The following is a 90,474-nucleotide window of genomic DNA, read 5'->3' as shown; positions in this document are numbered from 1 at the left end:
TTGATTCATACAGTGTTGGGTGAGCATGGATAGTTAATGCTAAGTCTTCAGCATCACAACCCATTTCAATTGCTAGGCCGATTTCACCCAGTAATTCACCACCGTTCACACCGACAACAGCCCCACCGATAACACGGTTAGATTGTTTATCGAAAATCAGTTTAGTCATACCTTCAGCACAGTCAGATGCAATTGCACGGCCTGATGCAGCCCATGGGAAAGTCGCAACTTCATAGCTGATATTTTGTTCTTTCGCTTCTTTCTCAGTTAAACCAACCCATGCAACTTCTGGCTCAGTATAAGCGATGGATGGAATAACTTTCGGGTCAAAGTAATGTTTCAGACCAGAGATAACCTCTGCGGCAACGTGACCTTCGTGAACACCTTTGTGAGCCAACATTGGTTGACCAACGATATCACCGATTGCAAAGATGTGCGGAACATTAGTGCGCATTTGCTTATCGACATGGATAAAGCCACGGTCATCAACTTCAACGCCAGCTTTGCCTGCATCCAAGTTTTTACCATTAGGAACACGGCCGATTGCCACTAATACAGCATCGTAACGTTGTGGTTCTGCGGAAGCTTTTTTACCTTCCATAGAAACGTAGATACCGTCTTCTTTCGCTTCAACAGCTGTGACTTTAGTTTCTAACAGTAGGTTGAATTTTTTACTGATTTGTTTGGTGAATACTTTAACCACATCTTTGTCAGCCGCTGGGATGACTTGGTCAAACATTTCAACTACATCGATTTGAGAACCCAGTGCATGATACACAGTTCCCATTTCTAAACCGATGATCCCCCCACCCATAACCAGCAGACGCTCAGGAACTTCAGTCAGTTCTAATGCATCGGTTGAGTCCCAAATACGTGGGTCTTCATGTGGAATGAATGGTAATTGAATTGGACGGGAACCCGCAGCAATGATTGCGTTATCGAAATTGATAGTTGTGCTACCGTTTTCACCTTCAACAACCAGCGTGTTGGCACCTGTGAATTTACCGAAGCCGTTAACTACGTTAACTTTACGGCCTTTAGCCATACCAGCTAGACCACCCGTCAGCTGATTAATCACTTTTTCTTTCCATAAGCGAACTTTGGAAATGTCAGTTTTTGGCTCACCAAAAACGATACCGTGTTCTGATAAAGCTTTTGCTTCTTCGATCACTTTTGCAACATGGAGTAAAGCTTTAGAAGGTATACAACCAACGTTTAAACAAACACCACCAAGGGTTGAATAACGTTCTACTAAAACAGTTTCTAAACCTAAGTCAGCGCAACGGAAAGCCGCAGAATAGCCTGCAGGGCCTGCACCAAGCACAACGACTTGGGCTTTAATTTCAGTACTCATCATGACCTCTTTTTGTTTTGTCCAGCGGTACTGCTGAATAAACGATCTTCCACTGGAAAAGTACACACCGAGAGCAGTTTACAGAATTGTTAACACCCTGAAAAGGCTCATTTCGTGATGTAACTCCCAACCTTTCGTAGCAGCAGCAAAAAATTCTGCCTCAGCCTAAATAAAACAGACCGGCTCATTCGCCGGTCTTATTATTTACATCACTAAACGGCGAATATCGCTCATTAATTGCCCTACTAGAGTGATGAAGCGAGCTCCATCAGCACCATCGATAACACGATGGTCAAAGGACAGTGACATTGGCAGGATCAGGCGAGGAACAAATTCGCTACCATTCCAAACAGGTTTCATTGAAGAACGTGACAGCCCCATAATTGCAACTTCTGGTGCATTCACGATAGGTGCAAAACCGGTAGTTCCGATACCACCCAAGCTGGAAATCGTGAAGCAGCCACCTTGCATATCAGACGCAGTCAGTTTACCTGCACGCGCTTTCTTAGAAACTTCCATCAGCTCGCGAGATAACTCTAAAATGCCTTTTTTGTTAACGTCTTTGAAGACTGGAACAACTAAGCCATTTGGCGTATCTACCGCAATACCGATGTTGATATATTTTTTCAGGAACAGACGCTGTGCATCTTCAGAAATAGAGCTATTAAAGCGTGGCATTTCTTCCAGAGCACGTGCAACCGCTTTCATGACAAAAACTAAAGGTGTGATTTTCACATCCAGTTTTTTCTTTTCAGCTTCTTTATTTTGTTGCTTACGGAATTCTTCAACTTCAGTGGTATCCACTTCTTCCATCAGCGTAACGTGCGGGATCATTACCCAGTTACGGCTCAGGTTAGCACCAGAGATTTTTTGGATACGACCCAGTTCAACTTCTTCAACTTCACCGAATTTGCTGTAATCCACTTTCGGCCATGGCAGCATACCTGGCAAACCGCCACCCGCAGCCGCTGGAGCTTCCGCACGTTTTACGGCATCTTTCACGTAAGCTTGAACGTCTTCACGCAGGATACGGCCTTTACGACCTGTACCTTTAACTTTCGCTAAGTTAACACCAAATTCACGTGCTAAGCGGCGAATAACCGGTGTTGCGTGAATATATGCATCATTTTCAACAAATTCAGTTTTGCTGTCAGTTGCTTTCGCTGGCGCTGCAGGAGCAGGAGCTGGAGCTGGAGCTGGGGTAGACGGTTGAGCTGCTGGAGCCGCTGCTGGAGCTGCACCTGCCACTTCAAAGGTCATGATCAGCGAGCCAGTTTTCACTTTATCGCCAGTCGCAATCTTAATTTCTTTAACGGTTCCCGCGAATGGTGCAGGAACTTCCATTGAGGCTTTGTCGCCTTCAACCGTAATGATTGATTGCTCAGCGGAAACAGTATCACCCACCTTGACCATCACTTCAGTGACTTCAACTTCATCGCCGCCGATGTCTGGAACATTAACATCTTTAATTGCAGAAGCTGTTGGAGCCGCTGGTGCCGCTGCTTGTGCTACTGGAGCCGCAGCAGGTGCCGCGCCAGCCACTTCAAATACCATGATCAGCGAGCCAGTTTTCACTTTATCGCCAGTTGCAATTTTGATTTCTTTAACTGTTCCAGCAAATGGCGCAGGAACTTCCATTGAGGCTTTATCACCTTCAACAGTAATTAAAGATTGCTCAGCTTCTACTTTATCACCGACTTTAACCATGATTTCAGTCACTTCAACTTCATCGCCACCGATATCTGGTACAGCAACATCTTTCGATACTGCTGCGCTTGGCGCTGCCGCTGGAGCCGCAGGGGCTTCTGCAGGAGCAGGCGCTGCGGCACCCGCCTCTGCTTCGAATACCATGATTAACTTGCCTGTTGTCACTTTATCGCCAACAGCAATTTTAATTTCTTTTACCACACCCGCTTGTGGAGATGGGACTTCCATAGAAGCCTTATCACCTTCAACGGTAATGAGAGATTGCTCAGCTTCTACTTTGTCGCCAACTTTAACCATCACTTCGGTGACTTCAACTTCATCAGCACCGATATCAGGCACTTGGATTTCAATAGACATTGATTTTTACCTCTTATGCCAAACGTGGGTTAACTTTATCTGGGTTGATGTTGTATTTTTTAATCGCTTCTTCAACGACTTTTACATCAATCTCACCACGTTTAGCTAATTCACCTAACGCTGCAACGATCACATAGGATGTATCCACTTCAAAGTGGTGACGCAGGTTTTCACGACTGTCTGAACGACCGAAACCGTCTGTACCCAGAACACGGTAATCACTTGCTGGAATATAAGTACGAACTTGTTCTGCAAACAGTTTCATGTAGTCAGTTGATGCGACTGCAGGTGCATCGTTCATCACTTGTGCAATGTATGGAACACGTGGTGCCTCAGATGGGTGCAGCATGTTCCAACGCTCACAATCTTGGCCATCACGTGCCAATTCAGTGAATGAAGTCACGCTATAGACATCAGAACCAATTCCATACTCAGCAGACAAGATATCAGCGGCTTCACGCACGTGGCGCATCATCGAACCTGAACCTAACAGCTGAACTTTACCTTTGCTACCTTCAACAGAAGCCAGTTTATAGATACCTTTACGGATACCTTCTTCTACGCCTTCAGGCATTGCTGGCATGTGGTAGTTTTCATTTAGCGTCGTGATGTAATAGTAAACGTTTTCTTGTTTCTCACCATACATACGCTCTAAACCGTCTTGCATGATCACCGCAACTTCGTAAGCGAAAGCTGGGTCATAAGAAATACAGTTAGGGATAGTCAGTGATTGAATATGGCTATGACCATCTTCATGCTGTAGACCTTCACCATTCAGTGTTGTACGGCCTGAAGTACCACCGATTAAGAAACCGCGAGCTTGTTGGTCACCTGCTGCCCACATCAAGTCGCCAATACGTTGGAAACCAAACATTGAGTAGTAGATATAGAATGGGATCATCGGCAAGTTGTTAGTGCTGTATGATGTCGCAGCCGCTAACCAAGAAGAACCCGCTCCCAGCTCATTGATACCTTCTTGCAGAATTTGACCTTTCGAGTCTTCTTTATAGTAAGCAACTTGCTCACGGTCTTGCGGAGTATATTGCTGGCCTTTAGGGCTATAGATTCCGATTTGACGGAATAGACCTTCCATACCAAATGTACGCGCTTCATCAGCGATGATTGGTACTAAACGCTCTTTGATCGATTTGTTTTTCAACATAACGTTCAACGCACGAACGAACGCGATAGTTGTTGAAATTTCTTTAGATTGTTCTTCCAATAATTGGCTAAAATCTGCCAGAGCAGGGATATCCAATTTTTCATCAAAGGTTGAACGACGCGCTGGCAAATAACCACCTAACGCTTGACGGCGCTCATGCAGATATTTGTACTCTTCGGAATCTTTTTCAAACGTAATGTATGGCAGGTTTTCAATTTGCTCATCAGCAACAGGTACATTGAATTGATCACGGAAATGACGAACGCCATCCATGTTCATTTTCTTCACTTGGTGAGCAATGTTTTTACCTTCTGCTGTTTCGCCCATACCATAACCTTTGATGGTTTGCGCTAAAATAACAGTTGGTTTACCTTTAGTTTCTTGTGCTTTTTTGAACGCAGCATACACTTTCTTCGGATCGTGACCACCACGGTTCAGTGCCCAAATTTCATCATCAGTCATATCTTTAACTAATGCTGCAGTTTCTGGGTAACGATTAAAGAAGTGTTCACGAACGTATGCACCGTCACGTGATTTAAAGGTTTGGTAGTCGCCATCTAGGGTTTCGTTCATCAGTTGAACAAGTTTACCGCTCGTATCTTTACGCAGTAATTCATCCCAACGGTCGCCCCACATAACTTTGATAACTTGCCAGCCAGCACCATTAAAGATACCTTCTAGTTCATTAACAATTTTACCATTACCTGTAACTGGGCCATCTAAGCGCTGCAGGTTACAGTTGATAACAAACACTAAGTTATCTAATTTATCGCGAGTTGCGATAGTAATTGCACCTTTAGACTCTGGCTCATCCATCTCACCATCACCAAGGAATGCATATACGCGCTGAGCTGATGTATCTTTCAGTCCGCGGTTATCAAGGTATTTCAGGAATTTCGCTTGATAGATAGCATTAATTGGACCCAGACCCATTGATACCGTAGGGAACTGCCAAAAATCAGGCATTAATTTAGGGTGTGGATAAGAAGACAGACCATTTCCACCAATTTCTTGACGGAAGTTGTTCATTTGCTCTTCAGTTAAGCGACCTTCCAAGAACGCACGTGCGTAAATACCTGGAGAGATGTGACCTTGGAAGAAGACTAAGTCCCCGCCGTCATTGTTATTATGCGCACGGAAGAAGTGGTTAAAGCACACTTCATATAAAGTTGCTGATGACTGGAAAGAAGCCATGTGGCCCCCCAGCTCTAAGTCTTTTTTGGAAGCGCGTAAAACTGTCATCACTGCGTTCCAACGAATTGCAGAGCGAATACGGCGCTCTAAATCCATGTTACCAGGGTATGCCGGCTCATCTTCAACAGCAATTGTGTTGATGTAATCAGAATGACCAGATGCACCAGCGGCAATATTAACACCGCCTTTACGTGCTTCGCTTAATACCTGTTCGATAATAAACTGAGCACGATCAACACCTTCTTCACGGATGACCGATTCAATCGCCTGTAGCCAGTCGCGAGTTTCAATCGGATCCACGTCATTTTTTAACATATCTGACATGGTGTATTCCTTATCTGTTATCTATTTTATATGTTTATGTGGAGCCTATCTTCCTGCTATTTTCCCAGTTGCTATAAAACAGCAGGAAGATAGGCCCTGATGTAGTTGCCGCTTTAACTCTTAACAAGAGTATTCACAATAATATAGACGCAGCAGTCAGGATCTATATTATTAATTCAAATCAGGATGTTGCTGTAACCGACGTAAAGAGCGTTCCCTGCGAGTTTGCTCTCGGCTAATATCCAACAGTAAATCTTCGATAAAAGCTAAGTGACGATGAGAAGCTTCACGTGCTTTTTCAGGTTCTCTTGCCATTATAGCGGCAAAAATCTGTGCTCGGTGTTCACTAACTGCTTTATACATTTCTTTACGGGTATATAAAAACTCAAAATTCTGACGAATATTTTGTTCTAACATCGGGATCATACAACGCAGAAGATGTAATAAAACGACATTATGAGCAGCTTCAGTCACGATGAGTTGATATTGTAATACCGCGTCTGACTCTGCTTCTAGTCCGCCATTTTCTTGCGCTGTCTTAATTAATTCATAGCTTTGGCGAATCCGTTCAAGATCCTCATCTGTACCACGAAGTGCGGCATAATAAGCGGCAATACCTTCAAGGGCATGGCGAGTTTCAAGGAGATCAAATTGAGATTCAGGATTGCCTTCAAGTAGCTGAGCTAAAGGGTCGCTAAAGCTTTGCCACATTTTCTTTTGCACGAAGGTTCCGCCACCTTGGCGGCGAGATAAAAGGCCTTTCGCCTCTAATGTTTGAATTGCTTCACGCACTGATGGCCGAGATACGTCAAACTGCTTTGCTAGTTCGCGTTCAGGGGGCAGCTTTTCGCCAGGGCGTAATGTCCCTTCGAAAATAAGATGTTCAAGACGCTGCTCGATTACATCTGATAACTTTGGTTGGCGAATTTTACCGTAAGTCATAATCTGCCATATTCATAAGTGAGTAACTATTGATTACGTATTACCCAGTGTTAATTGGTAATACCAATTTATTTATGGGTTAATAAAGTAACAAAGTATTCACTATCTGTCCATAAAGACCTTGCGCTAAATCATAAAATCCTGCAAATCTTAACAAATTTTTTTAAAATTTAGCATGAATTGATAACCAAATATGCAATTTGGCATGACATATTTTAACATTAAAAACGATTTTTTATGCTAAAATCAAAAAACTGAAACGTTAAAGCGACCAACACAATGAATTTAAAATCAAAATAAATGCATTTAAAATCAAATTAACTCATTAACTGCAATCCTTACTCGTTCGGAATACAACATTGTTAATGGAGTGTTAAAATGATGGGTGATTTTAAATTTAACTCAAATTTTATTGGTAGAATAACACTAATTTTATTCCATCATCTTAGAATAAAATTAGTGTCAAAAATAAAATAGCGCTGTAATGTTTCAATTTATAGGTGGACAAGGAAAATAAGAAAAGGTTTCGAGCTTCGATTAGTTAGGGGCTACAAAATGTTTCGTTGTAACCCGTTAAATAGTTAAATCAATGCCAAAATACAATTTGCTAACGAATGATTGAGGTGTTAATCAGCTATTTAACACACTAACGTAAATAGGTGACTAATGTAAAGATTTCAACAATAACACTAAGGTTAATGAGCTCTGTTAAGGCCTCTTAGTGTATTAACCGGATCACTTACCTATCCCTATCAATAAAACGCATAGACAAATCCATGGCTTTAATATGTTTGGTTAGCGCCCCAACAGAAATAAAATCAACCCCTGTTTCTGCGAACTCTTTTATCGTTTCTAATGTGACATCGCCAGAAACTTCAAGTGCCGCCTTTCCTGCCGTTAACACTACCGCTTCTTTCATCATAACTGGAGTAAAATTATCCAACATAATGATATCAGCATTCGCTTTTAAGGCTCGTAATAACTCATCTAAGCTTTCTACTTCAATTTCAATTGGGACATCTGGATGGGCGCTACGCGCTAATTCAACAGCTCGTTCGACTGAACCTGCGGATATAATATGGTTTTCTTTTATTAAGTAAGCATCGGATAAGCCTAGTCGATGATTAAACCCACCGCCCATCAATACCGCATATTTTAAAGCGGTTCTTAAGCCTGGTATGGTTTTTCGCGTATCAAGTAACCTCGTTCTCGTATCTGCGATTTGTTTTACATATTCAGCCGTTATACTTGAAACAGAAGAAAGTGTTTGAATGAAATTCAAAGAGGTGCGCTCACCAGTTAATAAAATTTGTGATGGGCCATGCATCTCACAGAGAACTTGGTTAGGCGTAACGGTTTCGCCATCTTGAACTTTCCAATCAATGTTGACTTGCCCGCCAAGTTGAAGAAAGACTTCATCTAGCCATTGCTTACCACAAAAAACACCCTGTTCACGAGTAATAATTCGAGCACTTGCTTGCGTATCTGAATTTAATAACTGCCCAGTAATATCTTTTTTATAATCAAGAGATTGGTCTAAGTCCTCTTTCAAAGCCACACTGACCATAAAAGGAATATCAATTTGTAACCGCTCAAACAGTTTTTCGCGTCTTTGTTGTTCATCATATCGCCGTATAGTCATTTTTAACTCCAAAATATACACTCGCTTCGTTTCATATATGCTAATCTTTTCGTTTACAGATAACGAGTGTTAACAAAAAAGAAAAGAGAATACTATGGATAACGATATGAAAATACACAATGGTTGGCTAAATAATGTGACTCATATCCCTTCTCCACATCATGATGAGCGCCCCACTAATACCATACCTTCTCTTCTTGTCATTCATAATATCAGCCTTCCGCCAGGTCAATTCGGTGGCCCTTATATAAATCAATTATTTACAGGAACTTTAAACCCTGATGAACATCCATTTTTTAATGAAATCAAACATCTTCGTGTTTCAGCTCATTGTCTAATACGCCGTGATGGTACAATTATTCAATATGTTCCTTTTCATTTACGAGCTTGGCATGCAGGGCAGTCTTCCTATCAAGGCCATGAAAAATGTAACGATTTCTCTATTGGTATTGAACTAGAAGGTACTGATTTTGAACCATTTACAGAAGAACAGTATCAGTCCCTTACTTATTTAACTAATTTACTTATAATTGAATACCCACTAATCAAAAATAATATTGCTGGTCACAGTGATATTGCCCCTGGCCGTAAAACAGATCCCGGTCCGTTTTTTGATTGGCCATACTATAAGAATAAGTTAAATAATTATTAGTTTAATAATTATATTAACGTTATCCGCCAATGTAATATGGATACGTTTATTTTCGCCTAATTCTTCATTAAATCCCATCTTCTATGTTATTTTTGTTATTTATTGCGAAGCTGCTCGAAGAAAAATGAAATCTAATCTCTATTTCAATAAAAATTTACAAATTGCTTCGCACTGTTTTTTTTAATCTCTAATTTTAAATTAAAAATCTAATTATGATACAGCCTCACTTAACAACGGAGGTTTTATTTATGAATCAACAAGGATTTTCACTCATTGAAATTATGGTAGTCATTGCAATCATTTCAATTTTAAGTGCTATTGCGATCCCTGGCTATCAAAGCTATATGCAAAAAGCAGCAATTACCGATGTACTCCAAACCGTCATCCCTTATAAAAACAGTGTGGAAATATGTAGTTTTAACCGGAGTGGCTTATCACAATGCAACGGAGGTAATGATGATATCCCTAACAACATAACAGGGAGATATATAAGTAAAATAGAAGTTAAATCAGGTGTTATTACATTTACCGCAGATAAATCATTAGCAGGCTTAAAGGTTAAATTAACACCAACACTTCCGACCTCAAACACCTCTTTTAATTGGGCTGTTGTTTGTGAAAGCAAAGATAATATTAAATTAAAGTCATTGTGTGAAAAAACCTTTGTATTTTAATTGGAGTAATTTACATGAATATAGCTAAAAACGATCAGTTCATTTATAAAGAACTTAAGAGTCTATGTGATAGAAATTACATTATAATCATCGACTATAATCAAAAGAGGTTGTCGATAGCGGTAGTTAAAAAGCCGGATGATAATTTAATAGCAACATTAAAATTCATTGCTAGTGTCCCCGTATGTTACGACATTTGGCCAAAAGAAAAAATAGACCATTATTTTAATAACACAATACATGAAATAAAAGAGGAGGAAACCCATTATCAACCAAAAGAACTTGAACCACTAAACACTTCATCCCCTGCGATTAACTTTGTGGATGAATTATTAAAAACAGCGATTCATAAACGTTCATCTGATATACACCTTGAACCGACTAAGCATGGGTTGAAAATTAGGTTACGAGTCGATGGAAAGCTATATTTCATCCCTTCTCCACCTTATGATATTAATAGTGAAATTATTGCTCGTATAAAAATACTCGCAAAAATGAATATTGCGGAAAAAAGACTTCCACAAGATGGCCAAATGAGTTGGTACTTTGACGGACAAAATTATAGCATTCGTCTTTCAAGTATTCCGACAATTCACGGTGAAAAATTAGTTTTACGTATTTTGAATACACAATTAAAATATTCTTTAGAGCACATAGGGATGTGCTCTTCCCTTCTTGATTTATTAAAAGAATATTTAAATCGACCTCAAGGGCTAATTTTAGTTACAGGACCCACTGGAAGCGGTAAAACAGTAACTCTTTATAGTTACTTAGAATATTTAAATCAGTCATCAAGAAATATAACAACCATTGAGGACCCAATTGAAATTCCACTACAAGGCATCAACCAAACTCAAGTCAATGAAAAATATAAACTTAATTTTTCTTTTATTTTAAGGGCACTCCTACGACAAGATCCAGATGTTATTATGATCGGTGAAATTCGTGATGAAGAAACAGCCAAAATAGCGGCTAGAGCAGCGCAAACTGGCCATCTAGTTTTATCAACATTGCACACAAACTGTACATTCAGTGCAATAGAGAGAATGAACCAACTAGGAATAGAAAATAGCCAACTAAAGTCTTGCCTGAAAATGGTCATTGCACAACGATTGGTACGAAAACTTTGCCCTCACTGCAAAGAAGTAATACCTAAAAAAACCAAATTACACAGTAACCATATAATAAATGAATGGTCCTCAAAAGGCTGTGAACTCTGTTTTTCTGGTTTTATGGGAAGAACCGCGGTCTATGAATACATCGACCATAAAAATATTTGTGAAATACTCACAAAGAATACATTAGAGAACCCAGATAATTTTATTAATCTTTTTAATGCTGGTATAGATCTTGTTGAAAGGGGGGAAACAACTATTCAAGAAATCTATTCCATTATTGGAAATGGAGTGGATTAGTATGTTTATTTATTCATATACCGCAATTGATTCTAACAATCAACTAACGCATAGTACACTAATAGCGAAAAATAAAAAACATGCTTTTATTAACATATCAGAAAGGAACTTAATTCCTATACACATAAAGCTAAAATCATTATTCACTTTAGACAAAAAAAATATTAATTATAGAGTTCATTTCTTTCATCAATTATCGTTATTGTCCTCATCAGGTATTAATCTTGTACAATGTTTTAAAATATTACATACTAACTGCCAACTTCCCTTTTGGAATGATATTATTGAGAGCTCAATAATTCATATGGAAAAAGGAGAAAAACTCTCACAATACTTACAAAAACATCCATTAATTTTTAATGATACTGTAATAAGTATTATTACCATTGCTGAGAAAACAGGACAATATGAGGAGAGTTTTAGTACAATCAACAAAATTTTGGAACATAATAATAGAGTTTCACTACTTATTAACAAGTCCATACGATACCCAATAATTCTTTCTTTATTTTCAATCGTATTGTTACTCATTATGATGTTCTATGTCGTTCCCCAATTTGAGAGCATCTATGAAAATGTTCAACATGAATTACCTCTCATCACAAAAATAATAACTTTTACCTCTAATCTCCTACGAGATTACTCACTCTATTTATTTATTGTTTTATTATTTGCATGCTCTCTAGTATTTAAATTCAAGGGAAAAACATTAGTTTTATTAAAAAATATAATCATGCATCTACCCATTTTCAAAAAATCATTACAGCTCCATAATTTAAGTCTATATTTCTTAACGATGCATTCAACTATCAACGTAGGGTTGTCATTATCTGAATGTTTAAAATGTACAATTCAAACTATCAGCAATCCTCAATATCAGAAAGACTGTAAATATATACACACATCGGTTCATAGAGGAGATTTACTCTCCTACGCTATGAAGCAAACCAAATTTTTTCCTAATTTATCTGTACAACTAATGTCTATTGCCGAAGAGTCTGGAAAAATACACTATTTCTCAAATTATTTATTCAAATATTATTCTGAGCAATATATTTTTATTACAGAACGTAACCTAAAAAATCTCGAACCCATTTTACTCGTTCTTATTGCTATACTGGTAGGTACAATCATGCTAGCAATGTACCTCCCTATATTTAACTTAGGTAATGTTATAACTGAGTTATAAATAATTTTATGTAGATATAAATATGGTATTTAACCTTAAATATTTTATATGAAAATGTGTTTTTTAACCTATTCACCATAATATTACTCTGGATGAAGACAAATGATTTATTTCAGTGTAATCTATTTTTTTTTAACGAGTAAATGAATAATCATATGCCTTATATAGTTGCTTTAACAGGTGGTATTGGAAGTGGTAAAACAACTGTTGCAAACGAATTTGCTAAACTTGGAGTTCCTCTAGTTGATGCAGATGTGATTGCCCGGCAGGTTGTTGAGCCTAACACCCCAGCTTTAGAAAGCATTAAACGTCACTTTGGTGACGGTGTTATTCTCCCGAACAGAGACCTAAACAGGCAGTGTTTAAGAGAAATTATTTTTTCCAAACCCGATGAAAAAAAATGGCTAAATGATTTGCTTCATCCGTTGATCCAACAAGAAACACAAAAACAATTTCAACAAGTAAATTATCCTTATCTATTGTGGGTAGTTCCTTTATTAATTGAAAATAATATTCATCATTTGGCTGATAGGGTATTAGTTGTTGATGTTACTGTTGAAGAGCAAATTCAGCGTACTTTAAAGAGAGATAAGACCAGTTTAGAGCAAGTTACTAATATACTTAATGCACAAGTTAGCCGTGAAAAACGACTTAGTTATGCCAATGATATAATAACAAACCATTCTCATGATACAGATCTCTCAGACAAGGTTGCTGCTTTTCATAACCAGTACTTAACGCTAGCAAAAATAAAAAAATAGGAATTAAAATGGGCGAATTAATTGCAACAAATTTTATTACTTATGAATACCCAATGAATGAAAAAATTCGTTCTTGGCTGCGCCTTGAAACACTTTTATCTCAAATTTATGAGCTAAGTAATATTACCTCCTACTCTACTGGTATTGCCTTTTTCCGTTCAGTTTCAGAGCTAATTGAAATTCTTGATAGAGGAGAGGTACGCTCTGAGCTAATGAAAGAGCTCGAAAAACAGCGGAGCCAGCTAGCGAGTTGGGCCGAAGCCCCTAATGCCGATAACCAATTAATTTCTACATTACTTGAACAATTATCTGAGACAACCTCCAAACTAATATCAGCCCCACGTTTTGGCCACCATTTACGAACAGATAAAATTATCAGTATGGTACGTCAACGTTTAAGCATCCCCGGTGGTTGTTGTAGTTTTGATCTCCCCACACTACAGCTTTGGTTGAATATCCCACAAATCGAACGAAATAAATCCATCAATGGATGGTTACAAAGCCTCGACCCACTGAAAAATGCATTAAACACCGTTCTTACATTAATTCGACAAAGTGGAAACTTTGAAATTAAAGAATCCTATAATGGTTTTTATCAAGATAATGTCGAAGGTAAAGAGTTACTACGCATCAAATTATCCATTGAGTATCTCATTTATCCGCAAATTTCAGGTCATAAAACACGATTTGCCTTACGCTTTCTACATATCGACAGTGAGAATGGTATACTTCCAGATGTTATTAATTTTGAGTTATCCTGTTGCTAGCTAGAGATATATAATTATGAGTGAAATCATTGAAGTAAATTGCCCTACATGTAAAAAGGTCGTTGTTTGGAATGAAAATAGCCCTTTCCGGCCATTTTGTAGTAAGCGTTGTCAACTCATTGACCTTGGCGAGTGGGCGAGTGAAGAAAAACGAATTGCAAGTCAAGGTGATATATCTGATAGCGATGATTGGAGCGAGCAACCAGATAAATAATGCGTTAAGTCGAGACAGCGGTAAGTTAAGTGGAAAATATATCATTGTGTATTTTCCACTTAATATCGATATCAGCTATTATGTGGATCACTTTTGTGCGTCAGTAACTCAACAATGATACGATTTGCCGGTGGGAACTCATCTGCAATAAGATCATCTTGACAAACCCAACGCGAGTCTTGCCCTTCTTTACCGTAAGGTTCATTTTCCCACGAAGAAATTATGAAAAAATAGAGTGTAATGAAGCGGTCATCAAACTCATGATCAACACGATGAAATAACTCACTCTTAGTCACTATAATGCCAACTTCTTCCTCGAGCTCACGAACTAATGCTGCTTCAGGGGATTCATTCGTTTCAAGTTTTCCCCCAGGAAATTCCCAAAAACCAGCCATATGCGTGCCTTCAGGGCGTTTAGTAATAAAAATTTTTTTTTGGGAGTTACGAATGATCCCAGCTGCGATATATAAATGTTTTTTTTCCATAATTTTTTCGTCAAAAAGGCGGGTTACCCCGCCTTTTCTTTATATTGGAGTTAATGATGAACTAGTTTAAGCGGCCGTGACATTGCTTGTATTTTTTACCTGAACCACAAGGACAAGGGTCATTACGACCAATTTTGTGACCTTGAGTTGCAATTTTAGCTTCATTTTCAGTCATTAAAGATTCAGCACCGGCTTCATGGCTTAATTGTTGTCTTTTCGCTAAACGCTCCGCTTCTTCACGACGCTGTTGTTCTAATGCTTCAACCTCTTCAGGTAAACGAACTTGTACTTTAGACAAAGTACTAATCACTTCATATTTCAAGGCTTCAAGCATGTTAGCGAACATGCTGAAAGATTCACGTTTGTATTCTTGCTTAGGATCTTTTTGCGCATAACCACGTAAATGAATACCTTGGCGTAAGTAATCCATTGACGCTAAGTGCTCTTTCCATAACGTGTCTAATGTTTGCAACATGACACCTTTTTCGAAATTACGCATCGCTTCTGCGCCAACAATTTCTTCTTTACGATCATAAACTTCGATCGCTTTTGCCATAATACGTTCACGTAATGTTTCTTCGTGTAATTCTGGCTCTTTGTCTAACCACTCTTTGATTGGTAAATCGAGGTCAAAATCATTGACTAAGCGCTGATGTAAACCATCAATATCCCACATTTCTTCAAGTGATTGAGGTGGAATATAGGCATCCATTGTCGTGGTTAATACGTCCTCACGAATGCTATCAACTGTTTCTTTGATATCTCCGCCATCCAGTAATTCATTACGCTGAGTATAAATTGCACGACGCTGATCACTTGCAACATCATCATACTCTAGTAATTGTTTACGGATATCAAAGTTACGGCTTTCAACTTTACGCTGTGCGTTAGCGATAGCTTTGGTCACCCATGGGTGCTCGATAGCTTCACCCGGTTTCATACCTAACTTTTTCATCATTCCAGTAACGCGGTCAGAGGCAAAAATACGCATCAGCGCATCTTCCATCGATAGGTAAAAACGAGATGAACCTGCATCCCCTTGACGGCCCGCACGACCACGTAACTGGTTATCGATACGACGTGACTCATGACGCTCAGTACCAATAATATGCAAACCACCCGCAGCTAAAACAGCATCATGGCGAATTTTCCAGTTTGCTTTGATCTCATCAATTTGCTCTTGAGTTGGCTCTTCTAATGCTGCTACCTCAGTTTGCCAGCTACCGCCTAACATAATGTCTGTACCACGACCCGCCATATTAGTTGCGATCGTTACAGCTCCAGCTTGGCCCGCATTCGCGATGATGTCAGCTTCCATTGCATGGAATTTTGCATTCAAAACATTATGAGCAATTTTAGCTTTTTTCAACGCATTCGAAATCAATTCCGATTTTTCGATTGAAATTGTACCAACAAGAACGGGTTGCCCATTAGCAGTTCTTTCGCGAATATCTTCAATAATTGCTGCAAACTTATCAGCTTCGTTCATATAAACGAGGTCAGGTAAATCTTTACGTACCATTGGGCGGTTAGTTGGGATAACAATTGTATCGAGTTTATAAATTGAACTAAACTCAAATGCTTCAGTATCCGCAGTCCCCGTCATACCTGCAAGTTTTTCATATAAACGGAAATAATTCTGGAAAGTAATAGAAGCTAAGGTTTGGTTTTCATTTTGAATTTCAACCCCTTCTTTCGCTTCAACCGCTTGGTGTAAACCGTCTGACCAACGACGCCCTTCCATTGTACGGCCGGTATGTTCATCAACAATGACGATTTGACCATCTTTTACAATATAATCAACATCTAAAGTAAACAATGCGTGAGCACGCAAACCTGCCATTACATGGTGCATTAACATAATGTTAGAAGGTGAATATAGGGACTCGCCTTCATCCATTAAACCTTCTTTTACCAGAAGCTCTTCGATTAATACCAGCCCACGTTCAGTTATGGTTACTTGACGTGCTTTTTCATCAACAGAAAAGTGGCCTTCCCCTTGGAAAGTGTCTGAATCTTCTTTTTCTTGACGCTGTAGATGTGGGATAAGTTTATCTACTTTTTGATACAGTTCAGAGCTGTCTTCTGCAGGGCCTGAGATAATCAGCGGTGTACGTGCTTCATCGATAAGGATTGAGTCCACCTCATCCACTAATGCATAGTGAAGTTTACGTTGAACACGTTCTTCAGGGCTAAATGCCATGTTGTCGCGTAGGTAGTCAAAACCAAATTCGTTGTTAGTTCCGTATGTAATATCGGCTGCATAAGCTTCACGTTTTGCCGGTGGTGCCATACCTGGTAAGTTGATACCAACAGTTAAACCTAAGAATTCGAATAATGGACGGTTATTTTCAGCATCACGTTTGGCTAAGTAGTCGTTTACCGTAACCACGTGAACACCTTTACCGGTTAACGCATTGATGTATGCAGGTAATGTTGCCGTTAATGTTTTACCTTCACCCGTACGCATTTCAGCGATACAGCGTTCATTTAGTACCATCCCACCGATAAGCTGTACATCAAAGTGGCGCATACCAAATACACGTTTACTGGCTTCACGAACAGTTGCAAATGCTTCAGGAATAATGCTTTCTAAGCTTTCACCCTTCGTTAAGCGCTCACGAAATTCCACCGTTTTTGCTTTTAGCTCATCATCAGATAATTTTTCGAAGTCTGGCTCAAGGCGGTTAATTTTTTCAACTTCTTTACGTAAGCGGCGTAGCGTGCGGTCATTACGACTACCAAAAACTTTGGTTAAAATCTTTGTTAACATGTTTTAATCTCTAATAATCAATTAATTGTTTTAAATTTTAATAAATTTTATGACATAAAACAGCGCAGCATAAGCTGGCTTGTCATGAATGATGATTAGGCTGTTAACGGACCAGCACGAATACCGTGAACTTGGGCAATCCAAATTGCAGGTTGGTAGGCAATAATATGAGGATAGTTATAATGACTAAATTGGATAACACTTTCATCCCACTGAAGTGAGCGCTGAGCTAACATGGCATACAGCGTATCTAACATCAATTGTGGAACAATAAGCTGTTCTGTCTCTTCTGTTGCAGCGTTTACATCATCGTCTTCCGTTGCCGAAAAAGCAAAAGTCAGCTGCCGAATGACATTTCTTACCGCATGTTGCTGCCAGTAATTTACTGAATAAGATGAGGATGATGATGAAGAACGCTGGGAACTCTGTTGAGCAAATAAATTGTCAAAGGCAGTAACAGCTTGGTTTTGCCGATTAACCGGTGAAGAGTTAACCTGTGTATGTTGAGACTCTGATAACGCATTTAAAATTGTAGGCAAGCCGACACCCGTGGCAACCACACCTAATAACAGGTGGGACCAAAAGTATTTTCTTCCGAGTTGTCGCCAAAAATTTAAAATGCCCATCAAACTCTTATATAATGAATAAGTGACAAAGTTATTATTTGTAATTCGTTGTTTCATTCTCAGCTGGAGCTAAAAATGAGAGATAGTCATCCACAAGCACTTTTTGATGTTCTTGAAGGATCATTGGCAACATCATCGAACACTTTACAAACTATTCAGCGTAATGCAAAAGCGATTATCAAACTGAATCGGGCTGTAAAAGGATTACTACCGGCTGAAATTAAACCCATGTGCCGTGTTGCAAACTACCGTAATAATATTATGGTCATTGAAGTGGCAAATGCCAGTTGGATGACCCGACTTAATTACGAAAAACTCAATCTTCTTTCTGCATTAAGAACGTCCATTCTACCATCTTTATCTTCTATCGACATCAGAATCAATCCCGATCTTATGCGAAAATCGAGGCAAAATAGCTCAGTAACTAAGCAAACAGCTTCAACAAGTCAAAAAATGAACGAACGACAGATAAGCACACAAACAGCGCAAACACTTTTGAAATTAGCAGAAAATAGCCCGAAAGGATTAAAAGAAAGGTTTGAGCGGCTGGCTGCACTAGCCGGAGAGAGTACTAGTGCAACCAACAGAAAAGGCTAGCTTCGATTCACTTTCGAAGGTAGCTGCATAATTGAGTTTATGCAAACACCGTTGAAGGTGCTTTGAATGCGACAGGCAATTGAGCTTCGTCTTCAAATGTGACGAGGTCCCAAGCAGATTCTTTCGCTAAAACCGCTTGTAACAGCTTGTTATTCAATGCATGGCCTGACTTAAACGCTGTGAATGCGCCAATAATGTTGTGCCCACACATAAATAAATCACCAATTGCATCTAACATTTTGTGACGAACGAATTCATCTTCAAAACGTAAACCATCTTCGTTAAGAACTTTATAGTCATCAACAACGATGGCGCAGTCGAAACTACCGCCTAAGCATAAGCCTTTTGATTGCAGATATTCAATATCACGCATAAAGCCAAAAGTACGCGCACGGCTAATTTGATTTACAAATGATTCTGCTGAGAAATCAAGTGAGTAGCGTTGTGTGCTACTATCAATTGCTGGGTGTTGGAAATCAATTGTGAAATCAAGGCTAAACCCATTATAAGGTCGCATTTCAGCCCATTTATCACCATCTTCAACACGTACAGTTTCTTTTATACGTAAGAATTTCTTCGCACTATTTAACTCTTCAATACCGCCATCAAGCAGTAAGAATACAAATGGTGCTGCACTGCCATCCATAATAGGGATTTCAGGCGCATTGACTTCAATAACAATGTTATCGATACCTAACCCTGCTAAGGCAGCATTCAAATGCTCAACAGTCGAAATACGCACGTTATCTTCATTAACTAAGCATGTACATAACATGGTGTCACGAACTGATTTCGCATCTGCCGGAAAATCAACCGGTGGATTAAGGTCAGTACGACGGTAGATGACCCCGGTATTGGCCGGCGCTGGACGTAATGTAAGCGTAACTTTCTTGCCGGTATGTAAACCAACACCAGTCGCTGTAATAATACGTTTTAGTGTCCGTTGTTTGATCATCGTATTTTTCTCGCAATGTTATAAGTCCTACTGATCATCATACAAGATAATCAGTAGGAAATTTTAGCACAAAAAGCGGAGAAACCAATATAAATAAAATTAATCGGCCTGCTTACGCAAGAACGCAGGAATATCAAGATAATCTGGTTCTTTGTTTGTTTGCGTATTTTGGTCGTTAACTGCTTTAGCAGCTGGTTTCTCTTCTGTTAATGAAGACATGCTATTTTGCATTTGCTGATAGCGTTGCTCCATTGACGCCTGCTGAGACATTTTGTTGCTAACTAAAGTAATTTCTGGACGTTTGTCCATACCAATACCTGTAGCAACAACAGTGACACGCAGTTCTTCGTGCATTTCTGGGTCAAGAGATGTACCGATTACCACTGTTGCATTATCAGATGCGAAGGCACGAATAGTGTTACCTACCGTTTCAAACTCATCTAAACGCAGGTCGAAGCCAGCCGTGATGTTAACTAAGACACCACGTGCACCAGACAGGTCGATATCTTCAAGAAGTGGACTAGAAATAGCCATTTCTGCCGCTTCTTCTGCTCTATCTTCACCACGAGCAACACCTGACCCCATCATCGCGTAGCCCATTTCTGACATCACAGTACGTACGTCAGCAAAGTCTACGTTCATTAAACCTGGGCGAGTAATCAGTTCAGCGATACCTTGTACTGCGCCTTTTAGTACGTCATTTGCCGCACCGAAAGCATCCAGTAATGAGATACCACGACCAAGTACTTTTAATAATTTATCATTTGGGATAGTGATCAATGAGTCAACATGTTTTGACAACTCAGTGATACCTGCTTCTGCGAATGCCATGCGCTTTTTACCTTCGAAATTGAAAGGCTTAGTCACAACAGCAACTGTCAGAATACCCAATTCTTTGGCAACCTCGGCAACGACCGGCGCTGCACCAGTCCCTGTACCGCCGCCCATACCTGCTGCGATAAAGACCATATCCGCGCCATCTAAAGCATTACGCAGCGCCTCACGGTCTTCTTCAGCGGCATTACGGCCAACTTCAGGGTTTGCACCTGCACCCAGACCTTTGGTTATACCTGTACCGATCTGGATAGTTTGTCCAACTGCGGTTTTACGCAGCGCTTGTGCATCTGTATTGACAGCGAAGAATTCGACGCCTTCAATACGTTCACGCACCATGTGTTCAACGGCATTTCCGCCGCCGCCGCCAACGCCGATGACTTTAATCACCGCATCGTTGGTTAGCTCCATTGGTTCAAACATAATGTCTCTCCGTTTTGTGCTTACTACTTTCGAAGCTAATAATATGCTTCTTTATCAAAATTAAAATTCTTTTCTCAGCCAACTGGTTATTTTACTAAACCACCCGCTAACTGATGCACGTTTTTCTACTTCGGTATCATCGCCTAAGTGGCTTTCTTTACCGTAATGCAGAAGCCCTACTGCTGTTGAGTAATATGGCTCCTGCGCATAATCCGTTAACCCTGTAATGTTGAGCGGTGTACCAATTCGCACTTGCGTATGGAACACTTTTTGCGCACATTCGACTAGACCATCAATTTGTGCGGCTCCACCCGTCAACACGATCCCAGCTGCCAAATGGTGTTTGACACCTTGTTGACGCAACTGTTCCTGTAAATTTAAAATTTCTTCATTTACTAAGTTTAACAGCTCAGTATACCGTGGCTCGATAACTTCTGCTAAGGTTTGACGCTGTAAACTTCGTGGTGGTCGCCCACCAACACTTGGCACTTCAACAGTTTCATCTTTACTAACAATAGAACCGACCGCACAGCCATGACGGACTTTAATGGCTTCGGCATCACTTGGCGGTGTTCCAAACGCATACGCGATGTCACTTGTTACCACATTGCCTGCATATGGGATCACTTTCGTATGGCGCAAAGCGCCACCAGTATAAACCGCCATATCCATTGTACCGCCACCGATATCGACGACACATACACCTAACTCACGCTCGTCTTCCGTTAAGACGCTATAACTTGCAGCGAGACCAGCAAAAATAAGCTGATCAACTTTTAATCCACAACGCTCAACAGCTTTTACGATATTTTTCGCCATATCGTTATGGCAGGTGATCAAATGAACTTTAGCTTGCATACGTACACCCGATAAACCAACTGGGTTTTTGATCCCTTCTTGGTAATCTATTGCAAATTCTTGCGGGATCACGTGCAAAATTCTGTGCTCATCACGAACACGCACCGATTTTGCTGTATGCACAACGCTGTCAACATCTTCTTGCGTCACTTCTTCTTCTGAAACTGGCACCATACCAATTTCATTTTGGCAACTGACGTGTTTACCCGATAGTGCAAGGTAAACCGATGAAATTTGGCAGTCGGCCATCAGTTCCGCTTGGTCAATGGCTCTTTGTACACATTTTACCACTGATTCAAGATCGTTTACGCCACCTTTGTCCATTCCACGAGATGGACAACTTCCCACCCCAATAATATTAACCATACCATCGGGCAGAATTTCGCCAACAAGGGCTGATACCTTGGAAGTTCCAATTTCAAGGCCTACCACTAATTTTCTGTCCGTTGCTTTAATCATTTTTTCTGCCTAATTTTTGTTATTAGTCATCGTTTTTATTGTAACTCCGGTGGAGCATCAACCAATAGTGGTGCCCAGCCCACCGCAGCACCATTGGAATAACGTAAGTCAACATAGTCAACGCGTTTGTCCGTTGTTTGCTGCAAAAGCGGATACAGTTCAAGGAACCTATTTAACCGCTCTGACACATCTTTCTTACCTAATTCAATTCTAACATCGTTGTCTAAAATAATTTGCCATGCGTGTCTGGCTGTCATCGATAGTGATTTTAGCTTTAGGTTATGTGCCGCTAATGTGTTCTTAAAGACAGAATATTCTTTGAGAACCTCTTTCTGGCTACCTTGTGGGCCATAAAGCAACACATAATCCCCTTTACCATTTTCGCTAACCGGCAAATTAAATACTCGGCCTTGCTCATCCACCATGTTTTGATCATTCCACCTAGCGAATGGGCGGTATTCAACAATATGAATTTTCAATTCATCTGGCCACTGTTTACGCACTGTCACTTGACGTACCCATGGCAACATACTTATTTGGTTCTGGATAGCGTTGACATCGACGGTCATAAACGTCCCAGGCTGCCCTAACGCTAAAATAGCCTTTCTGACATCATCATTTTTGGTGTAATGACGCTCACCCGTTAACACCAATTTAGACATCGGCAGCCTGTCAGCATCTTTCATCCAAGTCATCACCATCCAACCGCTCCAGATGATAGTGCCGACAACAAATAGAAAGAAAAATAACCCACCTAAAAACGCACCATTACTGGGTCCTGAACGCGGATCCTCGTCGTTCTTCTGATTATGCCTAACGTTTAATGCTGCTTGTGACATATCAACGAGCCAATTTCAAAATTTGCACAACTAACTGTGAAAAACTCATACCTGCTTGACGAGCGGCCATCGGTACTAAGCTATGGCTTGTCATACCTGGCGATGTATTAACTTCCAGCAGATAAAATTGACCATCGTTATCTTGCATTACATCAACTCGCCCCCAACCTTCGCAGCCAACGGCTTGGTATGCTTTCAGCGCTAAGTCTGCGAGTTTAGATTCGAGCTGTTCACCTAAACCACTAGGGCAAAAATATTGAGTTTCATCAGATAAATATTTCGCTTCGTAATCATAAAAAATGCCAGGTGGTTGGATACGAACTGACGGCAGCGTGTTATCTCCCAACACTGCAACCGTAAACTCCGGGCCACTCAACCATTTTTCAATTAACAATGTTTCATCAAATTGAAAGGCGAGTTCCAATGCAGCGGGCAATGTCTCTAAGCTATCAACTTTACTCATGCCAACACTGGAGCCTTCTAAACTCGGCTTCACAATAAGCGGTAACCCTAGCAATTGAACTTTAGCAACAATTTGCTCACAAGAAGCCTGCTTATACTGCTGCTTTGTTAAGGAAACATATGGCGATACACTTAACCCTGCACCTTGCCATAATTGTTTTGTTCTCAACTTATCCATGCTCAGCGCTGAAGCCATGACACCACTGCCGGTATAAGGCAGATTTAATGTTTCTAGCAGCCCTTGCAATGTCCCGTCTTCACCACCACGACCATGTAATGCAATAAAAATTTTATTGAAACCTGCCTCTTTCAGCGTTTCTACAGGGAAGTCTTGGGGGTCAATAGGATGAGCATCAATGCCTGCTTGACGTAACCCCGCCAGCACGGCATTTCCTGACTGAAGTGAAACCTCACGTTCAGCGGATGAGCCCCCTAATAGAACCGCAACTTTCTCTGTCATTTTTATTCCTCAACCATCGGTGGCTGTAATTTTGCTTCAGCCAGACTTTTCGCTATTTTACCAATATTTCCTGCGCCTTGAACTAAAATTAAATCATTTTCATCAAGAGTTTGAGCTAAAATATGTGGAATTTGTTCAGTATCTGCGACATAAATAGGATCAATCTGACCGCGACCACGAATTGTTCTGCATAATGAGCGGCTATCTGCACCCGGTACATGCTTTTCACCCGCTGAATATACATCTAACATTAGCAGCACATCTACTTGCCCTAAAACATTAACAAAATCATCGTATAAGTCACGAGTACGAGTATAACGATGCGGTTGGAATACCATAACAATGCGTTTATCTGGCCAACCTGCTCTCGCAGCTTTAATCGTTGCGTCAACTTCCGTTGGGTGGTGACCATAGTCATCGACTAGCATCACTTCCCCCTCTTTACCATTCACATTACGCAGAGGGAAATTCCCTAGGAAATCAAAGCGACGACCCGTACCTTGAAATTCAACTAGTGCAGATAAAATATGAAGGTCATCAATACCTTCTTCAGTTGCAACAGCAACGGCTGCCGTCGCATTGAGGGCATTGTGACGCCCCGGTGCATTTAGCACTACTGTCAGTTCTGGCATATTTTCACGAGCAATGGTGAAAAAGCCTTGATTCCCTTTTTGCTCATATTGGGTGATACGCACATCAGCGTCTTCACTAAAACCATACGTGGTAATGTAACGACCAATTTTTGGTAGTAACGAGCGGATCACGGGGTCATCAATACACATCACTGCACGCCCGTAAAATGGCAGATTGTGCAAGAAATTAATGAACGTATTCGTTAAATTATCGAAATCGCCTTGGTAAGTGTCCATATGGTCGGCTTCGATATTGGTCACAACAGCAACTAACGGTTGCAAATGTAAGAACGAAGCATCGCTTTCATCAGCTTCCGCAATCAAGTAGCGGCTACTACCTAAACGGGCGTGTGTGCCTGCTGATTTAACTAACCCGCCATTGACGAATGTAGGGTCTAAACCGGCTTGTGCGTAAATCCCAGAAATCATTGCTGTGGTGGTGGTTTTCCCGTGGGTACCTGCAACGGCAATACCATGACGGTAACGCATTAATTCAGCTAACATTTCTGCACGACGAATAACTGGAATACGCAATTCGTTGGCCGCTTGAATTTCAGGGTTCTCGCTTGAAATCGCTGTTGATACGACGACAACACTCGCATTTTCAACGTTCTCTGGGCGGTGATTAAAATAAATCGTAGCGCCTAATGCGGTTAGTTGTTGCGTCACTGCATTGGGTGCTAAATCTGAACCACTAATTTCATAGCCTTCATTTGCCAACACTTCAGCGATACCACCCATGCCAGCACCACCGATGCCGACAAAATGGATGTGCCTGACTCTTCTCATTTCTGGCACTGATGTTCTTAATTTCGCTAATTGTTGTGTATTCACTATATTTCTTCGCTTCTAATTAATTCGGTATCAATTATGGCTAATATTATTTAGCCACTTCGCAAATCACGGCAGCAACTCGCTCTGTTGCATCAGTAATTGCACAGCTATGCGCTTTTTCAGCCATTGAAAGTAATTCGTTTCTATCCCATTGCGCTAATAAGCTCGCCACAGCATCTGCGGTAAATTGTGACTGTTCTAAAATTTTAGCCGCTCCCGCTTTTTCTAGCGGTAATGCATTCCAATACTGTTGACGGTCTTTATGTTGAAAAGGAACAAAAATAGCCGGTAAACCTGCGGCTGCAATTTCACTGACTGTTAGTGCACCAGACCGACAAACAACAATATCTGCCCATGCGTAAGCTTGCGCCATATCATCAATAAATTCAGTAACTTTATACTCGGAATTGCCTGAAACTTGCATATGCTCATTATACAATGCTTCTGTTGATTCCTTACTGCCTTTTCCCGCTTGATGCCAGATATTTAACTGTTTGCCTACTTTTTCAGCAACAAGAGGCATCACTTGATTCAAAACCCGTGCTCCTTGGCTACCACCAACAACTAAAACACGTACAGCGCCTTCACGGCCTGCTAGGCGTACTTGGGGTGCTGGTAGTGCTAAAACATCCTCACGTACCGGGTTCCCGACAACGGGTGCATTAGGAAATGCGCCTGGAAAGGCTTGTAATACTCTTTTTGCAATTCGAGATAGCCATTTATTCGTTAACCCTGCGATACCATTTTGTTCATGAAGTACAACCGGTACACCGCATTGCCATGCCGCAATACCACCAGGACCTGAAACATAGCCCCCCATGCCTAATACCGCATCGGGTTGATAACGTTTGATAATCGTTCTTGCTTGGCGGATAGCTTTATAAATACGCCATGGAGCCCCCAGTTGTGCAGCAATACCTTTACCCCTGAGCCCTGAAATTTGAATAAATTCAATATCAATACCATGCTTAGGGACTAATGTGGCTTCCATTCTGTCAGCCGTACCTAACCAACGAATTTCCCACCCTTGAGCCTGCAAATAATGAGCCACGGCTAAACCTGGGAACACATGCCCTCCGGTACCACCTGCCATGACGAGTAATTTCTTTGCCTGACTCATTTAGTGCTCCTTACAAACGCCTGCGCTTTTTCAAGGCGTGTTTCAAAATCAATTCTCAGTAATATCGCAATGGCGGCAGCCATCACCAGTAAACTTGAACCACCATAACTAATGAGTGGCAATGTTAACCCTTTTGTCGGCAACATACCTGATGCGGCTCCGACGTTAACCAAGGCTTGGAAGGTAAACCAAATACCAATTGAACAAGCCAAATAACCACCAAATAATTGCTTTGACATCAATGCCCTGCGGCCAATCATCATTGCCCTAAATGCCAACATGAAGACCATCAATAAAACCAATACCACGCCAAAGTACCCGAGTTCCTCAGCTAAGACAGAGAAAATAAAGTCAGTGTGTGCTTCTGGCAAGTATTCTAATTTTTGTACTGAGTTACCAAGGCCTTGCCCAAACATTTCACCACGACCAAAGGCCATTAAAGATTGGGTTAGCTGATAACCACTGCCAAAAGGATCATCCCACGGGTTCAAAAATGACGTCACTCGACGTAAACGGTACGGCTCGAACCAAATCAAAGCCAATACCCCCACTGCACAAGCGGCAATACCAATAATAAATGGCGCTAACCTTGCTCCCGCTAAAAACAACAGACCGAGAGTGGTTACCACGAGTACGATAACAGTCCCTAAGTCAGGTTGTAGTAAAAGCAATGACGCCATAACAATCAAAATACACATCGGCTTGATAAAACCAAGAAAACGGGTTTTGACTTCATCAGACTTGCGCACTAAATAACTGGACACGTAACAAAATAACGTAAATTTCGAAATTTCTGCCGGTTGAATTTTTACCAAACCGATGTCTATCCAGCGTGATGCTCCGTTAACTGAACTACCTGCGACCAGTACCACAACGAGCATGCCAAGTGAAACCATCAACAAGACGAAGTTATACTTTTCCCAAACAGCCATCGGAATACGCATGACAACTAGGGCTAAAATAAACGCGATAACGATATACACCACATCGCGCTTAGCGAAATAAAAAGGATCTTCCGTTAAGCGCTGGCCAACAGGCATAGAAGCGGATGTGACCATGATAAAACCCACTGCGGCTAAACCGAATGCCAACCACACTAATGTACGGTCGTAAAGCGTTGAGCCTGAAATCACGCCATTTTTTTCACCAATGACCCAATTTTTTAAACGCATCGCACCCGGTATCGTCATTAACCTAACTCCTGGGCTAATTGAGCAAAGACAGCTCCACGCTGCTCAAAACTTTTAAACTGATCCAAGCTGGCACATGCAGGGGATAACAACACCATGTCCCCCGCTTTTAATTGTGGCGCAATTTGGCGTAAGCTTTGTTCCATAGTTTCAGTCAAGACGGATTTTTCAGGGGCCATATCGGCTAATGCTTTCCCATCACGACCAAAACAGTATAGACGGTAGTTATCCGCAGCAATATATTGTTTTAATGGTGAAAAATCAGCTGACTTACCATCACCACCCAATAATAAATAGATATTGCCATCCACATGTAACCCATTTAACGCCGCTTCCGTACTTCCAACATTGGTGGCTTTAGAGTCATTAATCCAGCGTACACCGTTGTTGAATAACACTAACTCGAAGCGATGTGCTAACCCCGTATACTCTTTCAATACTTGAAGGCACGCTGGGCGAGGAATATTCACGGCATCTGCCAATGCTAACGCAGCCAACCCATTGAGATAATTATGTTGACCCGTTAAGTGCATTTCGTTGACATCAAACAGCACTTTCCCTTTCGCCACTAACACCCGTTTTTGAGTATCAAAGAAATAGTCACCACTATTTAAGCCAAAGCTAATGCATTCATCCAATGTATGGTTCGAAGGTAAGGTCAGCGCATCTTGCACGTTAACAATGCAGTTTTTGGCATTATGATAAATTTTTAATTTCGCATCACGGTACTGCTCTAAGCCTAATGGATATCTATCCATATGATCTTCACTAATATTTAAGACCGTCGCTGCCGTCGCTTCTAAGCTTGATGTGGTTTCTAATTGGAAGCTTGAAAGCTCTAAAACGTATAAACGATGCCCCGCATTGAGTAATGAAAGTGCGGGCGTACCAATGTTGCCACCAACACCAACAGAAATACCCGCGGCTTTCGCCATTTCACCCACCAATGATGTGACAGTACTTTTACCATTTGAACCTGTAATGGCGACAATCGGTGCATCCGCTTCACGGCAAAACAGTTCGATATCACCCACAATTTCGATGCCGTTTTCTGCCGCTTGCTGCAACTGAGGCGTTGCCAACGCAATTCCTGGGCTCGCGACAATTAAATCGGCGGCCTGTAGCCAGCTATTATTTAAGCTACCACTGTGGCATTCCACATTTGCCGGGAGTTTGTCTACCCCCGGTGGTACTGAACGGGTATCCATAACACGCGGCACAACACCGCGAGCAAGGAAAAAGTGAACGCAAGATAGGCCGGTTACCCCCAGCCCAATAATGACTACGCTCTTACCCTGATAATCGACCATCTTAACGCACCTTTAAGGTTGCCAGCCCAATCAGGACTAGCATTAATGAGATAATCCAGAAACGCACGATAACACGTGGTTCTGGCCAACCCTTCAATTCATAATGGTGGTGAATTGGTGCCATACGGAAAATACGTTGTCCGCGCAATTTAAATGAACCGACTTGTAAAATAACTGACAGTGTCTCAACGACGAACACACCGCCCATAATCACCAGTAAAAACTCTTGGCGCAGTAATACCGCAATAGTCCCTAGAGCACCGCCAAGTGCCAATGAGCCAACATCCCCCATAAACACTTGCGCTGGATAAGTGTTAAACCATAAGAAACCTAGCCCTGCCCCCACAATGGCAGTACAGACAATCACCAGTTCACCTGCATGGGGTAAAAATGGAATATGTAAGTAGCTGGCAAAGTTGACGTTACCTGTTGCCCATGCCACTAATGCAAAGCCTGCGGCAACAAATACCGTTGGCATGATAGCTAAGCCATCCAAACCATCTGTGAGGTTTACGGCGTTACTGGTTCCAACAATCACAAAATACGTCAGCAAAATATACAGCATGCCCAGTTGTGGCATCACATCTTTGAAAAATGGCACGACCAATTGCGTCGCAGGGGTATCTTTACCAATCGCATACATGGAAAAGGCAACAATTAACGCAATCACCGATTGCCAGAAATATTTCCAACGGGCGATTAAACCACGCGTGTCTTTACGAACCACTTTACGGTAGTCGTCAACAAAACCGACTATGCCATACCCAACAAGCACGAGCAGAACACACCAAACGTAAGGGTTGTCTAAGCGCGCCCATAGCAACGTTGAAACGGTGATTGAAAATAAAATCAATAACCCGCCCATAGTTGGGGTTCCACGTTTACTAAAATGAGACTCTGGGCCTTCGTTACGAACGACTTGGCCAATTTGCATTTTTTGCAGGTAAGCAATTAAATGAGGCCCCATCCACAATGCAATAGCGAGTGCTGTTAGCAAACCGACAATGGCCCTGAACGTCAAATAAGAGAAGACGTTCAGAACAGAAAACTTGTGGACCAACATTTCGGCAAGCCAGACTAACATTCGAAGCACTCCTTCAATGCATTCACGACATCTTCCATCGCGGAGCTGCGTGAACCTTTAACTAAAATAGAAACAACGTCCTTCTGCTGCGCTAGCGGAATTAGTCGGGTTAATAAATCTGCTTTCACGGTGAAATGCTCACCACATTCACTAAATTGGCTGATCAACTCACTTAGTTGACCAACACTGAATACTTTGTCTAAACCAGCCTGCTTAGCGGCAACACCAACACGCTGATGGCAATCTTCTGCATAATCGCCTAGCTCTCCCATATCCCCCACCACCAAGATACGGTAGCCCGGCATTTTTTCGAGGACATGAATTGCCGCGATCATTGAGCCATCATTGGCATTATAAGTGTCGTCTAATACCACTTTGTGCTCACTTAAGCGCACGGGATATAAACGCCCTGGTACCGCTTGTGTTTTTGCTAAGCCGTTTTTGATATCTTCTAGGCTAGCACCCACTGAAATCGCCAATGCACTCGCCGCTAACACATTCGCGATATTATGTAGCCCCGGTAATGGTAAGGTGATATCAACGCTTCCAACAGGGGTATGTAACACAAAATCCGTTGTCAGCTGTTTTACTTGGATATCAGAAGGATAGAAATCTGCTTTTGCTTGCGGTGTTAACGAGTAATACCAAACGGTTTGGCGTGGCTGAAACTGCCATTTGTCACTGTAGCTATCAAGGTTAACAATCGCAGTTCCTTCTTCAGGAACACCTTGATAAATTTCACCTTTGGCTGTCGCAACCCCTTCTGGTGAACCAAAGCCCGCTAAGTGCGCAGCAAATAAATTGTTAACTAACGCGGCTTCTGGTTTGACGATATGGGTTGTATAGGCAATTTCATTTGGGTGATTTGCACCCATTTCTATCACAGCGAAGTCATCATCATGAGTTAAACGAAACAGTGTCAAAGGCACACCAATATCGTTGTTTAAATTACCGGCGGTATATAAGGTTTTACCACGCTCAGATAAAATGGATGCGGTCATTTCTTTAACAGATGTTTTGCCTGAAGAGCCCGTCAAACCAACAATTCGAGCTCTACTTTGCTGACGAACCCATGCCGCTAACTGCCCCATGGCAATGCGAGTGTCTCTCACGATAACTTGAGGGCAATCCACGTCCAGCTTGCGCTCAACGAGTAACGCTTTCGCCCCCACAGCCACCACTTGCTGTGCAAAATCATGAGCGTCGAAGCGTTCGCCTTTTAAAGCAATAAAGAGACAGTTTTCAGCAATTTTACGGCTATCCGTACTCACTGCGCTGATCAAGAGCGTTGTATCTGGAGCAGATTCAACCTTCCCTTGAGTAATTTGTGCCAGTTGTGCGAGTGTTAGCGAGATCATGCGATTACCCCCAACAGACGGGCTACCGTTAGACGGTCTGAGTAATCTAACTTACGGTTGCCAATAATTTGATAATCTTCATGACCTTTACCAGCGATCACAATCATGTCATCAGGGGATGCCTGCAAAATAGTGTTTGTCACGGCTTCTGGGCGACCCGGAATGGCCAAAGCACGGCTTGAATCTAATAAGCCCGCCATGATGTCGTTGATAATATCAATTGGGTCTTCGCTGCGTGGGTTATCGTCAGTGATAACGATTTTATCTGCATACTCTTCCGCGGCTGCTCCCATTAGAGGGCGCTTACCTTTGTCACGGTCACCACCGCACCCAAATACGCACCAAAGTTGCCCTTTACAATGTAAACGCGCTGCCGCTAAAGCTTTTTCTAATGCGTCTGGGGTATGTGCATAGTCGACAACAACGGTCGGTTTATTTGGTGCACTGAACACTTCCATTCGACCGCAAACAGGCGACAATGAAGAGGCCGCCGCAAGCAGTTTATCCAATGGATACTCCATCATTAGCAAGGTTGCCATTGCAACTAATAAGTTGCTGACATTAAATGCCCCCATCAGTGGGCTTTCAAATGCGCCTTTGCCCCACGTGGAGTCAAAATGAATGGTCGCGCCCTTGTCGTGGTATTCCACTTCAGTGGCCTTCAACCATGGCCCTTGCCAGTTTGCTGGGATACGGTTTTCCATCGTAACAGCGCAGGCTTGTGGTAAACGTTGTAGCCATTTCAAGCCAATAACATCATCTGCATTAATGATTTGCGATTTTGTATTATGCGTAGAAAACAATAGCCATTTCGCGGCTTCATAGCTTTCCATATCACCGTGATAGTCAAGGTGGTCACGGCTTAAGTTAGTAAACACAGCAGCATCAAACTGTAAATCGGCAACACGCCCTTGCACTAAGCCATGGGAAGACACTTCCATCGCGGTTAATGTTGCTTTTTGGTTTAATAATTGGGTCAATTCAAGTTGGATATCTACCGCAGAACCCGTCGTATTTTCACTTGGTGATACATGGCCTAATAGACCATTACCCACGGTACCCATTACAGCGCTAGTTTCCCCTAACCCTTGAGCCCACTGAGCAATTAATTGTGTCGTAGTTGTTTTGCCATTAGTACCGGTCACACCGACAAGTTTCATATTTGCTGATGGCTGCTGATAAAACTTACCTGCAAGGGCTGATAAACGGTTATTTAGGTCATTTAAATAAATAACAGGAACGCCATGAACGAAACGGATTTCACCTTCAACAGCTTCATCTTCCGCTTCTGCTATCACAGCAGAAACCCCTTGCGCAATGGCTTGAGGAATATAGTGTCGCCCATCCGATTGATGGCCTTTTATTGCAATAAACAGATCGCCCGCGGCAGCCTTTCGACTGTCTAGCGTCATCTCACGCAGTGAGATTGGAGTTGTGCTCACACCAAAGGGTGAGAGAAGATCACAAAGATTACGATCTGCCACTTTTAACCTCTTTTTGACTATTTACAATTTCATTTTGTTCGTTTGGTTGTAATGCATCGGGTTCAACGTTCATCAATCGTAAAACGCCTCCCATAATCGAACCAAATACAGGCGCAGATACTGCACCACCATAATAACTACCCGCGCTTGGCTCATTAATAAGCACCACTAACGCATAGCGTGGATTGCTCGCAGGCGCAACACCAGCAGCGTAAGCCAAATATTTATTAATATAACGCCCTTCAGGACCCACTTTTTTCGCAGTCCCTGTTTTAATAGCAATACGGTAGCCTTTAATCGCTGCTCGTGCTCCCCCGCCTCCGGGTAAAGCCACGCTTTCCATCATATGAACCACTGTTCGCATGATTGGTTCAGGAAAAACACGCGTTCCTGACACTGGTGGGTCAACTTTCGTGATGGATAGAGGCCGATAAATACCAAAACTACCAATGGTTGCGTAGGCTCGCGCTAGCTGTAACGGTGTTACCATTTGCCCGTAGCCAAAAGAAAAGGTGGCCCTATCTAAATCAGACCACCGTGTTTTTTTACTTGGAAAGATGCCACTACTTTCCCCGACTAACCCCAGATTAGTCGGCTTGCCAAACCCAAAGCGGCTATACACATCCACCAACTCTGTGGCTGGCATCGCTAACGCCAGTTTAGAAACACCCACGTTACTCGACTTCTGTAAAATCCCAGTGATTGTTAATTCTGCATACCGGGCAACATCTTTGATTTCATGTCCACTAATACGATACGGATAAGTATTAAGTACTGTATTTTCTTTGATAATTTTATTATGGAGTGCACTCATAACCACCATCGGCTTTACCGTCGAACCCGGTTCGAAAATATCCGTAATGGCACGGTTACGCATTGCATCCATTGATGTACCGGTTAAGTTATTTGGGTTGTAGGATGGGCTATTCGCCATCGCTAAAATTTCACCGGTATGAACATCCACTAAAATTGCCACACCCGATTCAGCTTTGTTTTCCTGCACGCCACGTGTGAGTTCACGGTAAACAATCGATTGAATTCGTTCATCAATACTTAATGTCAAATTATGCGCGGCTTGGCTATCAATAGACGAAATCGTTTCAATTACTCGCCCATTACGGTCTTTACGGACTGTACGTTCGCCCGGCGCACCTTTTAACCAACGGTCAAAGCTTTTTTCAACGCCTTCAATGCCTTCGCCATCAATATTTGTTACCCCCAATAAGTGAGCGGTAACTGGGCCTGATGGGTAATAACGACGAGACTCTTTGCGTAAGTAAATACCCGGTATTTTTAGTTTTTTAACGTAATCGCCAATAGAGGGGTTAACTTGACGCGCTAAATACACAAAACGGCCTCTTGGATTGGCCGATATTTTGCTCGTAATTTGTTCTAATGGAATTTCAAGTGCGTCTGCAAGTGCTTTCCAGTGTTCGTCATTGCTGATCCCCCCTTTTTCAAACACCTCTTTGGGGTCTGCCCAAATCGCATTGACTGGCACACTGACTGCAAGTTGCCGCCCTTCTCGGTCGCTTATCATACCTCGAGAGGTTGCAACTTCTTGCACTCGTAAAGAGCGCATATCGCCTTCTTTCACCAGTTTCTCTGGCGCAATAATTTGCAGATAAGCCACCCGCGTCAGCAACCCTGCTAACGCCAAGACAATGCATCCGCACAGCAAAATAAAGCGCCAGCGGACAAAGCTGGTGCTTTCTTCTTGTTTCTTGTTTTTCGCTGTTTTTGGTGCTTTCATTAGGAACCTTTTTATTGCTTAGAAACAATAATTTTTTCTTGTGATGGTTCAACTTGTACCATCTGTAATTTTTCAACCGATAAACGTTCTATTCGGCTATGGCTCGCAAGGGCATTTTCTTCAAGGATCAGATTGCGCCATTCGATATCTAATAAGTCTTTTTCTTCATACAATTTATCTTTTGCGGCCGTTAACAAACGCGTTTCATGTGCGGTAGTCACGACAAAAACGGCACTAATTATAATTGCAGACAATAAAATCAAAGGAACGATGCCATAACGAAATAAATCACGCCCAATGACGCGTGCTAGGCTGTGCCTTTCTGGAACCATTATTCCGCCGCCTTTTCAGCAAACCGCAACACGGAACTCCGTGCGCGTGGGTTTTCGTCAATTTCGTTTTCCGAAGGTTTCATCTTGCCTAAGTCACGTAACTGCGCTGCACCTAACGCTTTAATCTGCGTTTCAGTCAGAGGGATACCTGCTGGTACTGATGGCCCTTTACTGTTTTTGCGGATAAACCGCTTGACTAACCTGTCTTCCAAAGAATGGAAGCTGATAACCGATAAACGACCTTGTGGCGCTAAAACGTTCATTGCGCCTTCTAGCGCTTTTTCTATCTCTTCCAATTCACTGTTGATATAAATTCGTATGGCTTGGAAGCTACGCGTCGCTGGGTGTTTGTGCCGATCTTTCATCGGACTAACCTTTGCGATTAATTCAGCTAGATGCCGTGTGCGCGTTAATGGCTCTTCTTCTGGGTTATGGTTACGCTCAACAATCGCTCTTGCAATTCGTTTTGCAAAACGCTCTTCGCCAAAAGTTTTTAAAACCCAAGCAATGTCATCCGCTTCTGCGTCCATCAGCCATTGCTGTGCAGATTGCCCCTTGGTTGGGTCCATTCGCATATCTAAAGGCCCGTCACGCATAAATGAAAAACCACGCTCTGGGTCATCTAACTGCGGTGAAGAGACGCCTAAATCCAGCAATACGCCATCAATTTGCCCAACTAAACCTTCTTCTTCCACATACTCTGCAATCGAAGAAAATGGGCCATGTTTTATCATAAAGCGTGGGTCATCAATCGCTTGAGCTGCTTTTATCGCTTCTGGGTCACGGTCAATGGCGATCAACCGCCCTTGTTCGCCAAGCTGGCTTAATATCAGCCTTGAATGGCCCCCACGACCAAATGTGCCGTCGATATAAATACCGTTAGGTTTAATGTTTAAGCCATTAACGGCTTCATCTAGTAATACTGTTACGTGTTTAAATTGCTGTTGCGTCATTATTAAAGTGACAAATCCTGTAAGCGGGCTGAAAGTGGTTCACTGGTAAGGCGCTCAGCGGCAATGTCATCTTCCACTTGCTGATACCAAGTTTGTTCATCCCAAAGTTCAAATTTATTAATCTGGCCAACCAACATGACCTCTTTTGTTAGCCCTGCATGCTGACGCAATGTATTGGCTAACAAAAGACGCCCCGCGTTGTCCATTTGACATTCACTTGCATGCCCCAATAACAGCCGTTGCACGCGTCGTTCCGCTGGGTTCATCGTCGATAACCGAGAAAGTTTTTCTTCGATAATCTCCCACTCCGGTAAGGTATAAAGCAGTAGGCACGGCTGGTGAAGGTCAATGGTACAGACCATTTGCCCTTTCGATTCCTCGTTCAGCATACCTCGGTAACGAGTCGGCACGGTTAGACGCCCTTTGCTGTCGAGATTAACCAGTGTTGCCCCACGAAACATACCCGATTATACCCCTTTTATTTTCAACTCACCCACTTTACCCCACAATTCACCACATATAAAGTTTACGAATGGTATGAAAACGTTGTCAAGCCAGTCGCTCTCAGCTTTAGCTTTATTTACAGAACAATTCAGAAAAAATAAGAATAGGTAAAATATAACTTGGAAAGAAAATGGGAAATAACAGGTTGATATAATTAATATATTTTATAGAGTGCAACTTAAATAAGCGTGATCACTATAGATTGCTGCAAAATCATACAAATCATCATAAATTCAACTTATGTCTCATTTTTAATCAGTATATCTTGTACCGGTAATTTACTTTTATTGAGTCCTCAAATAATCGTTAATATCTAGCAATGATAAAATCACCTCGAAAGAAAAATAAAATCATTAGATATCAACACAATAAATAACTGTTTTAATAAACAGTGTTTAATTTTAAATATTTATCGCACGAATCAATAATACAGCCACAATCAATTTGTATTAATTTCATCATCCAATTTAGCTTTCATTTTAAAATCAGCAATAAATATATTAAGATAAATCCTAAAGTTAAATATTTACCAACTTTTAGCCTATAAAAAAAAAGCCCCTACAAGGTAGGGGCCGTTATATTACTCATTATTGTGACTAACATCACTCATTATCGTGTAAATATTCGCTGTTCGATTAAAGTTAGGTCTGTTTTATGACAACTTACGACCTAAACTTCCACGGCGACATAAATCACGACGAATACGAGTAATACCCGCTTCTGGCTTTTGCTTTTCATCAAGGCTGGCAAGTACCAATTCTAAAATACGTTCAGCGATATCTCTGTGACGCTGTGCAAGGGACAGCACTGGGCATTCAAGAAAATCTAATAACTCGTTATCACCAAATGTGGCAATAACCATGTGCTCAGGTAAACGACCACTACGCTTCAACGCAACATCCAAGACACCTTGTAGTAAGGAAAATGATGTTGTAAATAACGCGTCTGGCATCTCATTACCGCTATCCAGCCAATGCGCAAACACCTCTGCGGCTGAATCTCGTTCATAGCTATTTGCATACAGGTAATCAATCTTGCGCGGGTCTTCATTCCACGCCTTACGGAAACCTTGTTCGCGTAAATAGCTGACTGACAGTTCAGGTAACGCCCCTAAATACAACACTGACTCAGCTTTAAATTTACGCAATTCTGCTGAAATCATGAAAGCATCTTCTTGGTCATCACCAACGACACTAATAAAGTGTTCTTTTTCAAGGGCTCTATCAAGTGCGATAATCGGTAACGAACGGTTCGCCCAGCGCTGATAAAACGGGTGCTCTGGCGGTAATGCCGTCGAGACAATAATCGCATCAACTTGCCGCTGTAAAAGGTGTTCAACACAGCGGATTTCATTGTCGGGTTGGTCTTCTGAGCACGCTATCAGCAATTGATAACCACGCTGACGCGCCTGCCTTTCAAGGTAATTTGCTATACGGGTATAGCTCGTATTTTCCAAGTCAGGGATCACTAACCCAATCGAACGGGTTCGCCCTGCTCGTAGCCCCGCAGCAACTGCATTTGGATGGTAATTGTGTTCTCTGACGACTGCCATCACTTTTTCTACAGTTTTATCGCTGACTCGATACTGCTTGGCCTTGCCGTTGATCACATAACTAGCCGTTGTGCGGGAAACACCCGCTAGACGGGCTATCTCATCCAGTTTCACGTTAACCTCTTTACAATTTTGGGAATAGCCCCGAGTCATTCGGGGCCTTAAACGCGTTTATTCTACCTTCGGATGATAAATTTTTCATCGCATAATTTTATCACCGCGTGAAACACCGACGATCCCTGAGCGCACAACTTCAACAATTTCAGCAACACCACGTACTGATTCGATGAAAGCATCCAGTTTTTCGCTTGTTCCCGCTAGCTGAACGGTATAAAGCGTTGGAGTGACATCAACAATTTGTCCACGGAAAATATCCGCACAACGTTTCACTTCATCACGCCCATATCCAGAGGCTTGTAGCTTCACTAACATGATTTCACGTTCGATATGTGCTGACGCCGTCAGCTCACTGACGCGCAGCACATCAACCAATTTATGCAATTGTTTCTCAATTTGCTCAAGAACCTTTGCATCCCCTTTCGTTTGAATCGTCATACGTGACAAGGTTGGGTCATCTGTTGGTGCAACGGTCAAACTTTCAATATTATAACCACGCTGAGAAAACAGACCGATGACACGGGACAAAGCACCTGATTCATTTTCTAATAAAACGGATAAAATACGACGCATGATCAGGTCCTCTCTGTTTTGCTCAACCACATTTCATCCATCGCGCCACCACGGATCTGCATTGGATAAACGTGCTCAGTTTCATCAATATTGACATCAACGAAAACTAATCGCTGATTTTCATTCACTTCAACAAGGGCTTGTTTTAGTTTTTCTTCTAGCTCATCAGGTGTTGATATTGAAATACCAACGTGGCCATAGGCTTGCGCTAACTTGATAAAATCAGGCAATGACTGCATGTAGGATTGTGAGTGACGGCCTTGATAAATCATATCCTGCCACTGTTTTACCATACCTAAGAAACCATTATTTAAGTTAAGCACTAAAACCGGTAAGCCATATTGCAGGGCAGTTGAAAGCTCTTGGATGTTCATCTGGATACTGCCATCCCCTGTCACACAGACAACGGTCGATTTTGGATGTGCTAATTTCACCCCTAATGCGGCAGGCAAACCAAACCCCATCGTTCCAAGCCCTCCAGAGTTTATCCAGTGGCGAGGTTTATTAAAGGGATAATACAGTGCCGCGAACATTTGGTGCTGCCCAACGTCAGACGTCACATAGGCTTCGCCCTTTGTTAAACGGTAAATCATTTCAATGGCTTGTTGTGGTTTAACTTTGGTTTGGCTTGTTTCATAACGTAAGCATTGTTTACTACGCCACTGTTCAATGTCTTTCCACCATGCAGTGAGTGCTTGGCTATCTTGTTTCGCTGAAGCCTGATCTAACTGACCTAACATTTGCTTTAATGTAAGTTTCGCATCACCCACAATTGGAATATCTGCATTAACTGTTTTTGAAATAGACGTTGGGTCAACATCAATTTGGATAACAGTCGCATTTGGGCAATATTTTTCTAAGTTGTTTGTTGTTCTATCATCAAAACGAACACCAACAGCAAAAATTACATCAGAGTTATGCATAACCTTGTTGGCTTCGTAGGTTCCATGCATTCCAAGCATACCCACAGATTGCTTGTGAGTTTCAGGAAAAGCCCCTAACCCCATTAAGGTTGATACCACTGGCAATTGTAGTTTTTCTGCCAACTCAATGAGTTCCGCAGAGCAATTCGCATTAATCGCCCCTCCGCCAATATAAAAAACCGGTTTTTTTGCCGAAACCAATTTGGTTAATGCTTTTTTGATTTGGCCTTTATGGCCTTGCAACGTTGGGTTATAGGAACGTAGAGAAACGTTTTCGGGATAACGGTAAGCAAACTTCAAGGCGGGGTTAACAGTGTCTTTAGGGAAATCAATCACCACAGGGCCTGGACGCCCACTTGCTGCAATGTAAAATGCTTTCTTGATGGTTTCAGGAATTTCTTCTGCGCTTTTAATTAAAAAACTGTGTTTAACGATTGGCCTTGAAATTCCAACCATGTCGCACTCTTGGAATGCATCATTACCAATTAGCGAGCTTGCAACTTGCCCCGATAACACCACCATCGGTACAGAGTCCATGTACGCCGTCGCTATACCCGTAATCGCATTCGTTGCCCCAGGACCGGATGTCACTAAAACAACCCCAACATCCCCTGTTGAACGTGCATAGCCATCAGCCATATGTACCGCAGCTTGTTCATGGCGCACTAAAATATGCTCGACCCCGCCAACCGTATGAAGTGCATCATAAATATCTAATACTGCACCGCCTGGATAACCAAACACGTGCTTTACTCCTTGGTCAATCAACGATTTGACGACCATTTCCGCTCCCGACAACATCTCCATGAGTTTGCCCCCAGACATTATTTGCAAGTGAAGAGGTATGATCTACCCCTTTGTTTTTATCATTTAAATTATGAAATTCGTGCTATTAACATATCGCTCTGGCTGAAACGAAGCAAACACCATTTCAGTACAAGGATCACGAAACTTTCACATCATCTTGAACATGGGTATTTGATAGATAAATTAACTGCAGATAAAAATAATGGGAGAAAAAATGACTGGTATGAATGAAAATACAGCGCAAATTTAATTAGTTGGAACCGTTAAAGTTTTAATATTAAGCAATTATCTAAATGAATTGATAAAAATAGAACAAAAACAAGACCTGACTTACCCGCAATACGAGTAAGTCAGGTTATAAATTATTCTTTGTACATTGATTCAATTTCTAATTGATAGCGCTCAGAAATAATTTTACGTCTCAGCTTTAAAGTCGGTGTTAATTCGCCTTTTTCCATTGAAAAAGTGGTAGGTAACAAAGTAAAGCGCTTAACTTGATGAAAATTTTCAATATTTTTCTGTAAATCTCTTAAACGACCTTCAAATAATGCCACAATATTCGAGTCTTTTAAGAGTTCTAAACGATCCCGATATTTCAGGTTTATTGAGTTCGCATATTCTTCCAAGCTCTCATAGCAAGGCACGATCAGTGCTGAAACAAACTTACGTGCATCGGCAATGACTGCAATGTGTTCAATAAACTTGTCTTGCCCTAATACGCCTTCAATCATTTGTGGTGCAATATATTTTCCGTTAGACGTTTTCATTAAATCTTTTAGTCTATCTGTAATATATAAATTACCTTGTTCGTCAATTTTCCCTGCATCACCCGTTTTTAACCAGCCATCCGCAGTAAACGTATCTAAGGTTTCAATCGGGCGGTTGTAATAGCCTTTCATAACCACCGGCCCTTTCACTTGTATTTCATCATCTTTGCCAATACGCACTGAAACAGATGATAGCGGTGTACCAATCGAGCCTAATGGGTACTTGCCTTCTTCCCAGCAAGATACCGTAGCGCAGGTCTCTGACATACCATAGCCATATTTGATATTTACCCCAGCGGAAAGGAAAAACGCTATCACATCGTCATCTAGACGAGCGCCTGCGGCTGGCATGAAGCGAATTCGCCCCCCTAACCCTTCGCGAATTTTATTGAGAACCAGTTTGTCAACCATCGGGAAAATAGCGCGGTTAATAAAAGAGGGTTTGCGGCCTTTTGCTAATGCTTTCACTCGGCTTCTGCCAAGGGATATTGCACAGCGAAATAGCGCTCTACGTACTAGAGGCGCTTTTGCGACTTTACTTTGTATTGCTGAATAAACTTTTTCATAAAAACGAGGAACCGCACACATTACTGTCGGTTTTACTTCAGCTAATGCTTCCCTAACCTGATTGGTGTCCGTGAGGTAAACGTTTAGTGCACCGACGTGCATAACGTAAAAACTCCACGCACGTTCAAAAACATGTGAAAGTGGTAAGAAACTTAAAGAGACGTCATCAGCAGTTAGTTGTAACCGTTCGTCATGGAGATACAGTTGCGCAGCCATGTTGTAGTAATCCAACATAACGCCTTTCGGTTCTCCGGTGGTGCCTGATGTATAGATGATGGTAAATAAATCACTGAGATTATGTGCAGCGATGCGGTCATCAAGTTCTGCTTGGTAAGCAGTTTGTGATTGCACCATAAAGGTGGATAAATGCAGTGTGTCAATTGAGATATCAGCTAACTCAACATTGTCATTCATCACAACAATCGTTGTTAATTGAGGGCAAAGAGCTGGTAATTGGCATGCCACTTGATATTGCGCTTCTTCCCCAACAAACAATACTTTAATATTCGCGTCATTAATAATATACGCGGCTTGCTCGATACTGCTAGTTGCATAAAGTGGCACCGTGACAGCCCTAATTTGTAGCGCGGCAAAGTCAACCAATGACCAGTTCATACTGTTATGGGCAAATAACCCAATATTTTCTTGTGCGATAACGTTTAATGCTAAAAGGCGAAGAGAAATCGCTGATGTACGATCGCCAACTTCCCCCCACGTTAATGAGCTACGTTGCCCGTTATCCCATTGACTGAAAGCTATCCGGTTCGCCGATTCGTGTGCAGTAACTCTGCTACGTAGGCGATTAACCAAGTGGTATGGATATAGATTTTCAGTAATCAAAGTGTATTCCCTATAAGTCATTATCGATATAAGTTACTCGGCACATTCACAAGCACTTAACCATTCTTATTATTTCAGCTTACAAGTGTTAGCTGAATATTCGAAGTGTATAGACTAAAGAGATGCGTGAAAAGCATTTATATGTAAATTTTTTGCAAATGTTATGTCTGCAACAAAACACATCATAGTGCTAACTATAATGCGTTAACTATCTTGAAGGTGTGTATATTTGTCAGTGCGCCTGCAAAAACATAGAGATTGTAAACCTTAACAAAATGACTATTTATTTTTCATTATGTCTAAGACAGCTTACAACCTCTCACAATGTTTATATCGGCGTCCTACGCGGCAGCAGCTTGCTCAGGAAGTTCTTCAACCAATTGGTTAAATTGAGATTTCATCCACTGATGGCCTTTATCTCTAACTGTTGATTCATGCCAAGTTAAATAGCAAGGCAGTGCGTCCCTAAGCCAAGGTAATGTTAATGTACGTAATTTCAATTGCCCAAAGTAATGACCTACTAGCCATTTTGGTACAATAGCGACGAGATCTGTCTGGGCAACAATGCTCAATACACTATTTAAGTCCGTGCCTTGATAGCTAATCGTATGCGATAACTCAGTATTATTATAATAAGGTTTACTAAATGAGCCCATGTTATCCATTGACATAATGGCATGACGTTCATTATTTAATTCAATTTCAGAGATTGAATTACCAATACGCGGATGATGATTTGCAACGACTAAGACCAATTCATCATCAAATAAAACCTGATGTTGGAACTCTGCTTTTTCTAATTGATTATAACCAAGGAAAAAATCCATTTCTTGGTATTTTAATTGATGAGCAATTTTATTATCCATGAAAGAATGAATAACTATATTAATATTAGGCGAAACTACCTTAAATTTTTCGACAATAATAGCTGCCAGACGAATATCTAACGGTGAACAAATAGATAAATTAAATACTCGTTCACTATTTTGTGGATTAAAACCAGCGCTAGGTAACTCATTATGAACTAATTGTAATGCTTGCCTAATAGGCCCGAACAGTTGCTTAGCACGAGATGTCGGCTGAATACCCCGCCCATAGCGCACAAACAATTCATCATTAAACATTGATTTTAAACGTGAAACTGCATTGCTCACCGCAGGTTGAGACATCCCTAACACTTGCGCTGCTTTTGTTACGTTTTGCATCTGCATCACCACGTCAAAAACCGTTAATAGGTTGAGGTCAACATTACGCAAATGAATATCGCTACTGTCTTTTTTAGCTGTTGAAATTGTATCAAAATCAGTCATTTTTTACTCCACTAATATATTTATCATTTTTCATTAACGAAAAGAGTCATTCATCTTAAAAAACCGACGAATATATAAATTCATTAAATATTATTCTTAAAACAACTTATAGATAATAAGCCATTTCGCTTTCCCTGCATTTATTAAAACGACGTTTATATTACTTAACCTATTAATTAAACCTGCAGTATAAATATCATTGTAAAACGTAAATATTCACCAACATAATGAATGATAACCACTTATTACCTTTGCGTTCACTCACCATAAAAATAATAAAGCAATTTTTGCAAGAAATCATAATAAATCGTATTTAGAATCAATAAATATTCTCATTATCAGATTATTTTTTAAATACTCATTTATTTGATAATTAATTTAATTAAAAAGCATTGGCGAAGATGATTTATTCCCTGTACTGAGTCACACTTCACATCAAAACAATAAAAATTACATAAAAATCAATGCGTTTAATCGAAAAAACATTCAACCCTGATTAACAAAAGAATTTTACCCTTATAACTACATAAAAAGCCAGATAAAACGGAAGGGACACACCAAAAAAATAGCAACAACCACCAACTAAAAGCCATAATACATGATTGGTAAAAATATGCTAAAAATCTATGATTGACATTAACTTTAAGATAACGTATCAATAAATACAGTTTGATTAAGATACTTAAGAGAGACAGTTAAAATGACATTTTCTATTCGCCTACTAAGCCTACTACTACTCGCATTAAATTTGCGCGGTATGCTTATGGACGAAAAATAGAAACAAACTGTCCACAAACATGAAGAACCCGCGCAACCCGCGGGTTTTTTTATGCCTGCGGCTTTGGAAGAACATAACACTAAGTAAAAACAAAATTCGATATGAGGAACACAATATGAGCAACCAAGTCATTATCTTCGATACTACCTTACGCGACGGTGAGCAGGCATTACAGGCAAGTTTGTCAGTGAGAGAAAAATTACAAATCGCCTTCGCATTAGAGCGCTTAGGGGTTGATATCATCGAAGCGGGTTTCCCGGTCTCTTCACCAGGTGACTTTGAATCCGTTCAAACTATCGCAAGAGAAATAAAAAATAGCCGAATTTGCGCATTAGCGCGCTGTATTGAAAATGACATTGATGTGGCTGCCGAGTCATTAAAAGTTGCCGAAGCTTTCCGTATTCATATTTTCTTAGCTACCTCCAACTTGCATATGGAGAAAAAATTAAATAAATCATTTGATGGTGTAATGGATATGGCTATCAATTCCATCAAGCGCGCTAGACGCTATACCGATGACGTTGAATTCTCCTGTGAAGACGCCGGCCGTACTGACCCTGATAACTTATGCTGTATTGTAGAAACCGCGATTAATGCAGGTGCAACCACCATTAATATCCCTGATACCGTAGGTTACACTACACCTTACCAGTTTGGTGGCATTATCACTGATTTGTATAACCGTGTGCCTAATATCGACAAAGCCGTTATTTCTGTTCATTGCCATGATGATTTAGGGATGTCAGTTGCTAACTCAATCAGTGCCGTACAAGCCGGTGCCCGCCAAGTAGAAGGTACCATCAATGGGTTAGGTGAACGCGCGGGCAATACAGCATTAGAAGAAGTGATTATGGCCATTAAATTGCGCGAACAAATGTTGAATGTGCATACCAATATTAATCACAAAGAAATTTACCGCACCAGCCAGTTAGTTAGCCAATTATGTAATACACCAATCCCAGCCAATAAAGCGGTTGTAGGCAGCAACGCATTTGCTCACTCATCAGGAATTCACCAAGATGGCGTGCTGAAAAATCGTGAAACCTACGAAATTATGACGCCAGAGTCCATTGGTTTAAAAGAGCAGCAATTAAATTTAACTTCACGCTCGGGACGCGCCGCTGTTAAGCACCGTATGGAGGAAATGGGGTATCACGAAGGTAAAGATTTCAAATTGGATGAATTGTATACTGCATTTTTGAATTTAGCCGATAAAAAAGGCCAAGTCTTTGACTATGACTTAGAAGCTTTGGCTTTCTTTACGAAACAACAAGATGAAACCGATCACTTCGTAATGGACTATTTCAGTACACAATCAGGCTCAAGTATCGTCGCAACAGCGACCGTCAAAATGCAATGTGGCGACGAAGTAAAATCTGAAGCGGCAACCGGTAATGGCCCCGTTGATGCCATTTATCAAGCCATCAGCAACATTACTCAATACCCTATGAAATTAGTCTCTTATCAGTTGTCAGCTAAAGGCCACGGTGAAAATGCATTAGGCCAAGTGGATATCGTGGTGGAATGCCATAACCGTAAGTTCCACGGGATGGGGTTAGCGACAGATATCGTCGAATCATCAGCAAAAGCTATGGTGCATGTGCTGAATAGCATCTGGCGCTCTGAGCAAGTTGAAAAAGAAAAACAAAAAATAAATCAAGAATCACAATCAAACACAAAGGAAGCTGTTTAACAATGTCTAGTTATAAAATTGCCGTATTACCGGGTGATGGCATCGGTCCAGAAGTGATGGCGCAAGCTCACAAGGTTTTAGCTGCTATCAGCAAACGTTTTGCAATAACAATCAACACCACTGAGTATGATGTTGGCGGTGCGGCAATCGACAATCACGGCGAACCATTACCACAGGCTACCGTAAAAGGGTGTGAAGAGGCTGACGCGGTGTTATTTGGTTCTGTTGGTGGACCTAAATGGGAACATCTGCCACCCGATAGCCAACCTGAACGTGGCGCATTATTACCTTTACGTAAGCATTTTAAATTATTCAGTAATTTACGCCCTGCTCGCTTATATCAGGCATTGGAAGCATTCTGCCCATTGCGTGCAGACATCGCAGCTCAAGGCTTTGATATTCTTTGTGTACGTGAATTAACCGGTGGGATTTACTTCGGTCAACCAAAAGGCCGTAAAGGCGAAGGCCAAGAAGAGTACGCATTTGATACTGAAGTTTATCACCGCTATGAAATCGAGCGTATTGCACGTATTGCGTTTGAATCTGCTCGTAAACGTAATAACAAAGTCACATCAATTGACAAAGCAAACGTGTTACAAAGCTCAGTATTATGGCGTGAAGTGGTCAATCACATCGCAAAAGAATATCCCGATGTTGAAGTCAGCCATATGTATATTGATAACGCGGCAATGCAAATGATCAAAGCCCCATCTCAGTTTGATGTGGTGTTATGCTCTAACTTGTTCGGCGATATTATTTCCGATGAGTGTGCGATGATCACCGGCTCTATGGGTATGCTGCCTTCTGCGAGCCTGAATGCGGATGGTTTTGGTTTATACGAACCCGCGGGCGGCTCTGCGCCAGATATTGCTGGAAAAAATATTGCTAACCCAATCGCACAAATTTTATCTGCCTCCATGCTGTTAAGATTTAGCTTAAACCAAGCCGATGCCGCAGATGCCATTGAGCGCGCAGTGAATAAAGCCTTAGAAGACGGCTATAGAACATCAGATTTAGCCGGTACAGGCAAATCCATAAGTACCAGTGAAATGGGCGATATCATTGCTCGTTATATTGCAGAAGGGGTTTAACATGGCCAAGACTTTATATCAAAAATTGTATGATGCCCACGTTGTCCGTGAGGTCGAAAATGAAATCCCTTTGATTTATATCGATCGCCATTTGGTGCATGAAGTGACATCACCCCAAGCCTTTGACGGTTTGAGAACTAAAAACCGCCCGTTGCACCAGCCAAGTAAAACATTTGCAACAATGGATCACAACGTATCGACACAAACCAAAGATATCAATGCTTGTGGTGATATGGCCCGCATTCAAATGCAAGAATTAATGAAGAACTGTAAAGAGTTCGGCGTAACTTTGTATGATTTGAATCACCCATACCAAGGTATTGTCCATGTGATGGGGCCTGAGCAAGGTATTACTTTGCCCGGTATGACCATTGTATGTGGGGATTCCCACACCGCGACTCACGGCGCATTTGGCTCATTAGCCTTTGGTATCGGAACGTCTGAAGTTGAGCACGTAATGGCGACTCAAACGCTGAAACAAGCACGTGCTAAAACGATGAAAATTGAAGTCGTTGGCAAAGCGCCTGCAGGCATTACCGCAAAAGATATCGTTTTAGCGATTATCGGTACAACGGGCAGCGCAGGCGGTACTGGCTATATTGTTGAGTTTTGTGGTGAAGCCATCGAAAACTTGAGTATGGAAGGCCGTATGACGGTGTGTAATATGGCCATTGAGTTAGGCGCAAAAGCGGGGATCATCGCACCGGATGAAACCACTTTTGCCTATATGAAAGGTCGCCAATTTGCCCCTAAAGGCCAGCAATGGGACGATGCGGTTGCTTATTGGAAAACATTAAAAACGGATGATGATGCACAATTTGATAAAGTCATCACTATTCAAGCAAGTAGCATCGCGCCACAAGTCACTTGGGGAACTAACCCAGGGCAAGTTATTGCCATCAACCAACCGATCCCTGCTCCTGAGTCATTTGCAGACCCTGTTGAGCGAGCTTCCGCTGAGAAAGCATTAGCTTACATGGGATTAGAGTCTGGCATTAAATTATCTGACGTAAAAATTGATAAAGTCTTTATTGGTTCATGTACGAATTCACGCATTGAAGACTTACGTGCTGCCGCTGCAATTGCCAAAGGCAAAAAAGTAGCTAGTGGCGTACAAGCTATTGTTGTTCCGGGATCTGGCCCAGTTAAAGCCCAAGCAGAACAAGAAGGTTTGGATAAAATCTTTATTGATGCAGGCTTTGAATGGCGTTTGCCGGGCTGCTCCATGTGTTTAGCAATGAATAATGACCGTTTAAACCCAGGCGAGCGCTGTGCATCAACCAGTAACCGTAACTTTGAAGGCCGCCAAGGTCGCGCTGGTCGTACTCACTTGGTTAGCCCAGCAATGGCAGCTGCCGCAGCGATTAATGGCCATTTTGCTGATGTACGTGATATTCAAATCTAAGGAGAAAATGATGGAAAAGTTTATTACACACGTCGGGATTGTCGCTCCTTTAGATGCAGCAAATGTGGATACTGATGCCATTATCCCTAAGCAATTTTTACAAAAAGTGACTCGCACAGGTTTTGGCCAACATTTGTTTAATGACTGGCGTTTTTTAGATGAAAACGGGCAACAGCCTAATCCTGATTTCGTATTAAATAAACCGGTTTTCAAAGGGGCAAGTATTTTATTAGCTCGTGAAAACTTTGGTTGTGGCTCATCTCGTGAGCACGCGCCTTGGGCATTAACTGACTTTGGCATTCAAGTGGTTATCGCCCCAAGTTTTGCTGATATTTTTTATGGTAACTCGTTCAATAACCAATTATTACCAATTAAATTAAGTGAAAGCGAAGTCGATGAACTGTTCAATTATGTCAATGCTCATGAGGGCTGCCAGTTTACAGTAGACTTAGAAGCTCAAACCGTGACCGCAGGAGATAAAACCTATCATTTTGAAATCGACAGCTTCCGCCGCCACTGCATGATGAATGGTTTGGATAGTATTGGTTTGACACTGCAACATGTCGACCAAATTAAAGATTTTGAAAGCAAGATCCCATCCTTTATGCAATAAATCCTTTTCTACGCCTACTTTGGTGGGCGTAGTTCCTCTTTTAGCTCTAATTCTCCAACTAAACCGCCTACTTCGCACCAAAAATGCGGAATTAATCCATCACTAAAAATTTACAATCCAAAATCACTTCCCCATTAATTTCTTCCTGTATAATTAATAACAAAATAATATTTTTGCTTTTAACTGAACAATTTTTTCTAAATAGTTTGTGTTGTGGCAAGGCGGCAAACGAGGATATCCCTAGGAGCATACACCAGTATGTGACTAGGGTAGCGGAGTGAAGCCAACACAGCCACGGCGCAAAATATGACGAAAAAATAAAAAAAAGCCGGTAAAAACCGGCTCGGTGATAAACACCATTACTCTAAATGGGGGAGTCGGCCTGCAACATGCAGACCAAACGAGCTACTTACTGCCTTCTATTATCGTGAGATTTTAGGAAATTAAAATTGATGTATTTTTTGCCGGAGTTCCTCTTTTATGTCTAATTCACGATTACAAACCCAATTTATTCGTCTCTGGCAGCACTTTAAAGGCCAAGACAGTGAAACCACCTTACAGGATATTGCTGATACGCTGTTTTGCTCTCGCCGTCATGTTCGGACGCTGCTTAATAATATGCAATCACAGGGTTGGCTTAGCTGGCAGGCAGAGTCTGGTCGAGGAAAACGCTCCACTCTTATTTTTCATGTTAATGGCTTAGAGCTACAGCAGGCACAGGCTGAACAATTACTCAAAGAAGAAAGTATTGAAAAATTAGTTGCACTGGTTGGTGATAAAGAAACTATTCGCCAAATGGTATTATCTGAATTGGAACGCAGCTATCGACAAGGTAAAAACCTATTACGGATTATTTATTATCGTGATTTCCCAACACTGCTTCCCGGTGCGCCAATGCGCCGCTCAGAAATTCACTTGATGAGCCAAATATTTAATGGCCTTACCCATATAAATGAGGAAAAAGGGGAAGTGGAAAATGGCCTTGCCCACCATTGGCAGTCTATCAGTGAGACCCAATGGCGTTTCTATTTACGCCCCGCTATTTATTTCCATCATGGGCGAGAGATGGTTGCTGACGATATTATCTATTCCCTTTTACGCTTAAAAACCTGTTGGCCTCTGTTCTCTCATATACAATCCGTCAGCTCACCACACCCTTATGTTATTGATATCACGTTAAGTGAGCCTGATAAACAGCTGCCTTGGTTGTTAGGCAGTCATCATGCGGCTATTTTACCGAAAGAGTGGAAGAGCCTCGAGAACTTTAGCCGTTGCCCAATCGGTACTGGCCCTTATCAAGTAGAAAAAAACTTGCCACAAAAGCTGACTATCACAGCTTTTGACCGCTATTTTGGTTATCGTGCGCTACTTGATGAAGTGACTATTTGGGTGGTTCCTGAACTCTCAGAACAAATGGTTTGCACCACATTAAAAATGGATGGTGATAAGCACCATAATGGCTCCCTCGAAAGCCGTATGGAAGAAGGCTGCTATTTTCTGTTAATGGACCAGCGTTCACCTATTACTCAGCGTGAGGATGTCCGTAAGTGGTTGTGTAGCTTTTTAACCCCTGTGAACCTTCTTGCTCATTGCGAACCCTTTTACCAGCGCCATTGGGCGCCCGCTTATGGTTTATTGCTCCATTGGCACCACAGTAAAATGCTCACGTTATTCCCTAAGCCTAATGATTTGACTGAACTGACAGTGACTTTTTATCGCAACCACCATGAGTTCTATGCGATTAGCCAAATCATGAAACGCGTGTTACAAACACAAGGGGTGGAACTCAAGGTCAATATTATTGATTACGATGATTGGTTTAATGGCAATGGGCAAAGTGATATCTGGTTGGCAACCGCTAACTTTTTTAAACCGCTTGAGTTTTCCATTTTTGCTACCTTGTACGAAATGCCGTTATTACGCCAATGCCTTAATAATCCCCTTAGTGATGAACTTAATCTATGGCGGAATAACCAATTAGATGTTGAAGCTTGGTGTGAAAGCTTAATTGACTCACAAATTTTTCACCCCATCTTTCATCATTGGCTTGAACTACAAGGCCAAAACACCATGCGCGGTGTAAGGATGAACACCTTTGGCTGGTTTGATTTTAAATCCGCCTGGTTTAAACCATCTGAGGATAACCTAGCAAAATATTGATAGTTATAAACAGGCAAAATGAATAATAAGGATGTTATTCACTTTTTCTGTGGATATCCATGTGAACAACCTCATGGTAATCAGGGTATATCCCCAAGTCACTTTTTTATCAAAAAAAATAAAAATTAAATAACTACTGATAAATCAAATAAATAAATAACAAAAAATCCGTTTATCCACTGATTGTTTTTTTGACTAAAATGCTTAAGACTTCAACTGAGCAAAGATCAAACAACGTTGTATTTATCCACAAGATATGTGCTTAACTTACTCACATTCTGTGATTCTCGTCATAAAAACCGTTTCGTCAAGGCTGTAAATACACACAGTAATCTCGATTTTTCACAGTTATCCAGAAATCCTGTGGATAACCTAGTGCATGATCCTGTGATTATCTTGGGATGAACTTGAATAACCTCTGTAATAATTTATAATTTAGATAGACAAATAATATTATATTCATATATATCATATAGTTAAAAACACCATGGAAAAAGTGTTATACTTCTTAGGTTATATGTATTTCCACTGGCTATTTTTTATACATTATTATTTAAACCATGACGCCATTTATTGCACCACCACCACCTGATAACGAAGCAACCTTAATGAGCCGAGCGCAAGCTCTTGCTGGCTATACGCTAGGTGAGCTTGCCCAACATGCGGCGATCCCTATTCCCCCTGATCTCAAGCGCGATAAAGGCTGGGTTGGCATGCTATTGGAGTATTATTTAGGTGCGAGCGCGGGCAGTAAGGCAGAGCAAGACTTCGCCCATATTGGTATTGAATTAAAAACGATCCCGATTGACCGTCATGGTGCGCCACTCGAAACCACCTTTGTTTCTGTTGCGCCATTAACGGGAAATAGCGGCTTAACATGGGAAAATAGCCATGTTCGCCGCAAACTGTCCCGAATTTTATGGTTCCCTATCGAAGGGGAAAGACAAATTCCACTTTCACAGCGCAGAGTCGCAAACCCATTAATTTGGAGCCCTTCTCCGTTAGAAGAGCAATTATTACGGCAAGATTGGGAAGAGTTAATGGATCTCATTGTGTTAGGCAAAGTTGAAAGCATCACTGCACGTTATGGGCAGGTATTACAAATTCGCCCTAAAGCAGCAAACAATAAAGCACTCACTGAAGCTATTGGGGAGTTTGGTCAACCCATTATGACGCTACCACGTGGTTTTTATCTCAAAAAAGATTTTACCGCGCCCTTATTAGCACGGCATTTTAATATACGTTAGTCGCTAACCATCGCCTGTACCTGAGCAGACGATAAATAATTATCACTGTTTAATTCGTTAATTAGAAGGTACCAAGATGTTTGAGTGGATACTAGACCCCAATGCCTGGATGGCATTAGCCACACTAACCCTATTAGAAATTGTCCTAGGCATCGACAATATTATTTTCCTCAGTATTGTGGTGAGCAGACTTCCTGACCACCAGCAAAATAGTGCCAGACGGACTGGGCTTATTGCTGCAATGGTGATGCGCCTGACGTTACTGGCTTCTATTGCGTGGTTATCTCGCCTTACTACCCCACTTTTTACGGTTGCTGACCATGTGGTCTCCGCACGCGATCTCATATTATGCGCAGGCGGTATATTCCTTATTTGGAAGGCAAGCCAAGAAATTTTTGAAACCATTGAAGGAGAAGGTGAAAGTCATCTGGCGAACAAAAGAGTGAGCTCATTTTGGGGGGCTATCATACAAATCGCTTTATTAGACATTATCTTCAGTTTAGATTCCGTGATCACCGCAGTGGGGCTTTCAGACCATTTATTTATCATGATGGCAGCGGTTGTTATCGCGGTACTCATTATGATGCTTGCAGCCAAACCTATTGGTGACTTTGTTGAACGTTACCCTTCCGTCAAAATCTTGGCCTTATCATTTTTGATTTTAGTTGGCTTCACATTGCTGCTTGAAAGTGTTCAAGTCCATGTTTCTAAAGGCTACATTTATTTTGCTATGTTTTTTTCTATGGCAGTGCAAGTTCTCAATATCTTGCGCAGCAAAAAATGGAAAACCAGAAACCAAACCGATTAAGATGACAATCTAATCACCTGTTTAGCCGCTAAAATAGCCCCCTCTACCGCGTTTTTCGCTTGTGGGCTATTTTTCCAGCAACTTGAGCCTGTTAATGCGGCACCAGAGCTCAAAATTTCATCATAGGAGGCTTCACTCAATTGTGCGAGTGAGCTAAAACCCATTTGTTCCAAGCGGCTAATTACCGTGGGTCCGACACCCTTGACGGCCAATAAAATCTCTTTTTCTGATTCGGAAAATGCCATTTGACGATCCTCTTGTGAATGAATTTATATTTATTAAGCTAATATTTTGCATTTTACCTATTTAATACTTTAAAATTGCAACTATAACAATGCCAGTTTTAATAATTATTAACTGACCTATCTTATCACCCCATCTGTACCTGCTTTGTGTTAGGAATTCACCATGTATAACGCACCACTGACTAACCCACATCAACACACGATGCAATTACCTGATAGCCGACAATTTTGCTGGTTTGAATCAGGTCCTAAAACAGGCTTCCCTGTTATTTTTTGTACCGGTGCGGGCATGAGTGGTTCATTAGGATTTGGTTTGGATTTACTCGAACGACTAAACATTCGTTTGATTGTTCCTGAACGTGCGGGGCTTGGTGACTCAACATTTCACCCTGAAAAATCATTAAAAAATTTTGCTCTGGATGTTCAAGCGCTGTTAGATGAGCAATCTATTACTCAATATTCTGTCGTCGGTTTTTCTCAAGGTGCTGTTTTTGCCATGGCTATCGCTCACTATTGCCAACCTATTTCACTGTCTATCGTGTCAGGGCAAGACCAATTTGAATACCCTGCAACTCGTGCAATACTCAGTGCTGATATCGTGAACATGCAAGAGCAAGCCCTTAACAGCCCTGAAGCGCTGTCCGATTGGCTATTAAAAAATGTCACTGGCGAGTGGCTGTTGGCATTTATTCTTAATTGCAGCGCAGAAATCGACCAACAACTCTACAATGAAGAACATTTCCTTGAAGCATATAGCCATTGCATGCGACGTGCTTTCGCCCAAGGCAACCAAGGTTATGTTCAAGACTTATTGATTGCATTACAGAACTGGGAATTCACCCCTGAAACGACCCGCGTGCCTGTCTCTTTATGGTATGGCGAACTCGATATGAGCACTGTTCATTCCCCTGATTTTGGCAAAATATTAGCCGGCCGTTTTCCCAATTGCCGACATCATTTGTTAAGTCATGAGGGAGGCTCCCTACTGTGGACACAAGCGGAAGCTATTTTAACCGATATTCAGCAGCACGCCGCATAAACAAAAACCGCGATGAGTTATTCATCGCGGCTATTTATTTACACCCTAAATTCACATAAGTGAATTAACGATAAACAATTCCACCGTCAGTCAAAATAGATTGACCAGTAATATAGTCAGAATCATCGCTTGCTAAGAATGCCACTAGACCCGCGACATCATCAGGGGTTTGAGCACGACCAAGCGCGATCCCTTCAACATATTTTTTGTAAGTCTCGCCTTTTGGTGCACCTGTAATTTCAGCGAAGCGCTCATCAATCTCCACCCACATATCTGTACCAACAATACCAGGGCAATACGCATTTACGGTGATCCCTGAGCTTGCGTATTCTTTGGCTGCGGCTTGGGTTAACGCGCGAACGGCAAATTTCGTGGCAGAATACACACCTAACATCGCAAAACCATCATGCCCTGCAATTGAGGACGCATTGATGATTTTCCCTTTATGTTTACGCTCTTGGAATTTCTCGCTCGCTGCTTGAATACCCCACATGGTGCCATCCACGTTAATTTTGAAGATTAAGTCCATATCTTCTTGGCGAACATCAGCGATTGGCTTAACTTGTGCAATCCCTGCGTTGTTAATCATTACATCAAAACCACCTAACTCAGCTTCTGCATGAGCCACCGCAGCAAAAACTTGGTCACGTTGACTGATATCTGCGGCAAATGTTGTTACTTTACGGCCTAACGCTTCAATTTCTTTGGCAACATCTTGTAGCTTGTCTTTTTTCAAATCCACCAGTGCGATATCAGCCCCTTCTTTCGCTAAACGCAATGCAATACCACGACCAATACCCTGCGCTGCACCAGTAACTAAAATAACTTTATTATTTAACGCCATACTTATCTCCTACTGAATAATAGCCAAATTGACTAGTCCACCCACTCCAATAAGTTAACAACAATAACAATAAGTTACAAAACAATGATTTTCACCTACCATTCCTAACTAATAAAAAACATTTCACTATTAAGACTATGAATATTTTTTGTTTACCAAAGAAAAAGGCATAAATAATGAAATTCGAAGATATTTTTTAATAAAAATCATTCTCAATAAGATAAACAAAAAATGCTATATCTTTAACTTTGTATGATTAGCAAACGATTTGCTGAGATTTGTGTATAAAAAAGCCACCGAGTAGGTGGCTTATGAACACATAAAACTTAGATTGTTTATTTTTTAGCAGCTTGAATATACAACATTTCTAATGCGATAGACGCAGCGGCTAATGCTGTGATCTCAGATTGGTCATAAGCTGGAGCGACTTCCACTAAATCCATACCGACGATATTTAATGACTGTATTCCACGCAATAATTTCAACGCGCGATCTGACGTTAATCCCCCAATAACAGGGGTTCCTGTTCCCGGTGCAAAGGCTGGATCGAGGCAGTCAATATCGAAAGTCAGATAAACAGGCATATCGCCAACAATCTCTTTGATCTGTGCAACCATGTCATCCACACTGCGATCATTCACCTGAGCTGCATCCAGTACAGTAAAACCATTGTCACTGTCATGTTCAGTACGAATACCAATTTGCACTGAATGATTTGGGTCGATTAGGCCTTCTTTTGGCGCATGATAGAACATGGTTCCGTGGTCAAATTTACTACCATTGCCATAAGTGTCAGTGTGTGCATCGAAATGAACTAAGGCCATTTTACCAAAGTGTTTCGCATGAGCGCGCAGCAATGGCAGTGTCACAAAGTGGTCACCCCCAAAGGTCAAGCAACGTTTACCTGATCCAAGCAGTTTTTCAGTATGGGCTTGCAGCTTCTCACTCATATCTTGTGCATCACCGAAAGCAAACACCACATCACCACAATCAACGACATTCAAACGGTCTGTTAGCTTGAAATTCCAAGGCCAACGGTGGCTTTCCCATGCAAGATTCGTGGAAACTTGGCGAATTGCAGCTGGCCCATGGCGGCTACCCGCACGACCCGATGTTGCCATATCAAACGGTACACCGGTGATCACCCACTCTGCATCTGAGCTATAAGGCTGAAAGTTCAGGGGAAAACGTAAAAAACCAAATGCATTAGAAACCAGTGAGTTATCAACTTGATTGCCTAAAGTACTATTAATCATTTTAGTTCCTCAAAATAGGCCTGCTCGTTAGCAAGCCCTTTTAATATTCACTTCGAAGGGTTTTTACCTAATTAACTTCGCACAGTATAAATAATAAACAAATCATGTTATTTGCACAAAGTTATTATCTGTTCAGTATCTTAATACGTTATGACTCATATAGTGCGCTGTGACATATATAGAACCCTATGACACAATTAATGCGCTAAATAGTTCGTGCTGTCGCTAGGCGGCAAAATGCGCCAAGCCCTAAGAGCATACATAAGTATGTGACTAGGGTTGGCGAATGCAGCCAACACCGCCACAGCACGAAATATGACGCGAATTTATTCGTCTTCGAGATAAGTATACCCATATAGGCCATTCTCGAACTCTTCGACAAAGTCTTTTTGCAGTTGCTCACTCAAACCCGTGCCTTTTACTTGCTCTGTAAAGCTTTCTAATAGCACTTCAGGCACTAGTTTGACGTATTGCAGCATGTCAGCAACTGAGTCGCCCTCTTCACTTTGCAAATAACGCAGGTTACCTTGGCTATCGACCCAGACATCTATCGCGGCAGTATCACCAAATAAGTTATGCATATTACCTAAAATTTCCTGATACGCCCCAATCATAAAGAAACCTATCATAGGCGGGTTTTCAGGGTCGTAGGCAGGCATTGGCATAGTAGTTTCAACACCATCACCATCAACGTAATGGTCAATAATACCATCAGAATCACAGGTGATATCTAACAATACCGCACGACGGTCTAATGGTTTATCTAAACCTTCAATCGGTAATACTGGGAAAACTTGGTCGATTCCCCAAGAGTCTGGCAGCGATTGGAATAAAGAAAAGTTCACATAAAACTTATCAGCCATGCGCTCTTGAAGTTCGTCGATAATTGGACGATGAGCACGGTTACTTGGGTCGAGATCTTGCTGGATACGACGGCAAATATTCAGGTATAGCTCTTCTGCCCATGCACGTTGAGTCAAATCTAACACGCCGTGTGCATACTGAGTATGCGCTTCTTGTAAGTCGAATTGGCTATCATGCAACCATTCGCGTAATGAACGGCTATTGCCCTGATGCTGCATTGACTCCCAGGTTTCCCATAAGGAAATTAATGAACGCGGTGCATCCTCATGAGGTGGTGTGGTTTTGGTAAATTCATTGCGTTCAACCCCAATCACATTGGAGACTAAAACCGTATGATGAGCGGTCAATGCTCGGCCTGACTCCGTGATCACCGTTGGGTGCGGTAAATTAAACTCCTCACACGCATCCCCAATCGCCCAAATGACGTTATTGGCGTATTCATTTAAGCCATAGTTAACGGAGCAATCGGATTGAGAACGTGTACCTTCATAGTCAACACCAAGGCCACCGCCCACATCAAAGCACTGGATATTGACACCTAAGCGATGCAATTCCACATAAAAGCGGGCTGATTCACGAACCCCAGTGGCGATATCGCGAATATTGGCCATCTGAGAGCCTAAATGGAAATGAAGCAACTGCAAACTATCTAAGCGATTTGCATTGCGTAAAATTTCCACTAATTGTAATACTTGGGTTGCAGCCAAACCAAATTTAGATTTTTCACCACCACTGGCTTGCCACTTGCCTGAACCTTGAGAAGCCAAACGGGCGCGAACCCCTAAGCGTGGTGTGACATTCAAGCTTTCCGCTTCTTTTAACACCATCTCAATTTCAGACATTTTTTCGATAACAAGGTAGACCTTGTGGCCTAATTTTTCCCCAATTAGCGCTAATCGGATATACTCACGGTCTTTATATCCATTACAGACAATAACGGTTTGTGTTTTGCCTGCGTTCGCTAAAACTGCCATTAACTCCGCTTTTGAGCCAGCTTCAAGCCCTAACGGCTCCCCTGAATTCACTAGCGATTCAATCACTCGACGTTGCTGGTTAACTTTTATTGGATAAACCAGAAAGTAATCGCCTTTATAGCCATAAGACTCACGTGCGCGTCTAAATGCTGCATTTATTGAACGTAAACGATGCTGTAAGATTTGCGGGAAACAAAACAGTGCAGGTAAGCGTAAATGCTCCTGCTCTTCTTTCACTTGATTAACAAGGTCAGCTAAATCAACAAAGGTGTCAGGGTTCTCAGGATTCGGGCAAACACAGACATTTCCGCGCTCATTCACCTGATAGTAACCACCACCCCAATACGCGATGTTGTACGTCTGACGCATTTTGCGAGCGATATTATCATTCATAATAAACTCCTTTATGGAGGGGTGAGTGACGCGTTCTCCTTCCTGATGTATGTCAGTGAAGACATAACACTGCAAGGCAGTTATGTTGGGGAAACGGCAATACTCAGATTTTAATAAAAAGTGCTTAGAACTTCTAAACAGTGACAATATACGACCTTAAGCTGACAGATTAATGACTCAGCCTCGAAGGTGTATTAAAGATGTGACGGTAACTTCGTGATGAAGTAAAGAATGACAGGAAAGTAAATGCCAAAGTCACGCGGCGGTCCGCATATGACGGTTGGATACTGTTATTCAGTAGATTATGGATCATTACCCATTAACCCCCAATATAACTGTTTACCCTTTTAAAATTTCAATGTGGTAGCACTATTTTGGCAGGTTGACCTGTTGATTTAAGCTATATCACCTTGTTTTTTATTGAAATTCAAAAGCTTATAAACATTCCTGATAGATAGCAGTCATTTTATATTATCCTGCTGGTATATAACGGGAAATAACAACCATCCGTTACGGTCGCAGTTTATACATCTATTACGCTCAAAAAGCAAAACCAAAATGACTAAATTGCGATAAAACTTTACCTATTACTGTTTTATGTCTCTATTCGTTTTTTGTATAAATACAGGTAGAAATTTTTACTGTATGGGACTAAAATAGCCGTCTAGATGTTAAAACATCCAATTATAAATTTGCGAATTCTTAAGGTATTAATCTCATGGCTACACATCTCTTTACTTCTGAGTCTGTATCAGAAGGGCATCCAGATAAAATTGCTGATCAAATCTCTGACGCAGTACTTGATGCTATTCTGGAACAAGACCCGAAAGCTCGCGTTGCCTGCGAAACCTACGTCAAAACAGGTATGGTAATGGTCGGGGGAGAAATCACCACCAGCGCTTGGGTTGATATTGAAGAAATCACGCGCAAAACTGTTCGCGAAATTGGCTATACCAGTTCCGAAATGGGCTTCGATGCCAATTCATGTGCCGTTTTAAGTGCGATCGGTAAACAGTCGCCCGATATCAACCAAGGTGTTGACCGTGTAGATCCATCAGAACAAGGCGCGGGTGACCAAGGCCTAATGTTTGGTTATGCAACCAACGAAACTGATGTATTAATGCCAGCTCCTATTACTTATGCACACCGCTTAGTGCAGCGCCAAGCAGATGTTCGTAAAAATGGCATATTGCCATGGTTACGCCCAGACGCGAAAAGTCAGGTTACTTTCCAATACGATAACAATAAAATTGTGGGTATTGATGCCGTTGTTTTATCTACTCAACATTCTGAAGATATTCAACAAAAAGACCTGCATGAAGCCGTGATGGAAGAAATCATCAAGCCAGTTCTACCTGCAGAATGGTTATCAAAAGAGACAAAATATTTTATTAACCCAACGGGCCGTTTTGTTATTGGTGGGCCGATGGGTGACTGTGGATTAACTGGCCGTAAAATCATTGTAGATACCTACGGTGGTATGGCTCGTCATGGTGGTGGGGCATTCTCTGGTAAAGACCCATCAAAAGTTGACCGTTCAGCAGCCTATGCAGCACGTTACGTGGCAAAAAATATTGTCGCAGCAGGCCTTGCAGACCGTTGTGAAATCCAAGTTTCTTACGCTATCGGCGTCGCGGAACCTACCTCGATTATGGTAGAAACGTTCGGTACCGGTAAAGTTGATGAGTCGCTGTTAATCCAATTAGTTCGTGAATTCTTTGACTTACGTCCTTATGGCTTAATCAAGATGCTTGATTTATTACACCCTATTTACCAACAAACGGCTTCATATGGCCATTTTGGTCGTTCTCAGTTCCCTTGGGAAAAAACGGATAAAGCTGAAGCATTACGTGCCGCTGCGGGCTTGTAATTACTTTAGTCTATAAATTACATACAAAAACCCATCATTTGATGGGTTTTTTATTGTTCACAATTAGCGATTAATTTTTTTGCGTAAACTGGAAAATAGCCATTCCAGCAACCATCGCTAATGTAAATATTATTCCTTGTGTTATTCCCATTCCTGTTAATAATAATGCAGGTCCGGGGCAGATCCCAGCGAGTCCCCATCCCACACCAAATAACACGCTTCCAGTGACTAGTTTTTTATCAATCGTTTGATTGGTTGGGATTTGTAGTGGGCAATTCAGCACACTAACAGAGCGTTTTTTGACCCATAAAAAAGTTATTCCACTAATTACCATTCCAACAGCCATCGTAATTAATAAAGAAGGATCCCACGTCCCAGTAATATCTAAAAACGCTAAAATCTTTGCTGGATTTCCCATTCCAGCAACGACTAATCCTAGGCCAAATAATAACCCTGAAATTAATGCGATAAGAATAGGCATTGCGTTATCTCCCTATCCCATAATGGTTGGCTAGTGCGACCGTCACAAAAGCAACGATCATAAAAAGCAATACTGCAACAATGGAACGACGGGACAACCTTGCCATACCACAGATCCCATGACCGCTAGTACAGCCACTTCCCAGCCGTGAGCCAAAGCCGACAAACAACCCAGCTAAAACTAAAATAGGTGTGCTGGTCGCAATGTTAACTTCGGGTGTATACGCCAACCAAGTAAATAACATTGGAGCGCTCATCAGGCCAATAATAAAAGCCACTTTCCATGCAGTATCCCCCTTAGTCGGTTTCAATAACCCGCCTAAGATACCGCTGATACCGGCTATTCGGCCGTTAAACACTAATAAAATAGCAGCGGCTAATCCAATCAACACGCCCCCCACTGCAGCAGATAATGGCGTAAAATTAGCCCAATCTATGGTCATTTCATTTCTCCTTCACGGGGCAATAAAGCTGATATAACATATTGAGCAGCGTAAATAATTTCTCATCTGCAATCGCATAGTAAATACGCTTCCCTTCTCGGCGCGTCATCACTAAACCTTCATTACGCAATACCGTTAATTGTTGGGAGAGTGTCGGTTGTAATATTCCTAGCTGCTCTTCTAACTCACTAACGCAAGTTTCACCCTGTGTTAATTGGCATAGTAAAATTAAACGATCTGGATTCCCTAGTGTTTTCAATAATGAAGCCGTTTCTGACGCGGCCTGCTTCATCGCTAACAGTTGCTGTTCAGAGTTATTATTGTCCATATGTTATTTCTAATTTACATTATATAAAAATACAATATATCTTTTGATATAATATATGTCAATTATTGCTTGTTTATATCCATTATCTTCACGTATCCTTTACCCCATGAAAACAATTCGTGTTCCACTCTTTTTACAGCAACAAGTCATGCGCACATTGCGCGAAAAACTCGCACTTGCAGAACATAAACTCGAACAGTCATTTTCAGAGCCAACGGTTAATTACAAACAACGGGGGACAACTGCAGGTAGTGCTTATTTAAAAGAATGGGAGATCCGCCTTAACCCCAGTTTACTCATCGAAAATACAGAGCAATTTATTGATGAGGTTGTGCCTCATGAATTAGCGCATTTGTTGGTTTTTCATATATTTGGGCGTAAGGGTATCGCACCACATGGCAAAGAATGGAAATGGATGATGCAACATGTACTGGAAGTCACGGCGAAACGAACACATAACTTTGCGGTTACAACAGTAAAAAGTAAAACATTTCGCTACCGCTGTGCCTGTGAAATGACCCATGAATTAACCATACGCCGTCATAACAAAGTGTTACGTGGTGAGAACCAATATTTATGTCGAAAATGTGGGGAAGTGTTAAAACAAGAAGAGATTTCTATCGCTGCGGCAGAAAATTAGTTTTTCTGCCGCATCAAGTTTGAGGTGTGCGCTTAAGCAAACTCCGTCATCACTAATTTTGCGATTTCAAAGTAGATAATTAAGCCAGTTCCATCAATAAAAGTCGCAATGAACGGTGCAGAAACAACTGCTGGGTCCACTTTTAACTTCTTCAATACCATTGGAATAATTGAAGAAACAACCGCACTCCACATTGTAATAGCCACGATGGTTAAGCTAACCACAATAGTGACCTCGTGGCCTACACCTAAAATCCACGCACGGATTAATGCTGCACCACCGATAGTCACCGCCACTAAAAATGAGGTGGAGACCTCTTTCTTCAGAACAGTACCAAGGTTGCGTAAACTCACTTCGCCGAGCGCCATTGCACGAACTAATGTCGATGTAATTTGTGTTCCACTATTACCGCCTGTACCAATCAACAGTGGAATGAAAAACGCTAACGAAATCGCGGCTTCGAGTTGTTCTTCAAACGCTTTTAACACTGTTCCTGTATAGGCTTCGGCCACAAATAGCATCAATAACCAAACGACGCGTTTACGCCATAGAGTTACAGGGCTTGTCGTTAAGTAAGGCTCATCTAACGGGGTGGTCGCACCTTGTAACTGCGCATCAAGTGTATTCTCATCTTCAATCAACTCGGCGATATCTTGCGGACGCAAAACACCCATTAATTTGCCAAATTGCACCACAGGTATCATATCTAAACCACTATGGTTAATCAGGTCATAAACATCATGACGCGATTGTTCTGGGGCAACAGAAAAATAATTGTGTCGCATGATATCAGACACTAATAAATTTTCAGGTGAAGCTAATAATGATTTGACTGAAAGAATACCATTTAAATAATTGTCGTTGTCGACAACAAATAAATAGGTTGGGATTTGCTCGCCATCAAGATGCTCAATAAGATTTTGTTTCACGCAAGCTATTGAGTCTGCGACAGATACTGGCAAATATGATTGACTCATATAAGCACTTACTGTTGCATCATCAACTTTTGGTGATTGTGTATTATTGTCTTTGAGGCGTGCGCCTTTCATTGCGGATTGAGCAATAGCAACTGCTCCCGCTTTGTTCTGGGTAGTGAATGTCATTTTTTTAGTCCCTATTACTGTTGGTTACTCAAACAGTACTCACATAGGGGCGAAACCAGATGAGAGAATGCAAAAGCTATCTCTTCGTCTCGGTTTTAGCACTATACAACGTATCCTGACTTTAGCAGGAAGTTACATGGGGATATACCTTCGGTCGATATATCCTGTCCTGATCTTGGGCGTCTCTCGACGTCGTCAGATCAGTAACCTATGTTTGTATAGGAGCCTCGCCTAACGAGATACTGCACTTTGGATGCGGCGCGAATTATACCCACTGGTGAATTAATTGCCACCCTATATCTACGTTTTTTTACGCATGGGAAACTTATTGTTTAAGTTCCGTTTAAGTTCATATGAATTACATCTACATAATGTAATAAAATGTAACTAGCAATAAAATTAGATATTCAAATTAAAATAAATATATTTAGTGACTTCCCTACAACCAATTCTTTGATAAATCAAAGTAAGATCTGTAATATTATTTAACAAATCTTATCGATAATTAGTCAAAACTTATTCTTCCATTTACCTTATAATACAAAAATAACAACATAAAGGAGTACGCCTAATTAAATATAAACAATACGCTTTATAAGAGTATGCACGATAACTAATGCTAACTGCCAATTGGTTTTTTATATTAACAATGCGCAAATAAACAAATAATGAAATAAGAAAATACACTTATATCGCTATTTAAATCGATATTGTTATTGAAAAGCATTTTTTTAGATTGTTAATATTTAATATCAGGCATCAATTTAGTATTAAATATTACGGGAATTATCTTAGAATATTTTTTATTTTATTTAACAGTGAAAGTTTTATTATGGATAAAGTAATTGTTGGAATGTTAACGAATTTAACATTTCGCGTAAACGATGAAATCAAAATTGCAGCTATTTCAGCTTTAGGTGATTTTAAAGCAACGATTGAATACAATGATGCCATCATTCGGATCATAGAGTTATGTCAAGATCCAAACAAAGAAGTGGCTGTATCAGCAATTAATACGCTGAGTAAGCTATCTATTTATTTTCTACGTGGTTCACTACCAGAACATTAATTACACTCTCATTTTGAGTATTGTAAATAATGACTATGATCTATTTTATAATACTGTCCCATTAATAATCTAATGAGACAGTTTGCATATATTAAACTATTTTACGCTATTTCAGTGTTACCTTGTAATTGGCAGCTGCAAGCTAAAACATAACCTTCAGCGATTTCTGCTTCAGTTAATGTCATTGTACTTGTTGTTGTGTAATTCCCTGACAACACTTTTGTTTTACAGCTTCCACAAACCCCTGCTCGGCAAGCCGCTATAATCGGTTGTTTATTTTGCTCTAGTGCAGATAATAAAGTCGTTCCCACTGGGACTTTAAAATCAACCAATCGTTGGCGAATTTTCAACGTAAGAATATCTTCACTATCAACAATATCGGGTTCAGTAGAAAAACGCTCCATAAAGAAATGTTCAGTAGGAACACCTAAATTCGCAGCAAATTGCTGTGCATTTTTCATATAAGGCACAGGCCCACATGTCATTACAATTCGTGAATCAATATCGGGTACTAAAGCTTTTAGTTTCTCTTCAGTTAAACGTCCTTGAGCAACATCGCCATTATCGGGAGTTTCTGGCATGACACACAATTGCAATCGTTCTGGGTATAGCCGAACCAACTTTTGCCACTCCTGCGCAAAAATAACTTGCTTATCGTCACGAACATTGAAAAGTACTTTTACATGAGAACTCGGGCGATTCACCATCAGCCAACGTGTCATTGACATAATCGGTGTCACACCACACCCAGCCGCTAACATCAAATACTGAGTATTTTTTAGATTAGCACACGTGAATTCCCCTTGTGCTTCAGAAAGCCAAAGATAGTCGCCCTCTTTAACCGAACGTGTTAGCCAATTTGACCCTTGACCATCATCTAACCGCCTGACAGTAATGGATATAAATCGACTTTGTCCCGGTGATGATGAAAGAGTGTAAGCACGCATGATATCATCACTATTTTTAATACTCACCAAAGCATATTGACCAGGCGAATACGTATAAAAATCATGATTGATAAGGTTGATTGTCCAGACATCCGATGTTTCTTGGATAATCGAATGAACTTGCATTCTATTTGGACATAAACTGCTTGGCATGGTCATCACGCTACTCCTTTAAAGGGGGTCGCTGCCCCCGTCTTTCACATCGTTTTTAAGCTTTTTCTATCGTTTTATTGATCATGCAGGTAAGATTTCTGCCAGATCTTGCTCAACCGTCGTAATACTACGCATGCCAAACTTCTCGTTTAACACATTTAATAAGTTTTCAGTTAAGAAACCTGGTGCTGTTGGGCCGGTGTAAATATTTTTCACACCCAACGCTAATAATGTTAAAAGGATGACAATCGCTTTTTGCTCAAACCAAGACAGGATCAAACTCAATGGCAAATCATTAATACCGCAACCAAGTTTTTCTGATAGATTCACCGCAAGCATAATTGCAGAGTACGCATCGTTACATTGTCCCACATCCAGTAGGCGTGGCAGCCCTTCTAATGTACCGAAATCTAATTTGTTAAAACGATACTTACCACAAGCAAGTGTCAGGATTAAGCAATCTTCAGGCACACTACGCGCAAAATCTGTGTAATAGCTACGCTCACCACGGCTACCATCACAACCACCGACAAGGAATACGTGACGCAATTTTTTCTGTGAAACTAAATCAATCACCGCATCTGCCGCACCTAACAGTGTTTGGCGACCAAAACCAACGGTAATTTTGTGCTCGATTTCGGTGTACGGGAAACCAGTAAGTGACTGCGCCTGAGCGATCATTGCAGAAAAATCATCGCCCACTAAATGTTTTGCCCCCGGCCAACCCACAATACTACGCGTCCAGATACGGTCTTTATAATCACCAACATCAGGATCAATGATACAGTTGGATGTCATCAAGATAGACCCAGGGAATTTTGCAAATTCCACTTGCTGATTTTGCCAACCACTACCATAGTTACCGACTAAATGAGGGTATTTTTTCAGTTCTGGGTAACCATGTGCTGGCAACATTTCTCCGTGGGTATAAATATTGATACCCATACCTTCGGTTTGTTCTAACAACATTTTTAAGTCTTTCAGGTCATGTCCTGAAATCAAAATACATTTCCCTGCGACTGGGCGAACGTTAACTTCCGTTGGTGTTGGGTGACCAAATTCGCTCGTTTCACCTGCATCCAGAATTTCCATGATTTTGAAATTCATCAAACCAATTGCCATGGCATTATCAAGCAGCTCACTCATATCAGATGGCAATGTTCCAAGCCAAGCCATAATTTCATGATATTGCCCATAAACATCATTATCATACTGGCCTAACACATGGGCGTGTTCCATATAGGCAGCTGCACCTTTTAAGCCATACAGGCATAACATACGTAAACCGTGAATGTCTTCACCGACTTCAGCTTTATCAATATCTAATGAAAATTGAGCCGCTTGTTCCTGCAAGGTTGGAATATCTGTCCCATTTAATTGCAAATTAATTAATGGGTGATTAAAAGCCACTGCACTATTCACGGATAAGCAATGTTTAATTAATTTATCACGTAAATAAATAGCTTCACGGGCATAACCAATAATACGCTCTGAATCAAAGTTGACATTGGTTAAGGTAGAGAAAAATGCGCGTGGAGCAAAACTATCAATATCATGGTCGATTATGCCCAGTGAGCGGGCAGTGACTGCGCTTGCAGATAAGCTTTGCAATACAGCAACTAATAAATCTTGTAGGTCAGATGTTTCTGCTGTTTTACCGCACATACCCTGCGCGTATGCACAGCCATTACCAGCTGGAGTTCTAATTGTTTGTTCACATTGCACACAGTACATGTTATTAGCCTCTTAAAGTTGCATTTCAAATACAACATTAAGACTACGCTCTTTATTAGAATAAAAAAGCGGAATTATTCGTTATTTCACTGTTTATTGATCTATATTAATATTCGTTGCAAATGAGAACTATTAACAATATTAAAAGTATGCTATTCGTGCTTCTTAGTTTTATTTTTCACCTTTCTTGCTTAAATCCCCTATTTTGCATTTTATTTTATTCCTGATAACGTTCTTACGATAACTCTTGTTATACTTACCTATAAGTGTTTGTTATTCCATCGTATAAAGAGAATCCAATAAAGATGAGCCAAGTAAATTCAGTAAGTAAATCTATGATGAAAAATCGATTGCGGATTTTTAAACGGTTAAAAGAATCAGATAAAACACCTTTAAAGATCTTACTACTCGCTGCACTGATTGGTGCAGCAGTCGGCCTCATCGGTTCTCTATTTGAAATAGGAACAACTTGGATTAGTAACTATCGCGTTCAATCGGTGAGTGAATGGGTTGCCCCAAAATGGCTAATGGTTGTTGGGATGTTTTTTATCTCGGCACTTCTTGCCATGTTAGGTTACTACCTGGTTAAACGGTTCTCTCCTGAGTCAGGTGGCTCTGGGATCCCAGAAATTGAAGGCGCATTACAGGATTTACGCCCTGTTAGGTGGTGGAGAGTCATTCCCGTTAAGTTTATTGGTGGATTAGGGACATTGGGCTCAGGTATGGTATTAGGACGAGAAGGGCCAACCGTACAACTTGGTGCGAACCTGAGCCAAATGTTCTATGATTTATTTCGTTTAAAAGATAATGAGTCACGCCACACCTTGCTTGCCTCTGGTGCAGCGGCAGGTTTATCCACGGCATTTAATGCCCCTTTAGCCGGTATTTTATTTATTATTGAAGAAATGCGCCCACAATTTAAATACAGTTTAATTTCAATTAAAGCGGTATTTATTGGTGTTGTTACTTCCACTATTGTCTATCGGTTGATTAATGGAGAAGCTATTGTATTAAATATCGGCCAATTTTCTTCTGCACCGATGAATACTTTATGGCTTTATTTAATTTTAGGATTAATGTTTGGTGTTATCGGTATCTGTTTTAATGGTTTTTTATTGTACCTACAAAGTAAATTTTTAGCATTTTACCAAAATAAAATTTCTCGCTTTGTCTTCATGGGCGGGTTAATTGGTGGTAGCTGTGGTGCAATTGGTGTTTACCTACCTGAAATTGTTGGTGGGGGTTATTCAGTGATCCACCAGATGGTTGCAGGCCAATTCACCATCACATTGTTATTCATATTTTTTGCTTTACGGTTTTTAACTTCAACGGTCAGCTTTAGCTCAGGGGCTCCAGGGGGCATTTTTTCCCCTTTACTTGCCCTTGGGACATTATTTGGTGGTGTTTTTGGTTATGCTGCCCTCGAAATATTCCCTAATTACCAAATTGAAGTGGGAACTTTCGCTATTGCTGGTATGGGTGCTTTATTTGCCGCAACAGTCAGAGCCCCATTAACTGGTATAGTTTTAGTTTTAGAAATGACAAATAACTACCAGTTAATTTTACCGATGATTATTACCTGCATTGGCGCCACAATGGTGGCTCAATTTTTAGGAGGCAAACCGCTTTACTCTGTATTGTTGGAAAAAACTTTAGCGCGTAGCGAAAAAGAAACAGCGAATACCGTTGCTAACAAACCTTAAAAATAAAAAGAGTTGCCGATGGTGGCAACTCTTTTTGAAGATAACGAATTCTAATTTATTTCTTCTTCGCAATGAGTGTCGCGAAGTTTAATTTTATACGATTACCTTGTGGATCCGTGCGGTGTAAGTGCCCAGGGTTTTCATTATATTTCAAAATATCCCAATCTTTATAATACCCTTCTAACTCCCCGGGTTTTAAGAAGCATTTAAATGGCACTAAATCCAGTGGCGCATCTGATGTTTCAACGGCACATACAATAACGTTAATTCCTCCTGTTAATGTATGTTCTTGCATATTGGTGATCACATTTGCAATTTTTTCTCTTTGCAAGAACATCAATACAACAGTGGAAATAATAAGTTCATAATCCTCTTGTATCTGGTGACTATTGATGTCGTAAACCGCTGTATGAATATTTTCAACTCCGGCTTGTTTTTTAACAAAGTCAATAGCTTGGATATGTTGAGGGTTGATATCTACCGAGGTCACGTCGTACCCCTGCAAGGCAAGATAAAAACTATTGCGACCCCGCCCTGAACCTAAATCCAATGTTTTACATGGCTTACTGAGGTGATTCTCACACAAATAACGCACTTCTGAATGTGGGATCGTTAACCCGTGCTCTTTATAAAATTTCAGTTCTGATTTGCATAAAAAAGCGAGCTGGCATTCCATATCATCACTACACGCGGAAATACGGTGCCAAACTTGAGGTTCGATAATAGGCGGCTGGTTATGAATATCAAAAGTAAAGTGTTGCTCGCTGCCATCTTCATTAAAAATGATAAAGTCTAAAGAGCCTTTTAGCACTTTCAACTGTGCGTATGTATCCTCTTTTGTATTATGGCGCTCTTGGAACATTAACGGTAAGGACGTTTTATTCCAAACTGGCATAGTTTTGTAACACACGAGATCATTCATATCATCACCACTAATAAGTTGCATTTTAAATACATCTTATACCGTTAGTTTGCTATCTGCAAAACATTCATGAATAAACTATCAAGGACTTGATTCATATCAACCCCCTAAAGGTGAAGGAGGCTGATATGCTTTATAAGTGATATTAATAACTTAATTGTTCCGCGCTTAACCCTAAGAATTCAAAAGGTTTTGAAACTACATAATTGTTGGTCGCATCCCCTGAATAGATATGGCTCTGCTCTTCACCAAGATCCAATTTTTTCACTTTTCCCGTTTCAGCCGAGAAGTCAATTTTGGCTAAATCAGTCCAAAAAATGTTTGGCGTTAATGCCGATTCAAAAAAGTAAAGCTGGCGTTTATGGTCAACCAATGTTCGCCAACGTGTTGATGAGATTTCAGGCGAGCTTTCGGACGTCAATCCGTAAGGAACTGACACATTACGTACCACACTGAAAACACTAGCTACCGCTTTATTAGGTGTTGTTTTTTGAGGGATTGCATTAATATAAAACTGAGCGCGAGCATATCTATCAGCAGAACGATTAGTCCCCGGCAACATGACAGTGCCACCAATACCTTGCCAATATTCCTGCATTGCTAATTGCTTTTCATAAGCCGGTGAGTTAGTCATCACTTGATATTTGCGGCTATGATGAATGACCTGCTTACCATCAATATATTCAATAATTGCGCTATCGCCACTCGCATCTGATAATGACAAATGCAACGTTGCTAATCTATCTTGTCCCGGGACATTATCCGTTGCGACGACAAGTGGATTTTTTTCTAGGTCAGCGACCGCCTCTTCTACTGTCGCATAATTATCTAGAACATATTGCGCCCATAAAGATATCGACAATGCCGGTTGCTTGTTATCGAGTTGAGGGTATTTTGATTCCGCAAGCCACAGTAAATTAGCAACAAGGCCTTCCTCGTTTACGCCATCAGTCGTTGAAATGTCATAACCCGAGGCTATCACACTACCGTATTTTGATTTCCATTTTAAAGAGTTAGGCCCTGCAATACCGTCACGCTCCATGCCTCGAGGAAAGATCCATAGATTAGTACCGATATCATATTTCCAATCCATTGTTCTTCCGGTCATTATTTGTTCATTTTCACCTAAATAAACAACTCGAGTACAAGCTTGGCTTACTGTAATCGGCATTGATATCGCTGCAGTTGCGGCCAGTGCTACGATACTTTTTTTAATAAATTGCATGCCATCTCCAAAATAGTCAAAAATAAATTTACATAATAAGCATACTACATAAATACGAACTATTTATGCTCAAAAGAACAATGTATTAAAAATAACTTCGATTAACACAATGAAATATAATACTTAATGACACAAAATGGCACCCACATTACCCCGTGCCATTTTGCTAAAAAGAGTTAATTGTTTACTGATGAAAATAAAGAACGCAACAATGCGGCCTTCTTCGAATTATCTGGAATAGATAATATTTCATCATAAAAACTGATAGAAATACGGCAAGCTAATGCAGGAGACTTTTTCCCTGCCTCTAAATTCCCGAGGATTGCAGTATCTGCACCATACTTTGCAGAAAGCCCGCTAGCGAGTTGCGTTAACTCATCCGAATACTCTTTCGGGGACATCAATGCCTGTTTAACACCAGCCTCACTTGAAATTAAGAGTTCATTGGTTGCCTGAATTTGTTTCAACAAAACAGCTTGGCTTTTCTGCGGAGGAATAATTTCTGCAGTTTCCCTTAGGTGCGGAAATAATGAATAAAAACATGTTTTCCCTGTTGGATCTTCTTCCAATAAGATTTTCAAGTAATCATTCACTCTGCTAGTAAAATTAATCACGGAATCATCAGAGGCATATTCCATTCGTTCGAGTACTAACTTCATGACATTGCCAACAACCTGATCAAATAGTTGACGGCGTAAATCTTCATTAGTTGGGTCATATTGTGTAATTAGGTGCTCAAAGCTTTGATAGGTTTCAGGGCTTATTTTCCTAACCGTCGCGATAACCGGCAGTTCTTTTTCAACTTGAGCAAGTGCTTCTGAATGAATGGCACTGTTATTTTCTGTAGATAACACATTGTTATCTTTGCTTAGCCAATAAAAACCGAATGCAAATGCAATAAAAATAATACTAACAATTAATGCGGTTTTACGTGAGTTATTTGTATTCAAAGTTACCCTGCCTTTTCTTGGTAAAACGGTTCCCCACAAACACTTTCAAGCTGATTATATATTGCAAAACTAATGCATATAATGTCATGGCATCTAAAAACGCTAATCTTCGCGTATCTAGAGTGTTACTCCATGAATTGACCTATAAAAAGTGATAATGTTTATTTTAGCTTGTATCAAAGTCATCTAGCTATAGGAATAAGGGAAATTGCGAGGTTAAGACGAGGGAATTTGCCACAAAGAGGCAATTAATAATACGTTGGATATAAAAAACCTTCAGGACTCAAGAGCCAGAAGGTTTTTTATGGCAAAAATCTTATTTAACTTGAACACCTTCAACTGAAATCAACAATTCTGCTTCTTGAGATTTAGGGCCCAAATCAGATTTGATGTTAAATTCTTTCAGTTTGATATTACCTTGAGCTTCAAAGCCTGCACGGTATCCACCCCAAGGATCTTTACCTTCACCCATTAATTTAGCATCTAAGGTAATTGGTTTCGTGACTCCATTTAATGTGAAATCACCGGTAATTTTGTAAACATCACCGTCTTTCTTCACTTCTGTTGAAACGAATTTCGCTTCAGGGAATTTTGCTGCATTTAAGAAATCACCACCGCGTAAATGTTTATCACGCTCTGCATGGTTAGTATCAATGCTGCCAGTCTTAATAGTCACTTCAACTTTATCTTTTGATGGATCTTTTGCATCATAAGTAAAAGTCCCATCAAAGTCTTTAAAGCTACCATATACCCAGCTATAGCCTAAATGCTGAATACGAAATTCAATAAACGCGTGTTGGCCTTGCTTATCAAATTGGTAAGTTTCTGCTAATGCTGAACCAGCCGTTAAAAAAAGTGCACCAGTAGCCAGACCAAGAACCGTTTTCTTCAACATAATTATCTCCACGTTACTTATCGGGGTTAAAACCCAACATTCTTTTTAATGTAATATCACGATCAAAAAAGTGATGTTTAAAAGCTGCAAAAGCATGCAACACTGATAATAAAACCACTGCCCAAGCTAAATATAAATGGACCTCACCTGCGGTATCCGCTTGTGTTGCAGCACCCGTAAATAGTGCAGGCACATCAAACCAACCAAATACACTGATAGGCTGCCCATCAGCGGTTGAGATTAAGTAACCGCTGATCAAAATACTGAATAAAATAATATAAATCAGAATTTGAACAATAATAGAGCTAGCTTTCGTTAATTTACTGTAGCTTTCTAATGGCTTCGGCGGCGGTGAAATAAATCGCCAAATCACACGAAATGCCATAACAATAAATAATAATATTCCTATACTTTTATGTATCTCAGGAGCTTGGTGATACCAACTATCATAATAGCCTAGTGTCACCATCCATAAACCTAAAGCGAACATTCCATATACGACAATTGCGACCAGCCAATGTACGAGCAAAGAGATATGCCCATAGCGGCTTGCATTATTTTTCCATTGCATGATAAAAACCATTTAAAGAAGAAGGTAATATTTTATTAACTAAGCCGTAATAATCATAAGGTGAAATTAATTTTATTCCTATCCCAAAGTTAAACAAATATTTTGTTGAAGATATTCAAATACGATCAACATAATGAAAAATAGATTACTATTTGATTTTGTCCAGTTTTCATTATAAAAGTTAAATAAAGTTTCTTCCACTTTTGTAAATGGTCGTAACTAAATACTTAGCTAATTATTTATTAATTCCAATTAAATCTAACTTATACTTAATAGATATACGTTATTATCGACAAAATAACGTTTGTAGCTCGGCCTTTTCCACCATAAATTGGTATCCTTTCTTTTAACATTGTGAATCGACTGACAGGTTAAATACTATGTATAAACTTTGGATAGCGAATAAAAATTATTCTTCATGGTCACTGCGCCCGTGGGTTTTATTAAAGGTATTACAAATCCCGTTTGAAGAAAATGTGTGTTTATTTGAAAATGGCAAAAATAGCCATGAAAAATTCAGTCGTTTTTCTCCTACCGGTTTAGTTCCTTGTTTAATCGATGAAAAACAAACAGTATGGGATTCTTTAGCCATTTGCGAATATGTTGCAGAAGATTATCCACAAGTCTGGCCAAAAGAGCGAAAAGCCAGAGCGTGGGCGCGTAGTGCAAGTGCAGAAATGCATTCCGGTTTTGGTACCTTGCGCCAGCAATGTCCAATGAATGGCGCTCATCATTCACCTCTTGATAATATTTCAATTGAATTACAAACTGACTTAAACCGATTGCAGACATTATGGCAAGATGGGTTGAACCAATTTGGTGGTCCTTGGCTTGCAGGCCGCGAATTTACGGCTGTTGATGCCTTTTTTGCACCCGTTGCCTTCCGAATTCGTAGTTATCACTTACCGGTAAGCCCAGCAGCTAAACAATGGGTTGACCGAATTTTAGTTTTACCCGCAATGAAAGAGTGGCATGAAGCCGGCTTACAAGAACCAAATATTGAGCATTGAAATGGACGAATAAGGAGGCATTATGTGCCTCCTTATTATTTGATGAGAAAAAAATCACCTGCTCGAACATCAAAATTAATATTTAACCAGTTTGCTGGCAATTCAAGCCACGTTTGGTTGTTTAGCAGGCAAATCGCTGCCTATAACTTTTCATCCCAAGGGTCTGACGTCATCACATCGCCAAGTGGTGTATGTAATGTAACTTGTTCATTTTTAAACCACTCTGCTAATGAAAACCCTCCTTTCGGGGTTTCGATATGAATATCAATTGGACAATATGGCGTATTAGCCTTAATAGCAAACTCAGCAAAATCTTCTTTTTCTTGAGGGTGTGGACAGCGAATGACCACATCAAGGTCGCAGTCTGACAGCATACTTTGAATATCTGTCGCTAATGTGTAGGCACAACTGCCTGCAACCCCCCAATGCCAAGGCCATTTAGTTTGTGAAATTATCCATAAAACTTGAACTGGTGGTAATGCAATAAACATAGAACGTTGTAATTCAACAGAATTAGCAACCAATGACTCAATATTCATAATGTGCGTGATCGCCGATTTTTCAATCTGAGTTGTCACTCGTTGATGCGGTTTTATGCCTCGGATAGCAACTGTGAGTTTATTATTTTCTGCTTTATCTCGATAAACGGTCAGAGGGAGTTTATTGTTCCACTGTGAGGCGACCCATTCTGGAAGTGTATCTAGCGCAACGTCTTCATTATTACCAACCCAAACAAAATCATGCGGATTAATTATTTGCATTTTATTACCTTTATGATTGCTACGACTGCTCTTCCCTATTATGCCTTTTTTGTCACATAAAAACAGAATATCGCACCCAACAATTTTACTAATGTCATTTAGTGGTTGCTTGTCATAAATACTGAGTTATCACCTTGAAATATCATGTCACATATTATTTAATTACCTTATTAATTAACAAGTTAGATATCTTTTTATGAGCATCGCATTATGAGAACGTTTCCCGCTATCCACGATGGCATTATTTTTACCAGTTGTATGTTTTTTAGTGCCGCAACCGCTTTTGTGATTTTAGATGCACAAGCCGCAATGTGGGCAACGTTCTCTACACTGTACTCATTCAATTTATTTAATGCGGCAAAAGAATATAAAAACTATGCCTACACGGCTGGTTGTTTGTTAATGATTTTAGTGGCTATTTTTATTGGTGATACCTTACGTCTCGGTACTGCATATTATATTTACCTCGCCATTTTTTCGTTCATTTATTACCAATTGTATGGCACGGATCCCGCGATGGATTTAACCATGAAATTTATGATTATTATGTCGACAATTGGGACCATTTTACCGGATATATCCAAGAGCTTAGCGCTGGGTTTTATTATTGGTAGTGGAGTCACATTAATTACGTATTATATCCTTAGCCATAAAATGACTCGTCACAGTGTAATTACGAGTGCTTTGGTTGAACAAAATTTGTTTACGCTAAGAAAAAATATTATTCCACGTTCAATGATTTATACTTTTGGGCTATTACTCACACTTGCCATACCACGCAGCATAGATTTAGGCCACTTTTATTGGACATTACTGACCTTCGTTTTTGTATTGAATCCAAAATCACAAAGTATCGTTAAAATTACTTTGCAGAGGGTCTTAGGCAGCCTTATTTCTGTCTTATTACTATATTTTTTGTTTAATCTACCATTTATGCCATACATCGGTTTAATTGCGGTCGTGGTGTTTGCCTTTCTAATGCCGATGAGTTTTCATCACGGATATACGTTTATGACATTTGTTGTGACAAGCTTAATTTTGTCTATTCTTGAGCTTGTTATATATTGGCGCCATCCTACTTATGAACTCTTGTTTGACCGCGTCCTTGAAACTGCCTTAGGGGGATCTATCGCCATTATGACGAGTATTATTTTAAAGTTATTTAGAGAAACGAAATAAATTCAAGTATATTCCCCAATCAGAACGTCTGTTCTATACTCAAAAAAGAATAAATTGGAGAAAGCATACGTCCTAAAACCTAGCCCTATCAGTATCATTATTCTTGAGTGCAATATTCGAGCAAAGGGGAACTGAAGATGAAAATATCAATTATTGGCGCAACAGGTTTTGTCGGCAAAGCATTAGTCGCTGAAGCGTTACTTCGGCACCACCAAGTGACGGCGATTTCCCGCCATAGCAATCAATTATCTCAACATGCTCACTTAATCACTGCTGTGGGTGATATTACCGATATTCCATGGTTAACTTCTCGGCTTAAAGGACAGGATATCGTCATCAGCGCGTTTAATGGCGGCTGGCAAAATCCGAATTTGTATCAAGATACCGTGGCTGGTAACCAAGCCATTTTGCTCGCGGTACAAAAGTCGATGGTAAAACGGTTTATCGTCATAGGTGGTGCAGGTAGCCTTAAAATCGCCCCCAACGTTGATCTCATTGACTCCCCTGAATTCCCCGCTGAAATTAAACCTGGAGCCCAAGCAATGCGGGAGTTTAAAAACCAGTTACAATCCATCGATTCACTGGATTGGACCTACGCCTCCCCTGCGGCAATGCTTGAAGAAGGGGAAAGAACAGAAACCTTCCGTCTTGGTGGAAACCAGTTATTAATGAATGGTCATACTCCCGCTAAAATCTCAGTTGAAGACTTTGCGGTGGCTATTCTTGATGAAGTGAATAATTCTCAGTTTATTCGCCAACAATTTACCGCAGCATACTAAATTTTGACCGAAAAAAGCCGGTAAATATTTACCGGCAAAATAGATAACAGATTTGGTGTTTAACTTATTTTATTCACTTATCGCTGGCTTTCTTCGCAACTGACTTACTTTTCACGATGCTTAGCGGCATAGGTCTCACTATTTACCCAGTTATGGTCTTTTTCCCACGTAAATAACCATTTACGTGTTGGTCCGGCCATTACATTAAGGTAATAGTTATCATAGCCAGCCACTGTCGCCATTGGATGGTACCCTTTTGGCACCATAACAACATCTTTGTTGTACACCGCCATACACTCATCTAACTCGCGGTCGTCAGTGTAAACACGCTGCATACAAAAACCTTGAGATGGATTTAACCGGTGATAATAAGTCTCTTCTAGATAAGTTTCATTGGGTTCATTATCGGTGTCATGTTTGTGGCTTGGATAAGAACTGGTGCAGCCCTCATCGGTAAAGACCTCTACAACCAACAAGCTGTCTGCCGCTTTATCATCCGGCAGAATGTTATGTACATAGCGCTTGTTGTAACCGTGGCCACGCTGCTCTGCACCAATATCATCCGGCCCGATTAAACGTGTTGGATAAGTGCCCTTTCCTTTGGCGCTGCAAACAGCCAGTTCAAGGTCAGTATCGGCGGTGACCTCAGCAAATTCTTGGGCGGTCACATACACTGCGTAAGGTTTTTTACGTTCGAAAGGATCCATACGGTCGCCAATATTTTCAAACGTTTGAGCAGGTGTTTTAATCGTCGCTTTACCTGCCACTAAAACTAAGCACATTTCATTTTCAGAAGCGGGTAAGGAAATAGACTCACCTTGCTTTAGTTCATACACATCAAAGTGAACATAACCCCAGTTAGCGATTTGTGGAGTGATATGCTGAGTACGCTTATGTGCATCTGGAGCATGATATTTCGACAATAATTTTGACATAACTTTCCTCTGACACTTTTTAGGTTCTAGATAGGTAATTCTTTTCAGTCAATAACCGTTTCATCAAGTAAATAATTCAGTTTGTGGCTAGGCGGCTAAGGTCGGTGAACGAAGCCAACAAGGCCACAAACTGAAACATGACGACGATTTAGATCAAGCCCGCTTCTTTCGCTAACTTATGCAAATTATTGTAGCCTAGCGTTGCATACGTCAGCGGATGCGCAATTGCAGGGTCTTGCTCTGCTTCAACCACTAACCAACCATTTTCATATTGGCTATTTTTCAATACCTTAAACACTTCAGGGTAGTTAACGCAGCCATCACCAGGTACGGTGAACACCCCTGCTAATACCGCATCTAAGAAGCTTGTTTTACGGTTTTTAACATCTTTTAGGACATCCGCTCGAACATCTTTGCAATGCACGTGGTTAATGCGTTTTGCCCAGCGTTTCGCCACTTCAACAGGATCTGCGCCAGCAAAGGTCAAGTGACCAGTATCTAGCAATAAACCGACTTCATCACCCGTGTGCTTCATTAAGTTATCAACATCTTCAGCTGACTCGATCACGGTTCCCATATGGTGGTGATAGGCGATTTTAACCCCTTGAGATAAGGTATATTTCGCAAATTCAGTCAGCTTCTTACCGTATTCTTCCCATTGATCCGCAGGGAACAATGGACGCATATGAACCGGTTTGTTTTGGTCTCCATGAATGCAATGCGTCACTTCCGCGAAAACCATCACTTTAGCGCCTAAATCACGCAGTAACGCTAAGTGTTCTTGTACCGCTTCAATTTCTTCTTCCACACTGCGAGATAATAGTTCTCCCGAATACCAGCCTGAAACCAGTTGTAAGTCATGCTGTTTTAAAATCGGCCCTAGAATCTCCGCTTTACGTGGAAATTTATTACCTAATTCAAAACCAGCAAAACCTGCTTGACGGCCTTCAGTTAAACATGTTTCTAGAGATGTTTCTGCCCCTAAAGTGGGTAAATCATCATTCGTCCATGTCAACGGATTAATACCAAGTTGGATTGCCATGATGAAGCTCCTGTGTAGGTAAAAGTAATATTATTTACGCTGACGCCATAGGGCTATCAGGTTTAAGTAATTGGTTTTAATTTTCTGCACCAGCTCATCGTCATTGATTTCACCTTTCATCCACTCCAACGAAGGCTTACCAAATAAAGTACGACCAACGGCAAATCCTTTGACGATTGATTTCCCAGCGGCTGCATTGAAACCTGCTTGCAGTTCTGCTTGCGGTGCATCAAGCCCTAATAACACAACACCACGGCAATATGGGTCACGTTCTTGAATTAATTGATCAACCGCATCCCAGTTTTCCGCTTGCAGTGGCGGTAATTTCCACCAATCTGGTTTGATACCTAAGTTATAGAAGCGTTTGATTGCGCGTAAATACAGCTCATCATTACGTTCCATATCCGCAGGCAATATCACTTCGAGTAGTAATTCATGCCCTGATTGGCAACAAGCGCTATACACTTCCTGAACTGTTTTTTCTTGCTCTAAGCGCAGTGGGTGGTTGTCTTCTGGATGGAAGAAGACCAAACATTTCACAATATGTTCTTTTGGCCAGCTAATCAGTTGAGAACCAATGTTTCCGTGCTCTAAACACAATGGTCTTGATGCAGGCAGCTCAATTGGACGGCCAATCCACCAGCCACGTCCAGTCACATCATTCAATACGTCTTGACCAAAGGTACTGTCGCAAAGTAGCCCAGCTTTACCTTGTAAATTCGCTTCTTCAGCCACTTCACTGCTGGCACGGAAAATCAATTTTTTCAGATAAGGGATACAGGAAATATCAACACCTGCATTACGAGCCATATCAACGAATTGAATACGATGGTCGAATGCCATAACACAAAGTTCATTCCATTGTGTACTCCGTGAAGTCACACGGTGTAGATGATTTAGCATTGGGTCGAGATCTGGGCGCGGTACTGCCGCAGCACGCTCAAGGTAATTATCTAACTCGATTTTTGTTGGCATTGCAGGCGCACAGCCATGGCGCGAAACCACTAAAGCCCCACAAGCATTCGCGTAGGCGCAGGCTTTTTCCCAACCATCACCGTTTAAATAACCACGCAGTAGACCAGACATAAATGCATCGCCAGCACCTAATACGTTAAGAACTTCAACTCGCACACCATGAACCGTGATCCCTTCGTCCAACGTTTCTGGGATCGCCCCGCTGAATACGGAGCAGCCAAGAGAACCGCGTTTACACACCAGTTCCGCATCCGTTAATTGGCGAATGTTCTTGAGTGCTTGTACCGTATCCGTTGTCCCGCCAGCAATATGAAACTCTTCTTCTGTCCCGACAATCAAATCGAACATCGATAACACGTCTTGCAGTTGTTGCGTGACGCTATCGGAAGCAATAAAGCGCGTTTCACCATCACCCAGTGAGGTCAGCCCCCATAAGACAGGGCGATAATCGATATCAATCGCTGTTTTGACGTTATTACGTTTAGCATATTCCAGTGCTTTCAATACTGCCGCACGCGTTTTCGGGTTCGATAAATGCGTTCCTGTAATTGCCAAACAGCGCGCAGATGCAATATATTCTTCAGTAAAGTCGTCAGGCGTAATTGCCATATCCGCGCAGTTATCACGATAGAAAATTAATGGGAAAGTATCCTGATCTTTAATCCCTAAGATAACTAATGCAGTTAATCTGTCTTTGTCCGTAATAAGATGGCTGGTATCACAGCCTACACGCTGCAATTCCTCACGTAAAAAGCGCCCCATGTGTTCATCCCCCACACGGGCAAGCATCGATGATTTCAACCCTTGTATTGCAGTGCCGAATGCAACGTTTCCTGAAGAGCCCCCTAAATATTTAGCAAACGAGCTCATATCTTCTAAACGAGAACCTATCTGTTGTCCGTACAGGTCAACGGCAATACGGCCCATACAGATAACATCTAACTTCTTCTGCTTATCCATTAATTACCCCTTAACTACAACAGAATTAATTGATTTCTTTTACTTTAACCCAGCGCTGCTCTTCATATGAGCGTTCAATGGCATCTAAAATACGCGAGACTTTCCAGCCTTCTTCAAAGTCAGGCCACATGGGTTTGCCTGTTGCAACACCATCAATTAAATCGCGTATTTCGACCGTTTTTTGATCATTAAAACCAATACCATGACCCGCAGCATTACAGAATGGTGCATAGTCTGGGTGCTCTGGTCCCACGAATATTGTTTTGAAACCTTGGCGGTTGCTTGGTTCATCATGGCGATAGAGCTTTAGCTCTGCCATTCTCTCTTGGGTGAAAGACAGCGTTCCTTTGGTACCTGTCACCACATAGGTCAGCCCCATTTTACGGCCTGCAGCAATACGGGATGTTTCGATAACCCCCATCGCACCACCGGCAAAGCGTACCATCGCATGGGCCTGATCTTCGTTTTCCACAGGAACCATCACCGATGACCCTGCTTTTTCTGGGCGCTGTTTAATCACGATATCCATATCACCACAGACGGTTTCAATGTCTCCTACGAGGAATTGCGCCATATTAATAATGTGCGCAGACAAATCCCCCAGCGCACCGAGCCCCGCTTTTGCTTTAAAACAGTGCCAGTGAATTGGCGCATTAGGGTCAGCCATATAATCTTCATTATGGGTACCATAAAAATGGATAACTTCGCCGATTTCACCATTAGCAATGATTTCTTTCGCAAGTTGCGAAGTGGGGTTTTTCATGTAGTTAAACCCTACTAAGGTTAAGACACCGGCCTTTTTAGCCGCTTCAACCATCTCCTTTGCATCTTCAGAGTTAAGTGCTAATGGTTTCTCACAATAAACATGTTTACCATGCTTGATAGCTTCCATTGCCATTTCTTTGTGCAGGAAATTAGGCGAACAAATATCCACTACATCAATATTTGGATCTGCAACTAATTTGCGCCAATCATCTGTAGCACGGTTAAAACCCATTTCCTGCGCTCGGGTTTGTGCTAGCTCAGGGGTAATTTCTGCAATCATTTCGCGAACCAATTTCCCCTGCAATGGAAAAACGGTTGGTGCTTGTGCATAAGCAATGGCATGAGCTCGCCCTATATAGCCAGTACCTATCATCCCGATACGGATCTCTTTCATCTGTTCTACCTCTCGCTCATTTCCTGTAGTGCAATGGCTGGCCCAATATTCGTTCCAGATTTTATTTCAATAATCATGTTATACGGAACATTCGTTTCACTTTCAATATCATTGGAAATATTAATTTCATTATGTGATCTAACGTTAACTTTTGATGTAATTAGTTAATTTATAAGAAAATAAACATTCAATTCAGAGGAGTAGAAAACAATAGAGGCGTAATAAAGCGGAATAAAATGAAATAGAATAACTAAAAATGAAATTTATTGAGTATGGGATCTGACAAAAATCCCATACTCCCTTCAAAATCAAAACTAACGATGAAGAATACTTAAAAACTCTTCTTTACTAGAGGTTAGAGACAATGCATTTGCAATAAATTCGTCACTGAAAATCAACGCTATTTCCCTAAGGACATCAATATGTTCCCTTGATTTTGCAATCACACCGATTGCGATAAACATCACATTGGTTCTATCCCATATAACACCATCAGGGAATTGAAAAATTTCAACACCAGTATGCAAGATAATATCATTAGCTGACTTAGGGAGATGTGGCAACGTAATACCATTCCCCAAGAATGTTGATATTTGTTGTTCTCTTTCCATTAGGAAATGGACACAATCTCTATCAACATAGCCTTTATTTTTAAATTCCGTACCCACCATTTTTAATACTTCAGCTTTATTTCTTGCTTGGCAACCTAAATGCAAATTACTTGTGGTCAGTTGTTCTATCATATCCAACCCTCGATTAAGTTAATTAGGTATATTCACACCACCAATAATTAATAATTACATTGATGAGAGTTCTTCTTCTAATTGTTCTAATGATTTGTTTGATGTTTCTGGTAATAACTTCACAACAAAAATGATAGCTAAGTAGTTTATTACCGCAAATATTAAGAATACTGGGCCTAAACCAAGTTCAGCTTGTAACACAGGGAATAAATAACTCACAATCGCATTCATAATCCACATAAAGAAGACCGAGATCCCCATGGATAACCCACGGATTTTAAGTGGAAATAGCTCTGCAAGTACCACCCAAGTTAAAAAGCCCATCGTTCCTTGCATAACCCCTACAAATACCGCGCCAAGTAACCAAATTAATGTGGCTTTAATATCCCCGGTTAAGAAGTAGTCTGCTGCTGCAATTAATAAATGTAACGATGCCATTAGTGCAAAACCACCAACTATCAGTGTCTTACGCTTAAATCTGTCGACAAGGAATAACACCCCTATCACCATACCACCGACAGAAAAAACACCATTTAATACGTTGAAAACTAAAGAGGTTTGCTCAGAAAAACCCGCTGTTTTGAGAATTTCTGTGCCATAATACATAATAACGTTAACCCCAGTCGTTTGCTGTAATGCCGCCCACACCATCCCAATTAATACCAATTTAAAAATCCAAGGCGTGTTAAAAATTAACGCTAAATTTTGTTTATTGGCATTCGGATGACGTTTAGCTTCCGCAGCTTCAACATCTAATAACGTCACGATATCTTCATATTCTTGAATTGCACGTTTTTCAGGACGAATTTGCTTCAGTATTTTCAAGGCTTCTTCACGACGGTTTTTACTCATTAACCAACGTGGGCTTTCAGGTGCTTTCCACATACCAAATAGCAGGCAAAATGCGGGGACTGCTTGTACCAACAGCATATAACGCCAGACATCAGGAAGGTGACCCCAAATAGAACCAATAATCGCATTAATCGCAAATGCCGCTAGCTGTCCGATAACAATGGCAACTTCATTTAGTCCAGTGAGTTTTCCCCGCATTTCAGTTGGGGCAACTTCAGAAATAAATGTCGGTGCCGTCACCGAGGCCCCACCAACAGCAAAGCCCAATATAAACCGTGCAATAAGAAGAACTTCAATATTTGGTGCAGCCGCAGATAAAAATGCCCCAAATAAAAACAGAAATGAGAGATAAAGCAAATAAGTACGGCGCCCAATAAAGTCAGCGATACGACCACCACAAACACTGCCTAATGCTGCCCCCACGAGCAGGACACTCATTACCAGCCCCTCCGTGGTTGGTGTTAAGCCCATGTTTTCTTTCAGTGATGAGAACGCACCATTAATGACGCCTGTATCATAACCAAATAATAATCCACCAAAGGTTGCAACTAAGGTTATTTGATGCAACCTTTTTCTCTGTTGTTGATTGAGATTCATGATTAATGACATATTATTACCTTATTATTTGAATCATTATGTCTTACCAAGAAACAATTTTTAAATATTTAAATAAATGCTCAATATTAAATAATGAAAGAGGTTTCTGGCACTCTATTTGAATCGCTACTTTGCTAGCTTTAGGCCTGATCTATCAATTTATTGAAAATCGTTTTCGCAAATGTAAAACGACAAATACATCAGTTAAATTAAAGAAAGTAAGATTGTAAAAAGCTCCAATTAATCTCGGAATATTGAAAGCCCAAAGAGTATTAAATAAAATGTAAGGTCTATATTTTATATATTCATTTATAAATGAATATATTTTATATTGCGGCCAAAAATAGATTCTTAACCGCAATTTTATAAACAAGCTAAATAGCATTCACCGTATGAATTACAATTTGACTTCTTTACCTGTTTTTAATGATTCCAGCGCTTTGTCTGCGAGATACAGAGCTAGTTCGCCATCAATACCTGTCGTTTCAGACTCTGCACGGCCTGCTAAGATATCAACAAAATGCTGCCACTCTGCTTTGTATGCTTCATGGTAACGTTGCAAGAAGAAATACTCTGGCTTGGCGGATAAGCATCCAACTTCACTTAACAACGCAACACTATTCTCTTTAATATTACCAGCCGTTAATAAGCCTTTTTCACCATGTAATTCAATCCGTTGATCATAGCCATAACCCGAACGACGGCTGTTCGAGATGGTCGCCATCGCACCAGATGGGAATGTTAAGATAATAAACGCGGTATCAATATCACCTGCTTGCCCGATAGCAGGGTCAACAACATTGCTGCCTTGTGCGTAGACAGAGCAAGGCTCTTCGCCAATCATAAAACGCGCCATATCAAAATCATGAATCGTCATATCTCTGAACATACCACCCGATACTTTGACATAATCTGCCGGTGGTGGTGACGGATCACGAGACGTGATAATTAAAGATTCTGCTTTACCAATCGCACCTTGTTGGAATAAGTTTTTCAAGTGGCGAAATTGAGGATCATAACGACGGTTAAAACCAATAAACAATGGAACATTATGTTCTTTCACGCTTTTTAAACACTGCTTCACACGTTCAAGATCAAGGTGAACTGGTTTTTCGCAAAAAATCACTTTTTTATGTTTTGCTGCGAGTTCGATTAAATCAGCGTGTGTATCTGTGGCTGAAGCAATTAAAACACCCTGTACATTAGGGTCTTGCATCGCTTCTTCTGTTGTCTGTACTTTTGCTTGGTACTTTTCAGCCAAGGCAACCGCATTGGGTTGATAAGGATCGATGACAGAATAAAGTTGAGTTTCTTTATGGCCGGCAATATTAACAGCATGAACCTGTCCGATACGTCCTGCGCCGAATAGTGCTATATTGAACATTCAAATGCTCCTTGATACCTTAAATCCACTATTTGGATATTACGGAATATACCAAATAAAACGTTCATTTCAATTTATAATTTTTTGGAAATTATATTTTTGGGCTCTAGCTAACAAATGTTATATTAAAGTGTATTTTTAGTGTTATTTAGATCACAAATTGACAATGCAAGCGGCCACTATTTAACAATAAAGTCTGTGCTCCATGGCACATTAGTTTTCCAGTGACTCTTTTTTATTTCTTCATGCTTTAATAAATAAAACAATTATTTCAATAACATTGTTTTTAAACCATAAAAACCATAAAAAAACCCAGCTAAAGCTGGGTTAATAATCCAAATAATTCGATCTGTATGCCAGCAGCAGATGCTGGCTAGCCGTCTCCCATACAACTTAAAACATGGCTATGTAGAACGACAAGTGGTAACCACTCTGTAAATGAATACCAAAACAATCCCTACTAAATTTCCAGTAACAACCCTACGAGTAACATCTGACACGAAAAACATCCCTCGACGGCAAAACACCGTCGAGTTATTTCGATAATATAGAGCACTACCACAATACCTTGATTAATAAAGACGAACTTTATGCTCAACCATCTCTTTAATTTTCTCAGCGGAAGCAACTATCTGTGGCTTTTTAGAAACTTGTGCTGTTCCTGTCCGCCACCATGCCTCATAACCATCGGTCATTGTTTTAGGAAGTACTTTAATATCAATCAATACACAGCCTGAATGGGACTTAGCATCTTCCAGTGCTGCAATCAATTGTTTCTCATCATGTACCCGATAACTTTTACAACCGTAGCTTTCCGCATTTTTAGCAAAATCCACCTTCACTAACGGCCCATCCATTAAGCCTGTCTGTGGGTTTCTATAACGGTTTTCTGTGCCGAAACTCCCCATACCTTGACTCATTTGCAGGTTATTAATACAACCAAATCCTGCATTATCAAACAATAAGATGGTGATCTTAATATTTTCCTGAATCGCAGTTTGTAATTCACTGTGTAGCATCAAGTAAGAGCCGTCTCCGACCATCGCATAAACAGGTTGTTTCGGCGCCGCGATTTTAGCCCCAACTGCGGCGGCAATTTCGTACCCCATGCATGAATAACCATATTCAAGATGGTATGTATCTCGTTGTTTTGGTAACCAAATACGCTGTAGATCCCCCGGTAGTGAACCTGCGGCTCCTACAATAATTGCATCATCTTCCATGTATTGCTGCATTAAACCCAATACCCGAGTTTGAGCCAGTTCCGTACCTAATGTTTTACTGTATTCGTCAAGTTTATCATCAAGCTGACCTGCAATTTCAGGTACAAAATCCAATGGTCGGTACTGAATACTAAACAAACGATCCAGTTCATTTTTCCATTGTTGCTTAGCCTGTTGGATTTCCATCCCCCACTGAGTTTGGTAATGGGAGTCTTTCATTTTTATATCAATCGCTTGCAAAGCTTCCTTCGCATCAGCAACCACTTTCAATGCATCCAACTTACTAGCATCAAACTCTGCAACGTTGATATTTAAGAATTTAACATTTGGATGGCTAAACAACGACTTAGATGCTGTCGTAAAGTCAGTAAAACGGGTGCCGACACCAATGACTAAGTCCGCTTCTTTAGCCAACAAGTTTGCAGCTAGCCCGCCTGTCGTCCCAATTCCCCCCATATTTAATGGGTGGCTGGCAATGATGGCACTTTTGCCTGCTTGAGTTTCGCCAAATGGAATGCCGTAATCTTCCGCAAATTGCAAAAAGGCATCATGCGCTTCGGAATAACGCACACCACCACCACAGACCAGAAGGGGTTTTTTCTTACTGCGGATCAGACTCACCGCTTCTTCGATGCTTATCGTGGTTGGCGGTCGACGCTCAATACGATGGACTCGTTTTTCAAAAAAGTAGTCAGGGTAATCCCATGCTTCACCTTGCACATCTTGCGGTAAACAGACTGTTACAGCCCCTGTATCTGCTGGGTCAGTGAGTACTCGCATAGCATTGACCATCGCGGCCATCAGTTGTTCCGGCCGCGAGATCCGATCCCAATAACGTGAAACCGGACGAAAACAATCATTTGTGCTTATTGTTCCATCCCCATACTGTTCAACTTGCTGCAATACAGGATCGGGCTGGCGAGTCGCAAAAGTGTCTCCTGGTAGCAATAATAATGGGATACGATTGGCTGTCGCCGTGGCCGCAGCGGTGATCATATTCGCGGCACCTGGGCCAACAGAGGATGTAACCGCAAAAATTTGTTTACGTTTTTTTTGCTTTGCAAAGCCTGTCGCAATATGCGCCATGCCTTGCTCATTACACCCTTGATAAACGCGTAGATGGCCAGGCGCTTCTTCAAGCGCCTGACCTAAACCCACAACATTACCATGGCCAAAAATCGTAAATACTCCCTGAATAAACGGATACTGCTCACCATCAACATCAATATATTGTTGGTTTAGAAATTTAACCAACGCTTGAGCTGTTGTCATTTTCTGCTTATTCATACGGGTCTCCGTTTATTCCATGGTTGGCATTGTGAAACTACTTTCATGGTGCTCTAAGCGAACACTGGCAGGCCAACGGCTCGTGACTGTTTTCATGCGAGTATAGAAGCGAACACCGTCATTTCCATGTACATTTAATGGGCCAAAAATAGACCGTTTCCACCCACCAAAGCTGTGGAATGCCATTGGGACTGGGATGGGTATGTTGATCCCGACCATTCCTGCTTGGACATTTTCTTGGAATTCACGAGCCGTTTCGCCATCACGAGTGAAAATAGCCGTTCCATTACCATATTCGTGTTGGTTAATCAGTTTCAAACCGGTTCCGAAGTCAGGGACACGTACCACCGCTAATACAGGTCCAAAAATTTCTTCTTTATAAATGTCCATTTCAGGGGTGACATTATCAAATAATGTTGGCCCTACAAAATACCCATTTTCGAAGCCTGTCACTTTAAAATCGCGACCATCGACCAATAATGTCGCGCCTTGCTTTTCACCGCTAGTAATATAGTCACAAATTTTAGCTTTATGCTGCGATGAAATAACCGGCCCCATATCATTTTCTTTGCCTTCCGTAATACCCGGGCCAACGGACATTTTAGCAATTTGACCTTTCAGGTTAGCAATGAGCGCATCTGCCGTTTCATCACCGACAGCTAAGACGACGGATAATGCCATACAACGTTCACCTGCCGCACCAAATGCCGCCCCCATGATAGCATTCGCTGCCTGCCCCATATCCGCATCAGGCATTAAGATACAATGGTTTTTCGCTCCACCGAGTGCTTGGCAACGTTTACCATGAGCGGATGCCGTTGTGTAAATATATTCAGCAATCGGCGTTGAGCCAACAAAACTAACGGCTTGAACTTCTGGTGCAGTTAAGAGAACATCAACGGATTCTTTGTCCCCTTGGACAACATTAAATACCCCATCAGGCAAACCCGCTTCTTTTAATAGCTTAGCTAGCGCTAACGCTAAAGAAGGGTCTTTTTCTGAAGGTTTTA

77 protein-coding genes and 1 riboswitch (1 of these 78 running past the window's edge) are annotated in these 90,474 nt (G+C 41.1%); of the genes, 23 read left to right on the top strand and 54 right to left on the bottom strand.

Going from position 1 to position 90,474, the window contains the following annotated elements:
- The 5 genes from lpdA to nadC all read right to left on the bottom strand — a co-directional run.
- The coding region (lpdA, locus tag PSF42_RS08825) for a dihydrolipoyl dehydrogenase (protein ID WP_272679852.1) at window positions 1-1,354 on the bottom strand (1,354 nt) is incomplete at its 3' end.
- 204 nt (window positions 1,355-1,558) lie between these two features.
- Complete coding sequence (gene aceF, locus PSF42_RS08820; protein WP_272679851.1) at window positions 1,559-3,418, bottom strand: pyruvate dehydrogenase complex dihydrolipoyllysine-residue acetyltransferase; 1,860 nt, start codon at window positions 3,416-3,418, stop codon at window positions 1,559-1,561.
- A gap of 13 nt (window positions 3,419-3,431) precedes the next feature.
- Window positions 3,432-6,098, bottom strand: a complete 2,667-nt coding sequence (aceE, locus tag PSF42_RS08815; protein WP_125891402.1) for a pyruvate dehydrogenase (acetyl-transferring), homodimeric type — start codon at window positions 6,096-6,098, stop codon at window positions 3,432-3,434.
- 171 nt (window positions 6,099-6,269) lie between these two features.
- A complete protein-coding gene (gene pdhR / locus PSF42_RS08810; protein WP_004261987.1) occupies window positions 6,270-7,040 on the bottom strand; it encodes a pyruvate dehydrogenase complex transcriptional repressor PdhR in 771 nt (256 codons plus the stop codon).
- Window positions 7,041-7,779: 739 nt separating this feature from the next.
- Window positions 7,780-8,682, bottom strand: coding sequence for a carboxylating nicotinate-nucleotide diphosphorylase (nadC, locus tag PSF42_RS08805; protein ID WP_125891403.1), 903 nt, complete (start codon window positions 8,680-8,682; stop codon window positions 7,780-7,782).
- Between the two features lie 106 nt (window positions 8,683-8,788).
- Between nadC and ampD the strand changes: the two genes are divergently transcribed.
- The 7 genes from ampD to yacG all read left to right on the top strand — a co-directional run bounded on the left by ampD (window position 8,789) and on the right by yacG (window position 14,354).
- Window positions 8,789-9,334: a 1,6-anhydro-N-acetylmuramyl-L-alanine amidase AmpD gene (gene ampD / locus PSF42_RS08800; protein WP_125891628.1), complete on the top strand. Its 546-nt coding sequence runs from the start codon at window positions 8,789-8,791 to the stop codon at window positions 9,332-9,334.
- Between the two features lie 248 nt (window positions 9,335-9,582).
- Complete coding sequence (ppdD, locus tag PSF42_RS08795) at window positions 9,583-10,008, top strand: prepilin peptidase-dependent pilin (RefSeq protein ID WP_125891404.1); 426 nt, start codon at window positions 9,583-9,585, stop codon at window positions 10,006-10,008.
- A 14-nt stretch (window positions 10,009-10,022) separates the two neighbouring features.
- Window positions 10,023-11,423, top strand: a complete 1,401-nt coding sequence (locus tag PSF42_RS08790; protein WP_125891405.1) for an ATPase, T2SS/T4P/T4SS family — start codon at window positions 10,023-10,025, stop codon at window positions 11,421-11,423.
- Between the two features lies 1 nt (window position 11,424).
- On the top strand, window positions 11,425-12,612 hold the full coding sequence (locus tag PSF42_RS08785; protein WP_272679850.1) for a type II secretion system F family protein: 1,188 nt from the start codon (window positions 11,425-11,427) through the stop codon (window positions 12,610-12,612).
- A 155-nt stretch (window positions 12,613-12,767) separates the two neighbouring features.
- Entirely contained in the window at window positions 12,768-13,373 is a 606-nt protein-coding gene (gene coaE, locus PSF42_RS08780) for a dephospho-CoA kinase (RefSeq protein ID WP_272679854.1), read from the top strand.
- Between the two features lie 8 nt (window positions 13,374-13,381).
- Window positions 13,382-14,140 carry a cell division protein ZapD gene (gene zapD / locus PSF42_RS08775; protein ID WP_125891406.1) on the top strand — a complete coding sequence of 253 codons (759 nt, stop codon included), beginning with the start codon at window positions 13,382-13,384 and terminating at the stop codon, window positions 14,138-14,140.
- A gap of 16 nt (window positions 14,141-14,156) precedes the next feature.
- Window positions 14,157-14,354, top strand: coding sequence for a DNA gyrase inhibitor YacG (yacG, locus tag PSF42_RS08770; RefSeq protein WP_125891407.1), 198 nt, complete (start codon window positions 14,157-14,159; stop codon window positions 14,352-14,354).
- A gap of 71 nt (window positions 14,355-14,425) precedes the next feature.
- Here the strand turns inward: yacG and mutT are convergent, their stop codons facing one another.
- From mutT to secM, 3 genes are all read right to left on the bottom strand, one after another.
- Window positions 14,426-14,839 (bottom strand): 8-oxo-dGTP diphosphatase MutT, encoded by a 414-nt coding sequence (mutT, locus tag PSF42_RS08765; protein ID WP_248466794.1) that lies wholly within the window; start codon window positions 14,837-14,839, stop codon window positions 14,426-14,428.
- A gap of 61 nt (window positions 14,840-14,900) precedes the next feature.
- Window positions 14,901-17,612 carry a preprotein translocase subunit SecA gene (secA, locus tag PSF42_RS08760; protein WP_248466795.1) on the bottom strand — a complete coding sequence of 904 codons (2,712 nt, stop codon included), beginning with the start codon at window positions 17,610-17,612 and terminating at the stop codon, window positions 14,901-14,903.
- A gap of 95 nt (window positions 17,613-17,707) precedes the next feature.
- Window positions 17,708-18,238, bottom strand: coding sequence for a secA translation cis-regulator SecM (secM, locus tag PSF42_RS08755; RefSeq protein WP_125891410.1), 531 nt, complete (start codon window positions 18,236-18,238; stop codon window positions 17,708-17,710).
- A 75-nt stretch (window positions 18,239-18,313) separates the two neighbouring features.
- On the opposite strand from secM, the gene PSF42_RS08750 reads away from it, so the two are divergent.
- On the top strand, window positions 18,314-18,835 hold the full coding sequence (locus PSF42_RS08750; RefSeq protein WP_248466796.1) for a DUF721 domain-containing protein: 522 nt from the start codon (window positions 18,314-18,316) through the stop codon (window positions 18,833-18,835).
- A gap of 37 nt (window positions 18,836-18,872) precedes the next feature.
- Here the strand turns inward: PSF42_RS08750 and lpxC are convergent, their stop codons facing one another.
- The 21 genes from lpxC to leuO all read right to left on the bottom strand — a co-directional run bounded on the left by lpxC (window position 18,873) and on the right by leuO (window position 44,135).
- Complete coding sequence (gene lpxC / locus PSF42_RS08745; RefSeq protein ID WP_125891412.1) at window positions 18,873-19,790, bottom strand: UDP-3-O-acyl-N-acetylglucosamine deacetylase; 918 nt, start codon at window positions 19,788-19,790, stop codon at window positions 18,873-18,875.
- 99 nt (window positions 19,791-19,889) lie between these two features.
- The gene (gene ftsZ, locus PSF42_RS08740; RefSeq protein ID WP_004262022.1) at window positions 19,890-21,047 is read right to left on the bottom strand and encodes a cell division protein FtsZ; all 1,158 of its coding nucleotides are present in this window, start codon (window positions 21,045-21,047) and stop codon (window positions 19,890-19,892) included.
- A 60-nt stretch (window positions 21,048-21,107) separates the two neighbouring features.
- On the bottom strand, window positions 21,108-22,364 hold the full coding sequence (gene ftsA / locus PSF42_RS08735; protein WP_004262024.1) for a cell division protein FtsA: 1,257 nt from the start codon (window positions 22,362-22,364) through the stop codon (window positions 21,108-21,110).
- A gap of 35 nt (window positions 22,365-22,399) precedes the next feature.
- Window positions 22,400-23,203 carry a cell division protein FtsQ gene (ftsQ, locus tag PSF42_RS08730; RefSeq protein WP_125891413.1) on the bottom strand — a complete coding sequence of 268 codons (804 nt, stop codon included), beginning with the start codon at window positions 23,201-23,203 and terminating at the stop codon, window positions 22,400-22,402.
- Window position 23,204: 1 nt separating this feature from the next.
- Window positions 23,205-24,125, bottom strand: a complete 921-nt coding sequence (locus PSF42_RS08725; RefSeq protein WP_272679849.1) for a D-alanine--D-alanine ligase — start codon at window positions 24,123-24,125, stop codon at window positions 23,205-23,207.
- A gap of 2 nt (window positions 24,126-24,127) precedes the next feature.
- Window positions 24,128-25,591, bottom strand: coding sequence for a UDP-N-acetylmuramate--L-alanine ligase (gene murC / locus PSF42_RS08720; RefSeq protein ID WP_125891415.1), 1,464 nt, complete (start codon window positions 25,589-25,591; stop codon window positions 24,128-24,130).
- A 46-nt stretch (window positions 25,592-25,637) separates the two neighbouring features.
- Window positions 25,638-26,711 (bottom strand): undecaprenyldiphospho-muramoylpentapeptide beta-N-acetylglucosaminyltransferase, encoded by a 1,074-nt coding sequence (gene murG, locus PSF42_RS08715; protein ID WP_272679848.1) that lies wholly within the window; start codon window positions 26,709-26,711, stop codon window positions 25,638-25,640.
- Entirely contained in the window at window positions 26,708-27,901 is a 1,194-nt protein-coding gene (ftsW, locus tag PSF42_RS08710; protein WP_272679847.1) for a cell division protein FtsW, read from the bottom strand. Before ftsW ends, murG begins: the two co-directional genes overlap by 4 nt.
- Window positions 27,901-29,211, bottom strand: coding sequence for a UDP-N-acetylmuramoyl-L-alanine--D-glutamate ligase (gene murD, locus PSF42_RS08705; protein ID WP_272679846.1), 1,311 nt, complete (start codon window positions 29,209-29,211; stop codon window positions 27,901-27,903). Before murD ends, ftsW begins: the two co-directional genes overlap by 1 nt.
- A 1-nt stretch (window position 29,212) precedes the next feature.
- Entirely contained in the window at window positions 29,213-30,295 is a 1,083-nt protein-coding gene (mraY, locus tag PSF42_RS08700) for a phospho-N-acetylmuramoyl-pentapeptide-transferase (protein WP_004262035.1), read from the bottom strand.
- A complete protein-coding gene (gene murF / locus PSF42_RS08695) occupies window positions 30,289-31,653 on the bottom strand; it encodes a UDP-N-acetylmuramoyl-tripeptide--D-alanyl-D-alanine ligase (RefSeq protein WP_272679845.1) in 1,365 nt (454 codons plus the stop codon). Before murF ends, mraY begins: the two co-directional genes overlap by 7 nt.
- Complete coding sequence (gene murE / locus PSF42_RS08690; RefSeq protein WP_125891420.1) at window positions 31,650-33,137, bottom strand: UDP-N-acetylmuramoyl-L-alanyl-D-glutamate--2,6-diaminopimelate ligase; 1,488 nt, start codon at window positions 33,135-33,137, stop codon at window positions 31,650-31,652. The genes murF and murE overlap by 4 nt, the downstream gene beginning before the upstream one ends.
- Window positions 33,124-34,890: a peptidoglycan glycosyltransferase FtsI gene (ftsI, locus tag PSF42_RS08685; RefSeq protein ID WP_213914487.1), complete on the bottom strand. Its 1,767-nt coding sequence runs from the start codon at window positions 34,888-34,890 to the stop codon at window positions 33,124-33,126. Before ftsI ends, murE begins: the two co-directional genes overlap by 14 nt.
- Window positions 34,891-34,901: 11 nt before the next feature.
- A complete protein-coding gene (gene ftsL / locus PSF42_RS08680) occupies window positions 34,902-35,222 on the bottom strand; it encodes a cell division protein FtsL (protein WP_102137387.1) in 321 nt (106 codons plus the stop codon).
- Window positions 35,222-36,175, bottom strand: a complete 954-nt coding sequence (gene rsmH / locus PSF42_RS08675; protein WP_272679844.1) for a 16S rRNA (cytosine(1402)-N(4))-methyltransferase RsmH — start codon at window positions 36,173-36,175, stop codon at window positions 35,222-35,224. Before rsmH ends, ftsL begins: the two co-directional genes overlap by 1 nt.
- Window positions 36,176-36,177: 2 nt before the next feature.
- Window positions 36,178-36,636: a division/cell wall cluster transcriptional repressor MraZ gene (gene mraZ / locus PSF42_RS08670; RefSeq protein WP_213914486.1), complete on the bottom strand. Its 459-nt coding sequence runs from the start codon at window positions 36,634-36,636 to the stop codon at window positions 36,178-36,180.
- Window positions 36,637-37,331: 695 nt separating this feature from the next.
- Window positions 37,332-38,345 carry a catabolite repressor/activator gene (cra, locus tag PSF42_RS08665; RefSeq protein WP_125891422.1) on the bottom strand — a complete coding sequence of 338 codons (1,014 nt, stop codon included), beginning with the start codon at window positions 38,343-38,345 and terminating at the stop codon, window positions 37,332-37,334.
- 84 nt (window positions 38,346-38,429) lie between these two features.
- Window positions 38,430-38,921, bottom strand: coding sequence for an acetolactate synthase small subunit (ilvN, locus tag PSF42_RS08660; protein WP_004262045.1), 492 nt, complete (start codon window positions 38,919-38,921; stop codon window positions 38,430-38,432).
- A 2-nt stretch (window positions 38,922-38,923) separates the two neighbouring features.
- Window positions 38,924-40,651, bottom strand: a complete 1,728-nt coding sequence (ilvI, locus tag PSF42_RS08655; RefSeq protein ID WP_272679843.1) for an acetolactate synthase 3 large subunit — start codon at window positions 40,649-40,651, stop codon at window positions 38,924-38,926.
- Window positions 40,652-41,013: 362 nt separating this feature from the next.
- The gene (locus PSF42_RS08650) at window positions 41,014-42,846 is read right to left on the bottom strand and encodes an AMP-dependent synthetase/ligase (RefSeq protein WP_125891424.1); all 1,833 of its coding nucleotides are present in this window, start codon (window positions 42,844-42,846) and stop codon (window positions 41,014-41,016) included.
- Window positions 42,847-43,166: 320 nt separating this feature from the next.
- Window positions 43,167-44,135 carry a transcriptional regulator LeuO gene (gene leuO, locus PSF42_RS08645; protein ID WP_125891425.1) on the bottom strand — a complete coding sequence of 323 codons (969 nt, stop codon included), beginning with the start codon at window positions 44,133-44,135 and terminating at the stop codon, window positions 43,167-43,169.
- Between the two features lie 893 nt (window positions 44,136-45,028).
- Here leuO and leuA point away from each other — a divergent pair.
- The 7 genes from leuA to PSF42_RS08610 all read left to right on the top strand — a co-directional run bounded on the left by leuA (window position 45,029) and on the right by PSF42_RS08610 (window position 53,930).
- The gene (gene leuA, locus PSF42_RS08640) at window positions 45,029-46,606 is read left to right on the top strand and encodes a 2-isopropylmalate synthase (RefSeq protein ID WP_272679842.1); all 1,578 of its coding nucleotides are present in this window, start codon (window positions 45,029-45,031) and stop codon (window positions 46,604-46,606) included.
- A 2-nt stretch (window positions 46,607-46,608) separates the two neighbouring features.
- A complete protein-coding gene (leuB, locus tag PSF42_RS08635; RefSeq protein WP_125891427.1) occupies window positions 46,609-47,697 on the top strand; it encodes a 3-isopropylmalate dehydrogenase in 1,089 nt (362 codons plus the stop codon).
- 1 nt (window position 47,698) lies between these two features.
- Window positions 47,699-49,102: a 3-isopropylmalate dehydratase large subunit gene (gene leuC, locus PSF42_RS08630; RefSeq protein WP_125891428.1), complete on the top strand. Its 1,404-nt coding sequence runs from the start codon at window positions 47,699-47,701 to the stop codon at window positions 49,100-49,102.
- A gap of 7 nt (window positions 49,103-49,109) precedes the next feature.
- Window positions 49,110-49,715, top strand: coding sequence for a 3-isopropylmalate dehydratase small subunit (gene leuD, locus PSF42_RS08625; RefSeq protein WP_125891429.1), 606 nt, complete (start codon window positions 49,110-49,112; stop codon window positions 49,713-49,715).
- 480 nt (window positions 49,716-50,195) lie between these two features.
- Complete coding sequence (gene sgrR, locus PSF42_RS08620; RefSeq protein WP_248466804.1) at window positions 50,196-51,875, top strand: HTH-type transcriptional regulator SgrR; 1,680 nt, start codon at window positions 50,196-50,198, stop codon at window positions 51,873-51,875.
- A 560-nt stretch (window positions 51,876-52,435) separates the two neighbouring features.
- Window positions 52,436-53,122, top strand: a complete 687-nt coding sequence (gene mutH / locus PSF42_RS08615) for a DNA mismatch repair endonuclease MutH (protein ID WP_125891431.1) — start codon at window positions 52,436-52,438, stop codon at window positions 53,120-53,122.
- Between the two features lie 76 nt (window positions 53,123-53,198).
- The gene (locus PSF42_RS08610; protein ID WP_248466806.1) at window positions 53,199-53,930 is read left to right on the top strand and encodes a TerC family protein; all 732 of its coding nucleotides are present in this window, start codon (window positions 53,199-53,201) and stop codon (window positions 53,928-53,930) included.
- Here PSF42_RS08610 and PSF42_RS08605 read toward each other — a convergent pair.
- Window positions 53,927-54,175: a helix-hairpin-helix domain-containing protein gene (locus tag PSF42_RS08605; RefSeq protein ID WP_272679841.1), complete on the bottom strand. Its 249-nt coding sequence runs from the start codon at window positions 54,173-54,175 to the stop codon at window positions 53,927-53,929. The two genes, PSF42_RS08610 and PSF42_RS08605, sit on opposite strands and share 4 nt — an antisense overlap.
- A 163-nt stretch (window positions 54,176-54,338) precedes the next feature.
- On the opposite strand from PSF42_RS08605, the gene PSF42_RS08600 reads away from it, so the two are divergent.
- Window positions 54,339-55,214: an alpha/beta fold hydrolase gene (locus PSF42_RS08600; protein WP_248466807.1), complete on the top strand. Its 876-nt coding sequence runs from the start codon at window positions 54,339-54,341 to the stop codon at window positions 55,212-55,214.
- Between the two features lie 64 nt (window positions 55,215-55,278).
- On the opposite strand, the gene PSF42_RS08595 is transcribed toward PSF42_RS08600, so the two are convergent.
- From PSF42_RS08595 to speA, 3 genes are all read right to left on the bottom strand, one after another.
- Window positions 55,279-56,058 (bottom strand): acetoin reductase, encoded by a 780-nt coding sequence (locus PSF42_RS08595; RefSeq protein WP_102137372.1) that lies wholly within the window; start codon window positions 56,056-56,058, stop codon window positions 55,279-55,281.
- A gap of 335 nt (window positions 56,059-56,393) precedes the next feature.
- Window positions 56,394-57,314: an agmatinase gene (gene speB, locus PSF42_RS08590; protein ID WP_125891435.1), complete on the bottom strand. Its 921-nt coding sequence runs from the start codon at window positions 57,312-57,314 to the stop codon at window positions 56,394-56,396.
- Between the two features lie 326 nt (window positions 57,315-57,640).
- Window positions 57,641-59,545, bottom strand: coding sequence for a biosynthetic arginine decarboxylase (speA, locus tag PSF42_RS08585; RefSeq protein WP_125891436.1), 1,905 nt, complete (start codon window positions 59,543-59,545; stop codon window positions 57,641-57,643).
- Between the two features lie 718 nt (window positions 59,546-60,263).
- Between speA and metK the strand changes: the two genes are divergently transcribed.
- Window positions 60,264-61,415: a methionine adenosyltransferase gene (gene metK, locus PSF42_RS08580; protein WP_125891437.1), complete on the top strand. Its 1,152-nt coding sequence runs from the start codon at window positions 60,264-60,266 to the stop codon at window positions 61,413-61,415.
- Window positions 61,416-61,485: 70 nt separating this feature from the next.
- On the opposite strand, the gene PSF42_RS08575 is transcribed toward metK, so the two are convergent.
- The 3 genes from PSF42_RS08575 to PSF42_RS08565 are packed head-to-tail and all read right to left on the bottom strand — an operon-like array spanning window position 61,486 to window position 62,666.
- The gene (locus PSF42_RS08575; RefSeq protein WP_213914184.1) at window positions 61,486-61,896 is read right to left on the bottom strand and encodes a DUF6691 family protein; all 411 of its coding nucleotides are present in this window, start codon (window positions 61,894-61,896) and stop codon (window positions 61,486-61,488) included.
- 4 nt (window positions 61,897-61,900) lie between these two features.
- Window positions 61,901-62,338 (bottom strand): YeeE/YedE family protein, encoded by a 438-nt coding sequence (locus PSF42_RS08570; protein ID WP_125891439.1) that lies wholly within the window; start codon window positions 62,336-62,338, stop codon window positions 61,901-61,903.
- A 1-nt stretch (window position 62,339) separates the two neighbouring features.
- Window positions 62,340-62,666 (bottom strand): ArsR/SmtB family transcription factor, encoded by a 327-nt coding sequence (locus PSF42_RS08565; RefSeq protein ID WP_213914182.1) that lies wholly within the window; start codon window positions 62,664-62,666, stop codon window positions 62,340-62,342.
- 106 nt (window positions 62,667-62,772) lie between these two features.
- Here PSF42_RS08565 and PSF42_RS08560 point away from each other — a divergent pair, with 106 nt between their 5' ends.
- Complete coding sequence (locus PSF42_RS08560) at window positions 62,773-63,306, top strand: SprT family zinc-dependent metalloprotease (RefSeq protein WP_213914192.1); 534 nt, start codon at window positions 62,773-62,775, stop codon at window positions 63,304-63,306.
- Between the two features lie 32 nt (window positions 63,307-63,338).
- Here PSF42_RS08560 and PSF42_RS08555 read toward each other — a convergent pair whose 3' ends face one another.
- Window positions 63,339-64,409 carry a magnesium transporter gene (locus PSF42_RS08555; protein ID WP_102137365.1) on the bottom strand — a complete coding sequence of 357 codons (1,071 nt, stop codon included), beginning with the start codon at window positions 64,407-64,409 and terminating at the stop codon, window positions 63,339-63,341.
- A gap of 73 nt (window positions 64,410-64,482) precedes the next feature.
- Window positions 64,483-64,655: riboswitch (M-box (ykoK) riboswitch) on the bottom strand.
- A 586-nt stretch (window positions 64,656-65,241) separates the two neighbouring features.
- Here PSF42_RS08555 and PSF42_RS08550 point away from each other — a divergent pair.
- Entirely contained in the window at window positions 65,242-65,478 is a 237-nt protein-coding gene (locus PSF42_RS08550; protein ID WP_102137364.1) for a HEAT repeat domain-containing protein, read from the top strand.
- Window positions 65,479-65,579: 101 nt separating this feature from the next.
- Here the strand turns inward: PSF42_RS08550 and hcr are convergent, their stop codons facing one another.
- Entirely contained in the window at window positions 65,580-66,584 is a 1,005-nt protein-coding gene (hcr, locus tag PSF42_RS08545; RefSeq protein WP_272679840.1) for an NADH oxidoreductase, read from the bottom strand.
- A 75-nt stretch (window positions 66,585-66,659) separates the two neighbouring features.
- Window positions 66,660-68,312 (bottom strand): hydroxylamine reductase, encoded by a 1,653-nt coding sequence (gene hcp, locus PSF42_RS08540; protein ID WP_125891442.1) that lies wholly within the window; start codon window positions 68,310-68,312, stop codon window positions 66,660-66,662.
- 305 nt (window positions 68,313-68,617) lie between these two features.
- Here hcp and clcA point away from each other — a divergent pair, with 305 nt between their 5' ends.
- Window positions 68,618-70,015, top strand: a complete 1,398-nt coding sequence (gene clcA / locus PSF42_RS08535) for a H(+)/Cl(-) exchange transporter ClcA (protein ID WP_272679839.1) — start codon at window positions 68,618-68,620, stop codon at window positions 70,013-70,015.
- Window positions 70,016-70,070: 55 nt separating this feature from the next.
- Here the strand turns inward: clcA and tehB are convergent, their stop codons facing one another.
- The 5 genes from tehB to PSF42_RS08510 form a co-directional block, all read right to left on the bottom strand.
- The gene (tehB, locus tag PSF42_RS08530) at window positions 70,071-70,961 is read right to left on the bottom strand and encodes an SAM-dependent methyltransferase TehB (RefSeq protein ID WP_272679837.1); all 891 of its coding nucleotides are present in this window, start codon (window positions 70,959-70,961) and stop codon (window positions 70,071-70,073) included.
- A 121-nt stretch (window positions 70,962-71,082) separates the two neighbouring features.
- Window positions 71,083-72,162: a linear amide C-N hydrolase gene (locus PSF42_RS08525; RefSeq protein ID WP_125891445.1), complete on the bottom strand. Its 1,080-nt coding sequence runs from the start codon at window positions 72,160-72,162 to the stop codon at window positions 71,083-71,085.
- A 176-nt stretch (window positions 72,163-72,338) separates the two neighbouring features.
- Window positions 72,339-73,112, bottom strand: a complete 774-nt coding sequence (locus PSF42_RS08520) for a topoisomerase IV (protein WP_272679836.1) — start codon at window positions 73,110-73,112, stop codon at window positions 72,339-72,341.
- Window positions 73,113-73,428: 316 nt separating this feature from the next.
- Complete coding sequence (locus PSF42_RS08515) at window positions 73,429-74,007, bottom strand: YceI family protein (protein ID WP_125891447.1); 579 nt, start codon at window positions 74,005-74,007, stop codon at window positions 73,429-73,431.
- Window positions 74,008-74,020: 13 nt separating this feature from the next.
- The gene (locus PSF42_RS08510) at window positions 74,021-74,578 is read right to left on the bottom strand and encodes a cytochrome b (protein WP_125891448.1); all 558 of its coding nucleotides are present in this window, start codon (window positions 74,576-74,578) and stop codon (window positions 74,021-74,023) included.
- A 380-nt stretch (window positions 74,579-74,958) separates the two neighbouring features.
- Here PSF42_RS08510 and PSF42_RS08505 point away from each other — a divergent pair, with 380 nt between their 5' ends.
- The gene (locus PSF42_RS08505) at window positions 74,959-75,588 is read left to right on the top strand and encodes a glutathione S-transferase family protein (protein ID WP_213914176.1); all 630 of its coding nucleotides are present in this window, start codon (window positions 74,959-74,961) and stop codon (window positions 75,586-75,588) included.
- A gap of 140 nt (window positions 75,589-75,728) precedes the next feature.
- Here the strand turns inward: PSF42_RS08505 and PSF42_RS08500 are convergent, their stop codons facing one another.
- Window positions 75,729-76,349: a malonate decarboxylase holo-ACP synthase gene (locus tag PSF42_RS08500; RefSeq protein ID WP_125891450.1), complete on the bottom strand. Its 621-nt coding sequence runs from the start codon at window positions 76,347-76,349 to the stop codon at window positions 75,729-75,731.
- 210 nt (window positions 76,350-76,559) lie between these two features.
- Between PSF42_RS08500 and PSF42_RS08495 the strand changes: the two genes are divergently transcribed.
- The gene (locus PSF42_RS08495; RefSeq protein WP_125891451.1) at window positions 76,560-77,528 is read left to right on the top strand and encodes an FUSC family protein; all 969 of its coding nucleotides are present in this window, start codon (window positions 76,560-76,562) and stop codon (window positions 77,526-77,528) included.
- 137 nt (window positions 77,529-77,665) lie between these two features.
- Complete coding sequence (locus PSF42_RS08490; protein WP_272679835.1) at window positions 77,666-78,307, top strand: NAD(P)-dependent oxidoreductase; 642 nt, start codon at window positions 77,666-77,668, stop codon at window positions 78,305-78,307.
- A 104-nt stretch (window positions 78,308-78,411) separates the two neighbouring features.
- On the opposite strand, the gene iolB is transcribed toward PSF42_RS08490, so the two are convergent.
- The 9 genes from iolB to PSF42_RS08445 form a co-directional block, all read right to left on the bottom strand.
- Complete coding sequence (gene iolB, locus PSF42_RS08485) at window positions 78,412-79,242, bottom strand: 5-deoxy-glucuronate isomerase (RefSeq protein ID WP_125891453.1); 831 nt, start codon at window positions 79,240-79,242, stop codon at window positions 78,412-78,414.
- A gap of 148 nt (window positions 79,243-79,390) precedes the next feature.
- A complete protein-coding gene (iolE, locus tag PSF42_RS08480; protein WP_213914174.1) occupies window positions 79,391-80,284 on the bottom strand; it encodes a myo-inosose-2 dehydratase in 894 nt (297 codons plus the stop codon).
- A gap of 30 nt (window positions 80,285-80,314) precedes the next feature.
- On the bottom strand, window positions 80,315-82,219 hold the full coding sequence (locus PSF42_RS08475; RefSeq protein WP_125891455.1) for a bifunctional 5-dehydro-2-deoxygluconokinase/5-dehydro-2-deoxyphosphogluconate aldolase: 1,905 nt from the start codon (window positions 82,217-82,219) through the stop codon (window positions 80,315-80,317).
- Window positions 82,220-82,244: 25 nt separating this feature from the next.
- Entirely contained in the window at window positions 82,245-83,378 is a 1,134-nt protein-coding gene (locus tag PSF42_RS08470; RefSeq protein WP_213914173.1) for a Gfo/Idh/MocA family protein, read from the bottom strand.
- 314 nt (window positions 83,379-83,692) lie between these two features.
- Window positions 83,693-84,121: a PTS sugar transporter subunit IIA gene (locus PSF42_RS08465; RefSeq protein ID WP_125891457.1), complete on the bottom strand. Its 429-nt coding sequence runs from the start codon at window positions 84,119-84,121 to the stop codon at window positions 83,693-83,695.
- Between the two features lie 54 nt (window positions 84,122-84,175).
- Window positions 84,176-85,582, bottom strand: a complete 1,407-nt coding sequence (locus PSF42_RS08460) for a sugar porter family MFS transporter (RefSeq protein ID WP_125891458.1) — start codon at window positions 85,580-85,582, stop codon at window positions 84,176-84,178.
- A gap of 385 nt (window positions 85,583-85,967) precedes the next feature.
- A complete protein-coding gene (gene iolG / locus PSF42_RS08455) occupies window positions 85,968-86,954 on the bottom strand; it encodes an inositol 2-dehydrogenase (protein ID WP_272679834.1) in 987 nt (328 codons plus the stop codon).
- 572 nt (window positions 86,955-87,526) lie between these two features.
- Window positions 87,527-89,464 carry a 3D-(3,5/4)-trihydroxycyclohexane-1,2-dione acylhydrolase (decyclizing) gene (gene iolD / locus PSF42_RS08450; protein WP_125891460.1) on the bottom strand — a complete coding sequence of 646 codons (1,938 nt, stop codon included), beginning with the start codon at window positions 89,462-89,464 and terminating at the stop codon, window positions 87,527-87,529.
- A 12-nt stretch (window positions 89,465-89,476) separates the two neighbouring features.
- Window positions 89,477-90,474, bottom strand: the 3' portion of a protein-coding gene (locus tag PSF42_RS08445) for a CoA-acylating methylmalonate-semialdehyde dehydrogenase (protein ID WP_125891461.1). Its footprint extends 514 nt past the window's final position; the window shows 998 of its 1,512 coding nt (coding positions 515-1,512); its start codon lies beyond the right edge, outside the window; its stop codon occupies window positions 89,477-89,479.

The organism is Providencia sp. PROV032 (genome assembly GCF_028484875.1).
In the GTDB taxonomy this organism is placed as follows: domain Bacteria; phylum Pseudomonadota; class Gammaproteobacteria; order Enterobacterales; family Enterobacteriaceae; genus Providencia; species Providencia rettgeri_E.
The sequence above is the reverse complement of the archived record's forward strand: the minus strand, read 5'-3'. Positions and strand labels throughout refer to the sequence as shown.

Excerpts from the sequence above, each read along its gene's own strand:
- aceF (WP_272679851.1), bottom strand. The coding sequence starts at position 3,418 with ATGTCTATTGAAATCCAAGTGCCTGATATCGGTGCTGATGAAGTTGAA.
- aceE (WP_125891402.1), bottom strand. The coding sequence starts at position 6,098 with ATGTCAGATATGTTAAAAAATGACGTGGATCCGATTGAAACTCGCGAC.
- pdhR (WP_004261987.1), bottom strand. The coding sequence starts at position 7,040 with ATGACTTACGGTAAAATTCGCCAACCAAAGTTATCAGATGTAATCGAG.
- nadC (WP_125891403.1), bottom strand. The coding sequence starts at position 8,682 with ATGACTATACGGCGATATGATGAACAACAAAGACGCGAAAAACTGTTT.
- ampD (WP_125891628.1), top strand. The coding sequence starts at position 8,789 with ATGAAAATACACAATGGTTGGCTAAATAATGTGACTCATATCCCTTCT.
- ppdD (WP_125891404.1), top strand. The coding sequence starts at position 9,583 with ATGAATCAACAAGGATTTTCACTCATTGAAATTATGGTAGTCATTGCA.
- PSF42_RS08790 (WP_125891405.1), top strand. The coding sequence starts at position 10,023 with ATGAATATAGCTAAAAACGATCAGTTCATTTATAAAGAACTTAAGAGT.
- PSF42_RS08785 (WP_272679850.1), top strand. The coding sequence starts at position 11,425 with ATGTTTATTTATTCATATACCGCAATTGATTCTAACAATCAACTAACG.
- coaE (WP_272679854.1), top strand. The coding sequence starts at position 12,768 with ATGCCTTATATAGTTGCTTTAACAGGTGGTATTGGAAGTGGTAAAACA.
- zapD (WP_125891406.1), top strand. The coding sequence starts at position 13,382 with ATGGGCGAATTAATTGCAACAAATTTTATTACTTATGAATACCCAATG.
- yacG (WP_125891407.1), top strand. The coding sequence starts at position 14,157 with ATGAGTGAAATCATTGAAGTAAATTGCCCTACATGTAAAAAGGTCGTT.
- mutT (WP_248466794.1), bottom strand. The coding sequence starts at position 14,839 with ATGGAAAAAAAACATTTATATATCGCAGCTGGGATCATTCGTAACTCC.
- secA (WP_248466795.1), bottom strand. The coding sequence starts at position 17,612 with ATGTTAACAAAGATTTTAACCAAAGTTTTTGGTAGTCGTAATGACCGC.
- secM (WP_125891410.1), bottom strand. The coding sequence starts at position 18,238 with ATGGGCATTTTAAATTTTTGGCGACAACTCGGAAGAAAATACTTTTGG.
- PSF42_RS08750 (WP_248466796.1), top strand. The coding sequence starts at position 18,314 with ATGAGAGATAGTCATCCACAAGCACTTTTTGATGTTCTTGAAGGATCA.
- lpxC (WP_125891412.1), bottom strand. The coding sequence starts at position 19,790 with ATGATCAAACAACGGACACTAAAACGTATTATTACAGCGACTGGTGTT.
- ftsZ (WP_004262022.1), bottom strand. The coding sequence starts at position 21,047 with ATGTTTGAACCAATGGAGCTAACCAACGATGCGGTGATTAAAGTCATC.
- ftsA (WP_004262024.1), bottom strand. The coding sequence starts at position 22,364 with ATGATTAAAGCAACGGACAGAAAATTAGTGGTAGGCCTTGAAATTGGA.
- ftsQ (WP_125891413.1), bottom strand. The coding sequence starts at position 23,203 with ATGTCACAAGCAGCATTAAACGTTAGGCATAATCAGAAGAACGACGAG.
- PSF42_RS08725 (WP_272679849.1), bottom strand. The coding sequence starts at position 24,125 with ATGACAGAGAAAGTTGCGGTTCTATTAGGGGGCTCATCCGCTGAACGT.
- murG (WP_272679848.1), bottom strand. The coding sequence starts at position 26,711 with ATGAGTCAGGCAAAGAAATTACTCGTCATGGCAGGTGGTACCGGAGGG.
- ftsW (WP_272679847.1), bottom strand. The coding sequence starts at position 27,901 with ATGACGATACCGGGTGCGATGCGTTTAAAAAATTGGGTCATTGGTGAA.
- murD (WP_272679846.1), bottom strand. The coding sequence starts at position 29,211 with ATGGTCGATTATCAGGGTAAGAGCGTAGTCATTATTGGGCTGGGGGTA.
- mraY (WP_004262035.1), bottom strand. The coding sequence starts at position 30,295 with ATGTTAGTCTGGCTTGCCGAAATGTTGGTCCACAAGTTTTCTGTTCTG.
- murF (WP_272679845.1), bottom strand. The coding sequence starts at position 31,653 with ATGATCTCGCTAACACTCGCACAACTGGCACAAATTACTCAAGGGAAG.
- ftsI (WP_213914487.1), bottom strand. The coding sequence starts at position 34,890 with ATGAAAGCACCAAAAACAGCGAAAAACAAGAAACAAGAAGAAAGCACC.
- ftsL (WP_102137387.1), bottom strand. The coding sequence starts at position 35,222 with ATGGTTCCAGAAAGGCACAGCCTAGCACGCGTCATTGGGCGTGATTTA.
- rsmH (WP_272679844.1), bottom strand. The coding sequence starts at position 36,175 with ATGACGCAACAGCAATTTAAACACGTAACAGTATTACTAGATGAAGCC.
- mraZ (WP_213914486.1), bottom strand. The coding sequence starts at position 36,636 with ATGTTTCGTGGGGCAACACTGGTTAATCTCGACAGCAAAGGGCGTCTA.
- ilvN (WP_004262045.1), bottom strand. The coding sequence starts at position 38,921 with ATGCGTCGTATTTTATCCGTTTTATTAGAAAATGAATCAGGTGCTTTG.
- ilvI (WP_272679843.1), bottom strand. The coding sequence starts at position 40,651 with ATGGAGATGTTGTCGGGAGCGGAAATGGTCGTCAAATCGTTGATTGAC.
- PSF42_RS08650 (WP_125891424.1), bottom strand. The coding sequence starts at position 42,846 with ATGACTTATAGGGAATACACTTTGATTACTGAAAATCTATATCCATAC.
- leuO (WP_125891425.1), bottom strand. The coding sequence starts at position 44,135 with ATGACTGATTTTGATACAATTTCAACAGCTAAAAAAGACAGTAGCGAT.
- leuA (WP_272679842.1), top strand. The coding sequence starts at position 45,029 with ATGAGCAACCAAGTCATTATCTTCGATACTACCTTACGCGACGGTGAG.
- leuB (WP_125891427.1), top strand. The coding sequence starts at position 46,609 with ATGTCTAGTTATAAAATTGCCGTATTACCGGGTGATGGCATCGGTCCA.
- leuC (WP_125891428.1), top strand. The coding sequence starts at position 47,699 with ATGGCCAAGACTTTATATCAAAAATTGTATGATGCCCACGTTGTCCGT.
- leuD (WP_125891429.1), top strand. The coding sequence starts at position 49,110 with ATGATGGAAAAGTTTATTACACACGTCGGGATTGTCGCTCCTTTAGAT.
- sgrR (WP_248466804.1), top strand. The coding sequence starts at position 50,196 with ATGTCTAATTCACGATTACAAACCCAATTTATTCGTCTCTGGCAGCAC.
- mutH (WP_125891431.1), top strand. The coding sequence starts at position 52,436 with ATGACGCCATTTATTGCACCACCACCACCTGATAACGAAGCAACCTTA.
- PSF42_RS08610 (WP_248466806.1), top strand. The coding sequence starts at position 53,199 with ATGTTTGAGTGGATACTAGACCCCAATGCCTGGATGGCATTAGCCACA.
- PSF42_RS08605 (WP_272679841.1), bottom strand. The coding sequence starts at position 54,175 with ATGGCATTTTCCGAATCAGAAAAAGAGATTTTATTGGCCGTCAAGGGT.
- PSF42_RS08600 (WP_248466807.1), top strand. The coding sequence starts at position 54,339 with ATGTATAACGCACCACTGACTAACCCACATCAACACACGATGCAATTA.
- PSF42_RS08595 (WP_102137372.1), bottom strand. The coding sequence starts at position 56,058 with ATGGCGTTAAATAATAAAGTTATTTTAGTTACTGGTGCAGCGCAGGGT.
- speB (WP_125891435.1), bottom strand. The coding sequence starts at position 57,314 with ATGATTAATAGTACTTTAGGCAATCAAGTTGATAACTCACTGGTTTCT.
- speA (WP_125891436.1), bottom strand. The coding sequence starts at position 59,545 with ATGAATGATAATATCGCTCGCAAAATGCGTCAGACGTACAACATCGCG.
- metK (WP_125891437.1), top strand. The coding sequence starts at position 60,264 with ATGGCTACACATCTCTTTACTTCTGAGTCTGTATCAGAAGGGCATCCA.
- PSF42_RS08575 (WP_213914184.1), bottom strand. The coding sequence starts at position 61,896 with ATGCCTATTCTTATCGCATTAATTTCAGGGTTATTATTTGGCCTAGGA.
- PSF42_RS08570 (WP_125891439.1), bottom strand. The coding sequence starts at position 62,338 with ATGACCATAGATTGGGCTAATTTTACGCCATTATCTGCTGCAGTGGGG.
- PSF42_RS08565 (WP_213914182.1), bottom strand. The coding sequence starts at position 62,666 with ATGGACAATAATAACTCTGAACAGCAACTGTTAGCGATGAAGCAGGCC.
- PSF42_RS08560 (WP_213914192.1), top strand. The coding sequence starts at position 62,773 with ATGAAAACAATTCGTGTTCCACTCTTTTTACAGCAACAAGTCATGCGC.
- PSF42_RS08555 (WP_102137365.1), bottom strand. The coding sequence starts at position 64,409 with ATGACATTCACTACCCAGAACAAAGCGGGAGCAGTTGCTATTGCTCAA.
- PSF42_RS08550 (WP_102137364.1), top strand. The coding sequence starts at position 65,242 with ATGGATAAAGTAATTGTTGGAATGTTAACGAATTTAACATTTCGCGTA.
- hcr (WP_272679840.1), bottom strand. The coding sequence starts at position 66,584 with ATGACCATGCCAAGCAGTTTATGTCCAAATAGAATGCAAGTTCATTCG.
- hcp (WP_125891442.1), bottom strand. The coding sequence starts at position 68,312 with ATGTACTGTGTGCAATGTGAACAAACAATTAGAACTCCAGCTGGTAAT.
- clcA (WP_272679839.1), top strand. The coding sequence starts at position 68,618 with ATGAGCCAAGTAAATTCAGTAAGTAAATCTATGATGAAAAATCGATTG.
- tehB (WP_272679837.1), bottom strand. The coding sequence starts at position 70,961 with ATGCAACTTATTAGTGGTGATGATATGAATGATCTCGTGTGTTACAAA.
- PSF42_RS08525 (WP_125891445.1), bottom strand. The coding sequence starts at position 72,162 with ATGCAATTTATTAAAAAAAGTATCGTAGCACTGGCCGCAACTGCAGCG.
- PSF42_RS08515 (WP_125891447.1), bottom strand. The coding sequence starts at position 74,007 with ATGTTGAAGAAAACGGTTCTTGGTCTGGCTACTGGTGCACTTTTTTTA.
- PSF42_RS08510 (WP_125891448.1), bottom strand. The coding sequence starts at position 74,578 with ATGCAATGGAAAAATAATGCAAGCCGCTATGGGCATATCTCTTTGCTC.
- PSF42_RS08505 (WP_213914176.1), top strand. The coding sequence starts at position 74,959 with ATGTATAAACTTTGGATAGCGAATAAAAATTATTCTTCATGGTCACTG.
- PSF42_RS08500 (WP_125891450.1), bottom strand. The coding sequence starts at position 76,349 with ATGCAAATAATTAATCCGCATGATTTTGTTTGGGTTGGTAATAATGAA.
- PSF42_RS08495 (WP_125891451.1), top strand. The coding sequence starts at position 76,560 with ATGAGAACGTTTCCCGCTATCCACGATGGCATTATTTTTACCAGTTGT.
- PSF42_RS08490 (WP_272679835.1), top strand. The coding sequence starts at position 77,666 with ATGAAAATATCAATTATTGGCGCAACAGGTTTTGTCGGCAAAGCATTA.
- iolB (WP_125891453.1), bottom strand. The coding sequence starts at position 79,242 with ATGTCAAAATTATTGTCGAAATATCATGCTCCAGATGCACATAAGCGT.
- iolE (WP_213914174.1), bottom strand. The coding sequence starts at position 80,284 with ATGGCAATCCAACTTGGTATTAATCCGTTGACATGGACGAATGATGAT.
- PSF42_RS08475 (WP_125891455.1), bottom strand. The coding sequence starts at position 82,219 with ATGGATAAGCAGAAGAAGTTAGATGTTATCTGTATGGGCCGTATTGCC.
- PSF42_RS08470 (WP_213914173.1), bottom strand. The coding sequence starts at position 83,378 with ATGAAAGAGATCCGTATCGGGATGATAGGTACTGGCTATATAGGGCGA.
- PSF42_RS08465 (WP_125891457.1), bottom strand. The coding sequence starts at position 84,121 with ATGATAGAACAACTGACCACAAGTAATTTGCATTTAGGTTGCCAAGCA.
- PSF42_RS08460 (WP_125891458.1), bottom strand. The coding sequence starts at position 85,582 with ATGTCATTAATCATGAATCTCAATCAACAACAGAGAAAAAGGTTGCAT.
- iolG (WP_272679834.1), bottom strand. The coding sequence starts at position 86,954 with ATGTTCAATATAGCACTATTCGGCGCAGGACGTATCGGACAGGTTCAT.
- iolD (WP_125891460.1), bottom strand. The coding sequence starts at position 89,464 with ATGAATAAGCAGAAAATGACAACAGCTCAAGCGTTGGTTAAATTTCTA.